Genomic DNA, 95,186 nt, shown 5'->3' with positions numbered 1-95,186 from the left:
GTTAATGTTTTACCTGGCACGGGGCGACCTTCTTTTCTGGCAATATCTCGCCAATGATACAAGGTTTGCACCGCGATGCCTTCTTCCCGAGCGACCTCTGCGACCGTTAAGTTGTGAGGAGGTAATAATTTTTTAAGGATCGCCTCTTTACGTTCTGGTGAATACCGAGCCATATCGTTCTCTTTTGCCGCACCCTGTCTTTAAACATAATGATTATTTAGGGGTGACAACAATCCTGACACAGGGGGATTGTTTGCAGTATGACGAAGTGAATGAGCGCTGGTATCTGAATGTACTGACAGAGAAAGGCCAATTACCATCTGCCCGTCCCGTCCCACGCATGTGGCAGGAAATTATTGTCGAATCGTACAATAAGATACTGAAAGTTACAGAGCCATTTCGTAAACATGCTCAAGCAATTGAAACAAATCCAAGACAAGCGATTTGGGAGCTTTTAAGTTTCAATTCTCGATCTGAATATCTTATTCAAGAACTCAAAATAAATGGATATGACCCTGACGCCTATTTTTTCAAGCACGAAGTGGACCGGGTCAATGGACATCCAAGTGGACTGACTTATAGCAAATTGCGATGGCTATATAAGAGCGCTGAAGTAGGGAAAGTTCGCATTCTTAAATCCAGTAGAAAATTAGGACCAGTTTCTGTTATCTCAAAAGAAACTGTTATTCAATTGGCATTAAAAGAGTACGAGAATTCGAGGAAAATTATTTACAAGGAAAATTCTTTTAATGTGGATAGTAAGGGAGCTGTTTCCTCAACCAGTTTTTCAGTTGAGTTGCCTTACAGCAAAATGTTGTTTATTGCGAAAGAGTCCACGTTTGATTTAGGGTCCAGCAGGGACGGAATACTCCCCAGACCAATGACTGTGAATAATTTTACAAACTGGGTTACTGATGATAAAGGCTCCAGAAATCGCACAGTTTTTGAACGCTTTGATATAAGAACAGATGAAGGAAAAGTGGTCTCACTTAATACACATCAGTTCAGACACTGGTTAACGACTGCGTTAATGCGTTCAGGGAAAAGTGAGATGATGGTAGACCTCTTTATGGGGAGAAGTCCTGGTCAGACTCGACATTATGATCACCGAACATCCAAAGAACGTGCTGAAGAAATTAGGAAAAAGTATCTTGCAGATGAATTACCCGATGATGTGTTAGGTCGTCGCGTAAAAAGAATGCGAGAGAACAAGGTCACTCTATCCGAAATTGAAAACGCATTAAATCACACACTCTCTGTTGTGCATTTCACACCGTGGGGTACATGTAAACGAGATCTTGATGTAAGTCCCTGTGAAAAAGGCATGATGTGTTTGCGTGGCGATGAAGGTCATGGCTGTCAGCATTTTGGTATTAATCCAGACGATCAAAAAGCTAAAGCATCCATTATCAATACACTGCGTCACTATGAAAACCAAATTAGTATCCTACTGCCTGACTATGACAAGTTAGCAAGCACTCTGAACAACTATGAGCCATTGGATCAACATATTCAGTTCTGTATCGACACCATTAAAGGCTGTGAAAACGCTTTAAAGGCCTATGAGAGGGCTGAAAAGCATAAAGGTAAGACTATTGATGTGGTGCAAGTCTTTGTGCCAGGGGACACTGTATGACGAAGAAGGAATGGTTAACCAGCGCCTTAAGTTCATTGGAGTTTTTTGCAACAAACCCTGAATACAAAGGTGAATTCGGTCATCAATATTTTATTGATAACTATAAGGTAAGCCGACAGACGCTTTATCGCAACGATCTCTACATGAAGCGATATCGTGAAGTCAAAGAGTTGCTAAAAAACTATAACACCATAGGATCAAAAACTGGCCCATCAGTAACATCTGGAGATGATAAGGAAGAAATTAGCGCTCTAAACGCCAAGTTGGAAGCATTGCAGAAGACTATAAATGAATTGCAGCTTCGCTTGAACGACTGCTATCAAATGCTGGAAGACCACGGCATTGATCCAGAATTTGTTTATCCAAGAAGGCTTAAAAAGCACAGAGATGCATAAATGGCTAATCCACAAGCAGAGGTCAATTTCCAAGCTTTTTTAGCATTCGTAGAACAACACAATGAAGAAGGTGATTGGGACGATTACACTCTACCTGACAAGCTGGACCTAAATAAAAAAATGATCGCCAGAGAATGTGGGTTTGACAGGAAAAGACTTACAGAAAACGCCAAAATATTTAGTCTTTACAGTGAAGTGAAAGTGTCTCTTGTTGAGAAAGATATCTTACTTCTCGACAACAGAAATGCGACTGAGAAATACGAATCTACTCGATCGATAGCGTCAAATACTGCGGATAAACGGGCCATTAAAAAGCAGCAAGAGGTCAATGCTGCGCTGCAAGCTGAACTGATTGAAGCAAACAAAAAACTCATAGAAACTCAAAAAAAGCTTGAGCGATTGAACGCGCTTGAAGCTTATATGTTGGCAACAGGAAGGCTCTGATGTCAATATTCGATGGTGAGTTGCAGATCAGAAAAATTCGAAGTAAAGGTGCCATAGGGGGAGTTATCTTTTCTGCTATGACTCTGGACGGCCATAAAAAGCGGTTTGTCGTTAAAGCCGATTGGCGGCTTGTTCGTTCAACGAGACTTTTCAAAGAGAAGCATGTCTGGCATGTAAAAGGTGCAGTTACTGAAGACTCCATTACATGGAAAGATGGTACGACGAATGCTGAGCGCGTCATAAAAGCAGAATCACTTTTTTTTGTAAAAGCCAGAAATGAAAACCTGAAAAGACTACTCTCTGAGTCTGATGACTTTAAAGGTATCAGTGTCGTCAAGGCTGAAAAGTTAATTGATTTTTATGGTGATGAGTTGATCAATATTTCCTTGCAGGGAGATGTGCAAAGGCTTTTACCTGTTGTCGGACATGAGATAGCCGAACGGCTTATTTCTGGACTTCGTGATTATGAAGAACTAAGTGCGTTGCAATTGCTGGATCAGTTAGGTGTAGCTCCACACATCGGTGATTCAGTAATTAAAATATGGGGTTGTGATTCTTACACAAAAATAAAAAACGACCCATATTTACTCACTGCGTTTATGGCAGATATCAACTTGGTCGATGCATATGCGATAGATCGACTTGACATGTCGCCAGATTCACCAGAACGGTTGATAGCCTATGCAAAGCACGTTTTATTCAACGCTTTTGAATCTGGAAATACCTGTTTACCTATTGCAGATTTAGAATACAGATTAAAGCGGACCCTTCCCACGCCATTGTCTGCCAAACACGCCATTGCCATTGCTGTAGAGCGTGGAGAGATTGTTCTTTTTGATCAGTTTGCTCAAGTAAGAAGCATGGCAATTGTTGAATCATCAGTTGCCGAAATTATTCATACTCGACAAAGCATCAATCATGGCGAATCTCTTGGTGAAAAGGTTGAATATGCTCTTGCACAATATGAAAAAGCCAATGGAATTACCTTAACACCTGAGCAAGCGAACGCTGTTTTCCAATGTTGCCAAAACTCTATGACATTGCTAACCGGTGGCGCAGGTTGTGGAAAAACAACAGTTATTAAAGCTATTAGCTTCGTTCTGGAAAAGCTTTGCCAAACCAGCCAAGTGATCTTAATGGCTTTAGCGGGGAAAGCCGCAAAGCGTATTACAGAAGCAACTGGCAGAGAGGCTATGACTATTGCTTCATTCATGTACCACATGGAAGAAGATGAAATTGCTGATGATGCCGTCATCATTGTAGATGAAGCATCAATGGTCGATATTCTGTCACTTTTAAAGATCTTAAAGCGGTTTCCAAAAAATGGCCGAATCATTCTGACTGGTGATGAAGAGCAATTATCCCCTGTCGGTGTTGGCCTTGGTTTGCATATCCTTGTTAATACGACCTTACCATGTCCACGATTAACCGCAGTAAAACGTCAGTAGGCAGAGTCAGGTATTCCTTCTGTGGCGATGGGCGTCAGGCACTATCCCATTTTAAAAATGAGTATCCCTTTTGCTGAGTACAAAGGAAAAGGGTTTGGTGTCAGTTTTATTGAATGCAGTGAGATGGAATTAACGCAGAAAACAATCGATATTTATTCCGATATCGGGGGCGATGGCACAAACAACAATGTTTTAATGCTCTCTCCAGTAAAGCATCAATATGGTGGTGTTGATGCCTTAAATGCTAAAATTCATGACTCCTTTGTCAACGGAGGTGCATTAGTTCTTGAGCAGATAGACGGAAGTTCGATCACACATCATATGTTAGGCCGATCTTTGCGGGTTGGTGACTTAGTAATGTACACCAAAAACGATTACACGCGAGATATACGCAACGGTTCTGTAGGCAAAATCATCCAGCAAAATCAAGACGTAATCACAGTGGACTTTGAAGGTAATATCGTAGATCTTTCATGGAGTGATTTAAGTAATCTGGAATATGCCTATGCCCTGACTGTTCATAAATCTCAGGGCAGTCAATATGATCGTGTGGTCGTAGTGATTAAGAAAAGTCGAAACCTAGACAGGCATTTAATCTACACAGCGATCACCAGAGCAAAACATCAGGTCGTATTTGTCGGTGATTTTAGCCAGTTCGAACTGGCTTTAACAAAATCTAATGCACTAAGTAGACATACTCTTCTTGCTCAGCATATTGAGCATCGAAAAAATACAAAATAGACAAAGAAAAAACTTATTGCCTTGGGGAGTGACTAAGGAGACAAACGGAAATAAACTGTGTATCAACGTGAAACATTGTCCACCGTTTATTCCTTACTCTGGCGATGCCAGGTGTCCCTGTAGTTGAGCTACCATCTCGATCTAAAAAGGATTTTAATGAAAGTTAAAGCGCTATTTTTTCATGTCGGATTTTTGGATTTAGTTTGCGATGCCCTTTTTCATCTACGTCTCGCAGAATCTTCTGATGACTCATACGTTATAAATCGTCATGCAAGAGCATCAATATTAGCATGTTCCCTGTCTTTAGAATGCCTTTCCAATGCGCTGATAAAATACTTAGATACCTCAGAGCATTTTTATGAGGACTTAGAACGCCTCCCTCCCTTATCAAAAATTGAGGCATTTTTAAAAATTGCTGGAGTTGGTTTTGATATCGACAGAGGCAACAACAGGACACAAAAAATGAAGGAGCTTATTCAGGTTCGAAACCAATTTGTTCATCCAAAAGAGAGCAAGATAAGCACAGAAATTGGTATGCCCGAAGATGGTAACGAAAACTGGATTGTCCCGATGTCGCTAGAAGGGAACCATTACAAAGAACTCGCAATTCCTAGGTGTTCTCTATTCTGGAGTACCGTTAGCGCTTTAAAAGTTATACAGTCTACATTCGAATTTTATCAGACTATTTTTAGCAGTATAGAAAAAAATCATAAGGATGCGTTGAGAATGACGATGAATCGATTGGAGTTTAAAAATTTTTGTGCACCAAACACGTTCAACGAATTTGATTTAGAAATTGCTAGTGCTAAGGCTAAGGGCTTGAAAGTTGAATTTCTGATTAAACTATGCAGTAACAGTGAATGAGATGTTTTGTCTTCAGGAAGGTATAACCACGTTATTATAATTAACAGATTTGTATAAGGATTTATTATGAAAATGCCCTACGTATTATTACTTTTAGTTAATTCTACTTTTGTATCTGCGGAAGGTTGGGAGGTTGAAACTAAAGTCGATGCAATGACTGATGTCACTCGTTCATCTGCAATGGTTACTGCAAAGACTGGAGAAACTCTGACTATTTTGCAAAGAAATGACAAGACTATTTGGGCGTATTTTGAATTAAGTGGAGCAAATCAGTTTAGCGTAAATGATAGACTTATACTCAGAGTCGATAAGAATAAGCCAATGAGCTACAACCAAGATTTTCAAGAACTTAGTCGTGAATTAGGTCAGCCTGTTACAAATTGGGAATGGAATCCAAGCCTCATAGGATTTGAAGTGGGTTCTGGTAAAGCAGATGGTGGTTGCCACAAAATCGTAACCGAAATCTACACTGGCGAGAATTTAGTGATTCGTTACCACCCTAATCAATCAACAATCAGAGATGTAATCTTTCCTTTAGCAAACGGTAAGGAAGCAATTTCAAAGGCGATTGACATTAAATGCTGAGCAGACGAGAACATAAAACCTACATGAATAGTGTTGCCGCTAATGTAACAATTTTTATTACTTGAATTTCAGAAATAGTCTGGTTTTTTGGCAGTAATCCCTAGTTTTTTTATGTTACACTGTACTCAAGTTAATGGACAGGATTCAGTGCTTTGGGTTTGGATGGTCGTTAGGTTGTGTTTTTATTGAGTTTTAACCAACCCACCCACACAACTGTTACATGAAATCTTGGGCCATAATAAAATCTAGTCTTTAACGTTAACGGTTTTATAGGGGTCCCTATTTAGTGGATCCCTATCCATTGGAAAAATAGCACCATGGCCTACTCTACCTTCTGTCAAACACCCAACGATGCCACCCGTGAACCTATGTTTTTAGGTCAATCGGTCAACGTGGCTCGTTACGATCAACAAAAATATGAAGTGTTCGAAAAACTGATAGAAAAGCAGTTATCTTTCTTTTGGCGCCCAGAAGAAGTAGACGTCAGTCGCGATAAGATTGACTACGGTGCATTGCCTGATCATGAAAAACACATCTTTATTTCGAATCTGAAATACCAAACCCTACTCGACTCGATTCAAGGTCGCTCGCCCAATGTGGCCTTTTTGCCGCTGGTGTCACTGCCTGAATTAGAAACTTGGATTGAGACTTGGTCTTTCTCTGAGACGATTCACTCGCGCTCATACACCCACATCATTCGTAATATCGTTAACGATCCTTCAGTGATCTTCGACGATATCGTCGTGAACAAAGAAATCTTAAGCCGTGCGACCGATATCGCCGCTTATTACGATCATTTGATCCAACTGACTCAGATATTCCATTTACTCGGTGCAGGAACCCATGTCATCGATGGCAAAGAAGTCATAGTCAATACCCGTACCCTGAAAAAAGCCTTGTACCTGTGCATGATGTCAGTCAACGCCCTAGAAGCCATTCGTTTCTATGTTAGCTTTGCCTGCTCATTTGCCTTTGCTGAACGTAAGCTCATGGAAGGTAACGCGAAAATTATTCGCTTAATCGCCCGTGATGAAGCCTTACACTTAAACAGCACTCAGCATATTTTAAGCATCATGCAAGGCGGTAAAGACGATCCAGAAATGGGTGAAATTGCTGCAGAATGCCAACAGGAAGCTTTCGATTTATTCTTCAAAGCCGCAGAGCAAGAAAAAGAATGGGCCAAATACCTGTTCAAAGACGGCTCTATGATAGGTTTGAATGAACAGATCCTGTGCCAATACGTTGAGTTTATTACTAATCAACGCATGAAGTCGGTGAATCTACCGCAACCATACCCAGAAATAACCAATCCATTACCTTGGATGAAAAACTGGTTAGAAAGCGATGCAGTGCAAGTTGCACCACAGGAAGTTGAAGTCTCTTCATACCTTGTCGGCCAAATCGACTCCGCGGTTGATGGTGATGAGTTCCTCGACTTCGATCTATAAGACACTTAAAAGTGACGTTACAAAATGGCATTAAAACAGTGACATCAAAAAAACGGCCACAAAACCTGTTTGCGAAAGCGCCAATCGTGCGCCTTCAAGGCCAGCCTGTGTTGCTCTTTACCGAGCAACAAGGCACCTTGCTGCAAGCGCTCGAAGCTAAAAAAGTTAAAATCTTCTCAGAATGTCGCAACGGTTTCTGCGGCGCCTGCAAAACACGCGTCATCAGCGGAAAAGTCAGCTACTTAAACGAACCCTTAGCCGAACTTAAACATGATGAATGTTTGCCCTGTTGCTGTGTGCCAACCGAAGATTTAGAGCTGGACTTGTCACCTGAAGGTGCAGCTGTGGTCAGCTATGCGTGTCAATCTCATCAGAATAAAGCCAGTTTGGCTAAGCCAAAGCAAACACAAAATGTAGCAAGTGACACACGCACGCAGAAACAGGCAGTGTTTGAAGACTCATAACGGTGAGACTCGATTGTTCAATAAGCTGCTTTAAACAAGATGTGGCGTTAAAACCCAAAATCGCTTTAAAACAAAAATGAGCTTTTAAACAAAGAGTAGCTTTAAGACAAACAGCCCCTTTCAATACTGCCTTATTCAATCCGCGCCATTAGATACCAAACGTTTTAAAACCCACTATTTTCCCTTCTCTCTATTTTCAATGCATTCACACAAATAAACTAAAACAAAAAAGCCTGAACACAAGTTCAGGCTTTCAGGATCTAACATTGAATACTTAACGCTTAAAACGTAAGGCTTATCGACTTTCTATAAACGCATTGCCAGTTCAGCGCCTTGGCGGATTGCACGCTTAGCATCAAGCTCTGCCGCGACATCTACGCCACCAATCAGATGCACAGGCAGGCCCGTTGCTTTCATCTCATCTACTAACGTGCGATTCGATTCTTGCCCAGCACACAAAACGACATTATCAACGGCCAGCACTTCAGCGGTTTCACCCACGCGAATATGCAGTCCTGCATCATCAAACTTGTCGTAACTCACGCCCGTTTTCATCTTCACATCATGTTGCTTAAGCACAAGACGGTGGATCCAGCCTGTTGTTTTGCCTAAGCCTTTGCCCATCTTCGACGTTTTACGTTGCAGTAAAAACACCTTACGATGATCAGTATTGTCGGAATGAGGTTCAGTTAGGCCGCCCGCATGCTGGTAAGTTTTATCTATGCCCCACTGTTGTAGCCATTTATCGGGGTTCAAGGTGCTCGACTGGCGCTCACACAAAAAGTGCGCCATATCGAACCCTATACCGCCGGCGCCAATCAAGGCCACCGTATTACCGACAGTCACTTCACCCGAGAGCACTTTTTGATAATCGACCACCCGTGGGTCGTCAAAACCGGGTAAGACTAAACCACGCGGCACAACGCCTGAGGCGATTACCACTTCATCAAACTTTTCGGTCGCCAGCACACTGGCATCGAGGCGAGTATTTAATCTCAGCTCCACCTTATGCAACTTAATTTGGTTAATGAAATAACGAATAGTCTCGTTAAACTCTTCTTTCCCTGGGATTTTACGGGCGAGATTAAACTGACCACCCACCTCAGATTTCGCTTCAAACAAGACAACGTCATGGCCACGCATGGCGGCATAAACAGAAAACGCCATGCCCGCAGGACCTGCACCCATCACCGCAATACGCTTTTTATTGGCTGTGAGTAAGAAGTTGATTTCAGTCTCATAACAGGCGCGAGGATTCACTAAGCAGGTTGCGCGCTTGAGGGAAAAAGTATGATCAAGACAAGCTTGGTTACAGCCAATGCAGGTGTTGATAAGCTCCGGCGTGTTCGCCGCAGCTTTATTCACAAACTCAGGATCAGCAAGGAAAGGCCGCGCCATCGACACCATGTCAGCTTGACCAGAGGCGATAATCTGCTCACCAATCTCAGGGGTGTTAATGCGGTTAGTCGCAATTAAGGGAACGGAAACAGATTGTTTGAGCTTTTCCGTCACCCACGCAAAGGCGCCACGGGGCACGCTTGTCGCAATGGTCGGTACTCGCGCTTCATGCCAACCAATGCCCGTATTTAGAATGGACACGCCAGCTTGCTCTAACCACTGCGCCAGTTGCACCACTTCATCCCAAGTCGAACCGTTATCCACCAGATCGAGCATAGATAAACGGAAGATAATAATGAAGTCTTTACCGACTTTTGCCCGTATCGCGTTAACAATCTCAATCGGGAATTGCGCCCGTTTTTCAAACGCACCGCCCCATTCATCGGTGCGAGTGTTGGTGCGCGCACTGACAAACTGATTAATCAAATATCCTTCAGAGCCCATCACCTCTACACCATCGTAACCCGCTTTCTTGGCAAGGGCGGCCGAACTGGCGTAATCCTTAATGGTCGAGCGCACTTGGCGACTAGACATAGCAGACGGCGTAAAGGGTGTAATGGGTGACTTAATCTTACTTGGTGCTTGGGAAAAAGGATGATAGCCATAACGTCCTGCATGCAAAATTTGCATACAGATCTTACCGCCAGCCTCATGCACCGCCTGCGTTACCACGCGATGCTTACCCACTTGCCAAGGAAAACTCAGCTGACAGGCATGGGGCGTAAGGCGACCACGAAGATTGGGGGAAATACCACCCGTCACAATCAAACCTACACCACCCAGAGCGCGTTCTTTATAAAACGCTGCCAGTTTCTCAAATCCGCCCTTTTCTTCTTCCAAACCTGTATGCATTGAGCCCATAAGCACACGGTTTTTGAGCTGGGTAAATCCCAGATCTAAGGGTTCTAATAAATGGGGAAACGACATTCAAACATCCTTTTAAAACAAGTGATTTAAATCAGCATACCTTGTGTCAAATCTAAGCTCAACCGTTGGATCGAGGCCATCAGTCAAAATCCTTTACAATTGTGTTTAGCCTGTAGCGCCATTTTCAGTTAGCATTGGCAGATTGGACTTATAAAGGAGTGGCAGATGTCCGCTAACCCATCGTTTTTCAAGAGAATATGTTTGTTTATTTGGCACACCCTGAACGGGACGCGTAAACTCATCCTCAATCTAATCTTTTTTGGACTCTTAGCCGCGATCATTATCTCCATTGGCAGTAGCGAAGATATCCAAGTTGAAGATAATTCGGCACTGGTGCTTAATTTAGCCGGCTCTATTGTCGATCAGAAACAACAAGTCGATCCCTTAGAAGCCGCATTCAAACAAGGCCAAAATGCCAACGCCGATGGTGAAATCCTACTCGCCGATGTGCTTTATGTCATTGACAATGCAGCACAAGATCAACGTATTAGCGTACTAGTGCTCGATCTGGTCGATCTTAAACGTGCTGGGATCAGCAAACTACAATCTATCGGCAATGCACTCAATCGCTTTAAAGAGAGCGGTAAAAAAGTCATCGCCATCGGCAACTACTACGAGCAAAATCAATATTTCCTCGCCAGTTTTGCCGACACCATTTACCTCAATCCCCAAGGCGGTGTCTCGCTTGATGGCCTGAGTATGTACAACCAATATTTCAAATCGGCCTTAGAAAAACTCAAAGTCAAAGCGCATATTTTCCGCGTGGGGACCTTTAAATCTGCGGTTGAACCCTACATACGTGACAATATGTCAGATGCTGCGCGGGAAGCCAGTAGTGCACTGTTAGCCGATGTATGGCAAAGCTACACACAAACGGTTGCAGGCAATCGCAATATCGAACCGAATTCTCTGGTGCCCGACGCAACCACTTATTTGGCAGAGCTTGATAAAGCCAATGGCGATTCAGCCACAATGGCAATCAACATGAAATGGGTTGATAACCTAGCGACCACAGAAGATTTTCGTAAAACCATGCTAGAAACCGTAGGAAAAGCCAGCAGTGGTGACAGTTTCAAACAAGTCAGTTTTTATGATTACTTAACCTTAGTGACGCCATTACCCAGCTTTGTAGAGCAAGACAGTGTTGGTATTATTGTGGCAAGTGGCACAATTTTGAACGGCACTCAACCTGCGGGCCAAATTGGCGGTGAAAGCACCGCCGAGCTGCTACGTAAGGCACGTTTTGATAAACACATTAAAGCCTTAGTATTACGCGTTGATAGCCCTGGCGGTAGCGCCTTTGCCTCTGAGCAAATTCGTCAAGAACTACTGGCACTTAAAGCAGCGGGTAAACCCGTGGTTGTGAGTATGGGCAGTTTAGCCGCATCCGGTGGTTACTGGATTTCAGCCAGTGCCGACTATATCTTCGCAACGCCAACAACACTCACGGGTTCGATTGGGATCTTTGGTATGATCACTACCTTTGAAGATTCATTGGCCAGTATAGGCGTGCATACCGATGGCGTATCGACCTCAGAATGGGCAGGATTATCTGTTACCCGCACACTTTCCCCCCAGATTGAAGCGATTATCCAACGTCATATTGAACGCGGCTATTCGGACTTTATCTCCCTGGTCGCCAAAGAACGCAACATGACCATAGAACAAGTCGATAAGATTGCTCAAGGCCGTGTGTGGAGCGGTAAAAAGGCTCTTGAGCTTGGCTTAGTCGATGAACTGGGTGATGTAGATGAAGCCATAGCTAAAGCCGCTAAACTCGCGGATATGACGCTATTTGATACCCGCGTCATCGAACAAGAGCTGACACCCGAACAAAAATTCATGCAGCAGATGTTTGCCTCAGTATCGAGCTACCTGCCCGCCTCACTAAGTCAGTCATCGATGTTAGAACAAATGCTACAACAGTGGACTAGCAGTTTGAAAACACTCACCTCTTTCGATGATCCAAATAACGTCTACATCTACTGTGATACTTGCAATATGATGAACTAAATCTGCCAGCGTCTAGGTTGCAGCTCGCAACTTCAAGATGATGACAAAGACAAAGCCCGGATCTCCGGGCTTTTTTATTGGGTTTATGTCAGTAAAATCGTATAATTCGGCCACTTGAAGCTAAGAAAACGACAAGAATGACTAAACGCTCCATTTATGTTGCCTATACTGGTGGCACCATCGGTATGCAAAAGACCGATAACGGCTTTGTTCCCGTCGCGGGATTCCTGACTCAGTGCGTGCAATCTATGCCTGAGTTTTACCATGAAGAAATGCCGACATTCGTCATCCACGAATACTGCCCGCTTATCGACTCTTCCAATATGGCACCAACCGATTGGCAGATGATCGCCGACGATATACAAGCTAATTACGATAAGTACGATGGCTTTGTGATCCTTCACGGCACAGATACCATGGCGTACACGGCTTCGGCACTGTCGTTTATGCTGCAAGGCTTATCAAAACCTGTGATAGTGACGGGCTCGCAAATTCCCCTCGCACAGTTGCGCTCAGACGGCCAAACTAATTTATTGAACTCACTCTATATTGCGGCGAATTATCCAGTCGCTGAAGTGTGTTTATTCTTCAATAACAAACTCTTTAGAGGTAATCGCTCGACTAAGGCCCACGCCGACGGCTTCGATGCTTTCGCCTCACCCAACTTCCCGCTACTGCTTGAGGCTGGGATCAAAATCAATCTGCGCGCAGGCAAGATCACCGTCGCCAACGATACCCCATTGGAAGTGGCGCATATCAGTCCGCAGCCTGTGGGTGTGGTGACCTTGTATCCAGGGATCTCAACACAGATTTTTGAGAACATTCTGCAGCAGCCAGTTAAAGCCCTCATACTACTGACATTTGGTGTGGGTAACGCGCCGCAGGATGCCGCCTTACTCAAAACCTTAAGGCAAGCAGATGAACGTGGCATAGTGCTGGTGAATCTAACCCAATGTTTCCAAGGTAAGGTGAATATGGGCGGCTACGCCACAGGCAATGCATTAGCCAAAGCAGGCGTGATCAGTGGCGCCGATATGACTATAGAAGCAGCCTTAGCAAAACTGCATTATTTGCTATCTAAAAATTTGCAACCAGCTGAGATAAAAGCGGCCATGTTACAAAATCTAGTCGGTGAACTGAGCATAGATTAAAGATAGTGTCTTTTAATCTGTTTGTTGCCCTCAAACGCTAGCAACAAAAAAAGCCCATATTTGATGGGCTTTTTTGATTTAAACTCAGACTAGATTTCAGTTCAGACTTAACAGCACTAAATGAGTGTTTATTTTAAGACTTTTGCGGACCAAGATTTGCATCTAAGTTATTTGATATCAAATCAATATTAGCCTTGATATCACTAACAAAAGATAAAATGCCAATCCCCTTGCCAACCTCAGACTTACGCCTAATACCTATAATAAAACACCCCTTACATGCCAATCAGTGCGGCCAGTCAGAAATTATAAATCCTGCGCTTTAAAGCCGGCAATTGGCTCACCACGGAATTGCTTTTTCAGCTCGGCCTTAGACAGCTCATTAATTTTACCGTCAGATGCAATAGTGAAATGCTCTGTTTGCTCAAGCTTACGTGCTTGATACAACATCACCACCTGCAGAGTCGATTCACGCTGAGTCTCACTCAACACAGTACCATCCTCCCACTTACCCAGCTCTGCAGCACTGCGAAGCCTTTCATAGACTTCAACGGGCATTTGGTCGATCACTTGATTGATATCCGTCATACACTTTTCCGCTTATGTAACACGATTCTGACTCGTGTTACGAGATAACCTACAAAACCAAACACAAAGCATATTCCGGCGATATTCGCACGCATACCTTCAGCGGGTTCCCCACCCCAAAACCAAATCACCACACCAGCAATGAACAAGGTCATAGCAACGAAACTCTGATTCATTAAGCTGCTGGACTTTTGAATATGGCTAATGCGCGATAAGGACTCATTGTCGCCATCGGTTTTTGCTTGGCAATGGGGGCATGAAGGCGCTTTGCTCGACATACGTTTACGACACACCGGACATTCAATTAATGCCATATCAGCCTCGCCCTAACGTAACTTATCAACAACGGCGAGCATGGCAATCAGCGATGCTTCACCTAAATAAATACTGCGTTCTGGTGACCAACCCACAAAAGGATCGGCCAGATTGTTATTGTCTTTAAATGGCATCTCAAGGGTATTTGATAAACACTTGAAGGTCTGGGCAACCCAATTAGACGCTACGGTCAAATTCGCTTGGCCGGGCTCATCTTTATCATACCCATACTGAGTTTGAAAATCGGCACTGGCTAAGGTCAATGCTTGACTAAAGTCCGCTTGCAGCTGCGCCAGTTTATCATTGTAAGCGGGGACGCCTTCACAACCCGCTAGAAACACATAAGGTAAGCCTTCATCACCATGCACATCATAAAACAGGTCAACACCCGTTTGCTGCATCTTGTTGACGACGTGATATACCTCAGGGCTTTTTTCTAAACTCGGTGTTTGCCACTCGCGGTTTAGATTAATCCCAATCGCGTTAGTGCGCAGATGACCTCTGACACTGCCATCGGGATTCATGTTGGGCACTATATAAAAATTGGCCTTATCAAGCAGTGCTTTTGCCGTGGGACAGTCATTATCGAGTAAACGATTCACTAGACCTTCAACTAACCATTCAGCCATCGTTTCACCCGGATGTTGTCTGGCGGTGATCCAAATATTGCGTTTAGAAGGATCGCCATTCCCTACTTTCATCAGAGTAATATCGCGGCCATCTAAGGTCAGACCTAAATGCTCTAAATTGACATCTGGGTGTAACTGGGCGCCGCTGAGTAAATCTAAATGACGCTCATAGCTGTAGGGTGCAAAGTAAGCGATTTGAATGGCATCGCAATCTAACTCTATGCTAATGCTCAGTTTACCGTCTTGATATTGAGTCGGAATACGGAACCAATGCTGGCGATCATAACTGGCCACCGCCTGATAATCTTCCCATCCCTTGGTATAAGAAGCGGTTCCCGCATTGATAATATTCAAGGTGTAATGGTTACCCACTTCACCTTCAAATCGAAAATTGAACCATTGATAAAACTCACCACCCGCATCAGGGCGGATAGCAAGTTGAATATCGTCTTTATTATCAAGATTGACGACTTGGATATTTCCGCCATCAAAGTTGGCACTGATCCGCATAATGATTCCTAATAGGTTGTTAAAACTAAGGGCAATTTAATGGCGTGCGATAGATATCACACGGCACATTTTATTATATGGCCGATAGAATAAACCAAAACATCCCAAGGGGAAAACGAAAGCCATTAAATTCAGTCAAGACACTTGCAATCGACCTTTAATTAACCAGTTAACACGCCTAAAATCCACAAGAAATGAGCCTTTCGCTATAAATTCATGAAGATATTAGACCATAAAACTATAACCTTGGCCTCGTACTGTATTTATCAAATTACGCGGCAAGCTGATATTGGCTAGCTTACGGCGAGTGTTACTAATGTGCATGTCCAGATTACGGTCAAATCGGCCCAAATCTTTCTGTAGCACTGAGCGCTGCAACTCTTGCTTAGTGATGACTTGGCCTTTTCTTTCAAAAAGATATTTAAATAATTTAAACTCGGTTTGGGTCAAATCGACATAGCGGGTGCCAATAGTGATCCTATAACTCATTTCATCGAAGTTAATCACTTTAGCCGCCACAGTCGCCATTTGCGGCGAGTGAGAGTGACCGGCACAGAGACGCCGCTCTAAAGCTCGTAAGCGGACAAAAATCTCTTTTATGCTAAACGGCTTACTCAGAAAATCATCTGCTCCCAATTCATAACCAGTGATGCGATCATCTTCATTATCACGTGCTGAGATCATCAGTACCGGCGTTGAACATTCACGCGCTTTTAGCAACTCAAATCCATTCATCTGTGGCATCACTAAATCAAGCACTATGATGTCTGGAGCAAAACTTTCAATGCATGCCAGACCCTCGATGCCATTAACCGCACACTTAACCTCATGCCCTTGCGTACATAGGGCATCAGCTAACCAAACGCTAAACAATGGATCATCATCGACCAAGAGTATTTTACTCATCCTTAAAGCCCAAACGAGAATCTATATCATTTATATTACCATGCGAATCGGGACGACTCTAGCGCTATTACATTAGTTAAGAAGTGTGATGTTGAAAACTGTGAACAAAATACGATATTAACAACCAATCAACGGATGATTAGCGACTCTAAATTCATCTCGTAAACTCCCAATAAAAAAGCGCCCTAAGGCGCTTTTTAGAAACTAAGAGTCTGAACTTAGCTTAGAATTTAACAGTTACACCACCGTAAATCACGCGGCCGACTGTGTCATATACTTGTGGAACTGTACCACCATCGCTACCGTTAGAAACAGTAACTGGTTTTTCATCAGTGAAATTCTTAACGCCTAAACTGACAGTCGTCATATCATTAATATGATAAGTACCAGAAATGTTATGGTACAAAATTGAGTCTACATCAGTACCTTGAGCTAGATCTGTCATTCCGCCGATATAACGATTGAAGTACATAACACTCCAATCATCTTGACCTGCTGACAAGCTAAAGTTGTTACGAACTCGAGCATAAGCACCAAAGTTACCATCAATAGTACCAGTATAGCTTTCACCATCCTGCTCGAAGTTAACTAAGTAAGTTGTGTCATTGTTTAGTTTCCAATCTAAACCAATAAGCTCAAAGCTGTAGGCTAAGTTGAAATCTACACCACTCGTGTCTTGTGTACCCACGTTAGTTAAAGCATTCGTTAAATTATCTAAATCGCCATTAGCGCCGATATTGAAAATTTCACAAGATGCTGCACCTGTTGCATCGCCATCTACTTGGAATCTATGACATGCATCTAGACCTGCTTGAGTGTCCATACGCGCAATCGCGTTATCAACTTTGAAACTCCAGTAATCCAAAGTCACAGACATACCATCAAGATAGCTTGGCGAATACACTAAACCAGCCGTATAAGACTCTGATTCTTCAGGCTTTAAATCTGGATCTGATGTGCGATTTACTAAAATTTGTGGATCTTGAGCATTGCCCCATGGATCATCTAAATAATCAAAAGAACCTGAGTTACCACCATACAATTCAGCAACACTTGGAGCACGGAAACCAGTAGCCGCTACACCACGAACCATTAACTCATCCGTTGCGGCATAAGTTAAGCCAATCTTCCAAGTCGTTGCTTTACCAAAAGTAGAGTAATCATCTAAACGTAGCGCAAATTCACCCGTTAATTTCTCAGTGAAAGGCACACTTACTTCTTGGAAAATAGAAATAACGTTATAGTTACCATCAGTCGGGTCTTGTTGAGCTGCAGTACTTTCACCAGCAACAACTACAGGATCAGGATTATAAAAACCACTTTCACGACGATATTCCGCACCAATCGCAAAGCCAACGGCACCTGCTTTTAAATCAAACAATTCGCCATTTAAACCAGCAGAAAGTGTTTGTTGCTCATTACCACCATTTGCTTGCTCTGAATAACCGATTTCGTTAATCATTTGCTGTGTTAATGGGGTGCCACTAAACCATGCATTAGGATTTGCATAGATCGAATCAAGCATATCTGATGCATTGATAGAATTATCTACTGCAGTTTTAGCTTGGTTTTTACCATAGGTGTAGGTTACATCCCAGTTCATACCAGTATGAACATCTAAGGTGCCCGCTAAACCACCTGATAAACGCCAAGTATCAGTATCCTGAGTATAAATACGAGGACCTACATCGTTAGTCCGGCGACGATAGTTAACTAAACCCTTATCATCGGCTTTAATACCTGCTGCGATCATGCCGCTATCAAGCGTTACACATGGAGCTCCGGCTGGAACGCCCGCCGCGCCACAAACATTTAGCATAAGATCAGCGGGTTGAGCAGCCATTTGCTGGTTAGAACGACGGTTGGTATAAATAGCATCTGCAGTTAACACAACATCATTACCTAACTCTTGAGTCATGTTAGCAAATAAACTACGACGTTCACTTGGTGTTTGATAGTAACTATCTTGGGTAAAATCATAACCGTATGAACGGTCTACCCAGTTGCCATTGGCATCTTTAATCTTGCCGCCTAAAGTACCTTCAGGGATAAATGAACTTGCACCAGGTTCAGTCCAATCACGGTCACCTTGGATCACGCCACGACGGTCAGAAAAAGCAGCACCAAAGGTGTAATTACCACCATCGGTATTGAAACCGTATAGTGCACTTACGTCGCCATTTTTACCGTCACCCTTGTCAGTGCCACTACCGTTAAAATCGAGCTGGAAACCTTCAAAGTCTTTCTTAGTGATAATATTCACTACACCAGCAATCGCATCAGAACCGTAAACAGCTGAAGCGCCGTCTTTAAGAATTTCAACACGCGCAATCATAGCGACTGGAATCGAGTTCAGATCCACTGCACTATCAGCGCCTGAACCTGAGTTCACCATGCGGCGACCGTTTAATAACACAAGCGTACGTTGTGAACCCATGCCACGTAAATCAACTTGTGCAACACCGTCAGCACCGTTGTTTGTTGTTGAACCAATTGCCGCACCCGCCATCGAAGTCTGTACTTGCAGCATTTGGTCAACAGAAGTAAAACCTTCCGCTTTAATCGCAGCAGCATCAATAACGGTCACAGGAGATGCTGTTTCCATATCTTGGCGTTGAATGCGTGAACCTGTCACTTCAATACGTTCAACTTTTGCTTTTTCTTCAGCAGCAAATGCGCTTGACGTAACAAATGCACCAGTAGTGATAGATGCAACGATAGCTAAGTTAATAGCTGACGCTACTTTAGTTCTTTTGATCATGTATGAATGCTCCCTAGATCTTACTATTATTTTTATGCTTACAGCTTGTACAGCTATTGCTGTACTAGTGTTGCACCTGATACTGAGGATTCACTTTAACTCCGTCAATGCTCAAAATTTTAACCAATAAAAACATATTGTTAATTATTTTGATTTATCTAGTTAATTAATTTGGCCATTATTTTTCAATACCCTTATAAATCACACCAATTCAGAGTTAATCACCAACTGTCTGATATTAAGCAGACTTTAAGACTGTTAATAAGAAACATAAATGCAACATTCCGCAAATTGAAAAATGTGACCAAGATCACACTTTTAGGTATTTACCAAAGCAACCTAAAAGAACATCGTATTGATTAACTATTGTTAAATCTGCATATCTAGCAATATCCACCGATAGCTAAAGCGCTAAAATACCGATAAACATAGATAAATTGCATTAAAACAGAGATACACTATGTATCAATTGTGCTAATTATGCATTTTAACAACACCTAAAATTATGGTTTAACAATTAAGGTACAAATGATTCTGCACGCCTTTGAAATGACTATTTGTTACTGATCTTGCTTATTAATTTTGAATATAAGTATTAGCTTCCAATCCCTCTCCCCCCCCCCTATTTCTTATTCTTAAATAAATGGCTTACACCTCATACGACCACATTCAAGGGCAAATTTTCTCCATAAAAAAAGCGACCACTTAGGTCGCCTCTTAGAGTCTGTATCATCAAAATGATGATTACTCGGGTTTGATCAACTCAAAATGTTGATATGCCCGTGCGGTTGCAATACGGCCGCGGGGCGTGCGTTGGATAAAGCCTTGCTGGATCAAAAAGGGCTCTAGCACATCTTCAATAGTTTCGCGTTCTTCGCCTATGGCTGCTGCTAAGTTATCGAGTCCAACTGGGCCACCCATAAACTTATCGATAATGGCGAGTAGTAACTTGCGGTCCATGTAATCGAAACCTTCATTATCGACATCCAGCAAGTCTAGTGCATGATCGGCAACAAACTTAGTGACAGCGCCATCATGCTTCACCTGCGCGTAATCCCGCACGCGGCGAAGCAGTCGGTTAGCTATCCGCGGTGTACCACGTGAACGGCGTGCGATTTCAAATGCACCTTCAGCATCAATATCCAGTTCCATCACCTGCGCCGAACGCGTGACTATGGTGCTTAAATCTTTGATATTATAGAATTCAAGCCGTAGCGGGATCCCAAAACGCGCCCGAAGTGGTGAAGTCAAAGCCCCTGCCCGTGTTGTCGCCCCCACTAGAGTGAACGGCGGTAAATCAAGCTTGATAGAACGTGCTGCCGGCCCTTCACCTATCATGATATCCAGCTGATAATCTTCCATCGCCGGATACAAAATCTCTTCTACCACTGGGCTTAATCGGTGGATTTCATCGATGAATAACACATCACCGGATTCGAGATTGGTCAAAAGCGCGGCGAGATCGCCCGCTTTTTCCAGCACAGGACCGGAGGTGGATTTAATGTTCACCCCCATCTCGTTCGCCACAATCATGGCTAAGGTGGTTTTACCCAATCCCGGCGGACCGTAAATCAACATATGATCTAAGGCTTCATTACGATTCTTTGCCGCTTGAATAAACACCTTAAGCTGTGCCCGAGTGTCATCTTGACCCGTGTATTCATCGAGCATTTTAGGGCGCATCGCCCTATCGATGGATTCATCTTGAGCTTGGATCTGCGGCTGGATGAGTCTGTCTGCCTCAATCATTATTATTCCTTATCGCAGCTTTCATCTTAATTATCATCATTGTTCAATTAAAGCATCGATTTAAGGGCGGCTTTGATCAGGGTTTCTGAATCCATGCCCTCTTTGTAGGCTGCAGAAACCGATTTGCTCGCCTGCGGTGGTTTATAACCCAGCGAAATTAAAGCTGAAATAGCATCTTCTTCGGCGCTATTGACTGTCGGTGTGGGTGAGTAATTGGATTGCAGCACGAACTCACGCTCTGAGCCTGCTGAGGCTTCCATCAAGCTCTTGAGCTTATCGCGCATTTCTACCAGTAACCGCTCGGCGGTCTTCTTGCCAACACCGGGTAATTTCACTAAGGTCACTATATCATCGCGCTCAACGCAACCCACAAATTCTGCGGCTGTCATGCCTGATAAAATGGTCAAAGCAAGCTTGGGACCGACACCATTGGTCTTGATCAGTAAGCGAAATAACGCCCTTTCCTGCTTAGTGATAAAACCATAGAGAAGCTGTGCATCTTCACGCACCACAAAGTGGGTGTAGACCATAGTTTCATGATTAACTTCAGGCAGCTCATAAAAGCTAGTAAGCGGCATCTGCAACTCGTAACCAACACCGTTAACATCGATCAAAATTTCTGGTGCTTGTTTCTCAACGAGCACGCCCCGTAAACGACCTATCATCTGTACCGTCCGTATGTTCTTGCCGTTGCCCGGCCACTCAATGCAATTAAACTCTGGCTGGTGTGATAATGACACACAGCAACTCCGAGTGCATCTGCGGCGTCAGCTTGTGGGGCTGCGGGTAATTTAAGTAGTTGTTGGATCATGTGTTGTACTTGGGCTTTCTGTGCTCGCCCCGTACCCACGACTGCGCTCTTAATTTGAGTCGCACTGTATTCGGCCACAGGTAAATTGGCGACTGTGGCAGCAACAATGGCCGCGCCGCGTGCTTGGCCTAACTTGAGCGCAGAATCGGCATTTTTTGCCATAAATACGCGCTCAATCGCAAATTCGTCCGGTTGATACTGACGAATAATCTCAGTGATCCCATCAAAAATTTGCTTTAGCCTACCAGGAAGCTCTTCAGACGAAGTGCGAATACAACCACTGCCGAGGTAAATCTGATGCCGTCCCTGACATTGGATCACGCCGTAGCCTGTGATCCGTGAACCTGGGTCAACACCTAAAATAATTGCCATTCAATACCTTATTTGGGATCTACATTTGCGTCCCTGTTCCTACGTTAGCGTTTGCGAGCTGAAATGGGCATCAATTGACGCCCCAATTCAGCTCACAGTCAATCTAGCCTAGGCTTGCCATCACATCATCGGAGATTTCCGCATTATGATACACCTCTTGCACATCATCGTGATCTTCAAGGGTATCGATAAGGCGCATAAATTTTTCGGCGGTTTCTAGATCAAGCTCAGCTTTCGTCGAGGCTACCATCGCGATTTCGGCATTATCCGCCACAAAATGGGCTTTATCGAGCTGCTCTTTCACCGTATAGAAATCAACAGGATCGGTAAACACATCCACCGCGCCATCATCATAGCTGACAATATCTTCCGCGCCCGCTTCAAGCGCCGCTTCCATCAATGCATCTTCATCGGTTCCCGGCGCATAGGATAACACTCCACGCTTAGTGAACAGGTAAGAAACCGAACCATCCGTGCCTAAGTTACCGCCCGATTTACTAAACGCATTACGTACACCACTCACAGTACGATTACGATTGTCCGTCATGGTTTCAACCATCACAGCGGTGCCGCCTGGGCCATAACCTTCATAGAGAATGGTTTCGAGTTGCTGGCCTTCTAATTCACCGGCGCCGCGTTTAATCGCACGCTCAACCGTGTCTCGGGTCATATTACCACCGAGAGCTTTATCGATGGCGACACGTAATCGTGGATTAGAGTCGGGATCTGAGCCACCTTCACGAGCTGCAACGGTTAACTCGCGAATGAATTTAGTAAAGAGTTTACCGCGTTTAGCATCTTGGGCCGCTTTACGGTGCTTAATGTTGGCCCATTTACTGTGACCTGCCATGGGAAGTCTCCTCTACTTAGGTATCATCTAGGTGCCATCGCAAAGCTTATCAAGAGCCGAAGGTGGAATGAGACTAAATAACGGCTATTTACTTAAAGGATTGAACTAACAGATATTGATAAGCGGTGGAATGACGGTTCACTAAAACAAACCGAGGCTCATGCCTCGGTTTTCGGTACGACTAAAAATAACTGACAAGGGTTCACCCAAATCGACTTACACAAAAACGAGTTACACTAAAACGATTTACATAATGTCGATTTGAATAAGGTCGATTTACAAAAGTCGCCTTACAAAGCCCTCTTACAAAAGATCAGTCTTCCGTTTTAACGGCTTTCTCAACCACGGCAATACCCAGTTCAGCTAACTGCTGCGGATTGGCAAAACCAGGCGCGTTAGTTAACGGACAAGCTGCAGTGGTGGTTTTCGGGAACGCCATCACATCGCGGATTGAGCTAGCGCCCGTCATCAGCATGATGATGCGGTCTAAACCAAACGCTAAACCTGCATGTGGCGGTGTGCCGTAACGCAGCGCTTCTAACAGGAAGCCGAATTTCTCTTTAGCTTCATCGTCAGTAATACCCAGAATACGGAATACCGCAGACTGCATTTCTTGGTTGTGGATACGCACTGAACCACCGCCTAATTCGCAGCCGTTTAATACCATATCGTAAGCATCAGAAACGCGATTTGCTGGGTTAGCTTCAAGTTCAGCTGCCGTTACGCCGCGCGGTGCGGTGAACGGATGGTGAACCGCGTGGAAGTTGCCGTTGATTTTCTCAAACATTGGGAAGTCAACTACCCAAAGTGGACGCCATTCACCTTGCAATAAGCTGAAATCTTCGCCCGCTTTAAGACGCAGTGCGCCCATAGATTCGGCAACCACTGTCGCTTGGTCAGCACCAAACAGGATAATGTCACCAGTTTGCGCGCCAGTGCGGCTCACGATTTCATTGACTATGCTTTCGTTTAAGAATTTTAGCACAGGTGATTGAATGCCTTCTAAGCCAAGGCTTAGGTCATTAATCTTCATCCACGCTAAGCCTTTAGCACCATAGATGCCAACAAATTTAGTGTAATCATCGATTTGCTTACGAGACAGCGCAGCGCCACCCGGAATACGCAGTGCAGCAACACGGCCTTCTTCATCGTTCGCAGGACCAGAGAATACCGCAAATTCGACTTCTTTGAGTAAATCGGCAATGTCCACCAGCTCTAATGGGTTACGTAAATCTGGCTTATCTGAACCGAAACGACGCATCGCTTCGTTGTAGGTCATGCGCGGGAACTCGCCGAGATCGACGTTCAGCATTTCAAGGAACAGACCACGCATCATCTCTTCGGTTTTCGCCATCACTTGCTCAGAGCTCATGAAAGACGTTTCGATATCGATTTGGGTGAATTCTGGCTGACGGTCGGCACGTAAGTCTTCATCACGGAAGCATTTTACGATTTGATAGTAACGATCAAAGCCTGACATCATCAGCAACTGTTTAAACAACTGTGGTGATTGTGGCAAGGCAAAGAACTGACCTTTATAAGTACGGCTTGGTACTAAATAATCGCGGGCACCTTCTGGGGTTGCCTTGGTCAGGATCGGTGTTTCTATGTCTAAGAAACCGTTTGAGTCGAGGAAACGACGCACAGAACTGGTCACTTTAGCGCGGAAAATTAATCGCTGCGCCATTTCTGGACGACGTAAATCTAAGTAACGATACTTAAGACGTTGCTCTTCGCTGTTGTTCTGGTAGTTATCCATGCTCAATGGCAGTGGATCGGCAGCGTTGATAATCGTCAAGGCTTGACCTAAGACTTCAATCTCACCCGTCTTCATTTGACCATTGACTTGGCTATCAGGACGGGCACGAACTAAGCCTTTGACCTGAACGCAAAATTCGGCGCGCAGCGTGCTGGCGACATTGAACACCTCAGGTAAGTCTGGATCATAGACCACTTGGATGAGACCTTCTCTGTCTCTTAAATCTAAAAAGACAACGCCACCCAAATCACGGCTACGATTAACCCAACCTACCAAGGTAACTTCTTGTCCAACGTGAGACTTATTGACGTCTCCACAATAATGACTGCGCATCTAACTCTATCCTTTATCCGGAAACCGGTGCTTTGGAAATAATCAAAACGAGATAAAAGCGGCATTATAGTAAAATAATGCCGATTACCAAAGTACTTCACACTTAGGCGGTGAAGTATCAAACAGTTTTACGCCCTTGACTAGAGGCGAACGCACTATCTGAGCATGAGCGTTCAAAAAAACATCAAGCTGAGCGATAACAACGCCCGCCGCTACTTTTTGCTTGGTACATCAGCTGATCGGCTTTTTTCAACAAACCTATCGCTGTGTCACCATCGCGGGGGTAAATCACCACGCCGATACTAACGGCTATGCTGACACTGACGCCTTGAATAAGCAAAGGGCTCGACAGTGCCTGTAGAATATTATCAGCAACTTGGGTAACGGCATCGAGATCTTGCACACGATTTAGCAGGATAACAAACTCATCGCCGCCAAATCGCGCAACGGTATCTGATCCACGGATAACCTTGGTTAACTTTTGGGCGACCAGTACCAGTAATTCATCGCCAATGGGATGACCGTGTTGGTCATTGATTTGTTTAAACCCATCGAGATCGATGAATAACAAAGCGAAATGTGCCTGTTCTCTGCGATGAGATAGCAAAGCTTGGGTTAGTCTGTCATCAAGTAAGGCACGATTGGGCAACTGAGTTAAAGCATCATGATTAGCCACATGCAGCAAACGTTTTTCAGCCACCAATCGCTGGGTGATCTCACGATTTAAACGACGATTCACTAACAGCACAGCCACCATCACTAAACACAAGATTATCACGCCAAACACGATATAACGCAGCCATTGCAGATATTTAGCACTCTCTGTCGCCACAGAAAATGACACCCAGCGCGTATATATTTTTTGCTGATGTTGAGCATCAACCAAAGCCAAAGCTTTGTTAATCAACGGCACCAGCGGCGCAAATTGAGGATAAACACCAATATGACTGTGTTGATCGGCGAGATCACTGAGCAGCGACATTTTCAGTGTCGGATAGTGGCTGGTTTTAAGCTCAGAAGCTAAAGTCACCACTTTATCGATAAACACATCCGCATTGCCATTCGTCACGGCCGCTAATCCGGCCTGCGTATTTGGCACCATGACTAACTTGAGCGAAGGCTCCAGACTCATCAATTGCGCCACCAAATGATATCCCTCAACCACAGCCACCCTTTGACCTGCGAGCTGAGCAATATTAAAAACCGAGACTTGTTCCAGTTGCGACACTAAGGCCCACGGCGATGGCCAATAGGCTTCACTAAACGCTAAACGCTGCTGGCGCTCCGCCGTTTGCGCGACACTGCCGGCTAAACTCACCTCGCCCTTTTGCAACGCCTCGATTAACGAATGCCAATCATCAAAGGCAACGGGCGTGAGCTTAAGTTTGAGTTGTTCCTTGAGCAATTTGACGATATCGCTATTGATCCCCGCAAACTCACCCTGTTCATCCATAAACTCCATCGGTGGCCATTGTTTTAGATAACCGACTTTGAGCTCGCCTACGCTTTCCACATAGGCCTGCTCAGCGGGGCTTAAGCTGACATGACGCTCAGCTTGGGTAAAAACATGATCTTTAGGATTGAGCATCCATTTATGTTCAATCTCGGCAAATTCTTGATTGCTAATACTGTTAAACCCATTGGCTATCCTCTGTGTAAGGCCAGCATCATCGCTACGGGTCAGCACATAAATGTTGGTGCTAAATTCGAGATCAGGATACTGGCTAAAGTCAGACCAGCCTTTATTGAGCAATAAATAATGGGATGTCCATGCACCCGCGGCGATAAAACCGACAACTTCTCCAGACCTCGCCCCCGCCACCATGGCATCCATACTGTCGTAATAACGCAGTGACACTTGGGGTAATGCTTTACGCAAATCCACCAAATAAGGCGCTGTCGGCACCACACCAATACGCTTACCTTTTAAGCAGTCTAAATCGGTTAACTGTTGCTGATAGAGAAAGAGTCGACTCTTCACTGTATATAAATGCCAAGCCTGAGTAAGGCCCGTTTTAACATCATCACTTTCAGGATAACCTATATGGGCATCGGCGAGACCACGACGAACATCGTCCACGCTGGAGTTCATATCACCAGAAATAAAATCAACGGCAATACCCGTTTTCTCAGACCACAGTTGCCACATGTCCACATACAAACCATGGGGTAAACCATCGACCCCTAAGTCCACAAAAGGCTCGGCGCCCAGTTGCATCGAAATAACAATCCCAGCTTGTTGACGTTGATAGCCAAGCCAACGTCGCTCCGTTTGCTGAATAAAGTGCACATCGAGCGCAGTGAAACCTTTATTGATCTTATCGACTAATGCAAGATTGCCCTTTTGAACTGCGGGTACAAACTGCATCGCCTTAATTTGAAGGCGGGCAGTATTGGGAAAGTTTGCGGCAATCTCTTGGGATGAGTCGGGATCTTTCAAATAGCCTTCTAACCCCGCAAAGACTACGATCTCGCCCGCGGCGACCCCTGCCAATAATTTCTCACGACTTTCGTAGCGTTTAAACACAAGCTGCGGTTCGATACGGTGTAATTCCGCTTCATGGGATGAAGCCGCTACCACACCAATTTGAAAGGGGATCAGTTCTTTGATGGATTTTTTGCCCTGCAGGGATTTATGCAAATACAAAAAAGTGCCCACATCCGCAATGGGCACTGCAAAATCAAATTCTTGCTCTCGCTCTGGGATTTTCCCCATGCCGATATGCACTTGCGCCTTACCTTGCCGCAGTTGATCAAGGGACTCGTGCCAGTGACGCGCCACAAAAACCACTTGGGTATGGCTGTGTTTAGCCCACTCTTTCCATAAATCAACCAGTAATCCAGTCGGCTCGCCATCGTTGTCGACATATTGATAGGGAAAGCTATCCTCACCCATAACGATGATTAATGGCTCAGAGGACAACGGACTTGCCTGCCCCGTTATACTCAAAAAACAGCTGCACAAGATCACAATTAAGTGGATCACAAACTTCAAGTTGAGCCCTTAGTACTTGATGTACATGTAACGATTTTGTTATCTATTAAGTATTAGACAAAAATTTATCGCAAATTACTAGCATGAGACTTGCTGCTAATCGCTCTGATTCGTTAAAATGCACAGTTGAATTCCCATGAAAAATCTCAGATGAACGTTTCTCAAGACACTATCTACGCTCAAGCGAGCGAGCATATTAGCGATTTCCAGTTTGATAACCGTGTAGCAGGCGTATTCAGTGACATGATCCGCCGCTCAGTGCCTGGATATGCGCAAATTATCAATACCATAGGCGATTTTGCAGATCGTTTCGTCATGCCAAATACTCAAATTTACGATTTGGGTTGCTCACTCGGTGCCGCGACCTTAAGTATTCGTCGCCAAATCCAAGGCCGCCAATGTCGCATTATTGCTGTAGATAACAGTGAATCTATGGTCGCACGCTGCCAAGAGAACCTGAATGCCTATGTCAGCGATACGGATGTCGATCTGGTTTGCGGTGATATTCGCGATATCGATATTCAAAATGCGTCATTGGTGGTACTCAACTTTACCTTGCAATTTTTACCGCCAGAAGACAGAGAAACCCTGATAGCGAAGATTTATCAAGGTCTGAATCCCGGCGGGATGTTAGTACTATCAGAAAAAATTCGCTTCGAAGATGCCCCGATCCAAACCCTACTGGAAGAGCAACATTTAGACTTTAAACGCGCTAATGGTTACAGTGAACTTGAGATCAGCCAAAAACGCAGTGCGCTGGAAAATGTCATGAAGCCCGACACCTTAACCACGCATCAACAACGACTCACCAGCCAAGGCTTTAGTCACTTTAGTCTCTGGTTCCAATGCTTTAACTTTGCTTCTATGGTGGCCATCAAGTGATCAGCTTTAGCTCGTTTTACCAACAAATCGCCGATTCGAATCTACAGCACTGGCTCGAAACCCTGCCGAGCATTTTAGGCAAGTGGCAACGAGATCATAAACACGGCAACCTGCCAAAGTGGGAAAAAGTGCTCAACAAGCTGCACTATCCAGCACCCGACCAAGTGGATTTTGTTGATAGCGTGACCGTCGGTAGCGGCGAGCAACTTAGCCCAGGCGAAAAAGAGAAGCTTGAAAACCTGCTGCGTTTGTTTATGCCATGGCGTAAAGGCCCCTTCCACATTCATGGCATCCACATCGATACCGAATGGCGCAGTGACTGGAAATGGGACCGCGTTAAGCAACATATTTCGCCGCTGAAAAACCGCACTGTGCTCGATGTCGGTTGCGGCAGTGGTTATCACATGTGGCGCATGTTGGGCTCAGGTGCCAAACGTGTCGTCGGTATCGACCCTTCACCGTTGTTTTTATGTCAGTTTGAAGCCGTCAAACGTTTAGCGGGCACACATCACCCTGTACACCTGTTACCATTGGGTATTGAAGAGCTGCCACCGCTCGATGCATTTGACACGGTTTTCTCCATGGGTGTTTTGTATCACAGACGTTCGCCTATCGATCACTTGTTACAGCTGCGTGATCAATTGCGCACCGGTGGTGAGCTCGTGCTAGAAACCTTGGTGATAGATGGCGACGAAAATGCCGTACTCGTGCCTCAAGATAGATATGGCAAAATGAATAATGTATGGTTCATTCCGTCCGTTGCCGCGCTCATGCTATGGTTAAAAAAGTGTGATTTCACTGATATCCGTTGTGTCGATACCGATGTCACAGCCCTTGCCGAGCAACGCCGTACCGACTGGATGCCCAACGAATCACTGGTTGAATACCTAGATCCTAACGACATCACCAAAACGGTTGAAGGTTATCCTGCGCCCAAACGCGCCACGATTATCGCGGTGAAAAATCAGCCTAATCAGGATTTAAACTAACCTTTTCAGTCTGAAGTAAGCGAATATCAGTCATTGCGTCCTCAAGGTTTGAGTTGGTAATGGCTGATATCAAAAGCCGAAAGATCACCATTCATCTAGTTAATCTGGAATATGTAAGTGTTCAGCAGCTTAGTGTAACTCCTTCCTTGAATAGCAATACATTTGCGACTCCCCCCCTTATCGTTGACATCCAGAACAGAACAGGGTTTCATGCATAACAATGACTTGAAGCTAACTCAATTGGATACTAAGTCAAAGTTAACTCATTCCATCACAGATGCAGAACACATAACCCATGTTAAAACCCACTTTACTGGTTAGCCTGTTTGGCTTGAGCCTTTATGTTACGAATGCCGCCTATGCGGCGCCAAGCCCTGTTCCCCTTTTAGTTGAACAATGCCTGCGTTTGCCAAGTATTGATCTTGCGACTGTGTTCGCCAATGCGCGTTTAACTGCGTCTGAATTAGCCTTGGCCCAGCGCGCGCTTATTTTTGAGCAACAGATGTTAGGGCTTAATAATATCAACGACAGACTCAACTATTACCGTGGGTTTAACTTACCAAGTGAGGAACGCGAGGGTCTACTGCAATGCCAGCTACACCTCGCCGACACCCTGTCGCAACTTCTCAGCCAAACTGAATTGAGCCAACTAGCCTACGCCTTAGCCCAAGGCAATGCAGAACAAATACTACTGAGCCAACAGCTTAAACAATTGCTACAACAACATTGGAGCGCCGAGGAGAAAGCGAAATTACATACTGCACAAGCCAGCATAGGCCAAGGGTTAGGCAGTCAACAATTTAGTCTTGCCTTCAATGGCAGCCAATGCCAACCTGAAGTGACTCAGCAGCAACATCTGCATAAAAAAGAGGATAAAAGTGACGAGCCGAAGCCCGACAGTTCAAAGCAGAGCGACTTTTCTGGCACTATCGCCAGTTACTTACTGACGCAGGAAAACGCCGTATGTCGCCAAAATGTATGGCAGGCCTACCAAGCCAGAGCCAGTGAAACCAATCAAACGGCGTTAGAGCGAATTGCTGAGCAGCGCCAACAAGCCGCCACTGCTGCAGGCTTTACCGATTACAGCGCATTAGTGCTTAGTTCGCAGCAGTTATCGTCCCCTGAATTAGTCAAAGCTTTTCTTGATAGCCAAACCCAAGATCTGCAAGTGGCTCCCTGGGATATTGGGCGAACCCTGTCACAACAAGCATCAGCCAAGGTGCCGACATGGCAAACCTCTGACGTCTTGAGTCGCAGCTTTACTTATCTGCAAGTGTTTGGTTTGCAGTTTGAGACCATAGAAACCGCCAACGCCGAGAAAACACCAACCGTTCCTAATCGGCCGCATATCATCAGAGCCTACCACCAGCAAAGATTGTTAGGTGAAATCTATGTGGCGTACAACCAAAATCCACAACAAGGTAGTCAACAGCAAACATTGCGTCAAAGTGTACTCGGCCAGCAATTTGGACAACAAGCTTTAGATCTCAAGCCACAGCTGAGTAACTACAAAGACATTGAGCAATTAACCGAGTCTATCGCAGAGGCTGTCACTTCCCTTGCTAAAGCGAGCCATTTCTACCTCAACAATGCCATGGGACAAAGTCAAGATAGCTATTTTGTGGCGAGTCTTTGGTTAGCAGAAGTACTGCGCCATCAACTCTTTCCGCAGTTTGAGCACACCTATTTACAGGAGCGTGAAACACTGGCTAAAGCTTATTCGAAGCAGCTTAAAGTCTTTCGCGCTAAGGTTGCAGTCAACTTTTACCAAAACTCAAGTGCACAAGTCTACCCCGATCTCGGTGCGGAGTTTAATGCCAGCTTTGGCCAAGACTGGCCACAAACACAGGATTATCCTTATAGCTTCAATGCTATCGCCAACGAAGGACCGCTATACTACCAATCACTCTGGCAAGCATCGCTAGCCCAGCTGATAGCTCAATCCACATTCAACTGCCAAGACAAACTAAAATTATTCAATGTATTAGTCATCAATGAAGACGCTTTAAGCTTCAGTGACCAATTAAAAGCGGTCATTGGCGCCCCCGTTGATAGTGCTGCGCTGATCCAAAGAATTTCAAATAGCACCGCTTCAGAACATGCTGACAGCTCCAACAACCAAGCTTTTGACGCAATAGGTTCTTGTGCGTTTTAAGTGTGAATGCTTAGGATGTGTTTGTGACTCGCTCGGGCGCAAACACAGCTAATCGTCATGATTAGCCTCTCTATCCCCTCACTAACTTAGCGCGACATAGCTATCTATATGTCGTGGGAATGACTGACTCTATGATATTTAATTGAAAAAGTCGTAAGAAGTGGCCACTATAAGCCTCAATCTATCGTTTTTTTGAGATTATAATGACTCGAGCTAAATCTACCTTAGAACAATGGCGTATTTTGCAAGCGGTGGTCGATTTTGGCGGCTATGCCCAAGCGGCCGAAAAACTCAACAAGAGTCAATCGTCACTTAACCATGCCGTTGCCAAATTACAGCATCAATTAGGTATCGAGCTACTCGAAGTCAAAGGCCGTAAAGCCTATCTCACCCCGCAGGGCGAAGTGCTGCTGCGCCGCTCACGGCATGTCACCCAAGCCGTCAACGAGTTAGAACAGCTTGCGAGTAATCTCGAGCAAGGGTGGGAGCCGACACTCACGATTGCCCGTGAAATTATCTATCCGATGGAAAGCTTAGTGTGTGCCCTCAATACGTTTCTGCCCCATAGTCGTGGCACTCGAATCATCATGCTGGACTCAGTGATCACCGGCACTCAAGAGCTCATTCAGCAGAGTAAAGTCGATATTGCTATCTGTGCAGGGGTGCCGCCTAAAGGGTATTTATCCGAACCCTTATGTGAACAAGAACTCTACCTCGTCTGTCATCCAAATCATCCACTCGCTGATTTAGGCACAATTGAAGACGATAAACTACTGGCACAATATTTACAGTTAGTGATTAAAGATACTGGAGTGCAATCCAACATTGATATCGGCTGGCTCAAAGCAGAGCAGCGCTGGACAGTCTCTAACTTCCATGAAGCTAAAGTCATTTTAAATCAAGGTATTGGTTTCTGTTGGATCCCCTCTTTCTTAGTCCAAGAAGAATTGGCTTCGGGTAATCTAGTACGTTTACATCTTGAGGGCAGCCAAAAACGTCGCATCATGTTGAGCTTAGTGATCCCTAAAAGAGATCAACAAGGGCCTGCATCAAAACTGCTTGCTTCCTTGATTTTAAAACAGCATGGAATTGAAACGACGAATAGTCATTAACAGCAAGATACCAAACGAGTTATCAATTCGAGTGAGCAAAACGATAAGTACTAACTGCTGATTAAATGGTTAGTTCTTAGTGGTATTGAGAGGTTGTTTCGAAAAAGATGATGAACAGCGAATCATGGGAATAGTTAAAGCCTAATCTTACACACTAAAGTCGACATAGCGTGCTTGTTGATAACCCAAATATTGTGGCTGAATAAATCCCGTCTCCTGCAAGAGGTCATCTTCCACATATAACTCGCTCTGCAAAGACACATTCGTATTCGCGCTAGCACTGATATTTGAAGACTGCTCATTTACATTGTTTGCGGACAACACATCCGTAGATTGCAAATTGCTAGGCAGCTCATTTGAAGATGCCAGATAAGAAGGCAGAATATTGGCTTGCGACGTCATATCGACACGAGATGAAGGTCCAGCACTGGCTTGTGCAACCGCAGCATAATAACGGCTTGCAGCACTATCGGATCTTGAGATAAAACCCGTCGCTAAATCCGCTGAAGTTGAAGCTTCTCCAAATGCTAAAGTTGCGGTCGGTGGCTCAATCGTTTCCACTGTGGTCGATGTAGTGACTGAGTCACTGATATCAGAAGAGGTTTTCGAACCCGTATCAATGACTCTCGTGTTGGCCGTTTGTGCCTCGATCGCTTGTTTTAGCTTATCAAGCGCAGTAGAGGCTGGGGTGAATACAGCCTCTTGAGGCTGAACAATATTACCTGACTCATCAACATCTCCCGTCACCACAGGTGTATGTTTTTCTAACGGTGGCAACTCTTTGATTTGAGCATCCGCGTCTATTAATGTTTGAGCCGTTTGCAAGTCAACAATTTGTTTTTGTCGCTCCTCTGCCAGCATCACTTTAGCTTCATTCATTTTTTGCAAGGCTTCCGCGGCAACACGGATATCCGCTGATGACGGGTCAACAGGAGCCATTGCTGCGGCATAAACTTGCTTCATTTTGTTTATCGTTGCAAGCGGGTCGCCTCCCACTGGAGAGACATCAATCTGCACTTCGCCATCGGTGGCGTAACGTTGGCCATCAGCACCCTTTTCATACTTAAAACTCGGGCTCTGAGCGTATTGTCCTCCGACGGTTGCGTGGGCATGCTCATGGGCTTTAACCTCAGAATCTCTGGCCTTAAGTGAATCAACCTGTTGTTGCTGTTGCGCCTGCGCTTTCTCTTGGGCTTGTATCTCTTGTTCCTGAGCCTGCTGAACCAGTGATTGCTGCTTTGCCTCTTCCGCTGCTGCAATTTGCTGTTTCTGCGATTCTTCTTCCTGTACTTGCTTTTCAAGCTGATTATCATTTGGGGCAAAGACAGCAGCTAAGACTTGTTGACTATCATCTGGGTTAGACGCTGCCGCAGGAGCATCTACAGGACTAGCTTGAGCCTGAGCTTCACCGAAAACTTGAGTAAATTGTTCTAACACAGTCGGTTGAGCAACATCATTGCTAGCTGATTGATCTAAGGCTTGCGCAGAGTTTGACTGACCAACAGGCCCTGCACTCGTTGCTATACTCTTATTTACAGCACTGTTGATTACAGAATCAGACGTAGAGGGATCAACTAACGCAGCTCCAGTAAAGACAGTTTGTGGTCCAAACACTGCAGCTAAATCAGGCATTATTGGAGAAACATCACCCGTGCTAGATGGATTGAAAGCAGGAATATCAGTACCACTAGTGCCAATTGATGGACTCAGAGGCGTAAAAATATCAACGGGAATATTGCTCGTTACACTGAGATTTGGACTTATTGTAGCCAAGGAATTTACCCCAAGTCCGCTATTACTCGTACCCGCGACTGGCGAAAATACCTGAGTAGAAATAGGTGTCGCAATCTGTCCCCCGCGTACACCAGAAATAGATCTTGGTCCTGTTAACAAACTAAAACTCGCATCGGCATGTAAGCTAGCTCGATCATTTAACGTATTTACCTGAGGATTGCTCCTTGGCGTTGGTACGGAAAAAGGATCGATCTTGGGTGCTTGGCTTGCACCATTCAGTACAGGAAGTACAGATGCAGTAGTTGATGAAACAGCACTAGAAGCAGCAAAAGACACATTCGGTGATGAGTGGAGAGATTGAGAAACGTTAGCAGCTAATGAAGTAATAGGCGTGGCTTGAACTGGAGCAAATGAAGTTCCAGTAACCTGTAGTTCATGGACACCACTCGCTTCAATTTTTGCGGAGCCCGCAGTGTGAGCGCTGGCTCCTTGATAAGTGCTATTAGCGTGACTCTGGCTTAGATTCGAGCTTAGCATCTTATCATGTGCCGAAAATGAAGAGGATGGCGCTCCAACCTTAGGTGATAGCGCCACAACCGACATGATATTTACACCTTAATATTAATGATCGAACCTATCGTTTCAGAATCAGTTTCAATCACTTCTGTTGACGCTTCCCCTTGTCTTAATGACTCATTAGCGTTAAGTAATGCCGAGGTTTTATCAGGCTGCGCAACATCTCTTGTAGATTCAGCCGGAGATGCACTTTGCGTCGGTGTCGGTTTAGCCACATCTATTGTTGCTTGAGTGAGCCCAGATTGAGCACTTTGCAAGCCTTGCAGACCGGATGAATAAGCAGATTGGATTTGCATAACGGTATTCCTGCACGCTGTGATTAATGGGTCAATTATTGACCAATCACCTGCAAAAGTACAGGTTTTATCCGCATTCTCACCATTTATTTACGGTCTTATTTATCCTGTGATCCAATTGGCTTCCCAATCCTTAAATACGGGATTAAAACCCTGCCGTTGCATCTGTTCAATAACTTGCTCGACGCTGCGATCATCGCTTATCTCAAATTGATCGAGTTGACTGTCGGGTGCTTGATAGCCGCCCGGTTGTGTCGAACTACCCGCACTGATGTGAGTAATTCCAAGTGGTAAAAGATTATCCCTCAGCTCAGGGCTTTCCCTTGTCGACATGCTGATATCAAGCTGATGATTAAAAAGTCTAAATGCACAAATCATTTGTACTAAACCTAAATCCGATAGAATAACTTTTGGAGTGATCCCGCCAGTACAAGGTCTTAACCTTGGCAGCGAAATACTAAAGCGAGTGCGCCAATAGCGACGCTCTAAATAGTCAATATGATATCCCATCATTAACGCATCTAAACGCCAATCATCCAGCCCCAGTAACACCCCAAGACCAATTTTATCGACCCCCGCCGCCGCAACTCTATCCGGTGTTGCTAAGCGATAGGCAAAATCCATTTTTTTACCTCGCGAATGGTGACGAGCATAAGTCTCTGGCTGATAGGTCTCTTGATAAATCATCACAGCATCTAAACCTAGCGTGACTAACTGGCGATAATGGTCCTCACTAATGGGTTGGACCTCCATCGCCACATAGCTAAATTGCTGCTTTACCAATGGCAAAATCTGCTTGAAGTAATCGATACCAACCTTAGTTTCATGCTCACCCGACACCAGTAAAATCGAATCGAACCCCCTATCTTTGATAATGGCTATTTCGGCCATCAACTCCTGTTCATTCAAGGTTTTGCGTTTGAGTTTGTTACTCATGCTAAAGCCACAGTAATCACATTCATTAGCGCACAGATTCGAGACGTATAGCGGTAAATACATGCCCAGATTCGCGCCAAATCGCTGCCGCGTAAGCGCCGCTGAACGTTGTGCCATGGTTTCGATATAAGGCTCTGCCGCAGGTGATATCAAGGCCAGTAAGCTTCGTAAATCCCCTGCTGGACTCACTAACGCCCGCTCGACATCTTGGGCTGTGCAAGAATACAGATCGAGTAACAGTTTATCCCGTGGGATGTTGGCAAATTCCTCTACAAAACTCATTGGTTTAAAAATCCCGTCAGAGGACTGGTCTGTACCGCGCCAGTTTGTACTCGGCCAAGCCCAGCTTCAAAGGCTCGCCGACCGCATTGCACCGCCTCCTTAAAGCACTCGGCCATCACTATCGGCGACGCGCTGCTGGCGATAGCGGTGTTGACGAGCACCGCATCGGCGCCCAGCTCCATTGCCCGCGCAGCCTGTGAAGGCGCGCCAATACCGGCATCGATCACCACTGGCACCCGCGCCTGCTCTATGATGATTTTTAAAAAGCTTTCAGTGACTAAACCCTGATTACTGCCAATCGGACTCGCCAGTGGCATAACCGCAGCGCAGCCCACCTCTTCCAAGCGGCGACAGAGCACAGGATCGGCATGCACATAGGGCATCACGATAAAACCTTTATCACAGAGAATCTTGGCCGCTGCTAAGGTTTCAATTGCATCGGGCATCAGGTACTTAGGATCGGGGTGGATTTCGAGCTTAATCCAATGAGTTCCCAGCATTTCACGGGCAAGCTCTGCCGCAAACACCGCTTCCTTGGCGTTTCTCGCCCCCGAAGTGTTAGGCAATAGCCGGACACCCGCTTGACGTAACGGCGTGAGTAAATCATCAAACCCCATTTTAAAATCAATTCTTTTCATCGCGACTGTCACTAACTGCGATTTTGAAGCCGTTATCGCCTCAAGCATCACTTGGCTATTGCTGAATTTTCCCGTTCCGGTAAATAACCGTGATTCAAACTCCACATCGGCAATCGTTAACATATTAGCCTCCCGCCACTGCTGAAAAAAGTTCTAATTTATCTTCATGTTGGCAGAGAATAGATTGCCAGCGGTTGCGCGGAACCACCTCTGCATTCAACACGATAGCAACTGAGTCGAGGGCAATATCTTGCGCGAGGATCACAGCCGCGAGCGAAGTCGGTTCAGTCAACGACTGTGGGATATTATTTATGTGAATTAAAATCATATCAAACCTCAAGATTATCTTTATTTGATGATAGATAAGCCCCTTTGGGGCCACATATGTCACAATGGGGATCCCGCGTTAATATCGCCGCAGTCCATGAAAGTGATTTAGCGTCGAAGCGCCAAAAACGCCCCAACAAGGCACTTTTCGATTCATTACAACTATCCATATTCAACAAAAGTTGCATAGCCACCAAAGATTGCATTGACGCCATCACGCCCACGCTCGGACCAAGTACGCCTTGGGTACTGCAGCTCTGTGACACTCTCGTCTGTGCGGGGAAAATACAGTGATAACAACCACCAGAGGGGAACTGCACTTGATCGACTGCAAACAATTGGCCGCTAAATGCTGCGATTGACGCGCTGACTAAAGGTAAAGCAGCTTCGATACTGCTGCGATTAATGGCTTGGCGGGTCGCAAAGTTATCAGTGCAGTCAAGCACGAGCACTCTTTTACCCTGTTGTTTTAATTGTAAAACCTCAGCGAAGTGATGAGCTGATGTCTCAGCACTAAATGCTGTTTCATGGGCAGTAACAGTGCACTGCGGCGCTAAGCCTTTGAGCTTTTGCTTGGCAACTCGCGCCTTATTGAGTCCAATGTCGGCATCGTTGAATAGCAATTGTCTTGGTAGATTCGATACTTCAACCTTATCCCTATCGATTAAGGTCAAGCGACCAATACCAGCACAAGCCAGATACTGCGTCGCCAATTGCCCTAAGCCGCCAAGCCCTACAATAACAACGCTGGCGTCGACCAATTGCAATTGCCCTGCCTCACCGACCTCTGGCAATAAGACTTGCCGAGAATAACGCATGAAATCTGAATCACTGAGTGTATGAGTGCTTTGTGTTCCGTCGCAAAGAACCTCTGCGTGATAAAGCGGTGGTTTTTTACTCATGCTTTGCATCCAACTTATGCTTTACAGCCAGTTCTTCAGACAAGCTACATTGCTCCCAAGCTTGGCTCAGCTCTGCAAACGCTGCTAACGGATCCTTAGCTTTCGTGATGGCGCGCACCACAGCAATATTGCCCACCCCAGTAGCTTTCACCTTTGCCAGATTATCTAAGTCCATGCCGCCAATGGCGACCAAGGGATAATGGTCTTGGAGTAACGCCACATAGTGTTTAAGTTTTGCGAGCCCTTGGGGCGCCGAAGGCATTTGCTTCGTCGTGGTTGGGAATATATGCCCAAGCGCTATGTAGGATGGCGAGTATTGATGCGCCAGTAGCAACTCAAAATAACTGTGGCTGGATATACCTAATGCGAGCCCTGCCGACTGAATGGCCGCTAAGTCGGTAACGGCGAGATCTTCTTGGCCTAAATGTACCCCAAAGGCATGGTATTTTATCGCTAACTGCCAGTGATCATTGATAAAAAGCTGCGCATTAAAATGCTTACCTAAGGCAATGGCCGTTTGAATTTGTGCTTCTAATTCAGAGCCAACCAACTCAAATTTACCTGACTCAGACTTGCCTAGCGCAGATTTATCTCGCTGGTATCCTGCTAACCCTGCAGCAGTTGACCCGCTGGTATCGGTTTTTATCCGTAACTGCACGGTTTTAACACCCGCAACTAACAAACTTTCCAGCATGATTAAGTCACTCACCACGGGATAAACACCAAGATCGGCATCGAGCACTTTAAAACCGTGGGATGAGATGTATTGAGCTGGCGTCGAAGTTATTCTTACCTGAGCGGTTGCCTGATCTGTTGCGGAAAAAACTGTTGCAACTAAGTCATTACCAACATCAAGATGTTGGTTGAGGTGATAACTAATAAAATTACCATCACACAATTTTATCTTGGCATAGCGGGACAAGTCATTGGGCCACCCCGTACGGGCCAACGACCCTGGACCTTGCCCTAAACCAATCGCCGCGCTTAAGCCTTGACTCACGTAGGCTTTGGCAACCACCACCGCATCTTGCAATACAAAACCTTGCGCTAACACGGCGGCAATAGCCGATGACAAAGTGCAGCCGCTACCATGGTTATGACGGGTATTAACCCGCGGGCTTGCCAACCAAAAACGCCCATTTTGATGCAGCTCAGAGCTAGCGCGTACTTGATGGCAAACCAGATAATCCTCGGCAAGCCCATGATCCCAGCCGTTGCTATCGAGAGTGCTAACATGAACGTTAGCCTGAGTTTGAGCATGAGTGTTATCGTGAGTTTTAGCATGAGTATCATCAAGAATATCAGTGCTGCCAAAGCTCACATCGCCCCCTTTAGCGAGCACACTGCAATCTAAACTCTGGGATAAAGCCTGTGCTGCAGCAACGAACTGCGATTTGGTCGAAACATCACTGTTAGTTAACCGCCCAAGTTCAAGCACATTGGGCGTGATAAGTTCGATTAAGCCTTTGAAAGGATTAAAATCTAAAGCTGATTTGGCAGAACTTTTTATATCCTGACAGTTATCTGCTGCTAATGCATCGCCACAACTGGCGACCATCACAGGATCGACAATCACAGGCACAGATGGATAGTGGATTTTAAAACTCGCGATCCAATCTGCCAGCAATGCCACTTGAGTTTGATCTGCCAGTAAGCCGATTTTAATTGCTTTGGGTGGCAAGTCTGAAAGCAAAGTCGTCAGCTGAGCCATTAACATCGCCGCTGATACGGGCTCGACTAAAGTGACTGCTACTGAGCTTTGCGCCGTCACTGTGGTGATCACGCAGCAACCGTGACAGCCCAAATCTTGAATTGTCGCCAAGTCCGCCTGAATACCGGCACCGCCGCCGCTGTCTGAACCGGCTATGGTCCAAACAAATGCGGGGCGAGCGGTATTCATGGGCGAATTACCCCCATGAATACCCGACATAATTAGGCTTCCTCTGCTTCGGCGACAAGCTTGTCTTTCACGTGATAGATCTCGGCGCCCGAAGCAGCAAATTGTGCCGATTTTAGCGCCATTGCCGCTTCCAACTCCTGCGGCGTCTTGACTGTGACTTGCATGGCTTGGTCAGCCGCTTCAACTTGATCCGCCTTCGCTTGTGCCGCCTCTAAGCCAGCGGCATAGGCGCGCACATCTTGGGTGATTTTCATCGAACAAAATTTAGGGCCGCACATAGAGCAAAAATGCGCGACTTTAGCGGATTCCTGCGGTAAAGATTCATCGTGGTAAGCGCGCGCGGTTTCAGGATCGAGTCCTAAGTTATATTGATCTTCCCAGCGGAATTCGAACCGCGCCTTTGCCAGCGCATTGTCACGAATTTGCGCACTCGGATGACCTTTGGCCACATCGGCGGCGTGGGCAGCAATCTTATAAGCAATCAAACCTTGCTTAACATCTTGTTTATTCGGTAATCCTAAGTGTTCTTTTGGCGTGACATAACACAACATAGCGCAGCCATACCAAGCAATCATGGCCGCGCCTATGCCGGAGGTGAAATGATCATACCCAGGTGCGATATCGGTGATTTGTGGGCCAAGGGTGTAAAACGGCGCTTCGTCGCAGTGAACTAACTGCTTGTCCATGTTCTCTTTAATGAGCTGCATCGGGATATGTCCCGGTCCTTCGATAATGGTTTGCACGTCGTATTCCCACGCGATTTTGACTAGATCACCTAAGGTTTCAAGCTCTGCAAACTGGGCGGCATCATTGGCGTCGGCAATTGAGCCTGGACGCATACCATCACCTAAAGACAGGGATACATCGTAGGCGACGCAAAGCTCACAGATCTCACGAAAATGGCTGTAGAGGAAGTTTTCCTTATGGTGGCTCAGGCACCATTTGGCCATGATTGAACCGCCGCGGGAAACGATCCCAGTAACACGTTTAGCCGTCATCGGCACATAACGCAGCAGTACACCAGCATGAATAGTAAAATAATCAACACCTTGCTCCGCTTGTTCAATCAAGGTATCGCGGAACACTTCCCAGGTTAAATCCTCTGCCACGCCGTTCACTTTCTCCAGCGCTTGATAAATAGGCACAGTGCCGATGGGCACTGGCGAATTACGGATGATCCACTCGCGGGTTTCGTGAATATAACGACCCGTGGATAAATCCATGACAGTATCTGCACCCCAACGGGTTGACCAGACGAGCTTTTCCACTTCTTCCTCGATGGAAGACGTCACCGCCGAGTTACCGATATTGGCGTTCACTTTCACCAGAAAATTACGCCCGATAATCATAGGTTCGGCTTCGGGATGGTTAATATTCAGCGGAATAATCGCGCGGCCACGGGCAACTTCGGCGCGGACAAATTCGGCGGTAATCGGTTCGCCGACTAAGGCACCAAAGGCTTCGCCCTTGGCTTTACGATTGAGGATTTCATCCTGTACTTGCGCAAGTACCATGTTCTCGCGGATCGCCACATATTCCATTTCTGGCGTGATAATCCCTTGACGGGCATAGTGTAATTGACTGACACGTTTGCCCTGCAGCGCTCTGCGTGGGCGGACAATGGCACTCGAGCCTGCCTCAAAACGCAGATGATCTAAACCGTCGTCGGCGAGTCTTTGTTGGGTAAAGTCTGAGGTCGCGCAGGATAATTGCTCTGTGTCGTTGCGGGCTAGGATCCAGTTTTGTCTTAATTTACCAAGGCCTAGACGCACATTGATGTCGGCCTCAGGATCGGAATAAGGTCCGGCGCAATCGTACACGCGGATTGGCGGATTTTTTTCCATGATGGGCGCATCATCTGTGCCGCCGACCAGGGTGTCAGTCTGCAGAATTTGCCGCATGCCAACGCGAATATCGGCACTGGAACCTTCGAGGTAAATCTTTTGTGAATTAGGATGTTGCAGCGGCGCTAACGTATCGATAAAGGCTTGGGCCTGCGCGCGGGTTTCGCGGCGACTCGGCGCCTTAGGCACGGTTGATTGACTAGGCACTGTCACTTCTAGCGATGTGCTTTCTCTAGAAATAGCAGCTACAGCTGGGTTTGGGTTTGAACTGGACATAAGCAATCTCACGTTAAAAAATGGAGTTGCTTGTCTGGAGAATTGAGTTGTTGATAGCTGGACATGGCAATCAACTTTTGTGGCCAACACTGGCTTCAAAAATTGAGTTACCCTGCTCAATAACGATTAAATCTAAACATTAAGGCTTAAAACACTGCTGAGTTAGCAGGTGTTCAAGCCGTCTATTTTGGCGATTTAATATGTGTTATTACGCTTGTTTCCTTCGCAGGTTTTAACCTGATCAGGTTCAACGGATCCCGAATAAACGGTCTCAGCCAAGAGGCACTCCGACAAGATGAGTGCGCAGTATAGACAGAAGCGGCAGCAACAAACAAGGAAAAAAGCAATTAAAAACCTTAACCACCAATCCAAAATAAAGATTCATAATTAATTGTTTTTAATTGATTAAATAAAATAAAACTAAAAAAGATATAATTAGCATGAAAATAAATCACAAAAGAAAGTCACTATTTATGGGGTTTGAGCATCATTTTGTTTAATCGAGATTGAATGGCATCATCAATAGCTTGATTGATTTTTTTGCCACTGCAGTTAATGGGAAAACCTAAATTTTCGGCGTTAGGATTAACTTGAGTGCCGACTTGTACCACGCGATAACAAGTATCCCCTTTACGCACAATACGATTTGGGTCTAAGGGTAAATCTAGACTCGTTGTGTCACCGAAATCATCGGCATTAGGGACAAATAGCACCTCCATCTCTGGGCTCATTTCACTCATATTCGATTTCCGGGTGAACTTATCGGCCTGTTCAATGACGAGATCATCGAGCGCTTGCTCGCGCTGACGTTCAAAATATTGCTGCGTGAATAAACTCATGCTTGAGCTTGTCGCTATTGTGATCTCACCTTCTGCTGCAGGCGAGCTCTTAGCGCCAAGCTGCGGCTTTAATTCTGAGGTATCCAACGTATTCGTTGGTTTTATTGCCATCGTTTCAGTGGGTTGTTCATCACTTGGGGCAATTGATTGAGTTTTCTTTGATTGAGTTTTCTTTGATTGAGATTGGCTCGATTGAGTGATGTTCGGTTTAACCGTATCTGGGTTCACTTTTTCTGATTCTACTTTTTCAGAGACGGCCTTTTCGGGTGCTATTGTTTCAGGCATGACCTTTTCAAGTATTGGCAGAGGCTTCACTTGAGTTTGAGGTGTGGGAACAATTGTAGGCGTAACAGAACTTGTCGCTTCAGTCTTATCCTCGGCCTTTATCTCAGTTTCGGACTCTGAGGTTTCGGCTTTCTCTACCGCGGGAGCATAAATAAAGTAAGCCTTGATCGCTGCCACTTTAGGGCCACGACTTTCTATTTCCTTCAATCCGAAGGGATTTAACTGCGGGCGCCACAAAATACAGATAAGTAAAAATAAACACGCATGCACTAAGACCACAAAAAATAACAGACTTAATTCTTTGAAATATGGCTGACGAGCACGTAAAACGGATCCCGTCCCCAATCCCTGAGCACTAGTTTGTATCATCCCAGACAGTTCAGGTTTGGATTCAGACTCAGGAACCAATTTATGTTGATGTTGATCTTGATGTTCAGCATGGATTTCTTGCAGTACCAAATCTTGGGTTTTATCTTGAGCTATGCCTTTGATGTCATGCTTAGAGGCTGAATGACCTGCATCGCTATTGAACGCTAATGGCTCCGTATCAGTGGTAAAAACAGGCGTTTGAGCAGCATCCAGTTCACCGAGCTGATGATCAAAGGCGATAAAAGTCTCACCTTCTGGCGATGTGACCGAAATCAGCAAAGCACTATCGACATCATCTCCAATCGCTATCGCTGTAGGAGATGCTGTCAATAAAGGCGCGGCCTTGGGTTGATGTTGAAAAGGCAAAATCCATCCTTAGGTTTTGTATAGTATCCATTGATTTCAATGATGCTTAACGTGGAACGATTACACTCTAATTCAATATCAATCCAATATCGGGTTGTTGAATATTGAAAGCGAATTATCTATTGATTGCATTTACTTACGAGTGCTCAACGCAGATTAGAGGAGGCAAACAGAGCAAAGTTCAATGCGAATGCAACCTGCTACAAGCACAGTACTTTACGCCAGTGCTTGATAAGCCACTTGCCAGTTAAGACAAATAAGGCTGGGAATTGGGATCATAATCGCGCTAAATTGAATGTTAAATCTCACGTCTTGAAGCGAGTAGCATCATCAATGCGATGCACTGATGGGAGTGCAAGACGGCGTTAAAAATCTAAAAGATGAAAAATAGAAGCCAACCATAAATTTAAGCTTACAAGTGTACGCTAAAATATGGTGATTTATTTTTCTAACTGATAGACTCAGTCATTATCGTTTACGAGTGTGTATCTACCATGTCGAGTCAAAGTGTTACCGAACAGCCAAACACAGTTAAAAACCTGGTAAAATCTGGACCATATAGTATCAAAGAAGAGATCGCTAACAGTGTATCCCATGGCCTAGGTGTCATTGCGGGGATTGTGGCATTGGTCCTCATGCTGCTTAAAGGTCAAGATCACCTAACGCCAATTCAACTTACGGGCGTAACCATTTATGGTGCGAGCATCATAGTGCTTTTCCTATGCTCGACGTTATATCACAGCGTTAGCCATTCAGGCTGGAAACATAAACTGAAGATCGCCGATCACTGCGCTATTTACTGTTTAATTGCAGGAACTTACACACCTTTGATGCTGATAAGCTTACAAGGCACGCAGTCGATAGTGATTTTAACGGCCATTTGGTCGCTTGCAATTGGTGGGATCCTATTTAAGACACTGTTTATTCACAAATTCAAAAAGTTAAGCTTAGTCTTGTATCTCGCTATGGGTTGGCTATGTGTCACTGTGATGGGCGATTTAACGGCGGCGATGTCAGAGGTAGGCTTTAATCTATTGATCTTAGGCGGGTTATTTTACACATTAGGGGTTGTATTCTACGTCGGTAAACGCATTCCATTCAACCATGCCATTTGGCATTTGTTTGTGCTCGGCGGTGCCATGAGTCACTTTCTGTGTATTTATCTGACTGTTATTTAACTGACATTGATTTAACTGGCTCTAATTTAAATGACTATGATTTAACTGACGGTGATTTATCTGTGGGTCAAAGCTAAAAGTCGTTAATTATCTATTTAAGCACTTCCTCGAACGCTCTCTCGAACATCGCAATCAAGTACGGCTATTCAATTCAGTAAACAGCGACGCTAATAGCGTCGCTTGTTCTTCTCTGCCACACTGGCGCCAAAGCGCAATAATACATTCTGCAGTACACAACCCCCCTTCTTGCTGATTACGCCGCAATATAAAGGCGGATTCTGGCATAAGTGGCGGCAAACTGACTCGTGCGGCTGTTTTAAGATAGGGGCTCTGGCGCAGCATCTTACGTGCCTCCTGCCAAGTCGCATCTAAAATCACCACTTGGCTCGGCATTCGTTGTGCTGCTATGACTGTGGATTGCGCAGGCACTAACAAGGCTTGTGCGTTCGAGAGCGCTGGCTCAGCTAAGGGGTTAATATCAGTGGGCATAGCAAACTCAGTATCACTTGCAGGAAACAACAGCTTGGCTTGCTGCGATGCCAACATAGCCACTAAATCGTTATCAGGTGCCGTTCTCGACCAGACGATGCTTTTCACCTCTTCAGGGAATGCGGCTAACGCGAGTTGGCCAGTATTCGTTTTGCGGGTTAACTCGCGCTCGTGGGTCAATAAAATAATCTGCATTGCCTTCCTTGCTGCGGCAAAAGAATGAGAAATAACATTAAACATCTAGCGATTTTAGGAACAGGCTCGAAGCAGTATCAGCTTAAAAGATCAGGTTAAAATAACGACGTTTAATCGCCAACCAAACCCTGCTCACTCAGTTATGTGTGAAATAAAATCATATATTAAACACATGATTTAAAAATGATAAAACTTACAAACATTCCAACACTATCTGTTTTAGCAGAAAAGTTTCACGTTCTATTGATTGGCCTTTATGGGGATGATTACGCTGAATATCTTCATTATGGGCGATAGCTTGATGAATATTGAGCCATTGAGGTCGCATGCCATTTTTAATCTCATGGGCTTCTAATCGAGTCTCACCTAAACCACGCTCGCCCAATGTGATGTCAATACGGCACACATAACAGAATGACTCCATGTGCACTACATTCGCTCCTTCACGGTACCAAGGTCGAAACTCTTCATAGCGACCAAAAGGGGCTAACACTTGAATGTCTAAGGCACCGGTTTCTTCCTGTAGCTCGCGGATCAGTCCATCTTCGAGACTCTCGCCATCATCAATTCCGCCTCCGGGTAAGCTGTAGTCGCGGTATTTTTGGGTATAAAGTAGCAAAATGTCTTCACCCGATAACACTATCGCGCGGGCAGCTCTGCGGTAAAAAACGCGTGCCGTCTGTAGGTTAACCGCAGGATCTTGGGTGGTTCTCAATAAACGCATCGTCGTAGCCATTTGCCGAAAAGGAGTCGCAGCATAAACGAAAATGCGCCAAATGCAGATCAAAAACTGCCACAGAGGCAATAATCACACTCAGTCCAGTCAGAGTGATTAATAGATTTTAACGATTACAAGATTGATTGTTAACGGTTTATGCTAAAATCATTTTACCAATAATATTAACAACGAGATCGCGATGCATCAGCTCTTTCGCCTGATCCTCATCTTAGCTGCTCATCTTTGGTTCTCAGCGTAATGCCCAAGCGGAAAAATGCTCAAGAACATTCAAGCTCACTCATACTCATTCAAGAGCTGGGCCAATTGCTGCTGATAGGCGTGAATAATTTCAGGAGTTTGCTTGTGCGCCGGCATGCGTTGGTAATGGCCAATCACCTGCGACAGGTAGCTGTGTGCTCGCGGCAAACTTGCTTCATCTAACGTCTGCCACATTAACGACCCAGTAGCAGTGATAGGCAGACAATTTGGAGCCGCGATTGTACTGACATGGAGGATTTCGTAGAAACGTTGATTCTCTTCCAATAAGTGTTCCGACTTAAGCCCTAGCCCTAAGGCCGAAAGTGATTGCCTGACATAGTAATTATGATGCACGGGACACAAAATAAACTCGAGGTGCCGCAGTGGGTGTTGCGCTAAAATTGCCCGCACTAATTTCACCAGCAATTCACCACCCACGCCAGCGATGATAATCAACTGTTTATCTTTGTCACTGGTTTGCTCGAGCGGTAAAGCCGCGACATCGAGGCAATGCACTTGCCACTGAGTATGACAACTTAAGTTTGGGCCTATACCTGGGTTTAAGTGAGGATTTTGGCCTAATAAGTCAGCGGGGAAAAAACGCTGTAAACGCAGCTCAAGCGCCTGCATTAGCGAAGGCACACAATCGACAAAATGCACTTGGCGAGCAGCATTCCTTTTTAACAACAGCATACCGAGCAAACCATGATCGCAGCAGCAATCCCAAATATGATCGTAATGGCCAGTGATCATGCTATCTATCTGTTGTAAACGTTGGCTAATTTTCACGGTTTGACCTTACTACTGCGGCTCCAAATACTGTAAATCCCACTGTAAATCCCACGCTAAATTGCATTTTTAAGCAAAAAGAAAGCGCGCAGTTTACCCGAGTCAAAAGCAAACCACATCTTTTGTTCGTGCCCTCGCAGTGCTTCTTGTCACGTCTGTCACGCCACGCCTTAATGTGGTGAATACGTATGCAGGCCGTTGCGGTTAAAAAGCCATCGCCACTAGTATGCTGTGAGTCACATTCATTATAAAAACAAGGATCAAGGAATGTTCATCAAGACCAACCCAATTCAGTTCACTCGCAGCGACTTAACTGCCTGTCACGTAACAGACTGCCACTTAACAAACAGCCACTCTCGCCAGAGCTCATCGTGCCAAAAGCTATCGCAAGTGCTATTAGGCCCTACAGCCATCGCCCTTGCGGTCACGAGTCTTTTTAGTGCCAACGTATTTGCCAAAACCGTTACCGTCAGCTCACCCAACCAACAAATTCAAATCAGCTTGAGTGACGATACAGGCCGCCCCGAATATAAAATCGATTTTCACGGCAAAACAGTCATAGAACCGAGCCGCTTAGGCTTAGTTTTTCAATCCCTTGGCGAACTCGGTCAAGGATTACAGATAAAAAGCAGCGATAAAAAAAGTGCCGATGAAAAGTGGCAACAACCTTGGGGCGAACAGGAATGGATCCGCGATCAGCACAATCAACTGACTGCAGTATTAAGTAATGGCAAGGTGCAACTCGAAATCGAATTTAAAGCCTTTGACGATGGGATTGGCTTTCGCTATCACTTAGCCCCACAAGCTGCCCTGCCCGCCAATTCGCCGCTATTAATCACTGACGAGTTAACCGAGTTCAATGTCGGCAAAAGCGATAAAGCTACAGCATGGTGGATCCCTGCCCGCGGCTGGAATCGCTACGAATATTTATATCGCACCACAGTGCTTAAAGACGTCGATAGAGCCCATACCCCCTTCACCTTAAAACTCGCAGACGGTACGCACTTAAGTATCCACGAAGCCGCCTTGGTGGACTTTGCCGCCATGACCTTAGATCAACAGCGCGATGGCAAACTTAAGGCCGATCTCACGCCTTGGTCCGACGGTATTCGCGTCAAAACCCAAGTGGGTTTTTATACGCCGTGGCGCACCATTCAAATTGCCGACAAAGCAACTGGGTTGCTCAACTCCCACCTTATACTTAACCTCAATGAACCCAATAAACTCGGCGATGTTACCTGGGTAAAACCAGGGAAATACGTCGGTATTTGGTGGGGAATGCACTTAAACGAAAATACCTGGGGCTCGGGCCCAACCCATGGCGCAACCACTAGTGAAACAAAGCGTTATATGGATTTCGCCGCTAAATATCAGTTTGATGGCGTACTGGTAGAAGGTTGGAATGAAGGTTGGGACGGCGACTGGTTCCACAATGGCGATCAATTTAGCTTTACCAAGGCCTATGCTGATTTCGATCTGCTCGCCATCACAGCCTACGGAGCAAAACAAAATGTACGTTTAATCGGCCACCATGAAACCGCAGGTTCAGTCACGCATTATCGCGATCAAATGGCTGATGCCTTCGCTCTGTATGAGCAGCATGGTGTTACTCAAGTCAAGACGGGCTATGTCGCCGATGGTGGCCAGATCAAGCGCATAGATGACAAAGGCATTACCCGTCACGAGTGGCACGACGGCCAATTTATGGTCGGTGAGTATTTGCACAATGTCACTGAAGCAGCGAAACACCACATCAGTATCAATACCCACGAGCCGATTAAAGACACAGGCCTGCGCCGAACCTATCCGAACTGGATCTCCCGCGAAGGTGCCCGCGGCCAAGAGTACAATGCTTGGGGTAGCCCACCAAACAGCCCTGAACATACGGCCATGTTACCCTTTACCCGCATGCTTGCGGGTCCAATGGACTTTACCCCGGGAATTTTTGACTTAGCGCCCAAGGGGTTGGATGCTGAAAATCGTGTGCAAACCACATTGACCAAACAGCTCGCCTTGTACGTTGTGCTCTATAGCCCAATCCAAATGGCAGCGGATCTGCCGCGCAATTATGAAAAGCACTTAGATGCCTTCCAATTTATCCGCGATGTGCCCACAGATTGGTATCAAAGTGTCGCGCTGGCCGGTGAAGTCGGTGACTATGTGGTCTTTGCTCGCCAAGCGAAGGATCAAGGTGATTGGTACTTAGGCGCACTCACGGATGAAACCGCACGCAAGGTCACGGTCAAACTGGATTTCCTCTCCCCGAATAAACGTTATCAAGCACAAATTTACCGCGATGGTTCAAAGGCCGATTGGAAAACCAATCCCTATGATTATGTGATTGAAACCAAAGAGGTGAGTGCTAAAGATAGCCTAAACCTCACACTCGCCAGCAGTGGCGGCACGGCAATCAGATTCAAAGTACTTTAATAAAGTGCTTTAACGACTTTGTTGCGAGCAACAAAGTCGCTATAAACAAAAGTCACCATAAACAAAGGGCGCTAAAAAGCGCCCTTTGTGTTTACTATGACCCGATTAGTTTAACGTCAGCGCCACTATTTTAAGTGGATGATTGTCATCGAACGAAGGGAAATCCTCATGGGGATCGAGCCAAGTGTGCGTAGTGACTGTACGACCTTGTTTTTCAACACAGCGCACTAAACTGTCGAACCATGCTTGGCGCTCGACTTTCGCCACATTGTTACAGCAAACGATAGTGCCACCGACTTTGGTCGCCATTAATGCGGGCTTAAACAAACCTTGATAATCATTGACCAAATCGACAATACCAAAAGCACTCTTGGCATAACGCGGCGGATCGAGGAACACCAGATCAAACTGGGTTTGCACCAATTTGGGATAACTCGGTAATTTTTGATTGCGACGCCCTCCCACACTCAAGCCTGCCAATTGGCGCAATGCCGGAAACGCATCACTCTGCACAAACTCACATACATTCGACACCTGATTTAATGCCGCATTCGTTTTGCCCGTCGCTAAAGCAAAGGAAGAAAAATCAACATTCATCACCTGAGTTGCACCGCCGATGGCTGCCGCAGTACCAATGCCGCAGGTGTAGGAAAACAAATTCAGCACAGTTTTATCTTGGCTGTGTGCCCGCACATATTCGCGGCCAATGCGCATATCAAGGAATAACAGCGGATCTTGTCCTTCGTGGCGCAGTTTAGTGCTGAACTTAATGCCATTTTCCTGCATTACTCGCTCAGAACTCGCAATCTCTGTCAGTGCGGGTGATAAGGCATTCAATACACGGGAATGGCCTAAAGAACGATCGTTATACACAATAGGCAAATCGGCCTGTTGCAACAAAACAGTGCCGACATCAACCAACTCTACGTCGGTTAAGGTTTGATGAAAACTCTGCACTAGCCAAACATCGCCGTAGCGATCGACATTCAAGCCACTGACGCCTTCGACTGTCCCATGGAACACCCGAAAACAATCGGTTTGATCCTGTTCAGCTTGTTGTAAAAAATCATGGCGTTTCGCCAGAGCCGTCGATAACAGCGTTTGAATAGACATAAAAAGCGGGACTCGCGCAGCGGAAACCTGCGTAAGGTTTCAAGATGGAAAACGGCATAATACCAAACTAGGTCGCAGAATATCGGAAAAGTTCGCCCCGAAAACAGCATAAACACCGACTAACACCCAAATGGGCGGAACTCTATGTCCCCCAACCCGCCAAGCCTGTTATAACTATGTACACGGAATAATTTTCAAACAAAGATGTGGGTTAAATCACTTCAAGCAACGGCTCTAACCCTGGCGCCGTTTTAGTCGGCACAAACTCTATCACCTCAAACTCAGCAACATCGGCAATGCTGAAAGGATCTTGCTGCAAAATAGCCTCTAGCGCCGCACGACTTTCAGCCTTGGCGAGGATGACGCCACCGGTACGTGGCACCTTACGACCCGAGGCGACAAAAGTCCCTGCGGCATAATACTCATCAAGATAAGCAATATGGGCGGCTAAATGTAACTCCACTTCTGCAATTGGCTTTTTATAGGTAAGCGAGACAACAAACATAGGGATCCTTTAATCAACTGAAAAAATTTAAAATAATCGAACGAAAAACGCTTAATCTGGCGATCATCATAAGCTAAGTACCTATCTGATCCCACCATATCTAAGCTGGCTATTATCATAGTGCAGAGTGCGCGACTTTCGAGTCAAGCTATCGGCATCCGTACTGGATATTTATTGCATGCTGACTCTTATTAAGTGCATTTAACTCGCCGTCAGTTATGCTGCGGTTGATTTTATCACTCAGTTAACATCCGCAATAACAATACCCTTTTTTCTAAAAAATAATGCAATGACTGATCATCAAGTATTCTAACAAGATTAGAGAGTTATTTGAGCATTCCAGCAAGCCTATAGCTATTGATAAACCGTCTAGATGCGTTACACCTATGTTTCCATCCAGTTACTGAGCCATGATGAATACGTATGTAAGCAGTTGTGCAAAAATCTACGCCGAGGCTACTATAAATCCGCTCGTTTCATCCTCTGCTTGTGGGGTTTGAAATCTGTGAGGTCGTTTCTGATAGGGTTACATACAAGGATTGCTATCAGACTTAAGTTCTTTCTGCTGACTGGCTTTAGGCCACTCACTTGGGCTAACCCCTTTGAATTAAGGTGTTAGCCCAAATTTGAAATGAATTTATCGGCGAATATGCTTCTGAGGGAGGAGTATATTCGCCATTTTTTCACAGAGTACACTCATTCATGGCATGCGCGAAACTACCATGAATAAGCCATGAATCTGACTCTTAGCTTTTATTGTATGCTCTTGGCTGTGATGAAATAGCTCACCACATAAAAGCAAAGTACAGTGCCAATCCATTGCTAGGCAAAACAATTAAAACAATAAGCACTCAAGGCAGAACGACTGCCAGCAACAGAAAGGAAGTTCAATGTCTTCGAATTACCAGCAAGATCCCCATCAAGCCGCAGCACCTCAGTTGCCGCATGCATTCAAGCAACAACCTGAGTTGAGTTTCTGGCAAATTTTTAATATGTGTTTCGGTTTTTTAGGCATTCAATTTGGGTTTGCCCTGCAAAATGCCAACGTCAGCCGCATTTTTCAAACCTTGGGGGCTTCTATCGATGAAATCCCCATACTGTGGATTGCCGCGCCGCTAACGGGTTTATTGGTTCAACCTATTATTGGTTATTTGAGTGATAACACCTGGGGTCGCCTTGGCCGTCGTCGCCCCTATTTTTTGATTGGCGCGATTTTTACTACCCTTGCCATTTTTATCATGCCGCACTCGCCTACCCTGTGGATTGCCGCAGGCATGTTATGGATCATGGATGCCTCGATCAACATCGCCATGGAGCCGTTTCGCGCCTTCGTCGGTGACAATTTACCGAAAAGCCAACGTACTCAAGGCTATGCCATGCAAAGCTTTTTCATCGGTATTGGCGCTGTGGTGGCTTCGGCCTTACCCTATATTTTGACTCACTTTTTTGATGTTGCGAATACTGCACCAGCAGGTGAAATTGCCGATTCAGTACGTTATGCCTTCTATTTTGGCGGCACAGTATTATTGCTCGCCGTCAGTTGGACTGTCGTATCGTCAAGAGAATATTCCCCTGAAGAATTAGCCGCCTTTAACGCAAAACAAGTCGATGCTGAAGATGAAACGTTAGCCCGCACTCGTACCCGCAAGGACTATCAATTTGCCTCCATCGTGTGGATGGGTCTCGGCGCCCTGCTCACCTTCGCTATTTGGGCGCAGGATTTAGATAAACAACTGTATATCTTAAGCTTAGGGATTTTCGCCTTTGGCCCATTACAACTATATTGCGCGCTGCGTTTGGGCAATTCACAACCCGCTGAACGCAATAAGCTCGGCATGGTATTTAGCGTGGTCGATGACTTGTTCCATATGCCCAAAGCCATGCATCAACTGGCGATCGTGCAGTTTTTCTCTTGGTTCGCACTGTTTGCCATGTGGATTTACACCACAGCCGCCGTGACGTCTTACCATTTTGGCAGCAGCGATGTATTGTCCCAAGCTTATAACGACGGCGCAGATTGGGTCGGCGTACTGTTCGCCTCCTACAATGGTTTTGCCGCCATTGCCGCGATTTTTATTCCTATGCTGGCTAAGCGTATTGGCATCAAGCTGACCCACACAGTCAATATGTTCTGTGGTGGTATAGGTTTGATTAGTTTCTTTTTTATTACAGACCCAAGCCTGTTATGGCTGCCTATGATAGGTGTCGGTATCGCGTGGGCGTCAATTTTATCTGTGCCCTACGCCATGTTGTCGAGCATGTTACCCCCGCAAAAAATGGGCGTTTACATGGGGATTTTTAACTTCTTCATCGTCATCCCGCAGCTTCTTGCCGCCAGTGTGCTGGGTTTAGTGCTCAATGGTCTGTTCGATGGTCAACCTATTTATGCACTGATCACAGGTGGCGTCTTGATGATGTGCGCAGGTATTGCCGTATTATTTGTCGACCAAGACGTTGTCGAACAAAATAACCCAAATAATCAAAGTACAGCGATGAACCGCAAGACTCACTTAATCACGAAAGCCACAGACAAATTAACAAATAAAAGTTAACTCTTTATAGCAACGATACACATTAGGCGACATGCAGAAATGCATGTTAAGCGCGGTGAATTCGGTCACTCGGCTAATCACAGCAGCATAAAATATCTTTATCAATTCAATCACTATAAAAATAAAACCATTATTTGGGGAGAACGAGATGGAATCGAGTCCTACGCCGCAGCAGGATCTGCACACCAGCCAAAACCGTCACACACAAGCGTTAACAAGACACAGCCGCCTAGCGCTTGCCGTCGCCGCAAGCCTATTAGGGATAGTAGGGTTAGCGGCCTGTTCACCCACATCGAATTCAGCAACAACTGCCACAAGTGTGAATGCCGCGCCAAATGTGCAGCGGGTTGCGCCCGGCGCACCGGGTAAAGCGCCGACTTGGGCATTTTCGGGTAAAACTGGTATTGGGACGTCTTACGAGCCTTATACCCAAGGTCAATATCAAGATGCTAAGCAAAATCCCATTAGCCGCGTTTGGTTCTCCCTCGCCCAAGGTATTTTAACCGAAACCATGTATGGTCTTATCCATAATGCGCAGCTCAAAGAACTGCAATTTGTGGTCACAGGTAATGGCTTTGTCGATACCGAAAAAGAGAACACCATCAGCAGCATAGAATATTTAGATACAGATGCTAACGGTCGCCCACAATCCCTTGCCTATAAAATTATCAATAAAGATGTTGAAGGTAAGTATCAGATTGAAAAGCATATCTTTACCGATCCAGACCGCGACACTTTGATGATGCGTGTCACCTTTACTGCCTTTGAAGACGGCATTACACCGCATTTGTATGTCAATCCGCATATCGATAACGCGGGCGCCAATGATATCGGCCGCATCGACACTCATACAAAGAATCAGTCGCTGGTGGCCTATACCGCCGCCAAAGACAGTAGCGTAATGACGGTAAAATCCGATCTGAATTTTGTGCAGGCTACGACTGGCTTTGTCGGCGTCTCCGATGGCCTAGCCGATTTGGCCGATAACGGCAAACTCGATACGCCCTATCAAACGACCAGTGCGCAAGATAAATCGACCGTTGGCAATATCGCCTTTACCGCGAGTTACCCTACGCTCATCAAAGCCAAACCCGTCACCTTTAATCTCGCCATCGGTTTTGGTAAAGATGAAGCACAGAGTTTAGCCAATGCCGATGCCAGCTTGGCCGCAGGTTATGATGCTGTGCTCAGCCATTACAATGCAGGCTGGCAGGGTTACCTAAGCTCACTGCCCGCCATCGCTAACATGGCTAACAACACCACAGATAACGGCAAGCTGCTGTATACCAGCGCTATGGTCTTGAAAGCGCAGGAAGATAAAACCTATGCGGGCGCACTGATCGCTTCGCTTTCAAACCCTTGGGGCGATACGGTTTCGGCAGCCGTGCCGAGCACTGGCTATAAAGCAGTATGGCCGCGCGACTTTTACCAATGCGCCATGGCATTCCTCGCCATGGGTGACACGCAAACGCCCAAAGTGGCCTTCGAATACCTGAAAAAAGTGCAAGTGACCGAAAAGACGCCCGGCTATACAGGTACGCCAGGTTGGTTCCTGCAAAAGACCCATGTGGATGGCCAAATTGAATGGGTCGGTGTACAGCTCGATCAAACCGCCATGCCTATCATGCTCGGCTGGAAACTCTGGCAAGCGGGCGTACTCACCCCTGATGAGATCAGTCACTGGTATCAAGAGATGCTCAAAGGTGCAGCGGACTTTTTGATCAGCGGCGGTGACGTCAATCTGGATTGGAATCACACTCAAATCACCCCACCCAAAACTCAGCAAGAGCGTTGGGAAGAACAAGCGGGTTACTCCCCCTCGACAACGGCCGCAGTGATTGCCGGTCTTGTTGCCGCGAGTGACATCGCCAAAGAAGCCAAGGATATCGACTCCAGCAGCCGTTATCTTACCGCCGCCAAAGACTTAAGTAATAGTTTAGAAAAACACTTAGTCACCACCCAAGGGCTATTGAAAAACAGCGCAGATGTCAGCGCGCCTTACTATTTACGTTTAAGCCCGAATGGCGAGCCAAACACTAGCGATACACTGGCGGCAAATAACGGTAAGCAAGGTTTAGATCAACGTCAGATCCTAGATGGCGGATTTTTAGAACTAGTGCGTTATGGCGTGCGCGGTGCAACCGACAAGCTCATCAATCAAAGCCTTCAACTGATTGATAATACAGAGCTTGAGCACAACCTACGCATAAAATACGAGTTTACCGCCAAAGATGGCAGCACTATCCCAGGCTTTAGACGTTATGGCAACGACGGCTACGGTGAGGATACGGTTTCTGGCAAGAACTATGCGGAATCGGGCAGCAACAGCGCCGATCAACGCGGCCGAATCTGGCCCTTCTTCACCGGCGAGCGCGGTCATTTTGAATTAGCACTCGCCCAAGCAAAAGGCGAGCTAACTGGCAATAATGCCAAGCAAACCAAGCAGCTGTTGATCAACACCTATGTGCAAGGCATGGAAACCTTTGCGAATGCGGGCATGATGTTACCCGAGCAAGCGTGGGACGGTGTCGGCGACACCACCCGTTATCATTACCAACTCGGACAAGGCACCAACTCTGCCACACCGCTTGCCTGGACCCATGCCGAATACATCAAACTGGTGCGCTCAATGACCGATGGCCAAGTCTGGGATTATTACCCTATCGTCCCAGCGGCATTGAAATGACAAGTTGAAATAGCCGATTAAAATAGCGCATTAGCTTAACGATACTTTGATAAATTGCAGGCTAGAACAGCATCCTAGATATTGTTCTAGCTTTTTTATAGACGGTTTTATCATGCCTGATTTAGCTCGCGCTTTTCATAGGCTTATGCTGCGGGTAATCTTGCGGCGTGCAACCAAATTGCATTTTAAAGGCGGCACTGAAACTGCTGACGCTCAGATAACCTAGACTATGGGCCACCATAGTCGTGCTCTCCCCTTGGCTTAAGCTCTCAAGCGAATTTAACAAACGAAATCTTTGCCGCCATTGTCGATAAGTGAGCCCAGTTTCAGCTTTGAATAGTCGCTCAATCGTTCTCACACTCGCGCCGCCCATTTCGGCTAACTCGGTCAGTGAGTAACTCACTTTTGGGTGTCGGATCAGTGTTTGGATCAAGCGGCTGAGTCTTGGATCTGAGCCTGCGGGTAAATGGGCATCCAGACTGTCCAGAGTTTGGAGCTCATCGATGGCAACCAAACCCAGCCGATGCAGTTGTCCACTGTCCATAAGATGTGAACTTTCACAAAGTTTAAGCACTAATTCGCGCATCAGCGCTGTCATAGTCACCATCACCACTTGCGTATCCTGTGGCCTAACGCCATAGCTAGGGTCAATATAAATATTGCGAGTATGTGCGTGGGTTTCACTGTTCACTTGATGGGGCAAATTGCAAGGGATCCAAACGGCATGGGTTGAGGGTACCACCCAGACGGCATTTTCACTGCGAACACGTAACAAACCTTTGGCGGCCCAAAGTAGCTGACCCCGCGGGTGCGAGTGAGGCTCGATACCCGCTTCCGCCGCCATATTGCGAGTATGGGTCAGTACGGGCCGATTGGCATCTATGATAAACGCCGCATCACTGGGTGTTAACAATGTCGCTTTAGGAACATATTTTGACATATTACCCTCTTAAAACGCCAAACTAAGTCAGCTATCTTAGTAGGCATCTTTTACGTATTCAACCCAATAGGTCGGTAAACATGAAACGTTTTATTGGCGTTAAACAGCTAGCGTTTTTCAGTGCACTGTTGATCGCTACTTTACTTGCGCTTTTTCCGCTAAGTCAGCATCCCGCGGTGTTTTCCTACAGCGCAGGCGTAGTGTTAGTGACCTTGATGTTTTGGAGCACAGGTTTCTTCCCGCCCTTTATGGCGGGGTTAATCTTTTTTGCCCTTGCCACCATTTTTAAACTCATTGAGCCGAGTATACTTTTCTCCGGATTCGGCTCAACTGCGGTGTGGTTAATCATTTCAGGGTTTGTGATCGGCAGTGCCATCACTCAGTCTGGCTTAAGTCGCAGAATGGCCAGTTTGATTGCCCCCATACTGACCTCAAGTTATCCACGCTTGATTGCGGGTTTAGTCTTTAGTGCCATGCTGCTTGGCTTTGTGATGCCCTCATCCGTTGGCCGTGCTGTGGTCATGGTGCCAATTGGTATGGCGTTAGCTGAGCAAGTCGGTTTTGCTCGTGGTAGCCATGGACGGATAGGCATTGCGACCGCCTTGGCACTGGCGTGTAACATGCCCAGTTTTGCCGTATTGCCCGCGAATATTCCCAACATGATATTAGCGGGTTCCAGTGAGAATCTATTCAATATCCATTTTGGTTATACCGAGTATCTCTTATTGCATTTTCCAATCCTTGGCTTACTCAAATCAATATTGATTGTGGCGCTAGTCGTTTTCCTATTTCCTGCAAAAATTGATAACAACCAGCCTGAACGCGTTATTGAAAAAGAAGCTTATAACCTTGGTATGCAAAAGAAAGTTGCACTGTTACTGGCTATTACTTTGCTCTTTTGGGTGACTGACTCGCTGCACGGCATTAATCCCGCTTGGGTAGGATTAACAACGGCTATCTTGTTATTGCTCCCCAAATGGGGAGTGCTTGAGCCTAAGAGTTTTAATAGTTCAGTGGATTTGTCGACCGTCATTTTTGTCGCGGCAGCCTTAGGTCTGGGAGCATTGGTCAATCATTCCGGGCTCGGCACTGCGCTAGGTCAACTGTTCAGTGAATGGTTACCATTGCAGCAAGGGGCATCGTTCCTGAATTTTATGTCGTTATCGTTAATCGCGACGCTAACAGGATTAGTGGCAACGGTTCCAGGCGTGCCGACTGTGTTATCCCCCATGGCGGCAGACTTTGCCAATGCAACTGGCTTCTCCACCCCTGCGGTATTAATGACGCAGGTGATCGGTTTCTCAACCGTGATTTTTCCTTATCAGGTGGCTCCTTTGATTTTGGCGATGCAATTATCCCAAGAGCCATTAACTAAACTACTTCGCATCACCTTACCTCTAGCGGCAATAACTCTAGTTGCACTTATTCCACTGGATTATCTGTGGTGGCTATGGCTCGGTTGGATAGCCTAAACCCTCACCATTGGCGGTATTCATGCCGCCAATGGTGGATTTTAGAGCGGTTATATCAAGAACTCACAAGGCCCACGTCCAAAGCGCGATGCTCAGGTGACTGAGTAAAATTCAATTACTTGATCTTGAGTTGGTAAACACTCGTGGTGCCACTAACTTCATTGCCTATTATTAACAAAGGATTACCGTTAGGGCTTTTATCGGCACTGACAAATTTCATCCCTTCTGGTCCCAAATCACCCGCCAATGTTGCATCACCTTTGACTGCACCTGTAGCGGTATCGACAACGAAGTCAGCTTCAAAATCACGGTTCACAACATAGTCGACAAAATGCACATCAAAAGAATTAGTCACGTCATAGATCATAAAGCCAGAGGTACGTTCTAAACCAACAAAGGCATATAGTCGTTGACCAATTTGGCCTAGGGCTAAAGCTTCTGGCTCTGGCCCCTTGTCATCGCTGCGACTATCACCTTTATTTTCTTCGTTGTTATTGTTGAACTTATCCCCCAGTAGTGCGGCGGTAATACGTTCAAAATCACTGCCACTGTCAAACACTTGCTGACCATCAGTATTCCAAATCGAGAATGAACGAGCACCAAAGCTCACGACTTTGTCGTAGTCGCCATCCTTATCATCATCCCCCATGCTCTTCGTTACCTTAAGACGCGCTAATTGGGTTTTATCTTTTGCGGCGGCAAATTGTGGGTGATTCGGGTCGAGCACTAAATCCCCTGCGCGGGCTTCTTCCGAAAAAGCCACATAGTCACGGGAGTCACCTTCATTCGCAGTCACAATAAAATCAGTGTTATTCCAACGGTAACTCGCTATGGTATCGGGTTGATACATGCCGTACACCCCAGTGTAGCTTTGCAGGTTCACAAGATTATCTTTGTCACTTGCATCAATTTTATTCACCTCAAGCCCGTAATCCTTGAGGCCTAGCGGTAAAATCTTGGCCACTTTAGCATTGGCGATATCAATCACGGCAATGGCATTGTTCTCTTGCAAACTGACAAATGCACGGCGGTTATCTTGGCTAATAGCGATATATTCAGGTTCTAAATCCTGCGCAACACTCGCCATTGGGCCATTAATTTTAATGTCCGCGGTGATTTCACTTGCACGTACACTACCTTGATTAAACTCATTAAAATCTATGATGGTTGCGCTTGCTGCCGGCTTACCCTCCGTAATAGCAATCAACGCAACACTGCCTTCAGGATCTAAGGTATAAGCAGGATTAGGTTCGCCTTCATTGGCCACGAGTAAAGTTTTACCGTCGTGGGTGAACACTACATTATCGGGTAAAGCACCGACTTCGACGGCGCTGATAAACTGCGGAGCATCTGTGCCATTAAGCTGATAAAAAGCCACAAAACCATTGGCTTGGGTTTTATTGCCTGCAGCGTCACCACGCTCAATGGCAGCCGCTAACAAGTTGCCTGAAATACTCACGCTGTTCACGCTACCCATAAAGGTTTGACCCACATCCTTAGCAACATCGAGTTCTGCTAATTTTTCGAGATTATTCAATGCTAAAGGATCTGTGGCGTTTAATGCAGTCGCTAATAAGCTGCCATCGATAATATCGACTTTGCCGCTAATCGCATTGACCACAAAAATATGGTTAGATGCACTGTGATATGCAACGATTTCGGCAGCACTTAAGCCATAAACGCCAGTCTGATGACGACCAATTAACTCAGCCTTTAAGCTTGCAGTTTGTTGCTGGCAAACATATTGGGTTTGCGCGACTGCAATTTCATTGTCATCCAATTTTCCATTATGGTTGGCATCTAATCCGGTATCGATACGCTGACCACTGGCGGGACAATTTGCATCACCGATAGTTAATGCGGTCACTTTAACCAGTGAATTTAAGCCGTTGTCGCCTTTATCACCTGCTGCGCCATCATCACCGCTGCAAGCACCGAGCAATAAGCTCGCCATAATGGCGGCTGCAAGCGGGAGTCGTTGTGTTTTCATCGTGTCATTCCTGAATATTTTATTTTTAGTAGGGTGAAGCTAAAGCCCACTAAATTAGTCAGCATAAAAGACACCTAGATGACAAAGCAGTGACACTCAGATGACAACTAACACTTTTAAATGAAGCATATTGGAGGATAACGGCTCGAGCCGCCAAGGTTATGCCTCGATTATCGAGACTTGCTACTTAGTTACAATTTAATCGGTAAAATACGGTAAAGAAATCATCGCAAAGATTGGTTTATTTGTCCTAGCGCTTTACTATGCTATTGCTTAATGCCTTACCGTGAAAATTGATCGAAGCACAATTCACTTTTCCCCAAACACTGCCAATTAGCGCAAGATGCTGGCTAAAAATGGACGGATTAGAGTGAATTGTCCTAGTACAATTTAAACCACGCCGCATAACCCTGAGAAATACGCTTTCAATTCTTTCGCCACCCGAGGTAACAGTGGACCCACAATCACAACCTTCTGCCCATAACGGTAGACGTATACCGAATTTAGCACTGCTTATTCCCATGCTAGCGGCGATTGTCGCGATCACACCATTGGCCATCGACATGTACTTACCTGCGATGTCGACATTGGCCCTTAGTTTTCATACCGATATCACAACAGTGCAACAGTCCCTGAGTATCTACTTAGCAGGTTATGCACTGGGCATGTTGTGTTTCGGTCCCTTAGCTGACCGCATTGGCCGTCGCCCTATGGTGATAATGGGGCTGAGTGGCTTTATGCTAACCAGTTTACTGATTGGGTTTGCTGGTCAAGTCGAAGTCTTTCTTGGGCTACGCTTTTTGCAGGCTTTTATCGGCGCAGCAGCGACTGTGGTGGTACCGGGATACATCAAAGAAGTCTATGGCGACAATACCGCCAAAGGTATGTCTTACGTGAGTTTAATCATGATGTTAGCGCCATTATTGGCCCCTAGTATTGGCAGCGTTATCTTAGAACTCGGTGATTGGCATTTAATCTTCTTCATTCAATCTGCCTATGCCGCGACCCTGTTATTACTCGTGCTGTTTGCGCTAAAAATGCCCAGCGATAAAGATATGGATACCCGCAGCCAAAAATCATTTCTTGGTGCCTATGCGACCGTATTTTCCCGACCTGGCGTTAAGTTGAACATTGCCAGCGGCGTGTTAACGTCTTTTGCGTTTTTCTGTTATCTCACCGCATCACCCTTCGTTTATATGGAAGTCTTTGCCTTAGATAAATCCTATTTTGCCATCTTGTTTAGCACCAACGTTGGCGCCTTGATGTTGGCCAATATCATTAATACTCGCATTGTCGGCCGCTATGGTTCGCTGCGTATGTTGCACGTATCGACCTTTTTTGGCGCTATTGCGGGGGCTGGTTTATTAACGGTCAACCTACTGGATATGAGCTATCATTTTACCGTGATCATGCTTATTCCTTTGATGGGCAGCCTAGGGGTGATGTCGGTCAACGCCGATGCGATAGTGCTGATGAAGTTCAAACAAGAAACCGGAACGGCAACGGCGGTTATTGGCACCTTAAGATTTGGCTGTGGCGCGTTAGCGGGGCCATTATTAGCGGTGTTCTATGATGGCACAGCAGTGCCCTTCTCCGCCCTTATGTTAGGCTCTATTGTGTTAGTCGGTATTTGCCAATTCAATCGTCCAAAACATCAAACGCAGCCGACGGTTTAAGGATTTATTTTTAAGGGTCTATTTTTAAGAAATCATGGATGCCAATGCCTCATCTACAACACATGTTTGATCGCGTGAAAACAGCGCATTGGCTTTCACTAAATATAGCAAATAAGTAATATTTAATCGCAATAGTTAAGTATCTGCTTATCTAACGTCCCACACCAAAACGGCACTTTTAGTGCCGTTTTTGCTTTTTAAGCATCTAACAATCTGAAAAATATAAGATAAGTCCATAAATCAGCCTAGATTACTTGGCGATTCCAGCAAGTTCTCCAGCCATTCAAACGTGAAATTGTTTCAAGTTGGTTATTTTTTACATAAAAGGCTTGAAATGTTGTTTTTTTTGAATATGATGAAATTCTGTTCATTGCAACAGTTGCTGCATCCTAAGGATGAATCACTTGTCTTCTACGAAGTCAGTTCAGCATTACGGAGCCTGAATTACCCTTCAGGCTTAATTTTTAGAGCGATTACCGTCGCTGTAACAAAATACTGTTTACCGTAACGGTACTATGCAATAGGAGTTCCACATGGAGATGTTATCCGGCGCCAGCATGATAGTGCGTTCTTTGATTGATGAAGGCGTAAAACACATTTTTGGCTATCCTGGCGGTTCAGTTTTAGATATCTACGATGCCCTGCACGTTATCCCAGGTATTGAACACATACTCGTTCGCCACGAACAAGCTGCCGTGCACATGGCCGATGGCTACGCCCGTGCAACGGGTAAAGTGGGCGTGGTATTAGTCACCTCAGGACCCGGTGCCACCAACGCGATTACCGGTATTGCCACCGCCTACATGGACTCTATTCCCCTCGTAGTATTATCGGGTCAAGTACCGAGCAACCTTATCGGTAATGATGCTTTCCAAGAATGCGATATGATCGGTATCTCTCGTCCTGTGGTCAAACACAGCTTTTTAGTTAAAGATCCCACTCAAATCCCTGAAACGATAAAAAAAGCCTTTTATATTGCCTCTACCGGCCGTCCTGGGCCTGTGGTCGTCGACCTGCCAAAAGATTGCTTAAACCCAGCGCTGCTGCACGAATATATTTATCCCGAAAGCGTGAAAATGCGCTCATACAACCCGACAACCTCGGGGCATAAAGGACAGATCCGTCGTGGACTACAGGCACTATTAGCGGCTAAAAAGCCTGTGCTCTATGTCGGTGGCGGCGCCATTATCTCAGGTTGTGATAAGCAAATTTTACAATTAGCTGAGAGATTAAATATTCCCGTCGTCAGCACACTCATGGGACTCGGGGCTTTTCCAAGTACCCACAAAAACAGCCTAGGCATGCTAGGGATGCACGGTCGCTACGAAGCCAACATGACTATGCATAACTGCGATTTGATCTTCGGTATTGGTGTGCGCTTCGACGATAGAACCACGAATAATGTGGAAAAATATTGCCCGAACGCGACCATTTTGCACATAGATATCGACCCCTCGTCTATTTCAAAAACTATCCACGTCGATATTCCCATCGTAGGGTCGGCCGACAGTATTTTAGACAGCATGTTGACACTGTTAGATGAATCGAACGAGCACAATGACAACGATGCCATCGCCACTTGGTGGAATGATATTGAGCAATGGCGCGGCCGCGATTGTCTGGCCTATGACAAAAACAGTGGTCGCATCAAACCACAGCAAGTGATTGAAACCTTGTATAAGCTGACCAATGGCGATGCCTATGTCGCCTCTGATGTTGGCCAGCACCAGATGTTTGCCGCCTTGTACTATCCGTTCGATAAGCCGCGCCGCTGGATCAACTCAGGGGGTCTAGGCACCATGGGGTTTGGCCTACCCGCCGCAATGGGGGTTAAAATGGCGATGCCTGATGCCACGGTTGTCTGTGTCACGGGTGATGGTTCAATCCAGATGAACATTCAAGAGCTTTCGACCGCGCTGCAATATGATACGCCGGTTAAAATTATCAACTTAAACAATCGTTTCCTTGGCATGGTTAAACAATGGCAGGACATGATTTACTCTGGCCGTCACTCACATTCCTATATGGATTCAGTACCTAATTTTGCCAAAATTGCCGAGGCCTATGGCCATGTAGGTATGACGATCAGCGATCCCGCCGAACTTGAGTCAAAAATGGCAGAAGCGCTGGCGATGAAAGACAGACTGGTCTTTATCGACATCATGGTGGATGAAACTGAGCACGTGTACCCAATGTTGATCCGTGGTGGTGCGATGAATGAAATGTGGCTGACCAAGACGGAGAAATGCTAATGCGTCGAATTATATCTGTATTATTAGAAAACCAATCCGGCGCCCTTTCTCGTGTGGTCGGTTTGTTTTCACAGCGCGGCTATAACATTGAAAGTTTAACGGTGGCGCCAACGGACGATATCACCCTGTCGCGGCTTAACATCACAGTCGTTGCCGATGAAATGGTGTTAGAGCAAATAGAGAAGCAGCTACATAAACTCATCGATGTGTTAAAAGTTTCGAATATTACCGAGTCAGCTTATATTGAACGCGAATTAGCCCTTATCAAGGTCCGCGCCCAAGGCGAGTTTAGGGAAGAAGTTAAACGGATGGCGGACATTTTCCGCGGCCAGATTGTCGATGTCACCGCCAATTTATATACCATCCAAATGGTCGGCACATCAGAGAAACTCGATGCGTTTATTCATGCGCTAGGTGAAGTGACTAAATTGGTCGAAGTCTCTCGCTCCGGTGTGGTGGGTTTGGCTCGCGGAGAAAAGGCCATGAAAGCGTAACTTTCTCACGGAAATCTCGCGGACATTTTTTGCGTGAACACAAAAACAAGGGGAGCATTATGCTCCCCTTGTTTTTAGGTGGTTACCACAGTGTCAATTATGACTGGCTGTCTAGCAAGCGCGATGAAGTGATCTCAATTTTGCGTGGTTTCAATGCTTCAGGGATTTCACGCACTAAATCAATATTGAGTAAGCCATTTTCTAAACTTGCGCCGAGCACAGTGACATAGTCTGCCAGTTGGAAAGTGCGCTCAAAACCGCGTTCCGCTATGCCTTGGTACAAGTATTTACGCTCGGTTTGGCTTTCAGCTTTGTTGCCTTTCACCAGTAATTTCTCACCTTCACTGCTGATCTCAAGTTCATTCATTGAGAATCCGGCCACGGCCATAGTAATGCGATAGCGATTTTCGCCTAATAATTCAATGTTATATGGGGGATAGCCAGTATTGCCATTATTAGCGGCGGCATGTTCTGCCAGCTGAGCTAAACGGTCAAAACCAATGGCACTACGGTACAGGGGAGCTAGATCATAATTACGCATATTCATATCCTTGTCTTAAGCAATATGGAGAATTGGCGGACGGTTTTCACGATGAAAACGCTTGTAGAGTCTGCCGAGTTAAATCTTCTGTCCTTACGGCACAGAATTCACACTAGGATCCTCATCGAGCGATCCTGAAATAGATATAAGGACGGGAGAGAAAATTTCAAGCAAGAAAATTAAAAAAATGTGCAAAATTTAAAAAGACCAACAAAAACGAACTCTTATTAATTTTAATACTTTGAATTGACGTGTGATTTGTATAGAGGCATTAGCGTCATTGCAACACGGAAATCTATATTCGCTAAATTGCAGCCAATAAAAAAGGAGCCTAGGCTCCTTTTTCAGTCTTAGCATCGAATTAACGAGTGCGTGGACACAATTCTTCAGCGCTGAAGAAGTAAGCAATTTCACGAGCAGCAGATTCAACAGCATCTGAACCGTGAGCCGCGTTTTCGTCAATGCTTTCTGCGAAATCAGCACGGATAGTACCAGGAGCTGCTTGAGCAGGATTAGTTGCACCTAAAATTTCACGGTGAGCTAAAACAGCGTTTTCGCCTTCTAATACTTGGACCATGATTGGACCAGAAGTCATAAATGCAACCAGAGCACCGAAGAAACCGCGCTCGCTATGCTCAGCATAGAAACCTTCAGCTTGTTCTTTGGTCAGGTGTAACATTTTAGCTGCAACGATCTTAAGACCAGCAGTTTCAAAACGATTGTAGATAGCACCGATGTGGTTTTTTGCAACAGCATCTGGCTTGATAATAGAAAATGTGCGTTCGATCGCCATAACTAGCTTCCTTTGTCAGCAAGTTTAAAAAATTCGCGCGGATTATACGAAATTTAAAAGCTAAATCCTATCTTTATAGCAAATTAGTCTGAGATATTGCGCACATTCGCTTTATTCGTAATCAGTTTGATCACACAAAATACCCCGCTAGGAGGATAAATCCTTAGCAGGGTTCATTAACTCATTAAAAAATGGGATTATTTTCTATTTTTTGCCCAAATACCAGCCCATGCAATCAAAGCGACTAAAATGACTGCGGGTGCAAGATCTAACAAGTGATGGAATAAACCGACACCGCCATGACCTGGATGAGCCCAAGCCATTGAAGGGACAAGCATACATAACAATACAAGCAAAAGTTTCATGTGAACATCCTTGCAGTTGCGATAATAAAGTTAAGCCATATAAATGCCTTAACCAATATACAACAAATTACGATATCCACTGAAAATGAACTTGACTGTGATCAAACTCTCGCGAAATATTCTCTGCGCCACTGCAAATACGTGAGGTAAATCACCTTAGTTAATTTTCTGAAGGACAAGATGCCTCACATAAAAAGCCGTACCACAACTGTGCTCACTACTTTTCATCAATCCAACACTGCTGAATTGCTTCCAGTATTTTTTCATTGCAATGCTTAGGATCATCAGCAAAATCATTCAAAGCTAACACCCACTCATACAGTTGGGTGAAATGCAGCTGAGTGGGATTCACCTCTGGGTGTGCTTCGAGTAATTCCAACGCAATATCTAACGAATCTATCCAAGTTAATGTCATCGTTTTCCCCTATTCTGTTCGCTTGAATGGATAAGCTAGTGCTTAACGCCGTTACCCATAAGGAGGTGAATCAAGTGTTGATATTCCGTAGTCAATACTCGACAACCGAGGCATTACCCCTGTGCTTGCGTCACCTTTTTTACTTTAATCGCATTTTTTTCAACAAAATCAATAATAGCACCCGCAACATCTTTCGTGGTGGCGCCTTCAATCCCCTCAAGCCCTGGTGAAGAGTTCACTTCCATGATCACAGGGCCATGGTTTGAGCGTAACAAATCAACCCCTGCCACATTTAATCCCATCGTCTTCGCCGCACGAATAGCTACAGAGCGCTCTTCAGGAGTCAGTTTGACTAAACTCGCCGTGCCACCACGGTGCAAATTAGAGCGGAACTCACCGGGCATAGCTTGACGTTTCATGGCGGCAATCACTTTATCGCCGAGCACGAAACAACGAATGTCTGCGCCGTTGGCTTCTTTGATATATTCCTGCACCATGATGTTGGCTTTAAGGCCCATAAAGGCTTCAATCACGCTCTCAGCCGCTTTGCGGGTCTCGGCTAATACCACGCCAATGCCTTGAGTGCCTTCGAGTAATTTAATCACCAGAGGCGCGCCACCCACCATATCAATTAAGTCTGGAATATCACTCGGTTTATTGGCAAAACCGGTAATAGGCAAACCAATACCGCGGCGTGACATCAGCTGCATAGAACGCAATTTGTCCCGTGAGCGGGAAATTCCAACTGAATCATTTAAGGCATAGACGCCCATCATCTCAAATTGGCGCAACACCGCCGAACCATAAAAGGTAATCGACGCCCCAATACGGGGGATCACGGCATCAAATGCAGGTAACTCTCGCCCGCCAATGTGGATACTCGATTGCCGCATGTTGATATTCATATAACATTCAAGGGGATTGATTACGTGTACTTCATGACCACGTAATTGAGCCGCTTCAACGAGTCGCTTCGTTGAATATAACTCTGGCCCTTGCGATAAAATCGCTATTCTCATTTGGTCTCCGGCAACCATTAATTTTGAGCGCATAATACGCCTGCGCAAGGATAAATCAAACAACTAGAGGCATAGACAAGATTAGTTGCACAAATGCTCAACGCCAAAAGCAAAAAACCAGTCACGTGGACTGGTTTTAATCATTATCGAAGCAATATTAATTGCCTTCGCTAACCATGTTAACCGTGTATTTAGGGATCTCAATCACCATGTCAGTGTCGACCACTTTAGCCTGACAAGATAGACGGCTTTCGGGCTCGAGTCCCCATGCTTTGTCTAACATGTCATCTTCTAGCTCATCACTTGGCTCAAGATCATTAAAGCCTTCACGCACGATACAGTGACACGTCGTGCAAGCACAGGACTTTTCACAGGCATGCTCGATATTGATGCCATTACGCAGCGCAACATCGAGAATGGTCTCACCAACATTCGCCTCAAGCACAGCGCCATCAGGGCACAACTCGGCATGGGGAAGAAAGACTAATTGGGGCATTACATCACCTATATGTTGTCGATCGACTGGCCTTTAAATGCCACTCGAATAGAATTGTCCATACGTCTGGCAGCAAAATCTTGGGTTTGCTCATCCAGTTTTTCAATCGCGAGTTTAATCGCATCGGCATCATCGCCCGCGGCAACTTGCGCCACATTGGCCATAGTAGCATCGATCTGAGCACGCTCATCGGCATTCAGCAAATCGCCATCCTTCGCTAACGCTGCATGTAAAGACTCGAGTACCCTCGCCGCCTCCACTTGCTGCTCGGCCAGCATACGACGACCTATATCGTCTTTGGCATACTTCATCGAATCTTTCAGCATAGTGGCAATTTCAGTATCCGATAAACCAAAAGACGGCTTAACTTGAATACTAGACTGCACGCCGGTGGATTTCTCCATCGCGGTCACGCTAAGTAAACCATCGGCATCCACTTGAAAGGTCACACGAATATGCGCAGCACCAGCGGCTAACGGCGGAATACCCTTTAAGGTAAAACGCGCCAGTGAGCGGCAATCAGCGACGAGCTCACGCTCGCCCTGCACCACATGGAATGCCATGGCCGTTTGACCATCTTTAAAGGTGGTAAATTCCTGCGCCCGTGCAACCGGAATCGTGGTATTACGCGATACCACTTTTTCCACTAAGCCGCCCATGGTCTCTATGCCTAATGACAAAGGGATCACATCGAGCAATAACAAATCCGATTCGGGTTTGTTACCCACTAAAATGTCGGCTTGAATGGCCGCGCCAATGGCGACAACACGATCGGGATCGATAGACGTCAGGGGTGGTTTACCGAAGAAAGCTTCGACCTGTTCACGCACTAATGGCACGCGCGTTGAACCGCCAACCATCACAGTTTCAAGCACTTCATCCGTCGTCACGCCCGCATCACGCAGGGTACGGCGACAGCTGGCAATCGTCTTTTTCACCAATGCCGCAATCATGGCATCAAATTCAGCTTTAGTAACGATTTGCGTCAGTTCAGTACCATCGGCAAGGATCACTTTTGCTTCAGTTTCTGCTGCATCCGTTAAGGCTTCTTTGACTCGACGCGATTCAATCAACAACTGACGACTTAATTGTGAGTCGATGTCGCTAAGCTGCCACACTTGTTGCATATGTGCTTGCAGTAAATGATCGAAATCATCGCCGCCAAGCGCTGAATCACCACCAGTGGCTAACACTTCGAATACACCGCGATTCAAGCGCAAAATAGAAATATCGAAAGTACCGCCGCCTAAATCATAGATGGCAATCACGCCCTCTTGCTTAGAATCTAAACCATAGGCAATCGCAGCAGCAGTCGGTTCATTCAACAAACGTAGCACTTTAACACCCAGCAAAGCTGCGGCATCTTTTGTGCCTTGGCGCTGGGCATCATCGAAATACGCAGGCACAGTGATCACCACGCCTTGCAGTTCGCCGCCTAAGGTTTTTTCAGCGCGGGCGATCAGCGGACGTAAAATCTCCGCAGATACTTGCACGGGATTCACTTGGCCTTGGGGAGTCACAAATAAAGGTAAACCGTTTTCGCTTTCGGCAAACTCGTAGGGTAATGATTGCTCGCCAGCTTGAATATCCGCTAGGCTGCGGCCCATAAAACGCTTTACCGAAACGATCGTGTTTTGCGGATCCTGCGCCGAACTCAACGCCGCAAGTGCGCCGACTTCGACTGAATCTTGGGTATAACGCACGATAGAAGGTAATGAATGCTGTCCAAGTTCGTCCGGCAGGGTTGCCGTCTCTCCACTTCGAACGGCCGCCACCAAAGAATTGGTCGTACCTAAATCGATGCCAACGGCAAGTCTATGTTGGTGCGGCGCGGCACTTTGACCGGGCTCAGCTATCTGCAAAAGGGCCATATATATCCAACTTAGTAATGCCAACTCAAGCGTACTTGAGTCAGCAAAGTAACATAAACACGGAAAATCAATCTAACAGAGCGTCTTCGACTCTGGTCAACTCGTCGTGTAATTTTGCCATAAATTTGAGTTTGCGAACTTGATCTGCCGCTAACAATGCATCTTCAGCCTGCTCACTGGTTAACAGTTGAGTCAATTGCTGAGTGAGTTGCGCGCGGTACTGCGCAAAAGATTGATATAGCTCGTCAATACTCGCTTGAGGATCGGCACTATCGCGTATATCTTCTAACGCCTCGCGCCATTCCATTTGCTGCATCAAGAAGCCAGTATCTTTCACTGTCGTGGTTTCATGGCTTAATTCAATACCACGCAGCGATAACATATGCTCGGCGCGGCGAATGGGATCTTTTAAGGTTTGAAAACCATCATTGACTTGCGCCGTGCGCTGCACCGACAGCAATTTTTGCTGATCAGTATCATTGGCAAATTTATCGGGATGAACCGCCCGTTGCAGTTCGCGATAGCGTTCTGCAAGTAAGGCGGTATCAATATCGAAGGCAGAGGAAAATTTAAACAGCTCGAAATAATTCATGCGTCAACTTTAGCGGTTAAACAGTGAAACTCTCACCACAACCACACTCACCTTTTGCGTTAGGATTATTAAATTGGAAGCCTTCATTCAGCCCTTCTTTAACAAAATCCAGCTCGATCCCTTGAAGATAGATAAGGCTCTTGGCATCTATGATGATTTTCACATCTTCGATATCAAACACTTCATCATCATCATTTAAAGAATCAACGAACTCAAGTACATAAGCCATACCAGAACAGCCTGATGTTCTTAAGCCGAGACGCAGGCCTACACCTTTGCCTCGGTTGACTAAGAAAGATCTGACACGATCGGCTGCCGCTGGGGTCATTGTAATCGCCATCTTAACTCCAGATGTTACTTAGCTTGTTTCGATTTGTACTCGTCGATAGCAGCTTTAATGGCATCTTCAGCCAAAATTGAACAGTGGATCTTCACTGGTGGCAATGCCAATTCTTCAGCGATATCCGTGTTTTTGATCGCCGCAGCTTGTTCGATAGTCTTGCCTTTAACCCACTCAGTTACCAGTGAGCTAGACGCAATCGCGCTACCACAACCGTAGGTTTTGAACTTAGCGTCTTGAATGATGCCATCAGCACCAATTTTCAACTGAAGTTTCATCACGTCACCGCAAGCAGGTGCGCCTACCATACCGGTCACGACCGAAGGATCGTTTTTATCAAAAGAACCAACGTTACGTGGATTCTCATAATGATCTATCACTTTTTCACTGTAAGCCATGGTACTGCTCCAAAATTATCTATTGTAAAGGTCAGAATTAATGATGTGCCCACTGAACTTGGTTCAGGTCGATCCCATCTTTAAACATTTCCCACAAAGGAGACATTTCTCTTAATTTATCAATAGATTGAGTAATAACTTCGATAGCGTGATCGATTTCTTCTTCGGTTGTGAAACGGCCGATTGAGAAACGAATCGAGCTATGTGCCATTTCATCGTTTAAGCCAAGCGCACGTAATACGTAGCTAGGCTCTAGGCTGGCTGAGGTACAAGCCGAACCCGATGAAACCGCTAAATCTTTCAGTGCCATCATTAACGACTCGCCTTCAACATAGTTGAAGCTGACGTTGAGGCTACCGCTAACACGGTCAATCGCATCACCATTGATATAGGTTTCTTCAATGTGCTTGATGCCATTCCATAATTTGTCACGTAATGCACCGATACGAGCGTCATCAGAGGCCATTTCCGCTTTTGCGATTGCAGCAGCTTCACCTAAACCTACGATTTGATGCGTTGGTAACGTACCGCTACGCATACCACGCTCATGACCACCACCGTGCATTTGCGCTTCTAGGCGAATGCGTGGCTTACGACGAACATATAGTGCGCCGATACCTTTAGGGCCATACATTTTGTGGCCAGAAATCGAGATCAAATCCACTTTAGTGGCTTGCACATCGATAGGTACTTTGCCTGCACTTTGCGCCGCATCCATGTGGAAAATGATGCCTTTTGAACGGCATAGTTCACCGATTGCATCGATATCGTGGATAACACCGATTTCGTTGTTCACGTGCATGATGCTGACAAGGATAGTGTCGTCACGCATCGCTGCTTCTAAACGTTCCATCGGAATGATGCCGTTTGCAGCAGGCTCTAAGTAAGTCACTTCGAAACCTTCACGCTCTAATTGACGACAAGTATCGAGAACCGCTTTATGTTCAGTCTTACTGGTGATGATGTGCTTACCTTTCTTGTGATAGAAATGAGCAACACCTTTTATCGCTAAGTTGTTCGATTCCGTCGCGCCAGAGGTAAACACAATTTCGCGGTGATCGGCGTTAATTAACTCGGCAACTTGGTTGCGAGCAATATCCACCGCTTCTTCGGCTTGCCAGCCGTAGCGGTGTGAACGTGAGGCCGGATTACCAAAGATGCCGTCCATTGTCATGCATTGGAACATCTTTTCCGCGACTCTAGGATCAACAGGCGTGGTGGCGGCATAATCTAAATAGATAGGAAGCTTCATAACACACTCCGTACTGAGCAGTCTCTGGTAGAGGCTACATACAACGTACAAAAATTATTTTTATATATAACAAAGTGCCACTATAAACTGACTCTTTGTTCCTTTTGCATAGTGTCTTGCTTAAGTGAGATAAATTGCACATCTCGCTTCTGCATCAAGCCGGCAAGACTGATACCATCTAAAAAATCGGAAATTTGTTTGCTTAAATCGCCCCAAAGTGAATGGGTTAAGCAGCGAGTTCCACTCTGACAATTGCCAAGTCCTTGGCAACGAGTCGCATCGACAGACTCGTCTACAGCATGGACAACCATGCCGACTGAAATATCATTGGCTTCTAGGCCTAAGCGATAACCACCGCCCGGTCCACGTACACTGGCAACTAAACCGTGTTTTCTTAGCTTAGCGAAGAGTTGTTCCAGATAGGAAAGCGAAATCCCTTGTCTTTCAGAGATATCCGCTAAGGGAACTGGTCCCGATGCTGAGTGGATTGCCACATCTAGCATAGCGGTTACTGCATAACGACCTTTTGATGTAAGTTTCATAACTACCATAGCTCCCGAACAGGTATGCATTATTTCAACATACCCGAGTAATTCAGTCAAGTATTAAAACCTACTAAAACACTCAAGTATATGAGTGTGCACATAACCAATACCCTTTCATCTTGGTGGGGTATTTAACCTTTTTCTAGCCTAAGATTCAATGCTAAAGCGCCAATTAATCGACATCTAGCACGATATAAACGCAGGATAAAAGTGATCTCGGTACTATGGCGCGATCAAACTCAGGTTTGATCGCAATATGCGCCTTTACAACAGGATGAGCTAAAGTAAAACGCTAAGCGAGACCCTTGTGAGGGTCAACCCTTAAGCAAGTTAGACCGCTAAGTTAAATCATTTCGTTGAACTATTTCTTGAAACTTAGATACTCGGATCAAACTCATCTAATGCACTATGGCGTTTTTCCGCTGCCGCTTTTTCTGCATCATTAAACTCGCCCATATCAAGCTCTGGCAGTTTTTCAGTGCAGACATTGCCACCCAGCCCTTGAATGGCTTGACACAACTCTTGAACTTTCGAGTCCATCAAATGCATGTGATCGAGCATCTGCCCTATTGCATTGGCCACAGGATCGGGATTATCCGGTGATACCGCATACGCATCGAAGCCATATTTTTTTGCCATCGCGCTGCGGCGTTCAGTTTTCTCTTTCGATTGCGGTGACGGTGTAGCCACCACGCGCCCAGGAATCCCCACAACCGTGGTATCTTTGGGCACATCTTTCACCACAACAGAATTCGAACCCACACGCGCACCATCGTGCATGGTAATAGGACCGAGGATTTTTGCCCCTGCGCCCACCACCACGTTATTGGCTAACGTCGGGTGACGTTTCCCCGCCTGCCAGGTGGTTCCGCCAAGCGTGACACCGTGATAAAGGGTGCAATCATCACCAATCTCAGCCGTTTCACCTATCACAACGCCCATACCGTGGTCGATAAAAAATCGATGACCTATGGTTGCCCCAGGATGGATTTCAACTCCTGTCAACCAACGGGAAAACGTCGATAAACAACGTGCCGTTAAGCGCCAATCGCGCTTCCATAGCTTATGGCTTATCCGATGCAACCAAATGGCATGCATGCCTGGATAGTTAACCAAGATCTCAAACGCGCTACGCGCCGCAGGATCACGGTGATATATAGATTCAATATCTTCTTTTAGCCTAGCTATCACGCCCATTGTTTATCCTTCGCGATTAGTGTTAATTATTAAGGTTTGGCTATTTTTCTTTAGAACCCGCCACTTTCTCAATTGACGTCAAAATACCCCTGAGGATATTCATTTCCTGACTCTCAATCCGTGCACGACTAAACAAGCGGCGAAGTTTCATCATCACTTGTCCAGGATGGTTCTTAATGATAAATCCAGTTGATAACAGTGTCGTTTCAAGGTGTGCGAAAAAACGTTCCTGATCGGCAGCCAAGGGATACTCAGTCAGCTCTTCTTCGGCAACGTCTTTTTGCGAGAGATGGGCAACGCGGGTTTCATAACAAATGATTTGTACGGCTTGCGCCAGATTAAGCGAGCTGTACTCTGGATTTGCAGGGATAGCCACATGATAAGTGCACTGTTGCAGCTCTTCATTGCTTAAACCATGGTTTTCACGGCCAAACACAATCGCAACAGGGCCTTTAAGTGCCTCGGTCGCTAATTTCACCCCAGCTTGTCTTGGCTCTAACATGGGCCAATCTAAGGTGCGACTGCGCGCGCTGGTTGCAATCACTAGACTGCAATCGGCAATCGCTTCAGCAAGTGAATCCACTTTCACAAGATGTTTCAGAATATCCGATGCACCCGCGGCTAATGCTATGGAATGACCGTCGGGCTCAACCCGGGGTTCTGCAAGATACAGAGTAGACAGACCCATAGTCTTCATCGCTCTGGCAGTAGAACCAATATTGCCGGGGTGCGAAGTCCCCACTAAAACCACTCGAATATTACTTAGCATGAAACAACTTAATTTAATTCATAAAACGTTGGGGACGAATATTATCACAGCCATTGCCGAATGCTTATATGAAAATCGGTATTTGATATAACTATCAAATCGAGTATAATACCGCCCGCTATTTTAACGTTCTTTAACATCCAGGGGATTGCAATGCATCCGATGCTGACGATTGCTGTACGCGCTGCCCGCGCGGCCGGCCAAACTATTATGCGCGCCTATACTGAACTTGACCGTATCGAAGTCAGTTCAAAAGGTATCAACGATTTTGTTACCAGTGTAGACAAGGAAGCAGAAGCGACAATTACTTACCAAATTCGTAAATCTTACCCTGATCACACTATCGTGGGTGAAGAGAAAGGCGAAAACCGCGGTGAGAATAAAGACTATGTTTGGATAGTCGACCCTCTGGATGGCACTAACAACTTTGTTAGAGGCATTCCCCACTTCGCGGTTTCAATCGCTCTGCAATACAAAGGCAAGACTGAAGTTGCCGTTGTTTACGATCCTGTCCGTGAAGAACTCTTTACCGCTGTACGTGGTAAAGGCGCCAAACTCAATGATTTCCGTCTGCGTGTGACCAACGTGAATGAATTAGCGCCTACCATGATTGGTACTGGCTTCCCATTCAAAGCGCGTCAACACACTGAAACTTACATGGCTATTTTCGGCGAAGTCTTCGGCCAATGTGCTGACTTACGTCGCGCAGGTTCTGCCGCATTAGATTTAGCCTATGTTGCCGCGGGTCGTTTGGACGGTTTCTTTGAAATCGGCTTAAAGCCATGGGACATCGCTGCTGGCGATCTGATTTGCCGCGAAGCAGGCGGTACAGTGACTGATTTTACTGGCAACCATAACTATTTGGTTTCGGGCAACATCGTTGCTGGCTCACCTAAGGTGACCACAGAATTAGTGAAGATCATGCGTCCATTATTGAACGAAGGCTTAAAGCGTTAATCAAGATTAACACTTAGCTTTAAATAAACGCATAAAACAGATACAAAAAAGGCCAGTGGTAATCTCTTTAAGAGCGCCCACTGGCCTTTTTGTTTATGTGGTTTTCATTCTAAAGCCTTAAGTACTCGAGTCATCAAGTCCTCAGTCGCCACAATTTCGTATTTAGAAATAGTATAGTAATTAAGCAATAGTCATTGGGAAGAAAGGAGTGTCCTGAAAACATCTGCACTGATTTCAGCCCAAATCGGCTAACAGGACGAACAACCACTTATCCAGTTATCTACCCGCTAACGCTTGTGCTGGTGCAATTTGGCTCGCCTTCCAAGCGGGATACAAAGTCGCGATTAAACTCATCACAAACGCCATCACAATCACCAGTACTGCATCCGAAACATGCAACTCAGACGGTAAAAAATCGACAAAGTAAACATCGGCCGAGAGCAGTTGAATACCGAGTAACTGCTCAACTGAGCTCGCAATCGCACTTAAATTCAGCGCCACACTAATGCCAATAATGCCGCCAAGACCACAGCCAAGCAGACCATTTAACGCGCCCTGCACCATGAAAATCCCCATCACAGCCAAACGACTCAGGCCCATGGTCATCAAAATCGCAATTTCGGACGCTTTATCCCGCACCGCCATCACTAAGGTGGAGACGATGTTAAAGCAGGCCACACCAATCACCAACACTAGAACTAAATACATCACAGTACGAACTAACTGAATATCTTGATATAAATGCCCTTGGGTACGTGTCCAGTCACTGATATACACAGACTGCTTTTGCGCATAACCGAGTTCGCGCACTTTTACTGGTGCATCAAACACTTTATCGACGCTAATACGCACACCCGTTACACCGTTATTCATGTTCAAGATCTGCGCCGCGTATTGCAATGGAATATAAGCGGTTGTCAGTTCAAGCTCGCCGCCCAGATGATAGGTGCCTGACACCACAAAACGATGGCTCTTCGCCGCACGTAAACTGCCTGCCGCGTCGGGATCGATATCCTGCACATATAAGGCCAGCGTATCACCCACCTCAAGCCCCAACTTAGTCAATAAACTCTCGCCAAGGACGATATGATTCTCATCTTGGCTCAGACTCTGCCAGCTTGCATCACTCATAAACTGTGACAAAGTTGAAACCTTCGTTTCTTCTTTCGGATCAATACCCACCACGGCTAAGCCTTGAAAACCACCAGGCTTCTGCACTAAACCTTGCATGCGAATAAAGGGGGCAGCACCACGAATACCTTCAATTTGTAGTGCACCTTGCGCAACACTCTGCCAATTGACGATAGGTTCGTCCACCCCGACAATGTCCGCCTGCGGCACTACACCCAGTAATCTTTGCTCTAGCTCGCGCTCAAAACCATTCATTGCAGACAGAACTATGATCAATACCGCCACACCTAAAGCGATACCGGCAGTCGATGCAAAGGAAATAAAACTAATAAAACTGTTGGATTGGCGGGCGCGATAAAAACGCCAACCAATGGATAGGGCTAACGGTCCTTTCATACTTGGGTTTCCGCCGCTAATTGCAAGTAACCGTTTTTCATCATCAGTTGGCGGTCCATACGGGCAGCCAATTTATGATCATGGGTCACCACCACAAACGCCGTGCCTAACTGATCGGCCAGCTCGCGGATCAACTCATAAACCGCATCGCCACTGTTAGCATCTAAATTACCCGTAGGTTCATCGGCCAGCACTAACTTAGGTTTATTAATCAACGCCCTTGCGATAGCGACACGCTGACGTTCGCCGCCCGATAATTCGGCGGGGATGTGAGTCATGCGATGGCCTAGCCCTACCCGCTCCAATAAGACTTTGGCATCGGCGAGTGCTTGTTTACGGTCTTTACCTTGAATAAATGCCGGCATAGCGACATTTTCTAGCGCAGTGAATTCAGGCAATAAATGATGGAATTGATAAATAAAGCCGAGATCTTGATTGCGGATCTGCGCTTGGCGCGCACTAGACACTTGGTATAAATCTTCGCCTAGCAACAAGACTTTGCCCGCGGTTGGCTCATCCAAAGTGCCCATAATATGCAGCAGTGTGCTCTTACCTGAGCCTGAGCTGCCGACAATCGCCAACTGCTCGCCCTTAAACACCTGCAAATCGACATTAGACAACACTTGCGTGGTCACGGCGCCATCATGGTAACTCTTACTGACACTCTGCACTTGCAGTAACACGTCTTGCATTGAAGTTCTCTCTTAAACATGCTTTGGCATCGATTTATTTCATTAAATCAATACATTAAATTATTTTCATCTTGGCAAACCATCACTCACGGATGAATGCCCATGGGTGACGACTAATCATAAAAGCTCACGGGTTACTCGTATCTCAACGCAGTTGCGGGTTGCACACTGGCCGCACGCAGCGCGGGATATAAGGTCGCCAACAAGGTGACCAATAGCGTGCCTATCACGATCACTGACAACTGCATCAACTCCAGTTTTACTGGCAAACTCTGTCCCGCACCTAAAATCGAAATGCCTAAGGTCGTCATAATGCCATTCAGATTCAAGGTGATAAGTATACCTACCGCGAGCCCAAGCACTAAACCGAGTACTGCATTGAGCGAACCCTGCACCACAAAAATGCCCATCACGGCGGGCGTGGTTACACCTTGGGTTTTTAGCACTGCCACATCCGTGGTTTTATCGACCACCATCATCACTAGCGCCGAAACAATATTGAATGCGGCCACGGCCACAATCAGGCTCAGCATCAGCGACATCATGTTCTTTTCCATTTTTACCGCACCAAACAAGTGACCATAGGTATCACGCCAATCGCTGGTTGTTACCTTAATATCTTGTTTAGCGAGAACATCCTGCACTTTAGACGCTAAAGCGGGCGCGCTAAAGGGATCGGTTAAATAGAGTCTAAGCTGATCAATAGCCTCACTCGGTTGGCGCATTAGACGTTTTGCATCTTGATAATGGATATATGCAACGCCGGCATCAACCTGAGAGCCCATTTCAAAAATGCCAGATACCAAGAACTTACGTTGACTCGGAACTGGGCCTAATGGGGAGTACACCACACCATCGCCACTCAATAATCGTACCGTATCACCGGGAGCAACTTTGAGTTGCCGTGCGAGCTCAGATCCTAAAATCACCTTGAAGTCGCCACTCGCCAACTGTTCAAATGCACCTGAGTAAGTATGCTGCGCAACGGAGGATAACTTTTGTGCTAATTCGGGAAACACCCCATAAACCTGCACAGCGCGAATATTCGACGCAGATTGCACCATGGCCTGCGTCGACACGCTCGGTGTAACGCCTAACACCCCCGGTAAGGCTTTAAGCGCACTCGCCTGCTTTGTCCAATCGACTAATGGCGCTTCGCTATAAAGGGTTAATTGTGGCACTGCACCTAAGATACGTTGCTTAAGTTGGCCTTCAAGGCCATTCATCACTGAGCTGACAACGATCAAGGCTGCAACGCCTAAAAAAATGCCCGAAACGGCAAATAAGGTAATGAACGACGCGAACGCGTTCGCTTTTTTGGCCCGCCAATAACGGTAACCAATATAGAAAGGGAATCCTGGATTCATTGAAAGAGGGTTGCGTCCTGTGTGCTGAACTTGCTAAATCATGAAGATGGGCACGATAATAGGGGTATTGGTCCTATAAATAAAGAGGCAAGCCTTGTTCACTGACACCAATCCGTATTTTAGTGTGCCTCACCACTTTACCGCCTACCTAAGCCAATGGCCGAGTTCCCAGCCATTACCCTCAGAAATGGCACTGAGATCAATGCAATCATTAGGCATTCAACTACTCAGCGAAGTCAAAACACTCGAAGCTAACTGCTTGCTACAGCTGCGCCATTTAGATAACGAGGCAAAAGTTGTCGTGGATTTTTTAAAGCTGCAATCCCGCAAAGTAGATCTAGTGCTGCAACATGTATTAGAAAAAGAAACCCAAGAGGGCGAAAAATGCTTTGGTAACCAATTTGGTGGTAGTGGCCTGAGATTACTCACCCCAACAGCCTTAGACATTGGCTCCCACTATAAAATTACTCTGTTTATTCACGACGAATTAGTTGCCATTCTCTGTTTTGGCAAAGTCATCGCCACTCAAGCACAAAAAATAGCACAAGCCGAAGGCGATATGAGTCGTAATGACAGAACAGAACAACATACTCAACCTGAACATCTACAATGGCAAACCGACTTTGAATTCAGTCAAATTCTTGAATCTGACGTGGAGCAATTAGTCAAAGCCAGCCTCAATGTGCAACAGAAACAACTCAAGTTACGCAAACTCGCCAGAGACGAGCGTCAATAGCCGCTGACTTTTCTCTGGCACCTACGCCATCAAGTCTCTACAATGTCTGCAACTCTTTGTGAATGAATCAGTTTATCGCACGCCAATGACTCACATATCAGCCCTAACGCCGCCAGCCGTCAAAAATGGCACTCAAATTCAGACTCTGTCCACCGTGGGCGGGGTTTGCCAAGCAGTTACACTCGCCAATTTAGCGCGTCAACATAAGGGAACGACCTTAGTCGTCACCAGTGACACGCCAAGCGCCTTAAGCTTAGAGTTAGAGCTAAGTTATTTGCTCAGTAAAACAGGCATTAAGGTCAGATTATTCCCTGACCGCGAAACCTTGCCCTACGACAGTTTTTCGCCCCATCAGGATTTAATTTCCCAGCGACTCGAAACGCTATCGCAGCTGTCTCAGATTGAGCAAAATATCGTTATCGTGCCCGTCACCACCTTGATGATGCGCCTGCCACCTAAGGCCTATTTAAGCGCCAACGTGTTTGTGCTCAAAAAGGGGGATAGCTACAAGTTACACGATGTACGCCAGCATTTAACCGACACTGGCTACCATTCGGTGGAGCAAGTGTATGAACATGGCGAGTTTGCCATTCGCGGATCGATTCTGGATATCTTCCCAACAGGGATGAATATGCCACTGCGCATCGAGCTATTCGATGAAGAAGTGGAAACCATTCGCCATTTTGATCCAGAAACCCAACGCTCATTGCAACCTGTCGACTCGATTCGCCTATTGCCCGCGAAGGAATTCCCAACCGACAGTTCGGCCATCGAAGGTTTTAGGCAAAGATACCGCCGCCGTTTCGAGGTCATAGTCAAAGAGCCGGAATCGGTTTATCAGCTAGTGAGCCGTAACTTGATGCCGGCGGGGATCGAAAACTATCTACCGCTGTTTTTTGATGACACCGCCACCCTATTCGATTACTTGCCCAAGGACACTCAACTCGTCACCTTAGGCGATATCGAAAAGTCGGCGCGCGCCCATCTGCAAGAAGTCGAACATCGCTATCAAGACAGACGCGTCGATCCGCTGCGGCCATTACTGGCGCCTAAAGAGCTGTATTTACTCATAGAAGAGTTATTTGCCGCCTTTAAACCGCTGCCACGTTATCAAATGCAAGTGCCAACAGATGGCACTGAAACAACGAAAGCGGTTGTTATTGCCGCCAGCACCCTGCCCGACATCAGCGCCAATCATAAATTAAAGCAACCGCTGCTAGCGCTGCAAGATTATGCCAGCAGCGCCAAACGCATGTTGTTTAGCGCTGAGTCCGAGGGTCGCCGCGAAGCGCTGCTTGAATTGCTCGCTAAAATTCAGTTAAAACCTGCACTGTTTAACCATTTTGATGAATTTATTCAAAGTGATGCCAAGTTAGGCCTTATCGTATCACCGCTGTCACGCGGTTGTTTGCTGCAAATCAGCGCCAAAGAAAGTATCAGTATCATTTGTGAGACTGAACTCTTCGGCCATCGTATTTCCCAGCAACGTCGCCGTGAGAAACAGCGTCAGATCAGTAATGATGCCCTGATTAAAAACTTGGCCGAACTCAAAGTTGGCCAGCCCATAGTGCATTTAGAACACGGCGTTGCACTTTATAGGGGCTTAGTCACCTTAGATACGGGTGGACTGGTCGCAGAATACTTGCAATTAGAATACGCTGGCGGTGACAAACTGTATGTGCCAGTGTCTTCATTGCATCTCATCAGCCGTTACAGTGTTGGCGCCGATGAAGACGCCCACTTAAATAAACTCGGCAACGAGACGTGGGCTAAAGCCAAGAAAAAGGCGATTGAAAAAATCCGCGACGTCGCGGCCGAGCTGCTCGATGTCTATGCCCGTCGCCAAGCGCGTCCCGGCGAAAGCTGCGCCATTGACGAAGAAGAATACGCTCAATTCGCCCGCGGCTTCCCCTTCGAAGAAACCGTTGATCAAGAAAGCGCCATCATCGCCGTGTTAGCCGATATGCAATCGCCGACCGCAATGGACAGATTAGTCTGTGGCGATGTGGGCTTTGGTAAAACCGAAGTCGCCATGCGCGCCGCCTTTGTGGCCGTCAACGCTGGCAAACAAGTGGTCGTGCTAGTTCCGACCACACTGCTTGCCCAGCAACACTATGAAAACTTTAAAGACAGATTTGCCGACTGGCCCGTGGTCACTGAAGTGATGTCACGCTTTCGTACCGCCAAAGAGCAGACTCAAGTGCTGCAACAATTGGAAGAAGGCAAAGTCGATATCGTGATCGGTACCCACAAGTTACTGCAATCTGAGGCCAAGTTTGAAAACTTAGGCCTGTTGATTATCGACGAAGAACACAGATTCGGTGTGCGTCAAAAAGAGAAAATCAAAGCGCTGCGCGCCAACGTGGATATCTTAACCCTGACCGCGACGCCCATTCCGCGCACCTTAAACATGGCCATGTCGGGTATGCGCGATTTATCGATTATCGCCACCCCGCCCGCCAAACGTTTAGCAGTGAAAACCTTTGTGCGGGAATCGGATCCCGCGACTGTGCGCGAGGCTATTTTGCGGGAAATTCTCCGTGGCGGCCAAGTGTATTACCTACACAATAATGTTGAAAGTATTGAGAAATGTGCCCAAGGCATTATCGATTTATTGCCTGAAGCGCGAGTCGTTGTTGCCCACGGTCAAATGCGTGAGCGCGATCTAGAACGGGTAATGTCAGACTTTTACCATCAAAGATTCAACGTGTTAGTCTGTACCACTATTATCGAAACTGGTATCGACGTCCCAAGTGCCAACACCATTATTATTGAGCGCGCCGATACCTTTGGTCTGGCACAGTTACACCAATTACGCGGCCGCGTCGGACGCTCGCACCATCAGGCCTACGCTTATTTGATGACGCCGCATCCCAAACGTATGACCCCAGATGCGCGCAAACGTTTAGAAGCCATTGATGCTCTTGAAGATCTCGGTGCGGGCTTTATGCTGGCGACCCAAGATTTAGAGATCCGCGGCGCAGGTGAACTCTTGGGCGATGAACAGAGTGGCCATATTTCTAAAATTGGTTTTAGCTTGTACATGGAAATGCTCGAAGCGGCAGTCAAAGCCTTAAAACAAGGCAAAGAACCATCTCTGGCGCAAATGCTCAATCAGCAATGCGAAATTGAACTGCGTATCCCAGCCCTTCTGCCTGAAGCCTATGTGAGCGACGTAAATATTCGTCTGTCGCTCTATAAACGCATCGCAGGGTGCGAAACACAGGCGGCGCTGGATGAGTTAAAAGTCGAATTGATCGACCGTTTTGGCTTATTACCTGAACCGACGCGTAACTTAATGGAAATGACCCTCTATAAACATGAGGCGACTCGCTTAGGTGCGACTAAAATAGAAGTGCACAGTAAAGGTGGCAGCATCGAATTTAGTGATGATCATGTCATAGATCCTGTGTTTATTATTGGATTACTCCAAAGCCAGCCACAAATCTATCGAATGGAAGGACCGAATAAGTTAAAGTTCAGCCTTGCAGCCGAAACCAGTAAAGACAGGCTCGCTTTAGTGAAACTCTTGCTAGAACAATTATCGCAACATCGTCTTGGAGATAAATAGTGTTACGTAAACTCGCGGTCTCTATCGCTACACTCATTGCACTATCACACAGTCAAGTCGTCCAAGCAGAAGCTTGGTTCGAGGTTGAAGTCTATGTGTTTGAACGCCAAAGCCAGTCAAGTGAACAATGGCCTGATGCGCCAAACAAGACGAAAACCGATAACGCAATAGACTTAATCTCCCCCGCTATCGCGCAAGCAATCACGCCGATACCCAGCGCATCTGCGCCTTGCACACTGGTATTTGATGCCGATGCAAATAGCCACTGCGCTGAAACCTTAAACAGTACCTCGACGTCAGAACCTATGCCTGCCGCGCCTGCGAGTGTGGAATATCGTTACCCGCCGGTGATCCCATCTGAAATCAGCAGCGCACAGATCAGTTATCCTACAGCCAATGGCAACCCAGTATTGTTAACCCGCAGCCAAAGTCAGTTCGCGAGCATTATCAATAGTATTTCCCGCGAACGTGGTACGCGCAGTTTACTGCACATGGCTTGGCAACAACCTATGCGTGGTAAGAGTGGCTCAGTACCCATACGCTTATTTGCGGGTAAAGATTTCTCAGGTACTTATCACTTCGATGGCAGAAAAATCATTAAGCAAGCTCAAGCAGAGCCTATGACTAATGCCGATGGCACACCAATGCTTGCACCTGCTGTATCACCAGTATGGGAATTAGATGGCACACTGAATATCTATTTAAGCCACTATTTATATATTGAAACCGCATTGCACTTGCGCAAAGAAGGCAGAAAATTAATGCCAGCCGTACCCAGTGATGCGGCCGATACCAGCGCAACACTCACGGCGCCCAAAGTCATGACACCATTTTTAATGTCTGTGCCTTTGGAGCAAAACCGCCGTGTGAAGAGTGAAGAAATCCATTATTTAGATCATCCCGAAATGGGCATGGTGATCCAAATCCGCAAGATGGCGCAACCCAGTGCAATGCAAAATAATCAGAATGCCGAATCAATACAGACTGTTGGCCAATACTGAACAAACGCACAACCCGCACAATTCTTAAGTTAAAACGGTGCAGTTAAGTTAACACGGTACGTTTAAATTAAGACTGAACGATGGAGAAATCGAGGTAGATATCATCAGCCTCGTCTTCTCCTACCGTTACGGTTAATCCCTCAGTGCAAGGCACACCTACTTCGCACCAAGCAATTAAAGCATTAACAGCAATGTCACTGCCTTGGGCGAGTACTTCAACACTGCCATCGCGGCAATTGGTTACATATCCTGTCACACCAAGGGCTCTGGCCTTAGTCAAGGTCGCATGACGGCAACCCACACCTTGCACTTTTCCCGTCAAATTAATTAATACTCGCTTCATCTCACGCTCCTTTTTCACGGAACCTTGTTATAGAAATAAGCATAGCCGCAATTATCCAAAGGCTAAGTGTTAACCTATGGATTTGTAGAACAAAAAACAAACAATATTTAAATTTAGGCAAAAAAAACAGCTAACAAGACTGCTGCTAGCTGTGTCGGGCGACATACGCAAAGGGATATCCAATAAATGGACAAATAAAACAGTAACTCTGTATCATTTTGTTACAAAATAGCAAGGGTCGCTACTTTACACAATAAATAATTATTTTCAAGAGTTTGAAAAGTAAAACTATCCATCCCGAATGAATATAATGCTTTTAGCTGAAAATCAGCTCGTACACCCATCTGCATTGTTCATGTTTAAAAACACCCCCGGTGATAGCCGAAGAAGTATAAAGGCGTATTGACGTTTAACGCTGAGATTGTGTTTGTTCTGGCAATTAGTAAACACGAAACGAGGGGTTGAGAAGTCCCATCTAATGACAAGCGGCGCGTATGCCTGACGATAATGCAAGGCAAGCAAACTAGATGCAAAAAACCGGCCTAATTAGCCGGTTTTTGCTTGATTGTGTGGTTAGGTGATGAAGTGCTACTCGCTTATCATCAGACCATTTTGATAGCGATACTCGGATGAGGGTTCACCGTTGAAGTAGTACACCGACCTGCCGTGCAGTTGATTATCAAGATACTCATCACTTTGCAGCAGGCTGCCATCTTCGTTAAAACTATAGCCTTTACCTTGCAATTGACCTTGATCATCATACTGGGCCTGCCCTAATAAATGGCCATTGACGGAAAAGGCCTGCCAGTGACCCACTTCGTGTCCTACTTTATAGTTGCCATGCCAGAGCTTAACCATGCTGTAGCTGCTTTCATCTTGCAGCAGCCATTGGCCTTCGCGCTGACCGTTAACATACTGACCTTGGGCTTGCAGTTGTTTATCAAAGCCACGCAGTAAATACGCGCCATGTAACTTAGCGTTTTTATAAAACTCTCGGCGCATTATCGTGCCATCGGCTGCGATTTCTGTTTGTTCACCACTCAGCTCACCTTGTTGGTTAAACTGCTCATTGCGCGTCGTATCCGCGTTTTTTGTGACCCACTTGCCGGACTTTAACCCTAAGTGATATTGGCCGATGACAAAACCGCCGTCCTCGGCCTTATCTTCTCGATATGCACCGTGCATTTGACCTTTGCGGTAGTTTATCCGCCTGATATAACCGTTCCAACCAGCACCGATATACAAGCCATCGTATCGCCCCTTGAGTTGTTCATCACGTTCAATCAGCTCACCTGCTACATCAAAACGCTGACGTAAGCTCCAGTCATTTGCAGTATCTTGCTGATATTGATAAGTTAACTTTCCCGCAGAATCGAAGCGCTGTTCAGTGCTAGTCTGACCTTTAGCGAAGTATTGCGTGTCGGTTTGGGTCGCAACGTTACCGGCATTATCATAGGTAATATGTTGAATTTCACGACCATCCTTATCATACTTTTGCAGCTCTGCTAACCGCCCTTGTTCATCAAAACGCTGCTGGTTTCCCACCTGTTTATCATGCTCATAGTGTTTAATCTCTTGCAGCACATCGGCAGCTCGGTAAATCAACACTTCGCCGTGTATTTTCCCCTTAAGATAAAACTCTTTAGTGTATAACCAGCCTTCTTTTGTCCAATACAGTCTCTCGCCTTCTCTTTTCCCCGCCACCATATTAACGGTTTGCTCCGGCTGACCATTGTTATGAAAGCTTTCATATAGCCCTTCCATACCGTTAGCGCCGTAGGTTACGCGTGTTTGCAACTGGCCATTGTTAAAATAACTTTGCGATAATCCTAATTCAGCCCCATTCACACGATGCTGAAGCTCCCTTAATTGACCATTAGTATGGTAACTTTTCTGATCTCCATGCAACTGGCCATGCTGGTAGTGGTACTCTCCCGAGAGCACTCCGTCTTCCCAATAATGCAGATGCGTGCCTTGATAACGCCCTTGTGCATCGCTACTGCCCTTGCGAGACAGTTGACCATCGGGATAGAAAAACTCAAAATCACCAACGATAAAACTCTCGGCTAAATTGGGACTGTTGACGCAGCCCTTAAAAACGGGTTTATCCGTCTCCAGATAAAAGAGTTGTAGCGGCCACTCGCCATTTTGCTCTGTCGGCGCTTGCTCCTGATAATAAATGGCTTCACCAGGCACATCGCTAAGCCGCCATAGTTCGTCGAGTAAAATTCGCTCAGCCGACAGATTAAACGACATAAGTAGCGCAGATAATAGTAATAATACTCTCATATTCTGCTCCTTAAGGTAACGCAGGGAATGTATTAACCCACTGTTTATTGACCGGTTCGCCGCTTATCGTCAGCTGCTCTATCTGTGCTGCGCGCCCCGCCAGTACAAACCAGCGTTCCTCACGTAATACTTGCTGCAACGGACGCTGATAAAAATCACTGCTGTCACCTTGAATAGCAGGAGCTAGCTGTAAATTTTGCGCATTTAAAAAACGATAGCGCCGCATAAAGTCGGCCACGGTTTGATGGGTATCAACATTCGGCAACTGAGTGATATCAATCAACCAGCTTTGCTCGGGTTGATACGCTAGCGCTTGCCATTTGGGAGTACCGGTACAGGCCAAAGTGCTGCTGACATTGATGTCGTAAAAATTGCGGCGGATCCCATCGGCGCTAGTCAGTTGATACAGCACAAACTTATCCAGCCCTCCACCAAAACCCGTGTTGTTAGTGTTAGTGCTTGTGTTTGTCCATTGCAGTGTGTGCTCGTTGACCTTAGGTGCATCGACAACACTGAGCGTGCACACAGCTGCCTGCTCGGAAGTTAACAGCAAACTGACGCCGTATTTGGCCACGACTTGCGGCTCAAGTAAGGCGGGGTCTTCAGGTGCAGTAACTTGCGGCTGATTAACATAGGACGCATACATATCATCACTATAAAGCAGTTGTTGCTGCGCCGGCGGATAGGCGACATTTTGCGCGTAATCTTGAGTCGGAATAAAACGAATGTTCTTAGTCAGTTCACCACTGTCAACCACAGTATTCACATAGAGTGTCAGCGTGGGCGGCGCTGCGGGAAAGGTAAACTGTGTGATCGATTCATATTGTGCCGATGAGGCCAACGCCACCATATTTTGCTCTGCCGGGGTTAACCAATCCGGCCCAGTGGGCGGCGGTGAAAGATATTTCACCATAGCGCCTTCGGCACCGTCAAAGCGCCGGTATAACCAAGATTTGTCAGTGCTGCCTCGCGATTTCAGCAAATAACTGAATGGTTTATCTGGGATTGGCGAGAGTTCCAGCTGTATATCTTCATACTGCAAGGCCACAGTTTTGCTGGGATCGGGGGTCAGGTTAAGTTTGACTAATTTCGCGCCGCGATAATGGGCTGTCGCGCGAAACTCAGCAACCTGAGCTAAGAGGTCATTCGGTGCATTCCAACCGATAAGCAAATTCTGCTGCTCAGACTGATGGAAACCATCCTGTTCTGGATAACTGTAACTGCCTACCTTGCTCAATTGCAGCGGCAGTACTGTGCCATCCGCACTGTGTGCTGTGATATCGGTTAAGCTAAACCCGCCTTCGGGCTTAAAACCTGAAAAGTCATACTGATAAATCAGCTTTAATAAATCATCTTGCTGGTAAAAGTAGCCCGCATCATAGGCAAATACAGCATCTTGGGCTAAGGTCTTATTGACGTTATCCAACATAACGTCAGGTTGTTTTTGATTCTCAAATACTGGGAAATCATAAAAACCTAAATACTGCGTCAGATCGCCCAACTGGCGCTCCTGCGGCAACATAATAACGTTGCTGCGCACTGTGCCCTTATAGCCGTAGCGCTCAAATGGCGCTTCTGCCACTAAGGCTAACTGCGCTAACCAACCCCGCTCACGTTCTAACATCAACTGACCGTATATTTTGGCTTGATCGCCGCCACTTTCAACTTTGGCTAACACATGAGTATCAGTGACTTGCAATACAGTAAGCTTGGCATTGGCGTGGCCTTGATAGGCAGGAAGCGCGACGACCGCCCCCGCTTTGGCGGGTATGGTGCTAAGGAAGGCAGATGAGCTAAAGAGCTTTTTCAGTTCCTGCTCAAGCTCTGCGCCGCGTTCAACCAACAGCGCCTGCCATACAGGTTTGTTCAATGCACTGAATTCTTTAACGCTGCCATCGTCTAGATTTAAAGAAAATTCAAACCCCTGCGAGAAAATAGCGTGCATTTCTGGATTACGATCGGCCCGCTGGCCACTACTGACGCCGCTCCCTTGGCCATCGCGCATGTTCATATAATCGACATGCACTTGAAACCGACTGTTTTTGCCTGTTTCGAGGACCTTATAACGCAGCAATTGATGTGACGTGGCGTTAACCGTTTCGGTACGCTGACCATTGTCTACAGTGATGTTAGTGGTGCTATACAGCTGATACGAGCGCTCTTCCCCTTTTTCAGGTGTAAACTCAACATCAGCATCCCCAAAAGAACAGGCCGATAATAAACAGCATGCAACTACGCTAACCAAGTACTTCATGGTTATTCCTTGTATCTCAAACAAATAGTAAGCGCCGCATTATGCCCGTTCATACCCAGTAAATAAAATGCTTTGGCTATTTTGCCTGTCCAGCGCGACACCTGAGTGCGCGACTCAAATATCCTTTTAGATCGTCACAGGTAGGGCAATACCTATCTTAGGCAAGTTCTTAATGACGAATTACAACATAAAGAACTGATGCGCAAAGCTAGTTCTGCTGTATTAATTGTCATTATTTACCCAGTGACTCACCGTCTTTTTATTTAATAAAAAGTATCCCTATTGGCTCGACGATAACATCTGCAGCACACGGAAGTGTAAATGCCGCGTTCACATGGTCTAAGATGTTCCCAACATCATAGACATTTCCCATATCCCTATCGGTCAGATGTGAAAGAGCGGCCATATCGCCAACGGCCACTGTTGTAACAAGGCCAATCCTAACTAACACTTCTGCTGTTCGTTTAGCTAAAAAGCTATTGCCCCAAAGTGTGTTTCGCAGTCCAAAAGGGGCATAGACCAAGTAAAGCTCTGCCTATAGAAAAGTTGATAGTTAGATTTAGAAGTTATGTATCCCATCTTTTTCGTAATTTGAATGTTTTAATTAAAATCAAAGTCGTGGGGCTTCACCCCACACCCGACCAAGGAGGACTGCTCGTCCTATCCTCCTTGGATGCTCCAAGACGCCCCCAACGGAGTTGAAAGCCCCTTGTGCTCATTGACAAATTTGCTATCGCTTCCGAAGGATGCGTCCCTGCACCTGCGAAAGCTAGTCGGTCATCCATGACCGAACTCACGCAATTTGTCTATTCGCCCTGCGGCAACTCCGAGGGGAGGTGTATTCCTTAGAGTTTTAAGTCGTTAGATAGCTATTCATCATCAAAAAATAATCGCGAAAAATGAGAAAGCTAAAACGATATCAAGTGATTACCCACCAAGCTGTATAAAAAACCGCTACCGTAAAAAAGCAAATTCCTATAGCATCATTTATACCAATTGACATGGATGTGGCAGCGGCCAAGTCCAACAAGCGATTTATGCCCTGCAAACAGCGCAGCGCATAAATACTAAGAAGTTATACGCAAAAGTGAATTAAATCATGGACAGAGAAGCATTACATAGACGCATAGAATTACTCCAAGAAAAACTGAAAGAGGGCAAAGTTAAGTTTGCACCTCATTTGGTTGATGGATTTTGGGAGAGCATGAAACAGGTGAGGATCTTACCTGATGGAATGGTTGACCCTGAAACTGTCGATGGAAGAGTTAGATCATTATGTATGTTTATTGCGTATGAGAATGACCGCCAAGAGTGGAAAGAAGCTGTCTCGTTAAGAGAGATTCAGGAGGGGTTCTTTCAGCGAGTGAATTACGCTTTTGGTCAACTATTTGAGATGATGACTGAAGCTAAAGCAGACCCATACAGGTTTGCGGGGTGGTTTTCATCTGATGAAAGCAGGGTCAAAGACTGTTTGCCTGTTATTGATGAATTCTACGAGGAAATTGTTGATTTCTGGGAGAATATATCGGAACCGACATGGATTCACCTAGAAGATACATTTGATTCTAAGGCCGTATTTACTGGTGAATTATTTCCTGATGGAAGCTCAAACGTAGCAAGCTCTACTGGGTTGTATTTTGATACAACAGTATTGCCAGACCCGTTTTTAAAAATATCTCCCATGATTCAATTCATGAATGATGAAGAGAAGTGCTATGAAGTTGTTCGGCTTGCTCTTCAGGTTCTTTCTTACAAGTCACTAGCTCTTGCTGATCTTGAGAAACCGATTGTAGCGATTCTTCCTGATAGGCATCATTTAGAAGATGGGTATAGAGAGTTTGTACATGATTGTGCAGTTGCTGATTCAATAGATCATACAAAAACTCTTTTTGGGCAGGAGATTCAAGATAAGGATGAACTATTCGCTTACTACTCGCACTTCAAGGATGCTGAAGATGTCGAGAAAAGTTTATTAAACCCAGGCAAGCTAGTTTTTGCAACTGAGTGGGATGGCTCTCTAGCTCAGCAAATGATGCGTTTGCTAGATGAGCAGGGCAAAAAGGTAGGCATGGAGACAGCAGGACAGGCTGTATTTATGCATCTGATAAGCAGGTTCTCCCAGGCTAATGATGCTTTCCAACGTAGCATGCAATTACGTGGCACACCAATAATACGAGCTGAGACAAGCTGGATTTGGTACAACCAAATGCTGGAATATAACGCAGGGAACAGCGAGACAGACAAGCTAAACGATCTTCATATTGCACGAGCGTTAAATTCTACCGTAAAGAATGAAATGCCATGGATGGGAAATATACCACCAGATGCTTTGATAGAAATTAGAAATTCGGGTGCTTTAGATGAAATACGGGATTTATTGTCAGGTGGGCTTAAAAGTTTAATTGAAGCAAATCCCAGCAATTTCTATCGAACAGGCGATAAGGTTTTCGATAACCTCAATAGTGCTTTTAAAGATCATGAAAACAAAATAAAAGAGCTGACATCTAAGCGTTGGAAATTTGCTGGGAAAGATATCGGTTCCTTTGTTGTAGTTGGTGGTATAGAAATTACGGCAGCATTGACAGGTTTGCCTATGTTTGGGGCGTTGGGGGCAATGGCTGGTATGACTGGTGTGATCCCTAACGTGAAAGATTTAAAAGAGAAGTATAAGCAATTAAAAGCGGAAGAGAGTGAAATTAACAATACGGGTGTTGGGATTTTACTCAAGAATAAAAGCGTATAACAAGTTGCTGCACACGGAAAAATTACTCGCTACGCTCCTAATTTTCCGGTGAGCAAAGCGTTAACCCATAGAAATTTTTATCTGAAACAGACGCGTTTGAGTTAAGGCTTTGACACGAAAATGTCCCAAATTGTGTTGCGTATGTCTTTTAAATCTACAGGTTACGTGAATGCACGAAAGGTGAGCCATGGTGATTGGCGAGACGACCGTCCGCCCCATGGACGGGGCGGTCGAGCATCCAAGGATGGACTGGCTGCGTGTCGGTGAGTAAATACCATGGTGAGCCTATATACAGGGATATCAGCCAACACTAAAATTCTACTTAATCTAGGGTCTGTTGATCTTTCGAGAGTGATTTTTAGACAGCATGGCAAGACGTTATAATTTGCTTCGCCAAAAGTAACCATAACCTCAAGCCATGCCAAGACTTATGCTAACCGATGCACGCTGGGAAAAGCTATTTCATTTAATGAAAAGCACAGGCCGTGTTTATGACAAACCTGAACATAGACAAACATTCGAAGGTATTCTTTACCGCCTTAGAACAGGTATCCCTTGGCGAGATTTACCTAAAGA

The 95,186-nt window shown here is 45.9% G+C and carries 77 protein-coding genes, 1 pseudogene and 1 riboswitch; of the genes and pseudogenes, 29 read left to right on the top strand and 49 right to left on the bottom strand.

From position 1 onward, the window contains the following. Positions 1-173 (bottom strand): transposase (locus L5M10_RS06810; RefSeq protein WP_263179001.1); only part of this gene is annotated, 173 nt, incomplete at its 3' end. A gap of 80 nt (positions 174-253) precedes the next feature. On the opposite strand from L5M10_RS06810, the gene L5M10_RS06805 reads away from it, so the two are divergent. The 9 genes from L5M10_RS06805 (at position 254) to yfaE (ending at position 8,025) form a co-directional block, all read left to right on the top strand. Further along, complete coding sequence (locus L5M10_RS06805) at positions 254-1,636, top strand: hypothetical protein (RefSeq protein ID WP_263255071.1); 1,383 nt, start codon at positions 254-256, stop codon at positions 1,634-1,636. Further along, positions 1,633-2,031, top strand: coding sequence for a hypothetical protein (locus L5M10_RS06800; protein WP_263255070.1), 399 nt, complete (start codon positions 1,633-1,635; stop codon positions 2,029-2,031). The genes L5M10_RS06805 and L5M10_RS06800 overlap by 4 nt, the downstream gene beginning before the upstream one ends. Then, positions 2,032-2,475, top strand: coding sequence for a hypothetical protein (locus L5M10_RS06795; RefSeq protein WP_263255069.1), 444 nt, complete (start codon positions 2,032-2,034; stop codon positions 2,473-2,475). Continuing rightward, positions 2,475-3,923, top strand: coding sequence for an AAA family ATPase (locus L5M10_RS06790; protein ID WP_263255068.1), 1,449 nt, complete (start codon positions 2,475-2,477; stop codon positions 3,921-3,923). The genes L5M10_RS06795 and L5M10_RS06790 overlap by 1 nt, the downstream gene beginning before the upstream one ends. Positions 3,924-3,950: 27 nt before the next feature. Continuing rightward, a complete protein-coding gene (locus tag L5M10_RS06785) occupies positions 3,951-4,664 on the top strand; it encodes an ATP-dependent RecD-like DNA helicase (protein ID WP_263255074.1) in 714 nt (237 codons plus the stop codon). 156 nt (positions 4,665-4,820) lie between these two features. Further along, a complete protein-coding gene (locus tag L5M10_RS06780; protein ID WP_263255067.1) occupies positions 4,821-5,528 on the top strand; it encodes a hypothetical protein in 708 nt (235 codons plus the stop codon). Positions 5,529-5,594: 66 nt separating this feature from the next. Beyond that, a complete protein-coding gene (locus tag L5M10_RS06775) occupies positions 5,595-6,113 on the top strand; it encodes a hypothetical protein (RefSeq protein ID WP_263255066.1) in 519 nt (172 codons plus the stop codon). A 317-nt stretch (positions 6,114-6,430) separates the two neighbouring features. Beyond that, positions 6,431-7,561, top strand: coding sequence for a class Ia ribonucleoside-diphosphate reductase subunit beta (gene nrdB / locus L5M10_RS06770; protein ID WP_028759863.1), 1,131 nt, complete (start codon positions 6,431-6,433; stop codon positions 7,559-7,561). A 38-nt stretch (positions 7,562-7,599) separates the two neighbouring features. Next, positions 7,600-8,025, top strand: coding sequence for a class I ribonucleotide reductase maintenance protein YfaE (yfaE, locus tag L5M10_RS06765; RefSeq protein WP_263255073.1), 426 nt, complete (start codon positions 7,600-7,602; stop codon positions 8,023-8,025). A gap of 306 nt (positions 8,026-8,331) precedes the next feature. Here yfaE and L5M10_RS06760 read toward each other — a convergent pair whose 3' ends face one another. Continuing rightward, the gene (locus L5M10_RS06760; RefSeq protein WP_263255065.1) at positions 8,332-10,350 is read right to left on the bottom strand and encodes an NADPH-dependent 2,4-dienoyl-CoA reductase; all 2,019 of its coding nucleotides are present in this window, start codon (positions 10,348-10,350) and stop codon (positions 8,332-8,334) included. A 165-nt stretch (positions 10,351-10,515) separates the two neighbouring features. Here L5M10_RS06760 and sppA point away from each other — a divergent pair, with 165 nt between their 5' ends. Next, the gene (gene sppA / locus L5M10_RS06755; RefSeq protein WP_263255064.1) at positions 10,516-12,363 is read left to right on the top strand and encodes a signal peptide peptidase SppA; all 1,848 of its coding nucleotides are present in this window, start codon (positions 10,516-10,518) and stop codon (positions 12,361-12,363) included. Between the two features lie 137 nt (positions 12,364-12,500). Next, positions 12,501-13,514 (top strand): asparaginase, encoded by a 1,014-nt coding sequence (gene ansA / locus L5M10_RS06750; protein ID WP_006086774.1) that lies wholly within the window; start codon positions 12,501-12,503, stop codon positions 13,512-13,514. A 306-nt stretch (positions 13,515-13,820) separates the two neighbouring features. Here ansA and L5M10_RS06745 read toward each other — a convergent pair whose 3' ends face one another. The 11 genes from L5M10_RS06745 to L5M10_RS06695 all read right to left on the bottom strand — a co-directional run bounded on the left by L5M10_RS06745 (position 13,821) and on the right by L5M10_RS06695 (position 28,092). Beyond that, the gene (locus L5M10_RS06745; RefSeq protein ID WP_113940384.1) at positions 13,821-14,102 is read right to left on the bottom strand and encodes a YeaC family protein; all 282 of its coding nucleotides are present in this window, start codon (positions 14,100-14,102) and stop codon (positions 13,821-13,823) included. Continuing rightward, positions 14,099-14,416, bottom strand: coding sequence for a zinc ribbon domain-containing protein (locus tag L5M10_RS06740; RefSeq protein ID WP_219234123.1), 318 nt, complete (start codon positions 14,414-14,416; stop codon positions 14,099-14,101). The genes L5M10_RS06745 and L5M10_RS06740 overlap by 4 nt, the downstream gene beginning before the upstream one ends. Before the next feature lie 12 nt (positions 14,417-14,428). Continuing rightward, a complete protein-coding gene (locus L5M10_RS06735; protein ID WP_105252564.1) occupies positions 14,429-15,556 on the bottom strand; it encodes a M14-type cytosolic carboxypeptidase in 1,128 nt (375 codons plus the stop codon). 225 nt (positions 15,557-15,781) lie between these two features. Beyond that, positions 15,782-16,462 carry a response regulator transcription factor gene (locus L5M10_RS06730; RefSeq protein WP_028759856.1) on the bottom strand — a complete coding sequence of 227 codons (681 nt, stop codon included), beginning with the start codon at positions 16,460-16,462 and terminating at the stop codon, positions 15,782-15,784. Between the two features lie 223 nt (positions 16,463-16,685). Then, complete coding sequence (locus L5M10_RS06725) at positions 16,686-19,223, bottom strand: TonB-dependent receptor plug domain-containing protein (RefSeq protein ID WP_173244727.1); 2,538 nt, start codon at positions 19,221-19,223, stop codon at positions 16,686-16,688. Positions 19,224-19,967: 744 nt separating this feature from the next. Further along, positions 19,968-20,972 carry a Holliday junction branch migration DNA helicase RuvB gene (ruvB, locus tag L5M10_RS06720; RefSeq protein WP_028759854.1) on the bottom strand — a complete coding sequence of 335 codons (1,005 nt, stop codon included), beginning with the start codon at positions 20,970-20,972 and terminating at the stop codon, positions 19,968-19,970. Positions 20,973-21,019: 47 nt separating this feature from the next. Next, entirely contained in the window at positions 21,020-21,637 is a 618-nt protein-coding gene (gene ruvA / locus L5M10_RS06715) for a Holliday junction branch migration protein RuvA (RefSeq protein ID WP_263148144.1), read from the bottom strand. Next, a complete protein-coding gene (gene ruvC, locus L5M10_RS06710) occupies positions 21,634-22,155 on the bottom strand; it encodes a crossover junction endodeoxyribonuclease RuvC (RefSeq protein ID WP_006081743.1) in 522 nt (173 codons plus the stop codon). The genes ruvA and ruvC overlap by 4 nt, the downstream gene beginning before the upstream one ends. Positions 22,156-22,258: 103 nt before the next feature. Next, entirely contained in the window at positions 22,259-23,005 is a 747-nt protein-coding gene (locus L5M10_RS06705; RefSeq protein WP_263255063.1) for a YebC/PmpR family DNA-binding transcriptional regulator, read from the bottom strand. Positions 23,006-23,318: 313 nt separating this feature from the next. Beyond that, the gene (gene aspS, locus L5M10_RS06700) at positions 23,319-25,097 is read right to left on the bottom strand and encodes an aspartate--tRNA ligase (protein WP_263167326.1); all 1,779 of its coding nucleotides are present in this window, start codon (positions 25,095-25,097) and stop codon (positions 23,319-23,321) included. A gap of 184 nt (positions 25,098-25,281) precedes the next feature. After that, positions 25,282-28,092, bottom strand: a complete 2,811-nt coding sequence (locus tag L5M10_RS06695; RefSeq protein ID WP_263255062.1) for a diguanylate cyclase domain-containing protein — start codon at positions 28,090-28,092, stop codon at positions 25,282-25,284. A 150-nt stretch (positions 28,093-28,242) separates the two neighbouring features. On the opposite strand from L5M10_RS06695, the gene cmoA reads away from it, so the two are divergent. The 4 genes from cmoA to L5M10_RS06675 all read left to right on the top strand — a co-directional run bounded on the left by cmoA (position 28,243) and on the right by L5M10_RS06675 (position 33,230). Then, positions 28,243-28,974 (top strand): carboxy-S-adenosyl-L-methionine synthase CmoA, encoded by a 732-nt coding sequence (gene cmoA / locus L5M10_RS06690; protein WP_263161336.1) that lies wholly within the window; start codon positions 28,243-28,245, stop codon positions 28,972-28,974. After that, positions 28,971-29,963 (top strand): tRNA 5-methoxyuridine(34)/uridine 5-oxyacetic acid(34) synthase CmoB, encoded by a 993-nt coding sequence (cmoB, locus tag L5M10_RS06685; protein ID WP_263161339.1) that lies wholly within the window; start codon positions 28,971-28,973, stop codon positions 29,961-29,963. Before cmoA ends, cmoB begins: the two co-directional genes overlap by 4 nt. 295 nt (positions 29,964-30,258) lie before the next feature. Then, positions 30,259-32,118, top strand: coding sequence for a M3 family metallopeptidase (locus L5M10_RS06680; protein ID WP_263255061.1), 1,860 nt, complete (start codon positions 30,259-30,261; stop codon positions 32,116-32,118). 203 nt (positions 32,119-32,321) lie between these two features. Next, complete coding sequence (locus L5M10_RS06675; protein ID WP_263236152.1) at positions 32,322-33,230, top strand: LysR family transcriptional regulator; 909 nt, start codon at positions 32,322-32,324, stop codon at positions 33,228-33,230. Positions 33,231-33,377: 147 nt separating this feature from the next. Here L5M10_RS06675 and L5M10_RS06670 read toward each other — a convergent pair whose 3' ends face one another. The 9 genes from L5M10_RS06670 to L5M10_RS06630 all read right to left on the bottom strand — a co-directional run bounded on the left by L5M10_RS06670 (position 33,378) and on the right by L5M10_RS06630 (position 44,800). Beyond that, a complete protein-coding gene (locus tag L5M10_RS06670; RefSeq protein WP_263236153.1) occupies positions 33,378-35,567 on the bottom strand; it encodes a putative metalloprotease CJM1_0395 family protein in 2,190 nt (729 codons plus the stop codon). Between the two features lie 5 nt (positions 35,568-35,572). Then, complete coding sequence (locus L5M10_RS06665; protein ID WP_263161351.1) at positions 35,573-35,836, bottom strand: chemotaxis protein; 264 nt, start codon at positions 35,834-35,836, stop codon at positions 35,573-35,575. Positions 35,837-35,938: 102 nt separating this feature from the next. Beyond that, positions 35,939-37,054 carry a 2-iminoacetate synthase ThiH gene (thiH, locus tag L5M10_RS06660; RefSeq protein WP_263161354.1) on the bottom strand — a complete coding sequence of 372 codons (1,116 nt, stop codon included), beginning with the start codon at positions 37,052-37,054 and terminating at the stop codon, positions 35,939-35,941. Continuing rightward, the gene (locus L5M10_RS06655) at positions 37,051-37,815 is read right to left on the bottom strand and encodes a thiazole synthase (RefSeq protein ID WP_263161357.1); all 765 of its coding nucleotides are present in this window, start codon (positions 37,813-37,815) and stop codon (positions 37,051-37,053) included. Before L5M10_RS06655 ends, thiH begins: the two co-directional genes overlap by 4 nt. 1 nt (position 37,816) lies before the next feature. Further along, positions 37,817-38,020: a sulfur carrier protein ThiS gene (gene thiS, locus L5M10_RS06650; protein ID WP_263138807.1), complete on the bottom strand. Its 204-nt coding sequence runs from the start codon at positions 38,018-38,020 to the stop codon at positions 37,817-37,819. A 1-nt stretch (position 38,021) separates the two neighbouring features. Further along, positions 38,022-38,921: a HesA/MoeB/ThiF family protein gene (locus tag L5M10_RS06645; RefSeq protein WP_263236156.1), complete on the bottom strand. Its 900-nt coding sequence runs from the start codon at positions 38,919-38,921 to the stop codon at positions 38,022-38,024. Next, positions 38,914-40,851: a bifunctional hydroxymethylpyrimidine kinase/phosphomethylpyrimidine kinase gene (locus tag L5M10_RS06640; RefSeq protein WP_263161363.1), complete on the bottom strand. Its 1,938-nt coding sequence runs from the start codon at positions 40,849-40,851 to the stop codon at positions 38,914-38,916. Before L5M10_RS06640 ends, L5M10_RS06645 begins: the two co-directional genes overlap by 8 nt. Positions 40,852-40,853: 2 nt before the next feature. Then, a complete protein-coding gene (gene thiC / locus L5M10_RS06635) occupies positions 40,854-42,941 on the bottom strand; it encodes a phosphomethylpyrimidine synthase ThiC (RefSeq protein ID WP_263255060.1) in 2,088 nt (695 codons plus the stop codon). A 201-nt stretch (positions 42,942-43,142) separates the two neighbouring features. Further along, positions 43,143-43,241: riboswitch (TPP riboswitch) on the bottom strand. 167 nt (positions 43,242-43,408) lie between these two features. After that, positions 43,409-44,800, bottom strand: coding sequence for a hypothetical protein (locus tag L5M10_RS06630; RefSeq protein WP_263255059.1), 1,392 nt, complete (start codon positions 44,798-44,800; stop codon positions 43,409-43,411). Positions 44,801-45,294: 494 nt separating this feature from the next. Between L5M10_RS06630 and trhA the strand changes: the two genes are divergently transcribed. After that, positions 45,295-45,978, top strand: a complete 684-nt coding sequence (gene trhA / locus L5M10_RS06625) for a PAQR family membrane homeostasis protein TrhA (RefSeq protein WP_131524085.1) — start codon at positions 45,295-45,297, stop codon at positions 45,976-45,978. Positions 45,979-46,110: 132 nt separating this feature from the next. Here trhA and L5M10_RS06620 read toward each other — a convergent pair whose 3' ends face one another. The 3 genes and pseudogenes from L5M10_RS06620 to L5M10_RS06610 all read right to left on the bottom strand — a co-directional run bounded on the left by L5M10_RS06620 (position 46,111) and on the right by L5M10_RS06610 (position 48,427). Next, positions 46,111-46,707 (bottom strand): tRNA-uridine aminocarboxypropyltransferase, encoded by a 597-nt coding sequence (locus tag L5M10_RS06620; RefSeq protein ID WP_131524086.1) that lies wholly within the window; start codon positions 46,705-46,707, stop codon positions 46,111-46,113. A 148-nt stretch (positions 46,708-46,855) separates the two neighbouring features. Beyond that, positions 46,856-47,386, bottom strand: a complete 531-nt coding sequence (locus tag L5M10_RS06615; protein ID WP_131524087.1) for an NUDIX hydrolase — start codon at positions 47,384-47,386, stop codon at positions 46,856-46,858. Between the two features lie 272 nt (positions 47,387-47,658). After that, a pseudogene (locus L5M10_RS06610) lies at positions 47,659-48,427 on the bottom strand (tRNA (adenine(22)-N(1))-methyltransferase). 267 nt (positions 48,428-48,694) lie between these two features. Between L5M10_RS06610 and L5M10_RS06605 the strand changes: the two are divergent. Then, entirely contained in the window at positions 48,695-50,857 is a 2,163-nt protein-coding gene (locus L5M10_RS06605; protein ID WP_263255058.1) for a glycoside hydrolase family 97 protein, read from the top strand. A gap of 105 nt (positions 50,858-50,962) precedes the next feature. Here L5M10_RS06605 and L5M10_RS06600 read toward each other — a convergent pair whose 3' ends face one another. Both L5M10_RS06600 and L5M10_RS06595 read right to left on the bottom strand, forming a co-directional pair. After that, entirely contained in the window at positions 50,963-51,970 is a 1,008-nt protein-coding gene (locus L5M10_RS06600; protein ID WP_263255057.1) for a class I SAM-dependent rRNA methyltransferase, read from the bottom strand. A gap of 211 nt (positions 51,971-52,181) precedes the next feature. Next, positions 52,182-52,475 carry a YciI family protein gene (locus tag L5M10_RS06595; protein ID WP_263148121.1) on the bottom strand — a complete coding sequence of 98 codons (294 nt, stop codon included), beginning with the start codon at positions 52,473-52,475 and terminating at the stop codon, positions 52,182-52,184. Positions 52,476-53,365: 890 nt separating this feature from the next. Between L5M10_RS06595 and L5M10_RS06590 the strand changes: the two genes are divergently transcribed. Both L5M10_RS06590 and L5M10_RS06585 read left to right on the top strand, forming a co-directional pair. Beyond that, on the top strand, positions 53,366-55,027 hold the full coding sequence (locus L5M10_RS06590; protein ID WP_263148120.1) for an MFS transporter: 1,662 nt from the start codon (positions 53,366-53,368) through the stop codon (positions 55,025-55,027). A gap of 148 nt (positions 55,028-55,175) precedes the next feature. Next, positions 55,176-57,713 (top strand): glycoside hydrolase family 15 protein, encoded by a 2,538-nt coding sequence (locus L5M10_RS06585; protein WP_263255056.1) that lies wholly within the window; start codon positions 55,176-55,178, stop codon positions 57,711-57,713. A 121-nt stretch (positions 57,714-57,834) separates the two neighbouring features. On the opposite strand, the gene L5M10_RS06580 is transcribed toward L5M10_RS06585, so the two are convergent. After that, positions 57,835-58,653 carry an AraC family transcriptional regulator gene (locus tag L5M10_RS06580; protein ID WP_263255055.1) on the bottom strand — a complete coding sequence of 273 codons (819 nt, stop codon included), beginning with the start codon at positions 58,651-58,653 and terminating at the stop codon, positions 57,835-57,837. 80 nt (positions 58,654-58,733) lie between these two features. Here L5M10_RS06580 and L5M10_RS06575 point away from each other — a divergent pair, with 80 nt between their 5' ends. Further along, positions 58,734-60,125: an SLC13 family permease gene (locus tag L5M10_RS06575; protein ID WP_263255054.1), complete on the top strand. Its 1,392-nt coding sequence runs from the start codon at positions 58,734-58,736 to the stop codon at positions 60,123-60,125. Between the two features lie 115 nt (positions 60,126-60,240). On the opposite strand, the gene L5M10_RS06570 is transcribed toward L5M10_RS06575, so the two are convergent. Next, the gene (locus tag L5M10_RS06570; protein WP_263255053.1) at positions 60,241-62,115 is read right to left on the bottom strand and encodes a choice-of-anchor I family protein; all 1,875 of its coding nucleotides are present in this window, start codon (positions 62,113-62,115) and stop codon (positions 60,241-60,243) included. 452 nt (positions 62,116-62,567) lie between these two features. Here L5M10_RS06570 and L5M10_RS06565 point away from each other — a divergent pair, with 452 nt between their 5' ends. The 3 genes from L5M10_RS06565 to ilvN all read left to right on the top strand — a co-directional run bounded on the left by L5M10_RS06565 (position 62,568) and on the right by ilvN (position 66,537). After that, positions 62,568-63,791, top strand: a complete 1,224-nt coding sequence (locus L5M10_RS06565; protein WP_263164775.1) for a multidrug effflux MFS transporter — start codon at positions 62,568-62,570, stop codon at positions 63,789-63,791. Between the two features lie 533 nt (positions 63,792-64,324). Beyond that, a complete protein-coding gene (locus tag L5M10_RS06560) occupies positions 64,325-66,043 on the top strand; it encodes an acetolactate synthase 3 large subunit (protein WP_105252618.1) in 1,719 nt (572 codons plus the stop codon). Then, complete coding sequence (ilvN, locus tag L5M10_RS06555) at positions 66,043-66,537, top strand: acetolactate synthase small subunit (RefSeq protein WP_028759823.1); 495 nt, start codon at positions 66,043-66,045, stop codon at positions 66,535-66,537. Before L5M10_RS06560 ends, ilvN begins: the two co-directional genes overlap by 1 nt. A 97-nt stretch (positions 66,538-66,634) precedes the next feature. On the opposite strand, the gene L5M10_RS06550 is transcribed toward ilvN, so the two are convergent. From L5M10_RS06550 to trmJ, 14 genes are all read right to left on the bottom strand, one after another. Beyond that, complete coding sequence (locus L5M10_RS06550; RefSeq protein ID WP_028759822.1) at positions 66,635-67,078, bottom strand: Hsp20 family protein; 444 nt, start codon at positions 67,076-67,078, stop codon at positions 66,635-66,637. Between the two features lie 361 nt (positions 67,079-67,439). Next, positions 67,440-67,871 (bottom strand): nucleoside-diphosphate kinase, encoded by a 432-nt coding sequence (gene ndk, locus L5M10_RS06545; protein ID WP_011789197.1) that lies wholly within the window; start codon positions 67,869-67,871, stop codon positions 67,440-67,442. 197 nt (positions 67,872-68,068) lie between these two features. After that, positions 68,069-68,236, bottom strand: a complete 168-nt coding sequence (locus L5M10_RS06540; protein WP_006081849.1) for a hypothetical protein — start codon at positions 68,234-68,236, stop codon at positions 68,069-68,071. Between the two features lie 217 nt (positions 68,237-68,453). Next, the gene (gene iscX, locus L5M10_RS06535; RefSeq protein WP_028759821.1) at positions 68,454-68,651 is read right to left on the bottom strand and encodes a Fe-S cluster assembly protein IscX; all 198 of its coding nucleotides are present in this window, start codon (positions 68,649-68,651) and stop codon (positions 68,454-68,456) included. Between the two features lie 113 nt (positions 68,652-68,764). Further along, positions 68,765-69,670 (bottom strand): 30S ribosomal protein S6--L-glutamate ligase, encoded by a 906-nt coding sequence (gene rimK, locus L5M10_RS06530; protein ID WP_006081851.1) that lies wholly within the window; start codon positions 69,668-69,670, stop codon positions 68,765-68,767. Positions 69,671-69,827: 157 nt separating this feature from the next. Further along, the gene (gene fdx, locus L5M10_RS06525) at positions 69,828-70,166 is read right to left on the bottom strand and encodes an ISC system 2Fe-2S type ferredoxin (RefSeq protein WP_006081852.1); all 339 of its coding nucleotides are present in this window, start codon (positions 70,164-70,166) and stop codon (positions 69,828-69,830) included. Positions 70,167-70,174: 8 nt separating this feature from the next. Beyond that, complete coding sequence (hscA, locus tag L5M10_RS06520) at positions 70,175-72,037, bottom strand: Fe-S protein assembly chaperone HscA (RefSeq protein ID WP_198572276.1); 1,863 nt, start codon at positions 72,035-72,037, stop codon at positions 70,175-70,177. Between the two features lie 67 nt (positions 72,038-72,104). Beyond that, positions 72,105-72,629, bottom strand: a complete 525-nt coding sequence (gene hscB / locus L5M10_RS06515; protein WP_263255052.1) for a co-chaperone HscB — start codon at positions 72,627-72,629, stop codon at positions 72,105-72,107. 16 nt (positions 72,630-72,645) lie between these two features. Beyond that, positions 72,646-72,969: an iron-sulfur cluster assembly protein IscA gene (gene iscA, locus L5M10_RS06510; protein ID WP_006081855.1), complete on the bottom strand. Its 324-nt coding sequence runs from the start codon at positions 72,967-72,969 to the stop codon at positions 72,646-72,648. Positions 72,970-72,983: 14 nt separating this feature from the next. Continuing rightward, complete coding sequence (iscU, locus tag L5M10_RS06505) at positions 72,984-73,367, bottom strand: Fe-S cluster assembly scaffold IscU (RefSeq protein WP_006081856.1); 384 nt, start codon at positions 73,365-73,367, stop codon at positions 72,984-72,986. 37 nt (positions 73,368-73,404) lie between these two features. Then, entirely contained in the window at positions 73,405-74,619 is a 1,215-nt protein-coding gene (locus L5M10_RS06500; RefSeq protein ID WP_028759818.1) for an IscS subfamily cysteine desulfurase, read from the bottom strand. An 80-nt stretch (positions 74,620-74,699) separates the two neighbouring features. Then, positions 74,700-75,161 carry a Fe-S cluster assembly transcriptional regulator IscR gene (gene iscR, locus L5M10_RS06495; RefSeq protein WP_006081858.1) on the bottom strand — a complete coding sequence of 154 codons (462 nt, stop codon included), beginning with the start codon at positions 75,159-75,161 and terminating at the stop codon, positions 74,700-74,702. Between the two features lie 378 nt (positions 75,162-75,539). Continuing rightward, positions 75,540-76,361 carry a serine O-acetyltransferase gene (gene cysE, locus L5M10_RS06490; RefSeq protein ID WP_028759817.1) on the bottom strand — a complete coding sequence of 274 codons (822 nt, stop codon included), beginning with the start codon at positions 76,359-76,361 and terminating at the stop codon, positions 75,540-75,542. Between the two features lie 40 nt (positions 76,362-76,401). Continuing rightward, positions 76,402-77,130 (bottom strand): tRNA (cytosine(32)/uridine(32)-2'-O)-methyltransferase TrmJ, encoded by a 729-nt coding sequence (gene trmJ / locus L5M10_RS06485; RefSeq protein WP_263255051.1) that lies wholly within the window; start codon positions 77,128-77,130, stop codon positions 76,402-76,404. A 153-nt stretch (positions 77,131-77,283) separates the two neighbouring features. On the opposite strand from trmJ, the gene suhB reads away from it, so the two are divergent. Continuing rightward, positions 77,284-78,087: an inositol-1-monophosphatase gene (suhB, locus tag L5M10_RS06480; protein WP_028759815.1), complete on the top strand. Its 804-nt coding sequence runs from the start codon at positions 77,284-77,286 to the stop codon at positions 78,085-78,087. Positions 78,088-78,363: 276 nt separating this feature from the next. Here suhB and lolE read toward each other — a convergent pair whose 3' ends face one another. The 3 genes from lolE to L5M10_RS06465 all read right to left on the bottom strand — a co-directional run bounded on the left by lolE (position 78,364) and on the right by L5M10_RS06465 (position 81,673). After that, positions 78,364-79,614: a lipoprotein-releasing ABC transporter permease subunit LolE gene (lolE, locus tag L5M10_RS06475; RefSeq protein WP_105252620.1), complete on the bottom strand. Its 1,251-nt coding sequence runs from the start codon at positions 79,612-79,614 to the stop codon at positions 78,364-78,366. Then, positions 79,611-80,306 (bottom strand): lipoprotein-releasing ABC transporter ATP-binding protein LolD, encoded by a 696-nt coding sequence (gene lolD, locus L5M10_RS06470; RefSeq protein ID WP_028759813.1) that lies wholly within the window; start codon positions 80,304-80,306, stop codon positions 79,611-79,613. The genes lolE and lolD overlap by 4 nt, the downstream gene beginning before the upstream one ends. A gap of 134 nt (positions 80,307-80,440) precedes the next feature. Further along, positions 80,441-81,673 (bottom strand): lipoprotein-releasing ABC transporter permease subunit, encoded by a 1,233-nt coding sequence (locus L5M10_RS06465; protein ID WP_028759812.1) that lies wholly within the window; start codon positions 81,671-81,673, stop codon positions 80,441-80,443. A gap of 94 nt (positions 81,674-81,767) precedes the next feature. On the opposite strand from L5M10_RS06465, the gene L5M10_RS06460 reads away from it, so the two are divergent. The 3 genes from L5M10_RS06460 (at position 81,768) to L5M10_RS06450 (ending at position 86,981) form a co-directional block, all read left to right on the top strand. Next, positions 81,768-82,409 carry a hypothetical protein gene (locus tag L5M10_RS06460; protein ID WP_212601065.1) on the top strand — a complete coding sequence of 214 codons (642 nt, stop codon included), beginning with the start codon at positions 81,768-81,770 and terminating at the stop codon, positions 82,407-82,409. Positions 82,410-82,494: 85 nt separating this feature from the next. Further along, positions 82,495-85,980 carry a transcription-repair coupling factor gene (gene mfd, locus L5M10_RS06455; protein WP_263255072.1) on the top strand — a complete coding sequence of 1,162 codons (3,486 nt, stop codon included), beginning with the start codon at positions 82,495-82,497 and terminating at the stop codon, positions 85,978-85,980. After that, positions 85,980-86,981 carry a peptidoglycan binding protein CsiV gene (locus L5M10_RS06450; RefSeq protein ID WP_263255050.1) on the top strand — a complete coding sequence of 334 codons (1,002 nt, stop codon included), beginning with the start codon at positions 85,980-85,982 and terminating at the stop codon, positions 86,979-86,981. Before mfd ends, L5M10_RS06450 begins: the two co-directional genes overlap by 1 nt. Positions 86,982-87,048: 67 nt before the next feature. Here L5M10_RS06450 and L5M10_RS06445 read toward each other — a convergent pair whose 3' ends face one another. The 3 genes from L5M10_RS06445 to L5M10_RS06435 all read right to left on the bottom strand — a co-directional run bounded on the left by L5M10_RS06445 (position 87,049) and on the right by L5M10_RS06435 (position 91,867). After that, on the bottom strand, positions 87,049-87,324 hold the full coding sequence (locus L5M10_RS06445) for an acylphosphatase (protein ID WP_028759808.1): 276 nt from the start codon (positions 87,322-87,324) through the stop codon (positions 87,049-87,051). A 588-nt stretch (positions 87,325-87,912) separates the two neighbouring features. Beyond that, complete coding sequence (locus L5M10_RS06440; RefSeq protein ID WP_263255049.1) at positions 87,913-89,613, bottom strand: toxin-antitoxin system YwqK family antitoxin; 1,701 nt, start codon at positions 89,611-89,613, stop codon at positions 87,913-87,915. A 10-nt stretch (positions 89,614-89,623) separates the two neighbouring features. Next, a complete protein-coding gene (locus L5M10_RS06435; RefSeq protein ID WP_263255048.1) occupies positions 89,624-91,867 on the bottom strand; it encodes a hypothetical protein in 2,244 nt (747 codons plus the stop codon). A gap of 1,099 nt (positions 91,868-92,966) precedes the next feature. On the opposite strand from L5M10_RS06435, the gene L5M10_RS06430 reads away from it, so the two are divergent. Next, complete coding sequence (locus L5M10_RS06430) at positions 92,967-94,610, top strand: hypothetical protein (protein WP_263164788.1); 1,644 nt, start codon at positions 92,967-92,969, stop codon at positions 94,608-94,610. A 418-nt stretch (positions 94,611-95,028) separates the two neighbouring features. Further along, positions 95,029-95,186 (top strand): transposase (locus L5M10_RS06425; protein WP_259573881.1); only part of this gene is annotated, 158 nt, incomplete at its 3' end.

Origin of the sequence: Shewanella sp. SM32 (assembly GCF_025654235.1) — a bacterium.
Lineage (GTDB): Bacteria > Pseudomonadota > Gammaproteobacteria > Enterobacterales > Shewanellaceae > Shewanella > Shewanella oncorhynchi.
Note: the sequence above shows the minus strand (reverse complement) of the source record. Positions and strands in the feature narration are given on the sequence as shown.

What these genes read in the sequence shown, in the direction of transcription:
- L5M10_RS06590 (WP_263148120.1), top strand. Translation starts at nt 53,366, where the DNA reads ATGTCTTCGAATTACCAGCAAGATCCCCATCAAGCCGCAGCACCTCAG.
- L5M10_RS06605 (WP_263255058.1), top strand. Translation starts at nt 48,695, where the DNA reads ATGTTCATCAAGACCAACCCAATTCAGTTCACTCGCAGCGACTTAACT.
- L5M10_RS06440 (WP_263255049.1), bottom strand. Translation starts at nt 89,613, where the DNA reads ATGAGAGTATTATTACTATTATCTGCGCTACTTATGTCGTTTAATCTG.
- L5M10_RS06800 (WP_263255070.1), top strand. Translation starts at nt 1,633, where the DNA reads ATGACGAAGAAGGAATGGTTAACCAGCGCCTTAAGTTCATTGGAGTTT.
- L5M10_RS06640 (WP_263161363.1), bottom strand. Translation starts at nt 40,851, where the DNA reads ATGTCGGGTATTCATGGGGGTAATTCGCCCATGAATACCGCTCGCCCC.
- L5M10_RS06575 (WP_263255054.1), top strand. Translation starts at nt 58,734, where the DNA reads ATGAAACGTTTTATTGGCGTTAAACAGCTAGCGTTTTTCAGTGCACTG.
- L5M10_RS06595 (WP_263148121.1), bottom strand. Translation starts at nt 52,475, where the DNA reads ATGTTTGTTGTCTCGCTTACCTATAAAAAGCCAATTGCAGAAGTGGAG.
- L5M10_RS06680 (WP_263255061.1), top strand. Translation starts at nt 30,259, where the DNA reads ATGTTAAAACCCACTTTACTGGTTAGCCTGTTTGGCTTGAGCCTTTAT.
- L5M10_RS06435 (WP_263255048.1), bottom strand. Translation starts at nt 91,867, where the DNA reads ATGAAGTACTTGGTTAGCGTAGTTGCATGCTGTTTATTATCGGCCTGT.
- suhB (WP_028759815.1), top strand. Translation starts at nt 77,284, where the DNA reads ATGCATCCGATGCTGACGATTGCTGTACGCGCTGCCCGCGCGGCCGGC.
- iscR (WP_006081858.1), bottom strand. Translation starts at nt 75,161, where the DNA reads ATGAAACTTACATCAAAAGGTCGTTATGCAGTAACCGCTATGCTAGAT.
- trhA (WP_131524085.1), top strand. Translation starts at nt 45,295, where the DNA reads ATGTCGAGTCAAAGTGTTACCGAACAGCCAAACACAGTTAAAAACCTG.
- L5M10_RS06705 (WP_263255063.1), bottom strand. Translation starts at nt 23,005, where the DNA reads ATGGCAGGTCACAGTAAATGGGCCAACATTAAGCACCGTAAAGCGGCC.
- L5M10_RS06620 (WP_131524086.1), bottom strand. Translation starts at nt 46,707, where the DNA reads ATGTTTAATGTTATTTCTCATTCTTTTGCCGCAGCAAGGAAGGCAATG.
- L5M10_RS06550 (WP_028759822.1), bottom strand. Translation starts at nt 67,078, where the DNA reads ATGCGTAATTATGATCTAGCTCCCCTGTACCGTAGTGCCATTGGTTTT.
- aspS (WP_263167326.1), bottom strand. Translation starts at nt 25,097, where the DNA reads ATGCGCAGTCATTATTGTGGAGACGTCAATAAGTCTCACGTTGGACAA.
- L5M10_RS06725 (WP_173244727.1), bottom strand. Translation starts at nt 19,223, where the DNA reads ATGATCAAAAGAACTAAAGTAGCGTCAGCTATTAACTTAGCTATCGTT.
- cmoA (WP_263161336.1), top strand. Translation starts at nt 28,243, where the DNA reads ATGAACGTTTCTCAAGACACTATCTACGCTCAAGCGAGCGAGCATATT.
- ruvB (WP_028759854.1), bottom strand. Translation starts at nt 20,972, where the DNA reads ATGATTGAGGCAGACAGACTCATCCAGCCGCAGATCCAAGCTCAAGAT.
- ilvN (WP_028759823.1), top strand. Translation starts at nt 66,043, where the DNA reads ATGCGTCGAATTATATCTGTATTATTAGAAAACCAATCCGGCGCCCTT.
- hscB (WP_263255052.1), bottom strand. Translation starts at nt 72,629, where the DNA reads ATGAATTATTTCGAGCTGTTTAAATTTTCCTCTGCCTTCGATATTGAT.
- L5M10_RS06670 (WP_263236153.1), bottom strand. Translation starts at nt 35,567, where the DNA reads ATGTCGGTTGTGGCGCTATCACCTAAGGTTGGAGCGCCATCCTCTTCA.
- L5M10_RS06430 (WP_263164788.1), top strand. Translation starts at nt 92,967, where the DNA reads ATGGACAGAGAAGCATTACATAGACGCATAGAATTACTCCAAGAAAAA.
- iscU (WP_006081856.1), bottom strand. Translation starts at nt 73,367, where the DNA reads ATGGCTTACAGTGAAAAAGTGATAGATCATTATGAGAATCCACGTAAC.
- nrdB (WP_028759863.1), top strand. Translation starts at nt 6,431, where the DNA reads ATGGCCTACTCTACCTTCTGTCAAACACCCAACGATGCCACCCGTGAA.
- fdx (WP_006081852.1), bottom strand. Translation starts at nt 70,166, where the DNA reads ATGCCCCAATTAGTCTTTCTTCCCCATGCCGAGTTGTGCCCTGATGGC.
- hscA (WP_198572276.1), bottom strand. Translation starts at nt 72,037, where the DNA reads ATGGCCCTTTTGCAGATAGCTGAGCCCGGTCAAAGTGCCGCGCCGCAC.
- L5M10_RS06655 (WP_263161357.1), bottom strand. Translation starts at nt 37,815, where the DNA reads ATGTTAACGATTGCCGATGTGGAGTTTGAATCACGGTTATTTACCGGA.
- L5M10_RS06465 (WP_028759812.1), bottom strand. Translation starts at nt 81,673, where the DNA reads ATGAATCCAGGATTCCCTTTCTATATTGGTTACCGTTATTGGCGGGCC.
- L5M10_RS06785 (WP_263255074.1), top strand. Translation starts at nt 3,951, where the DNA reads ATGGGCGTCAGGCACTATCCCATTTTAAAAATGAGTATCCCTTTTGCT.
- ruvC (WP_006081743.1), bottom strand. Translation starts at nt 22,155, where the DNA reads ATGGCAATTATTTTAGGTGTTGACCCAGGTTCACGGATCACAGGCTAC.
- lolD (WP_028759813.1), bottom strand. Translation starts at nt 80,306, where the DNA reads ATGCAAGACGTGTTACTGCAAGTGCAGAGTGTCAGTAAGAGTTACCAT.
- L5M10_RS06665 (WP_263161351.1), bottom strand. Translation starts at nt 35,836, where the DNA reads ATGCAAATCCAATCTGCTTATTCATCCGGTCTGCAAGGCTTGCAAAGT.
- L5M10_RS06795 (WP_263255069.1), top strand. Translation starts at nt 2,032, where the DNA reads ATGGCTAATCCACAAGCAGAGGTCAATTTCCAAGCTTTTTTAGCATTC.
- mfd (WP_263255072.1), top strand. Translation starts at nt 82,495, where the DNA reads ATGACTCACATATCAGCCCTAACGCCGCCAGCCGTCAAAAATGGCACT.
- lolE (WP_105252620.1), bottom strand. Translation starts at nt 79,614, where the DNA reads ATGAAAGGACCGTTAGCCCTATCCATTGGTTGGCGTTTTTATCGCGCC.
- L5M10_RS06560 (WP_105252618.1), top strand. Translation starts at nt 64,325, where the DNA reads ATGGAGATGTTATCCGGCGCCAGCATGATAGTGCGTTCTTTGATTGAT.
- L5M10_RS06645 (WP_263236156.1), bottom strand. Translation starts at nt 38,921, where the DNA reads ATGAGTAAAAAACCACCGCTTTATCACGCAGAGGTTCTTTGCGACGGA.
- L5M10_RS06740 (WP_219234123.1), bottom strand. Translation starts at nt 14,416, where the DNA reads ATGGCATTAATTGAATGTCCGGTGTGTCGTAAACGTATGTCGAGCAAA.
- L5M10_RS06600 (WP_263255057.1), bottom strand. Translation starts at nt 51,970, where the DNA reads ATGTCTATTCAAACGCTGTTATCGACGGCTCTGGCGAAACGCCATGAT.
- L5M10_RS06445 (WP_028759808.1), bottom strand. Translation starts at nt 87,324, where the DNA reads ATGAAGCGAGTATTAATTAATTTGACGGGAAAAGTGCAAGGTGTGGGT.
- ndk (WP_011789197.1), bottom strand. Translation starts at nt 67,871, where the DNA reads ATGGCGATCGAACGCACATTTTCTATTATCAAGCCAGATGCTGTTGCA.
- sppA (WP_263255064.1), top strand. Translation starts at nt 10,516, where the DNA reads ATGTCCGCTAACCCATCGTTTTTCAAGAGAATATGTTTGTTTATTTGG.
- L5M10_RS06675 (WP_263236152.1), top strand. Translation starts at nt 32,322, where the DNA reads ATGACTCGAGCTAAATCTACCTTAGAACAATGGCGTATTTTGCAAGCG.
- L5M10_RS06585 (WP_263255056.1), top strand. Translation starts at nt 55,176, where the DNA reads ATGGAATCGAGTCCTACGCCGCAGCAGGATCTGCACACCAGCCAAAAC.
- L5M10_RS06540 (WP_006081849.1), bottom strand. Translation starts at nt 68,236, where the DNA reads ATGAAACTTTTGCTTGTATTGTTATGTATGCTTGTCCCTTCAATGGCT.
- L5M10_RS06775 (WP_263255066.1), top strand. Translation starts at nt 5,595, where the DNA reads ATGAAAATGCCCTACGTATTATTACTTTTAGTTAATTCTACTTTTGTA.
- L5M10_RS06570 (WP_263255053.1), bottom strand. Translation starts at nt 62,115, where the DNA reads ATGAAAACACAACGACTCCCGCTTGCAGCCGCCATTATGGCGAGCTTA.
- L5M10_RS06780 (WP_263255067.1), top strand. Translation starts at nt 4,821, where the DNA reads ATGAAAGTTAAAGCGCTATTTTTTCATGTCGGATTTTTGGATTTAGTT.
- iscX (WP_028759821.1), bottom strand. Translation starts at nt 68,651, where the DNA reads ATGACATTAACTTGGATAGATTCGTTAGATATTGCGTTGGAATTACTC.
- trmJ (WP_263255051.1), bottom strand. Translation starts at nt 77,130, where the DNA reads ATGCTAAGTAATATTCGAGTGGTTTTAGTGGGGACTTCGCACCCCGGC.
- L5M10_RS06730 (WP_028759856.1), bottom strand. Translation starts at nt 16,462, where the DNA reads ATGAGTAAAATACTCTTGGTCGATGATGATCCATTGTTTAGCGTTTGG.
- L5M10_RS06500 (WP_028759818.1), bottom strand. Translation starts at nt 74,619, where the DNA reads ATGAAGCTTCCTATCTATTTAGATTATGCCGCCACCACGCCTGTTGAT.
- thiH (WP_263161354.1), bottom strand. Translation starts at nt 37,054, where the DNA reads ATGAGTTTTGTAGAGGAATTTGCCAACATCCCACGGGATAAACTGTTA.
- thiC (WP_263255060.1), bottom strand. Translation starts at nt 42,941, where the DNA reads ATGTCCAGTTCAAACCCAAACCCAGCTGTAGCTGCTATTTCTAGAGAA.
- L5M10_RS06615 (WP_131524087.1), bottom strand. Translation starts at nt 47,386, where the DNA reads ATGCGTTTATTGAGAACCACCCAAGATCCTGCGGTTAACCTACAGACG.
- L5M10_RS06790 (WP_263255068.1), top strand. Translation starts at nt 2,475, where the DNA reads ATGTCAATATTCGATGGTGAGTTGCAGATCAGAAAAATTCGAAGTAAA.
- ansA (WP_006086774.1), top strand. Translation starts at nt 12,501, where the DNA reads ATGACTAAACGCTCCATTTATGTTGCCTATACTGGTGGCACCATCGGT.
- L5M10_RS06580 (WP_263255055.1), bottom strand. Translation starts at nt 58,653, where the DNA reads ATGTCAAAATATGTTCCTAAAGCGACATTGTTAACACCCAGTGATGCG.
- ruvA (WP_263148144.1), bottom strand. Translation starts at nt 21,637, where the DNA reads ATGATAGGTCGTTTACGGGGCGTGCTCGTTGAGAAACAAGCACCAGAA.
- cysE (WP_028759817.1), bottom strand. Translation starts at nt 76,361, where the DNA reads ATGGGCGTGATAGCTAGGCTAAAAGAAGATATTGAATCTATATATCAC.
- L5M10_RS06745 (WP_113940384.1), bottom strand. Translation starts at nt 14,102, where the DNA reads ATGACGGATATCAATCAAGTGATCGACCAAATGCCCGTTGAAGTCTAT.
- thiS (WP_263138807.1), bottom strand. Translation starts at nt 38,020, where the DNA reads ATGATTTTAATTCACATAAATAATATCCCACAGTCGTTGACTGAACCG.
- L5M10_RS06760 (WP_263255065.1), bottom strand. Translation starts at nt 10,350, where the DNA reads ATGTCGTTTCCCCATTTATTAGAACCCTTAGATCTGGGATTTACCCAG.
- iscA (WP_006081855.1), bottom strand. Translation starts at nt 72,969, where the DNA reads ATGGCGATTACAATGACCCCAGCGGCAGCCGATCGTGTCAGATCTTTC.
- L5M10_RS06735 (WP_105252564.1), bottom strand. Translation starts at nt 15,556, where the DNA reads ATGCGGATCAGTGCCAACTTTGATGGCGGAAATATCCAAGTCGTCAAT.
- rimK (WP_006081851.1), bottom strand. Translation starts at nt 69,670, where the DNA reads ATGAGAATAGCGATTTTATCGCAAGGGCCAGAGTTATATTCAACGAAG.